Source organism: Octadecabacter dasysiphoniae (genome assembly GCF_021532615.1).
Classification (GTDB): Bacteria; Pseudomonadota; Alphaproteobacteria; order Rhodobacterales; family Rhodobacteraceae; genus Octadecabacter; species Octadecabacter dasysiphoniae.
Genome location: NZ_JAKGAQ010000002.1, coordinates 529036 through 644378 on the forward strand (window position 1 = coordinate 529036; position 115343 = coordinate 644378).

Below are 115343 nucleotides of genomic sequence, written 5' to 3' on the forward strand. Positions count from 1 at the left end.
CATCGCGCACAACGCCCGTGGCCTTCACGCGTTCCTTTACAACGGCACCGCGTTGGCGCGCACCCTTGGCCAGCGCCAGCGCGATATTGGCAGGATCGCCTTGTCCGTCTTTGGGCAAATACACACCGCCAACGACACCATCGATATTCAGATGTTCATAACGCGCCTTCACCTCGTCGGGTGAAATTTCTTCGGCGTCCACACCGAACGCACGCGCCATGGCGGCCTGTCGATAGATTTCTTCTTTGCGGTCCTCGGTCAGCGCGACAGTGATCGACCCGCAGCGCTTGAACCCCGTCGCAACGCCCGTTTCTTCCTCAAGCCTGCCATATAATTCTTGGCTATACTTCGCCAGCTTGGTCATGTTCTGGGTCGCGCGAAGCTGCGCAATCAGCCCGGCCGCATGCCAGGTCGTCCCGCTGGTCAGTTGTTTACGCTCAAGAAGAACAACGTCTTTCCAACCTAACTTGGTCAAATGATATGCAACAGAACACCCGATAACGCCGCCGCCAATAATGACAACGCGGGCTTTGGTTGGAAGATCAGCCATCAAATGGGCTCCTTAAACGATGGTATGTCCTGCCGCTTTCAGACGGCTGGCAATTTCGGAAATATGTGCGGGGCTGACTTCGCAGCAGCCCCCGATAATCGTCGCCCCGTGTTCAACCCACGCCATTGCATGGTCCGCAAACAAATCAGGTGTAAAATCACGTCGCATGTTCAGGGCATCAACCGTGGGCTTATCCGCGAGGAAACCCTCGGTGATCTGCTCAAATCCATTTGGATAGGCGCCATACGGCACACCCGCGCTGGCCAAAACATCCAACGCCGCCGGAATGGCCTCGGGGGCGGAACAATTCACCAGCACCGCCGCAGCACCCTTCGCCGCCTCAATCGCCTCCGCAAGGGGTTCACCGGATCGCAGTTTCGTGCCGTCGGTATCGGACACCGTAAACGCCATCCAGATCGGTTTTCCCCCGGCAGCCGCGCCTTCCATGATCGCCTTTGTGTGGGCGACAGACACGACAGTTTCGCATTGGATGATATCGACGTGCGGCCCGATCAGCGCTGCGACTTCGGCAAATTTCGCCACGGACGTCGCATGATCAGGCATCACATCCGCACGGTAACTCGCGCCCAGCGGCCCGATAGACCCCCCGATGCGCGACGCGCCAGCCGCACGTGCCTCTGCCAGCGCCATGGCATGCAAGTCGTCAAACTGCCCCTCCATGCCCGTCCCGTCCAGACGGTCACGATGGATCGCATAGGTGTTTGTCGTCGCCACCGTCGCGCCCGCTGCGGTAAAATCGCGATGCACGGCTTCGACAAGGCCGGGATGATCGATCATAACCTGCGTAGACCACAGCGGCGTCGGGCGGTCGCCCGCACGATGCACCAATTCCTGGCCCATCCCACCATCTAACAAAACGATTTCGCTCATGCTCGGATACGCGCGTTTTCAGCGTCCCAAAGCGGTGCGTCTTCTTGCACGATCGCCTTGCGCTTCACGCCAAAGATCTCGACCTCAAGCTCGGTGCCGGGCGCTGCCGCATCTGCACGCACCACACCAAGGGCGATGGATTTATTGACGCGGTAGCCCCAATCGCCAGACGTGGTTTCGCCGACAATCTCATCACCCATCCAGACGGGCGACATATAAGGCGCATCCGCATCCGGCGCGTCCACGATCATCGTGACAAACCCCTTCTTCGGTCCGCTCTGCATCTCGGACGCCAGGGCGGCTTTGCCGGGGAAATCCTGTTCTTTGCCAAGGCGCAAGAACCGGTCAAGACCACCTTCAAGCAACGTGTAATCTGTCGACAAATCGCCTTTCCACGTCCGGTAGCCCTTTTCGATCCGCATCGAATTCAGCGCATACATCCCGAAAGGTGCCGCACCCTGCGCGCGAATGGCGTCATAAACCGCAGCGCTGTCGTCAAACTTGGAATGTACTTCCCAGCCCAATTCACCCGCGAACGAGATACGGAACAGTTTCACAGGCTTGCCCGCAACCGTCGCATCCTGAAGCGTCAACCAACCTGTGCTTAAATCAGCGCCCTCTGAAATCGCCGCAAGCATATCGCGCGACTTTGGCCCCGTAAGCAACGCCGTGGACCACTGCGTCGTGATATCCGTCAGCGTCAAAGACCCGTCGCTTGGCAGCAGTTTGGCAAGGTGTTCAAAATCATGCCACTGGGCCACAGCCGCTGTCATGATCCAGAAATCGTCCTCATCCCAACGGATGATCGTCACCTCAGTCACGATACGCCCGCGGCTGTCGGTGAAATACCCAAGGTTCATGCGGCCCGCTTTGGGCAGCGCCCCCGCAATCTGGGTGCGCAACCATTCAGCAGCACCTACACCACTCAACGCATACCGCGAAAATCCGGGCATATCGAGGACACCGGCATTATCACGCACGGCCTCAACCTCGCGCTTGATGCCAGCCTCCCAAGGGCCACTGCGGCCCCACGTCTGCGTGGATTCCTCAGACGTGTCTTCGCCGTCCTGTGCAAACCAGTTTGCACGTTCCCACCCGTTATACGCCCCCATCTGCGCACCCGACGCAAGCAACGCTGCGTGGTTCGCGGACAGCTTTTTGTCACGTCCGGCGGGCCATTCGTGATGCGGGAAATGCATCGCGTATTCGTGCCCGTATGTTTCCAGCGCCTTGGACAGGCAATAATCGTGATCGGCATAATCGGTATAACGGCGCGGGTCGACAGACCACATGTCGATCTCTGTCTCACCGTGCATGATCCATTCCGACAGCACCTTACCGGCACCACCGCCCTGCGCGATTCCAAAGGTAAAGGAATGCGCCTCAAACGCGTTCTTTACACCGGGCATCGGGCCGATCATCGGCAGGCCATCGGGCGCATAGGGGATCGGGCCGTTGATATTACGTTCAACACCGCCCTCACCCAACAGCGGCAAACGTTCCATCGCGTCTTCGATGTAGAAATCCAGACGGTCCAGATCATCGGGATAAAGCTGGAAGGAAAAATCCTCAGGCATCGGGTCTTCGGGTGTCACCCAATGCGCCTTACAGTTCCGTTCATACGGGCCAAGGTTCAGGCCGTGTTTGTCCTGACGCAGATAGTAGCTGATATCGGGGTCACGGATCATCGGCATCTTCTGGCCGCGCTCTTTGGTGAACGCCTCAAGCTCGGGCAGCTGGCCTGTCAGGAAATACTGGTGCGACATGACAACCATCGGCACGGTGCGCCCGCCGAACGGCTTGAACATCTCACCGACACGCTGGGCGTAATAGCCAGCGGCGTTGACGACGAACTCACAGCGGATATCGCCCTTTTCGGTCTTCACGATCCACTCATCGCCATCACGGTCAATGCCCGTTACAGGGCTGAACCGTTCAATCCGCCCACCTGCATCGCGCGCACCTTTGGCCATGGCTTGGGTCAACTGGGCCGGGTCAATATCACCATCCAGCGGATCCCAAAGACCGCCCGCAAGATCATGGGTTTCCATGAACGGGTTATGTTCTTTCAGCTCTGCGGGGGAACAAATATCCATCGACAACCCCTGCGCACGCGCTTGGCCGACGATCTTTTCGAATTCCTGCAACCGCTCTTTGGAGTGGGCCAAACGGATCGCGCCGGTGACGTGGTAGTTCATCGGATAATCGACCTCGTCGGCCAACCCGCGATACATCTCAGCGCCGTACCGCTGCATGTTCATCACCGCCCAGTTGGGCGCAAAGTTGGGCACGTTGCCCGCCGCGTGCCACGTGGACCCCGCCGTCAGCTCGTTCTTTTCGAGCAGCACACAATCCGTCCAACCAGCACGGGCCAGATGAAACAATGCGGACGTGCCCACGACACCGCCCCCGATGATGACCACACGGGCCGTAGTTGGAAAATCTGCCATTGGTGTTGCTCCCTAGTATGTCTTTAGCTGCGGAAGGCCATCCGCGATTTCGTAATAGTCACCCTTGTCGGCGACATAGATATGTTTGTCTGTGTGCAGCCCCGTCGCGCCATCAATGGTGCCGGACATGACGGACACCCGCCCGCCGTCATCCTCATGGCGCCAAAACAATGACGATCCGCAGTGATTGCAAAACCCGCGCTGGGCCTTGGGGGATGATTGAAACCACGCCAATGTTGCATCAGACGTGAACTGCAATTGATCGGGGTTCACCTGCGTCGCTGAAACGTGGTGCCCGCTGGTCTTGCGGCACTGCACGCAGTGGCACGCCACGGACGGGCGCAATTCCCCCGTCAGGGTGTAGGCCACACCGCCACATAAACAGGATCCGGTTTTCATAACGTCCCCTGCGGTTGTGGGGCGGCACCCAACAGAATGCCGTATATGATGAAACACGCGGCCATCGTGCGCCGGAACCAGACGTTGAAAACCGCCCCAAGCGCGGCACGCCCCAACCCCGCACCAAGGGCGGTAAACGTCAGATAACTGCACGCCGTCAATGTCAGCGCTGTCGGCACAATGACCCACATCTGCTGGCCAATCGGCACGTCAGGTTGCACGAACTGGCTAAACGCCGCCAAATACCCTGCCACGCTTTTGGGGTTGATTACCGCAATCGCCAACGCGCGTTTGTAAACAGACCCCGCAGGGCGATCCTGCACCTGCACCGGGGTCTTCGCCGTGATCCAGCCACGCACACCGAGGTAAATCAGGAACCCCGCGCCCATGTATTTCGACACAGAAAACGCTGCCTCCGATGCGGTCAAAAGCGCGGTAATCCCGAACGCGGACAACGCCAGAAACAACGCCGCCTGTGTCAGGATCGCCGCGACCCCCAGCAGACTGCGCACAAATCCAATCGACATCCCGTTGCTGATACAATTCACAGCATTCGGCCCAGGCGTGGTGACAAACACCACCCAGAACAGCGCGAATATGGTCCAAGCTTCAAATGTCATTTAATAAACCGGCGGCGCAATAACCCAGATCGCCACACAGGGCGCAGCATAGGGATTCATCCAGCGGAAAGGTTCACCGCGAATGCGGAAACTATCACCCGCACTTAGCGAATAAATCTTACCGCCAATCTCAAGATCAAGCCGCCCTGATACGATATACCCGACCTCTTGGGTGGGGCGCGTGACAGGTTCGGATATCTTGCCGCCCGCCTCGAACGTAGAATGGACCATCTCGAAATCGTCTGTCAGATCGGGCGACAACAATTCTTCGACCAGCCCCGCAGATCGTGACCCGATCGGGCGACGCGACGCCGCGCGCACAATCACACCTAATTCATGTTCGGGCGCTGCAGATCGAAACAGGCTCGACACTGATACATCCAGCGCCCGCGCCATCTGGCGCAAATCCGTGATCGATGGTTCAGACAAATCCCGTTCAACCTGCGACAGCCAGCCAACAGATCGGTTCAGCGTCTCACCAAGCTCCGCCAACGTCAGTCCGCGCGCCTTTCGCAAGGCACGAATATCAGCCCCGAGGGTGCGGCTTTCTGGCGGTAGGTCGTGAATCACGTTTGGCAGACTCCTTGTCTGCACAGAGCATTGCCACGCCTTCGTGAAAATTCAAAGGATTTTTTCACGCCGCAGTGCGGCGACCGAAAACATCCTTCAAAATCACCGCCATTTGGGTGGCATCATCATCCGTAAACGCATCCGGCTGATCGCTGTCGATATCAAACACCGCAATCACATCGCCCGCAGCGTCAAACACAGGCAAAACCAGTTCGGACCGCGTTGAACTGGCGCAGGCGATATGGCCCTCGAACGCCTCAACATCCGGCACCAATTGCACCTGCCCTGTGCGCGCCGCAGCCCCGCAAACCCCACGCGAAAACGGGATTTGCAAACACCCATGCCCGCCCTGATACGGCCCGATCTTCAAAAGCCCGGGCTCGGTCACGCGGTAAAATCCGGTCCAATCGAACCGCGCGTCGCTATGATGCACCTCACAGGCTATCGTCGCCATCAGGGCAACCGCATCATCCTCGCCCTCTGTCAGGCTTTGGATCGTCTGGGACAGCGTCGCGTAGTCAGGCATCATTTTCTCCGAATCTTGCGGGTTGGGGGGCATTAAGGACGAAAAACCACAAAACGGCCCCAATGTCTCCGCATCGCCACCAGATTCCAACGTCAAACCTGCCCTTGTAGCTGCATAGGCTCACCTCGGCGTCGCGTGTAACAGCCCCCACCCAGTGCGCGACGTCGAGGACTACCTTGCGCCCTTCCCCTTCCCGACCACAATGCTAGGTTCCTTCAAAACGAAGGAGCATCCATGCGCGATTTTCAAAAACCCGGTCGGTCAGCGGTCATCGCCCAAAACGGTATTTGTGCAACGTCCCATCCCTTGGCCGCCAAAGTGGCCGTGCAAATCCTTGAGGCAGGCGGAAATGCCATGGACGCCGCAATCGCCGGTGCTGTGTTGCTTGGAATATGCGAACCCCAGTCCACCGGCATTGGCGGCGATGCGTTCTGCCTGTTCAACCTTCCCGGCAGCGATGATGTCCACGCGATGAATGCATCCGGTCGCGCACCCGCCGCACTGGACGCCGCCAAACTGCGCGCAGACGGTATGGATGTCCTGCCGCTGACATCCGTTCACGCGATCAGCCTGCCCGGCGCGATGGATGGTTTCATCCAGCTGTCCAAAGACCACGGCAAAATCGGCCTCGCCGCGACCCTCGCGCCCGCGATCCATTACGCAGATGCAGGCATGCCCATAGCCCCGAAAGTCGCGTTTGATTATGTCCAATCGGGCAGCACCCTGCACGGCGCAGGCCGCACGCATTACACGCTGCAAGACCAGTCCTTGAAAGTCGGGCAGATGTTCCGCGCCCCCGGTCAGGCAGACGCACTGCGCCGTGTCGCAATGGATGGCCGCGCCGGTTTCTACGAAGGCGAAGTCGCCGAGGACATGGTCAAATCCCTGAACGCAGCAGGCGGCACCCACACGCTGGATGATTTCGCCAACGTGCGCGCCGATTACACCGCCCCCGTGTCAGGCACCTACAAAGACATCGAACTGGTCGAACATCCGCCCAATGGTCAGGGCGCCACCGCGATCCTGATGCTCAATATCCTCAAACACTTCGACATCGCAGGGCTGGACCCAATGGGCACCAAACGCGCCCATCTTGAGGCCGAGGCCGCAAAGCTCGCCTATGACACGCGCAACCGCGTCATCGCCGACCCCGATCACACCGCGCGGCTGGACCACATGCTAAGCGCGGACACGGCCGCAAAACTGGCCAACATGATCGATCCCGCATCCGCCATCCCGCCGTCCCTGCCCGGCGCCGAAGCCGTGCACAAAGACACCGTCTATATCACTGTGGTCGACAAAGACCGCATGTGTGTGTCGATGATCTATTCGATCTTCCACAGCTTCGGATCCGGCCTCGCGTCCGACAAATTCGGTATCCTGTTCCAGAACCGCGCTGCGGGCTTTACGCTGGAACAGGGTCACCCAAACGAGGCTGGCGGCAACAAACGCCCCATGCACACCATCATCCCCGGAATGGTCAAACGCGCAGGCAAAATCGAAATGCCGTTCGGTGTGATGGGCGGCGCGTATCAGCCCTGCGGCCACGCGCGTTTCCTGACCAACATGGAAGACTTCGGCATGGACGCCCAAACCGCCATCGACGCCCCGCGCTGTTTTGCCGAAGGCGACACGCTGAACATCGAAACGGGCTACCCCGAAAAGGTCGCGCAGGAACTGGCCGACATGGGCCACACTGTTACGCGCGCGGAAACCCCTATCGGCGGTGCACAAGCGATCAAACTGCGCAGCGATGGCATGCTGGAAGGCGCATCAGACCCGCGCAAAGACGGCATCGCGCTGGGGTATTGATATGAACTGGGACGCCCTCACAAAACGCCTCGCCCGCACGGGTGGCCTTGCGTTCATGATCGCGGGCGGCATCCTGTGCGGCCAAGCGATATCGCAGGCATTAGACGGCGTGCCGGACGCAACATTAGACGCAGCAATCTACGCGGCCATGTTCAGCTTTGGCGGAATGATTTTCTTCTGGAGCCGCAGACCCCCGAAAGACTAGTTCAGCTGGAAATGCAGCGGGTACTGGCCATCCTGAAACGGGCCGAACAAATCGTCCAGATCAGGGTGGTCCACAGGCTGACCGGAGTAATCCGCGACCAAATTCTGTTCGGACACATAAGCCACGTAATAGGACTGATCGTTTTCCGCCAACAGGTGGTAAAACGGCTGGTCCTTCAGCGGGCGTGCATCCTCGGGGATGGCCTCGTACCATTCATCCGTGTTGGCAAACATCGCATCCACATCAAACACAACGCCGCGAAACGGATGTTTACGGTGTTTGACCACTTGGCCCAGATGATATTTTGCGCGTGTCTTCAGCATGGTTTATTCGCCCCTTGGCCGTTACTAGACAAAAGCGCCCCGATGAGTCCATCCAAAGACGGTAAATTTTAAGGAAACAAACTGTGCAACTTGCTCTGACAGTGCTGGAAATCACCGCGCCAGTGTTCCTTTTGGCCGCCGTCGGCTTTGTCTGGGTTAAGTTAGGATACGAATACCGCGTTGAATTCGTGACAAGATTCGCGATGACGCTGTCCGTTCCCTGTCTGATCTTCACCGCATTGATGGGCACGCAAGTTGACGCTGCGGCGCTTGCGGCGCTGTCGGTTGCCGCCCTTGTGGCCTACGCGCTTGTCACCGTCGCCATGTGGCTTTTGGTTTTGGTGGGGCGGCTGGATCGGCGCACATTCCTCGCGCCACTGATCTTTGGCAACACCGGAAACCTCGGCCTGCCGCTGGCCTTGTTCGCGTTCGGCGACGTCGGGCTTGGCTACGCTGTCGTGGTGTTTGCCGTCATGGCCGTTCTCAGCTTTACGTTTGGCGTCTGGCTGGTGTCGGACGGCGGATCGCTGACCAAAGTCATCAAAGAACCCGTCGTTGCCGCAACAATCCTCGGTGCGCTGTTTTTGTGGCAAGGCTGGCAAACACCGACCTTCCTGACAAACGCGCTGGAACTGATCGGTCAAATGGCGATCCCGATGATGCTGATCACATTGGGCGTGGCCGTGGCCCGCCTGAAACCAAATGCACTCGGCCTTGCGACGCTTCTGGCGGCGATCAAATACGCGGTCTGTGCGGGCGTGGCCGCCGTTGTGGGCATCTGGTTCGGCCTCGATCCCGTCGCTCTCGCTGTGTTGGTGGTGCAGGTGGCGACCCCGGTGGCAGTGACATCCTATATGCTTGCGGCCAAATACGGCGCAGATTCTGACTCAGTGGCGGGCCTCGTCGTGGTCTCAACCCTCATGTCAGTGGTCACTTTACCGCTCATCCTCGCATTTGTGATCTGAACACCGCTTAAAACCGGTTCCCACATTGGCGAAACCCCGCTAAACTGGTCGCAATAAAAATATAATAAAATAAGCGAGAGGCAGATGAGCAAACTCTTTCGCGCCTGTGTATTACTTTTAATTCTGGGAAGCTGCGGCACCCGGGACAGTTCTGCACCGCGCAATCTAGACAACGCCTGTTCCATTCTAACAGAACGCCCGCATTACGTGCGCGCCTTCAAACAGGCTGAACGCAACTTTGGTGTGGAAACCCACGTGTTGATGGCGATGATTTATCAAGAAAGTAAATTCATCGCAGACAACCGCCCCCCCCACCAATACGCCCTTGGCGTCATTCCGACAGGCCGCCAATCGTCCGCACTGGGATATTCCCAAGCGCTTGACGGCACATGGGAAGAATACGTCGATCAACGCGGCGGGCGCGGATCAGATCGCACCGACATTCAGGACGCCGCTGATTTCATGGGCTGGTATATGACTGCCACCGTGCGTGAAAACGGCATCCCGATGAACGACGTCTACAACCAGTATCTGGCCTATCACGACGGCCGCACAGGCTGGCGCCGTGGCACATACCGATCCAAACCATGGTTGGTGCGCATCGCTGGCGAAGTCCGTGACCGTTCTGTGATGTATAACGCACAACTTCGGACCTGCCGCACATTCCGCTAACGGCGGTCTGATCCAATAGAAAAGCGCGCCTCAAGGGGCGCGCTTTGTTGTTTTTAGTGGTCTGGCGTCTGGGGCAAAGGCCGTTAGTTCCCCCAATTGCGCATTTCGCGTTGGATGTTGAACAAAATGTCAGGCACGCGCCCGTCCTTGGCCAAATCACCCAAAATCACCGTGGTCTGCTGGCCTGTATCGTCGGTCACAATCCACTGGCGCAGCTCAACCGGGTTGGAGGTATAGACCATCTGGATATTACCGTACTCGGGATGATCAGGGTCTTGCGCCGTCACGGTCGTCGTTGTCCCGTCACTTGTGTGACCGGTCACCATATTGGTCCGTGCGAAGTCGATATTGCGTTCAAGGATGATCGATAACGGTGTCTGGTTCAGCGGATAGCGATCCGGCCCCGTATCCGACCGCGGATCAAAAATTGCGACCTGTCCGCCCCCTGCAACGACCAGCGATTCCTCGGGCGGGTTATATTCAAACCGCACACGGTTCGGGCGCTTGATAAAAACCGTACCTGTGGAAATCGTGCCATCTGCGTTGATCTGCGTAAATTCACCCTCCGCACTGGTGAACGAGTTAAGATAAGTCGACACTTGCCCAAGCGACAGCTGCTGGGCCTGAGACGGCGAAGCCATGAGCCCTGCAAGCGCGAGGGGCACAGCCAAAAGACAAAGTCGGCGTGTAATCTGGTTCATAATTCCTACCTAATCCGGGTTGCAGCGATTTGCACCTTATCGATGTCACAAACATGGGCCTTGCGCCGCCGTTAAGCGATATCATGCCGCCCGTTACCAGATAACACGCTGATTTTGCTTGCGATGAAAGGGGCTCTGCCCCCGTCGCTGCGCGCCTCCCCCGGGATATTTACAAACCAAAGAAGCCGATTTGCGGCTTTCCCCCCTGCACGATCCCATTTAGCGTCAATTCATTGATCCGGGGGGATTCTTCATGACCGATTTTCTGATGCTGGCGTTTGTGTTCTTGGTCGCGGGGGTGATCGCGGTGCCGATTGCATCGCGCTTGGGCCTTGGATCCGTTCTTGGGTACTTGATCGCGGGCATTCTGATTTCCCCCGTCTTGGCGCTGCTGGGGGTCGATGTGATTGCGATCCAGCATTTCGCCGAATTCGGCGTCGTGATGATGTTGTTCCTTGTCGGGCTGGAACTGGAACCAAAACTGCTTTGGGCCATGCGCGCGCGGCTGATCGGGCTGGGCGGTGGGCAGGTGGTGTTAACGACCCTTGTGGTCATGGCCGCGGCCATGGCCTTTGGCCAAAGTTGGTCTATCGCGCTGGCTATTGGTTTGGTCATGGCATTGTCGTCGACAGCCATCGTTCTGCAAACGCTAAACGAAAAAGGCCTGATGAAAAGTGACGGAGGCCAATCCAGCTTTAGCGTGCTGCTGACCCAGGACATCGCGGTTATTCCAATGCTCGCCTTCATTCCGCTTTTGGCGATTTCCACCCTCGGCGATGTGCCTGCTGATATGGTCGCCCACGGTGAAACCGCCCATGTCGAAGCCCCAGCTGACCCCCACGGCGATCCCCATGCAGCGGATGATCACGGCGATGATCATGGGTCGGGCATGAGCCTTGTTGACGGGCTTGGGCCATGGGCGACTGCGGGCGTTACCATCGCCGCCGTTGCTGCGGTTGTCCTTGGCGGCAGCTTTCTGACTTCCCCGATTTTCCGCTTTGTGGCGGGCGCCAACCTGCGCGAATTGTTTACGGCAACGGCGTTGATGATGGTTATCGGCATCGCGCTTTTGATGTCGCTTGTCGGTCTGTCGCCCGCGCTTGGCACATTCCTTGCGGGTGTCGTTCTTGCCAATTCGGAATACCGCCACGAACTGGAATCCGACATTGATCCCTTCAAGGGTCTGCTGCTTGGCCTGTTTTTCATGACCGTCGGCGCGGGCATTGATTTTGGGCTGCTACAGGCAAATCTGCTTGCCATTGTAGGCATGACCTTGGGGCTGATCGCCGTAAAGGCGGGTGTTCTTTTGATCCTTGCGGTGGTGTTCAAAATCAATGGCGCAGATCGCTGGTTGTTCGCGCTTGGCCTCGCGCAGGCGGGTGAATTCGGCTTTGTGTTGCTGTCTTTCACCGTTGCAAGCAATGTCATCCCCGGCCCGATTGCCGACCTTCTTTTGCTGGTTGTGGCCCTTTCAATGCTTCTGACGCCACTGTTGTTCATCTTTTATGACCGCGTGATCGTGCCGCGTTTTGCGGCCGGCGAAACACGCGAAGAAGACACGATCGAGGAATCCAAAGGCATCATCGTGGCCGGACACGGGCGCATGGGTGTCGTCGTCGGGCGTATGCTGGCCGGTGCCGGATACGGGGCCACCGTCATTGATTATTCGTCCAAACAGATCGATTTCCTCGCTCAGTTCGGGTTTCGCGCCTATTACGGCGATGCGACCCGCCCCGATCTTTTGCATTCTGCTGGCATTGCTGACGCGAAAATTCTGGTCGTCGCGATTGATAACAAGGAACAGGCCACAGCGCTGGTCCACTACGTTCACGCCAATCATCCCCATGTCCACATTGTCGCCCGCGCGATTGACCGCGGTCATGTCTATGATTTGTGGCATGCAGGGTGCCGCGATGTGATCCGCGAAACCTTTGACAGCGCCACCCGCATGGGGCGTTCCGTTTACGAAGCCCTCGGGATTGAGCGCGAAAAATCGAACCTCATGGTTAAGGCCTTCGCGGATATGGATAAGAGATCCCTGCGCGACATGGCCGAACATTATGACCCGGACCTGCCAGCCACACAAAACGAAGCCTACATGACCAACGTGCGCGAAATGATCCAGGTCTGGGAGGCCGAACTGGTCGAGGAAAACAAACGTATCCTTGCAGATGGTGGCGCAAAAACGGGGTCCGAAGACCCCGCCTAAATCACTGCCGTTCCGGGATCAGGATTTCGCGTTTGCCCACATGGTTGGCGCCAGACACGATGCCTTCGTCTTCCATCTGTTCCACCAAACGCGCGGCTTTATTGTACCCGATGGCAAGCTTGCGCTGGATGTAGCTGGTCGAACATTTGCGATCCTTGGCGACAATCGCAACGGCCGTATCATACAGCGCGTCTTCGCCATCCGTGTTCCCGCCAAGGCCAAGCACTTCGTCGATAGACGATGCGTTTTCATCCGCTGGCCCTTCGACAACACCGCTAAAGTATTCCGGCGGGCCGTAAGCCTTAAGGTAGTTCACTATCTCTTCGACTTCTTCGTCGCTACAGAACGGCCCGTGGACGCGCGTAATCTTGGACCCGCCCGCCATATACAGCATGTCACCCATGCCCAGCAGTTGTTCGGCGCCCTGTTCACCAAGGATCGTGCGGCTATCGATTTTGCTGGTCACCTGGAACGAAATCCGCGTCGGAAAGTTCGCCTTGATTGTACCGGTGATCACGTCCACCGACGGGCGCTGCGTCGCCATGATCAGGTGAATACCCGATGCACGCGCCATCTGCGCAAGTCGCTGGATGCAGGCCTCGATCTCTTTGCCGGCAACCATCATCAGGTCGGCCATCTCGTCTACGATGACGACGATATAGGGCAGAACCTCGGGCGTGAATTCATCCGTTTCAAACACGGGTTCGCCCGTGTCATCGTCAAAACCAGTCTGCACCGTGCGGTTAAACTGTTCACCCTTCGCCAAGGCATCCTTCACGCGGCCATTATACCCATCGATATTGCGCACGCCCATTTTGGACATCTTGCGATACCGTTCTTCCATCTCGCCCACGACCCATTTCAGGGCGACAACCGCCTTTTTCGGGTCGGTCACAACAGGCGACAACAGGTGCGGGATGCCGTCATAAACCGACAGTTCCAGCATCTTCGGGTCAATCATGATCATCCGGCATTCTTCAGGGCTCAGCTTATACAGCAGCGACAGGATCATCGTGTTGATGGCGACGGATTTACCAGATCCCGTTGTACCCGCGATCAGCAAGTGGGGCATTTTCGCAAGGTTCGCGATGATCGGTTCACCGCCAATATCCTTACCCAAGGCCAACGGCAGCTTCATGTTGCTATCGCCGAAATCACGTGCGGATAGCATCTCGCGCAGGACAACCATTTCACGGTTCTCGTTCGGCAATTCGATCCCGATCACGCTGCGGCCCGGAACCGTCGACACACGTGCCGACAAGGCGGACATGGATCGCGCGATATCATCGGCCAAACCGATCACGCGGGACGCTTTCAAACCGGGTGCAGGTTCAAGCTCGTACATCGTCACAACCGGACCAGGGCGCACCGACACAATGTCACCTTTGACACCATAATCATCCAGCACGTTTTCCAACATCCGCGCGTTTTCTTCCAACGCTTCGTCGCTCAACACATGGCGGGTGATTTCTTCGGGCGACGACAACAGGCTCAGCGGTGGCATTTCATATTCAGGGCGCTGGTCGTCAAACTTCAACGCGGGCTGGGCTTCTGCCTTGGCTTGGCGCGACGGCGCGGGCGCTTTGCGCACGGGGTGCTGAACAACGGCCTTGGCTTCTGGCACGGGCACCGCAGCAGGTGTGAACGCGGCGGCGGGCGTCGGGGCCACGTCCGCGGCGACATATTCCATCGTCTGATCGGGATACTCTTCGACAAACTCCGCCATAGGTGCATCGCCCGTCGGGGCCATATCAAGTGCGGCCATTTGTTCGGTGTTCAACACCAACGGACGCGGGCCGCTTGCCTTGGCCACAGGCGGTTCAATGCGTTCTGCCGTAGCGTGAACCTGCGGTTCCATCCGGCTGGCAATTGCCGCTGTGATCGCGGGGTTCACACCGGGTTTCGTGGCAACAGTCACCTCTTGCGGTTGGCCGGAACGGCTGCGCACGGCATTCGCGATGCGTGCGGAAATCCGGTCAGTGTCCGCCACAGGCACATCGCCCTGCATGTCTGGTTCTTCGATCAACTCAGGCTCTGGCATCGGGTCAGACCGCTTTAACAGCGATGCAAACAATCCGGGTTTAGCCTCGGGTTCGGCATGGCGCACGGGGGCCGCCAACGGGGCCTGTTCGGTCATGCGCGGCGCGGCAATCGGTTCTTCGATCGGGTCGAAATCCTCATACCGTGTGGGCATCGCAGGGTTCGCACGCACCACGGCCGCAACACGGGCCGTTTCAGCCGCCATGGACGGCGCAGGGATCGCACGTGCGGCCTCCAGTTCTGCCTCATATTCTGCCTTTTCAGCGCGTGACAATTCACGGCGTTCCTGCACCTTGGTGCCCAGAACCTGCGCGCCTTTGTAAGACGCAGACGCCGTCTGCCCCAACAGCTTAAGCAGGCCGGAATAGGCAACGATCACGCCCACCAACAAGAACCGCCCAAGACGACGGATTTCAAACATCGTAAAGCCCAGCGCGAACGCCATCAGCGAAAGCACGCCAAGACCCATCAAAAAGGACATCAATTTAACGCTGAACGTCGTCCCGAACGGCAAAATGGTCAGCAGGATGCTCAGCACCATGTCGCCAAAATGCCCGCCAAGCCCGAAACTTTCGTCCCATCCCGCGCCGGTGTTCAACGTCGCGGCATAGATCGCCGTGACAGCAATCGCGATGGGCGCAAAAATCACCCGCGCGATGGCACGTTCCTGACCATAGTGTAGTGTAAACCGCAGACCCCAGGCCATCAGCACAACAGGCAGCGCCCAGCTTGCGTAGCCCACAATCATGAACAGTGCGGCGGCAAATGACGCACCTGGCCGACCCAGCCAGTTCTGAACAGGGGCATCCGTCGCGGACATGAAATTCGGATCATCAGGCGCATAGGACCACAGCATCATCGACACCATCAAACCGGCCACAAACAGGCCAATCCCCACCAGTTCGCGCCCGCGCTTTTCAATCGCGGCCTGCGTGGAACTGTCGAGTAGTGGATCGCGTTGTCGGGTCTGATAAGATGCCATTTTGCCTATTTCCTCACGTGTACAAACAGTCGCGGATTTGGGTCAAACCGCGCTGCGTTTCTTCTTTTGGGGCGACCAAAGCCACCCGGATATATCCTGAGCCAGGGTCCCCGCTTGGGTCGGGTCGGCTCAGGTAAGCGCCGGGAAGAACCCGAACGCCTGTCTCTTGCCACAGCCTTAGCGTGGCTTTCTCTCCGTCCTCCACAGGAAGCCAAAGGAAAAATCCGGCTTCGGGGGACGTGTAGCTATTGATGCCTGCAAAAACCTCATCCGCGGCGTCAAACTTCGCGCGGTACAGATTACGGTTCTCGATCACATGGGTTTCGTCCGACCAAACCCGCGTCGACACCCGCTGAATGGGCATCGGCACCGGCGCACCGGCATAGGCACGCAACTGGCGCATCTCTTTGGTATTTTTCGGCCCGCTCGCGACAAAACCGGATCGCAGGCCGGGCAGGTTGGATCGTTTGGACAACGAATGAAACACGACAACGCGCTCAGGGTCACAGCCCGTATCGGCCACGGCCTCAAGCGCGCCCATGGGCGGCGTGTCGCGGTAAATCTCGCTGTAACACTCATCCGCGAAAATCTTGAAATCGTGCTTTTCGGCCAGCGCGATCAACGTCGCCCAATATTCGCGCGTCGCCACTGCGCCCTGCGGATTAGCGGGCGAACAAATATAGGCGATTGTCGTGCGGTCCAACACATCAGCGGGCAACGCCGCATAATCCGGCAAATGCCCCGTGTCTTCGGTTGCGGGCACCATCACCGGTTCAGCATTCACCGACAAAGCCGCAATCGCATAGACCTGATAAAACGGGTTGGGCAACAACACGACAGGCTGTTTGCCGTTCTTGGTTTCAGGCGCCAGCGCCATCGCCGCGTTGTACAGCCCTTCGCGCGTGCCGTTCAAAATCATCACGCGGTCTGGTGTAATATCGACAGAATAGCGCCGCGTGATCCAACCACAAATCGCCGCCAACAGCTCTGGCGCGCCTTCGTTTGTTGGGTATTTCGCAAACTCACCAATGGAATCGGCCATCACTTGGGGCACGAACGACGGGAACGCATGGCGCGGTTCACCGATGGTCATGTTTATAGGGTCGCCGCCCGGTTCATGGACGTCGAGTAAGGCGCGCAAGCGCGGCCACGCATAGGCCGGTAGGTTCGAAAACCGCTCGGGGTATGTCATTACTGCCTCAAACTACGACCTCATTAACGGGTCGCTTTCATCCAAAGTAGCCTGACAGGGCTGACCGTGTCCAGAAAAAGGACGCCTTATCGGTCACTTGTGTGGCTTTTACGCCCGATCCGCATTCAGGGCGGCCTGTGCAGCGGCCCCAATCCGCAACAGACGCGCATCATCGCCCCCCGCCACATTGATCAAAATCCCCACCGATGGCACCCCCGTAGGCAGCGCAAGCGACGCCAACCCCATCAGGTTCGCAACCCGCGTATTTCGCAGCGCCTTCAGGTTTTGAACGCGGTAATATTCGGCATCATCGATCAAACGCTGCAAGTTCGGCGGCAATTCCGGCGCACCGGGGCAGACAATGGCATCAAACCCCGCCGTCGCCGCACCGTAGACCGCACGAATGTCGCGCAATTCATCCCAAAGCGACAGATATTCATGGGCCAGCACATCTTTGCCTCCCCGCACCCGCGACAAAATCTGGTGGTACATCTTGTCGGGGTCCGCTTCGACCAAATCACGCCAGTTGGCATAGGCATCCGCCGTGTACAGCGGCAATGACATTTCAAACGCGCGGTCCAGCTCGGGCACGCTCACCGCAACAACCTCCGCCCCCGCGGCCTCCAACGTGGCAACGGCCGCCAGATAGCCCGCCATCACGGCCGCGTCCACATCGTCTAGAACGACAGATTGTAGCGCGCCAAACCGCATTCCCTTCAACGACGCACCGCCCAAATCGGCCGCCGCGCCGCCCTCAAGCGCGGCCAGCATCAACGCCGCATCCTCAACCGTGCGGCACAACGGCCCGACCGTATCAAACTGCGAACACAGCGCGACGGACCCCTCAACAGACAGCCGCCCGAACGTGGTTTTCAGCCCCACAAGGTCATTCCAAACCGACGGAATACGCACCGATCCCCCCGTGTCAGACCCAACAGCCGCCGCCGCCAACCCAAACGCAACAGATGCCGCCGCACCCGACGACGACCCGCCGGGCACCGCAGCCGCATCGTTCACACAAGGCGGTGTGGCCGTGCTCGGGTTATATCCTAACCCCGAAAACGCGATTTCTGTCAGATGGGTTTTCCCCAAACACACAAGGCCCATGCCCGTTGCCACGCGCAGCACCTCTGCATCGCGGTCCGGCACACGGCCCGCCATCAATTTGGTACCCGCTTCGGTCCCGACACCCGCCGTATCAAACAAATCCTTCCAGCTGATCGGCACACCGTCCAACGGCGACAATCGCTGCCCCGCCTTGGCGCGCGCAGATGCCGCCCTAGCCTCGGCGCGGGCACGATCATGGGTCACGCGCGCATAAATCCGGTCGCGCATCTCGTGCCGGTCAATCGCCGCCAGATAGGCCTCGCACAAATCGATGGGGTCAATCTCACCGCGCGCAATTCCGCGCCCCAAATCCGCCGCGCTCGCCCAAAGCCAATCTTGCATTGCTATCTCCTTTGAAAGTGACGGTAGCGACCATGCAGCACATGGACAATCCCGCAGCCGCGCGCATATTGCCTCTTATGAAAACGGACACAGACATCATCATCGTCGGGGGCGGGCTGAATGGCCCCACCCTCGCGATTGCCCTCGCGCAGACGGGCCTGAACGTCACAATCATTGACGCCCTGCCCGCGCCAACCCGCAAACTGCGCGATTTTGACGGGCGGTCTTATGCGCTGGCCCATGCGTCCATGCGGCTGCTGCGCGGGATCGATCTGTGGGATGATGTCAAAGACCACACAGAACCGATGCTGGAAATCAAAGTCACCGATGGGCATGCGGGCACAGGCCCCGCCCCATGGATGATGCACTTTGATCACCGCGAAATCGAAGAAGGCCCCATGGGTTACATGTGCCAAGACCGCCACCTACGCCAAGCCTTGCTGACCAAAATGGACGGCGATGCACGGATCACCCAAGTGTCCGGCGAAACCGTGGTGTCCCAAACCGCAGGCAGCGTCACGCTGGCGTCCGGCAAAACCATCACCGCACAGCTGATTGTGGGGGCAGACGGGCGCGCGTCGGGCACCGCACAGCGCGCAGGCATCAAACGCACGGGCTGGGGCTACGGGCAAACCGCAATCGTCTGCGCCGTTGCCCACGAAAAACCCCACGGCGGCATCGCGCATCAATTCTTTATGCCTGCCGGACCGCTGGCCATTCTGCCGCTTCCCGACAACCGCTGTTCTATCGTGTGGTCGGAAGCCGACGCGCGCGCAGCAGACATCATGGCGATGAAAGACGATGATTTCCTCGATGCCCTGCGCCCTGCTTTCGGCAGTTTCCTCGGTGATATTTCACTGCAAGGCAAACGCTTCAGCTACCCGCTTGGGCTGACCATCGCGAACCGTTTTATCGCTGATCGCGTGGCCCTGATCGGGGACGCGGCGCACGGCGTCCACCCCATCGCGGGCCAGGGTCTGAACGCGGGCCTGCGCGATGTCGCGGCCTTGGTTGATGTCCTGTCAGACGCCAAAGCCCGCGGCGAAGATATCGCCAGCCCGGCCGTTCTGGCCCGTTATGAACAATGGCGCCGGTTTGATACAGCGACCCTCGCCGCCGCGACGGACACGTTCAACAGATTGTTTTCAAACGATAACCCATTGCTGCGCGCGGTGCGTGACGTTGGAATGGGCATGCTAAACGCCGCCCCCGCCCTGCGCCGTTCCTTCATCCGCGAGGCCGCGGGTCTAACAGGTGATCTGCCCAGCCTGATGCGCGGCTAGTCCGGGTCAATCACCCGCGCTTCGTCAATCAACAAAACCGGAATACCGCCGCGAATAGGGTAGGCCAAATGCGCCGCCTTGCTGATCAACTCACCGCGCGCCGCGTCATATGCCAACCGCCCCTGACATTGCGGACACACCAGTGCCTCCAACATTCTGGGGTCAAAATTCTTTTCGCCGTCGGCCATCACTGCATCATTTGTTGTGCGTCATCGCCACTATAAAGCGCATATTCGATCAACGTCACCAGCGTTTCGCGGCGCGTCACCAACGATGGCGCCTCAAGTAACGCTTGTCGTTCTTCGGGTTCAAACGGGCACATCATCGACAATGAATTGATCAACAACTCGGGGTCAGCGTCCGACATTGTCTCCCAGTCCGTGCTCAACCCGCGTTCTTCGAAAAAACGGCCCAGCAAATCCATCAACCCGTCGCGGTCCATGTCAGGGTCGGTCTCTTCCGGCCCAAGATCGGATTCAAAACCCGACCAATCTACCTTAACGCGGCGATAGGGCGTGAATCCCTCAACCTCTTCGCGCAACCGGAACCGCGATCGGCCCGCCAGCGTAATCATATACCGGCCATCTTCGGTTTCCGACATCGCGGTCACGCGCCCCGCGCACCCGATAGAATGCAAACGCCCGGCAGTGCCGTCCGGCGTTTCACACGGTTGCACCATCCCGATCAATCGGCTTTCGGTTTTCAGCACATCATCAAGCATCGCAAGGTAGCGCGGCTCGAACAAATGCAGTGGCAACCGCGCGCGCGGCAGCAAAAGCGCACCGGGCAGCGGAAAGATCGGTATCGTATTCGGTAAATCTGTATGTGTTCCCATGTAGGGCAAACTAGGCCGAACTGCGCGTCAGGCAAATATCATTGATGATAACTTGCGACGACCATTCAAAACGACAGGATCTGTCGGCTTCAAAGCATCGAAAATCGTAAACAATTGCGCCTTGGCGGCCCCGTCATTCCAATCCCGATCGCGGCGAAAAAGATCAAGCAATTGATCAACAGCGCCTTCGGTGTCGCCCGCCGCATGAAGCGCAGTCGCCAGATCAAGCCGCGCTTGGTGGTCGTTTTCATCAGCTTCAACCGCAGCCGTCAATTCCGCAACCGGGCCCGCATCCGCCGCCTGTTTGGCCAGTTCAACAGCCGCACGCGCCGCTTCGATTTCGCTGGCGTCATGAATTTCGGCAGGAACACCATTCAACACCGCTTCTGCTTGGGCCACGTCGTCCATCGCCAGATACGACCGGATCAAACCACCCGCCGCACCCGCATGCATCTCGTCTTCTTCAAGGATCGCGGCAAATGTCTCAACCGCGTCGGCGGCCTCACCCTCGGCCAGCATCGCCTCAGCGGCTTCAACGGCATCATCAAGGCCGTTGTCCTCAGGGCCGGCAAGATCGGCAATCTTGGTCACAAAGGCTTCAATTTCGCTGGGGGGCAGGTTGCCCTGAAACCCGTCCACGGGCTGGCCGTTAAAGAACGCATACACCGTCGGGATCGATTGAATCTGCAACTGGCCCGCAATGCCCTGATTTTGATCAACGTCGATCTTGACCATCTTCACGCGCCCGCCCAGCGCCGTCACCGCCGCCTCAAGCGCGGGACCAAGCGTTTTACACGGGCCACACCACGGCGCCCAGAAATCCACAATCACCGGAATGGTTTTAGAGACCTCGACCACGTCCTGCATAAAGGTCGCATCGCCGCTGTCCTTAATCAGATCATCCGCCGCTGCGGGTTGTTGTCCACCAAGTTCAAGCATCATGTTCTCCGAAAAAAGTTACGTCGTGTTGGCGCCTATATGGGCAACCGCAGCCCAAACGCCAAGGCCTCTACTGGCGTTTGGCACCCATACCAAACCCATACCCGACCCATACCAAAACCATATCAGGGGCCATTTCGGCCCATTTAATGGTACTAACCTATTGATTACAGATCAAAAGTCGCAAAGACAGGGGCGTGATCACTGGGTTGTTCCCATCCGCGAACGGCACGAATGACGCGGCTTGAATGGGCGGCATTTGCGATGTCAGGCGTGGCCCAAACATGGTCAAGACGACGCCCCTTATCGGCCCCGTCCCAGTCCGGTGAACGATAGCTCCACCAGCTGTAAAGCGGGCCGTCAGGGATGTCCGCACGGGTCACATCAACCCAGCCACCAGCGCCCTGAACTTCGGCCAATGCTTCGACCTCAACGGGGGTGTGACTGACCACCTTCAACAACTTCTTGTGGTCCCAAACATCGTCCTCGCGCGGGGCAATATTCAGGTCCCCCACAAGGATCGATTTCGCAGGCGCATTGGCCGTAAAATGGTCCCGCATTTCAGTGAGGTAATCGAGCTTTTGACCAAACTTTTCGTTGATCTCGCGGTTGGGTTTATCGCCCCCCGCAGGCACGTAAAAATTGTGCACCGTCACGCCATTTTCCAGCCGCCCCGCAATGTGGCGCGCATGGCCCAGATCGGCGAAATCCTCAGCACCGGCTTCCTCGATTTTCATCTTCGAAAAGATCGCGACACCGTTGTAACCCTTTTGCCCACGGGCGACCATGTGACGATAGCCAAGTGCTTGAAATTGCTCCAAAGGGATCTTGTCTACGGGGCTTTTGCATTCCTGCAAACACAGCACATCGGGCGCTTCTTGCGACATCAAACGCGCGACCAACCCCTCACGAAGACGGACTGAATTGATGTTCCAGGTGGCAAGGGTAAAGGGCATGATGTTCTCCTGATTTCGCGGTGATCCTAGCCGTATCAGCCCTGCTTTGCCAGCCAGTCCGACACCTTTGCCAGCCCCTGTTTCAACACTTCGGGGTAACAGGCAAATCCGATGCGCACATAGCCCTCAACGCCCAAGCTGGAACCGGGCGTGAACATGACGCCAGTATCGCGCAAAAGGGCGACGCAAAGGTCATAGGATTTCATTGGCACATCCAATGCCACAAACGCCGTCGTGCCCGCCTGCGGTTTCACATATCGCGCCTTGGCTTCACCTCTCACCCAGTGGTCGAGAACCGCCAGATTACCCCGTGTAATCTCACGTGATCTTTCCAGCACAACATCCCGCGCCTCAAGCGCCATAGCCGCAAAATAATCGTCAACCATGCCAACGGAAATAGTCGTATAATCGCGGTGGATTTCGCAGTCATCCAGCAGGGATTCCGGCCCCACAATCCACCCCAATCGCAACCCCGCCAACGAATACGCCTTGGACGTCGACCCCGTCGAAATCCCCTTGTCATAGACCTCAACAATCGATGGCACAGACGCCCCTTGTTCGGTGCCGCGATACACCTCATCGCATAGCACCCACGCGTCCACAGATCGCGCAATTTCCGCCACCTTTTCAAGGCCCTCACGGTCGATCAGCGCGCCCGTCGGGTTGTTGGGATTGGTCAGCGCGATGACCTTTGTAGCAGGCGTCACGGCCGCTGCAACGGCGTCCCAATCGGGCAACCAACCGGCAGTTTCTTTCAAGGAAACTTCGCTCACCTGCGCACCCAAACTGCGCGGAATCGCGGTGTGTTGCTGATAAGTCGGCGTGATCGCCACGACATGATCCCCCGCACCCACAAGCGCCTGATACACCATGTGATTGGCCCCGATTGTCCCGTGCGTAATCAACACGTTTTCGGCGCGCTGACCGTCAAACATATCCGCCACCAAACCGCGCAAACGGGTCGACCCGCGGATCTCTCCGTAGGTCATTTGCATCGCCGCCAAATCGCCCGGCATTTGTTGCGTCGTCCCCGCCATTTGCATCAGCTCGGCCAAGGTCAAAGAGGCCACACAGGTCTCGGCCAAATTCAACTCACACTTGGTCTCCCAGGCGTTCATCCACTGCTCGACCCCGAAAGGTTCAATTTTCATGAAAAGCTCCTTTTGTTGGCGGCAGTTGACCAGCCCCGCGTGGCGTCGTCTAGATGGCGCGAACAAAAGGATTGCATCATGACCAAAGAAGGCCACCACCTCGACCCTACTGACTGGGATGCTTTCGGGCGTGATATGCATGATCTGCTTGAGACCTGCCTGACCCGTATGAAAGGCGCGCGCGATCTACCGTGGCAGCAAAAACCAACCGAGATGGGCGTTGAACTGGACGGCACCGCGACCCCCACCGCAGACGTGTTCACCCAGATCACAGACACGGTCATGCCCTACGCCACAGGCAACACGCACCCCGCCTTTTTTGGTTGGGTCCACGGCACAGGCCTGCCCGTCGGGGTCGGCGCTGAACTGATCGCTGCCACGATGAATTCCAACTGCGGCGGGCGTGACCACGGCGCTGCCGAAGTTGAGCGTGAGGTGATCAACTGGCTGACCCGCACCGCCGGAATGCCTAACACCGCGTTCGGGATTCTGACGACGGGAACATCACAGGCGACGATCCTTGCCCTTTCCGCCGCCCGCGCCCGTGCCTTTGGAATGGACGTGCGCAAAAAAGGCATCCGCGCCCTGCCTGAAGTCCGCGTTTACATGGCGAAAGGCGCACATTCCTGCGTTGCCAAAGCGCTGGAAATCATGGGGCACGGGTCTGATTGTGTGCGCCAAATTCCGGTAAATGACATGTCCCAAATGGATGTGCCCGCCTTGAAGGCCGCGATTGATGAAGACCGCGCAAATGGCCTTGCTCCGCTGGCGATAATCGGTACGGCCGGGTCTGTTGGTGTTGGTGCCTACGATGATCTGAACGCCATCGCAGACCTCGCCGCACAAGAAGAAATCTGGATGCACGTCGATGCGGCCTTCGGTTATTGGTCCCGCCTTGCTGATAGCCCTTACCGCGAATTGTCTGACGGGATCGGGCGCGCGGACTCCATCGCGCTGGACACACACAAATGGCCCGGCGTGCAATACGATTGCGGTGCCTGCCTGATATCAGACCGCGATCTGCACAGATCCACATTTTCATCCCGCCCTGCGTACCTCGAATCAGCCAAATCCGGCCTTGCGGGTGGCGATTTATGGTTCTGCGACTACGGAATCGAACTCAGCCGCGGGTTCAAGGCCCTCAAGGTCTGGACGGCCATCAAAACACTGGGCGCGGACGCCATGGGCCAAGCCATTACAGACAACTGCAAACAGGCCGCATTAATGGCGGACCTTGTGAACGCATCACCCCATTTGACCCTGCAACACGACGTCATTTCAAACCTGTGCTGCTTCTCGGTGGCCAAAGGCGATGTCACAAAAATCGCGGCTGACCTACAGAATGCGGGCAAAGGCGTGTTTTCCACAATCACCGTAAATGGCATTCCCTGCCTGCGCGCCGCCATCGTTGGCCACCGCACGACAAGCAATGACATCCGTGCCGCAATCACAGCCGTCGAGGCAACCCAAACCTAACCCTTCTTTGGTTTATAAATATCTCGGGGGTCTGGGGGCAGCGCCCCCAGCTGATCGGACAGGCTCTGCCTGTTCGACAAAAAAAGCCCCGACCGAAAATGGCCGGGGCAAGTCCAACAGGGAGGTGGTGATGTAACCCCATCACCAAGGGAACTTTACGCGACCAAACGGTAGCCGCCGCTTTCCGTCACCAACAAACGCGCGTTGGACGGATCAGGTTCAATCTTTTGGCGCAGACGATAAATGTGGGTTTCCAGTGTGTGTGTCGTAACACCTGCGTTATATCCCCAGACCTCGTGCAGTAGCACATCACGGGCGACAACGCCTTCGGTGGCGCGGTACAGGAATTTCAGGATATTTGTCTCTTTTTCCGTGAGTCGGATTTTCTTTTCGTCCTCTGTCACCAACATCTTTTGCGCAGGCTGGAACGTATACGGCCCAAGCGTGAATACAGCGTCTTCGGATTGTTCATGCGTGCGCAACTGGGCACGGATACGGGCCAAAAGGACCGGGAATTTGAACGGTTTGGTGACATAATCGTTCGCACCAGCGTCCAGTCCCAGAATCGTATCACTGTCGCCGTCATGGCCTGTCAGCATCACAATCGGGCATTTCACGCCTTGTTTGCGCATCAAACGGCAGAGTTCGCGGCCATCAGTATCGGGCAGGCCAACGTCCAGTATCACAAGGTCGTACAGACCTTCTTTGGCCTTCGTCATGGCCTCTGCACCATTACCGGCCTCGAAGACGTCGAAATCTTCGGTCATCAGCAATTGTTCACCCAGCGCCTCGCGCAGGTCCTCATCATCATCGACGAGCAGGATTTTCTTGAGTTGTGCCATTACTGGTGTCTCCTTGGTTGCATTACAGATGTGTTGAGATACGAGTTCACACAAGTTTTATGGCATCCGCTCACGCCGTCGTGTCACCAGCAGGGTAAATGTTTCAATTTATCACGGATACAGGTATCGGAAGGGGGCAAAGAAAGCCCAATTATGACATTCGCACCCGACCCGACAGAACGTCTTGCCCGCGCCCGCGCAGATTTGCGTATGGGGGTCCCTGTCGTTTTGGAAGACGGTTTGGTCATTCTGGCCGTCGAAACGCTCACTCCGGGCAGGTTTCAGATGCTGCGCGACATGTCGGAAAACCCGCTTTTGACGATTACAGGTTGGCGGGCACAGACGCTTAAGGCGCGTGCCTATGATGGTGACGTGGCGCGCATCAACCTTCCGGAATATGCGACAATGACATGGGTGCGTTCAATCGCGGACCCTGCGGATGATCTGAACCATCCAATGAAGGGTCCGTTGTTTACAGTGCGCGACGGCGCCGCAGGGCCACACCGTGCTGCGATTGCTTTGGTGAAATCCGCGCAACTGCTGCCCGCGATCCTGAGTGTTGAGGTCTTTGACCCCGCCACGTTTGCCGCGACCCATGATCTGACACTGGTTTCGCGTTCGGCGGCTGACCCCGCAGACCAGGGCGCGCTAAACCGTGTCGTTCACGCCCGCCTGCCCATGGATGCGTCAGAGGCGGGGCGTTTGCACATCTTTCGCCCCGATGACGGAGGCGAGGAGCACTACGCAATTGAGATCGGCCATCCGGACCGCAGCAAACCCGTTCTCACCCGTCTGCATTCAGCGTGTTTTACCGGCGATGTTTTGGGGTCTCTCAAATGTGATTGCGGCCCACAACTGCGCGGGGCGATGGCGCAGATGGGGGCCGAAGGGGCCGGCGTGCTGCTTTATCTAAACCAAGAAGGGCGCGGCATCGGGCTGGCCAACAAGATGCGGGCCTATTCGCTTCAGGATCAGGGATTTGACACGGTTGAGGCAAATCACCGCCTTGGCTTTGACGATGATGAACGCAATTTCCGCATCGGCGCGGATATTCTGAAGGACATGGGGTTTAGCGCGGTTCGCCTGCTGACCAACAATCCCGCCAAGGTCGATAAACTGACCGATTGCGGGCTAACGGTAACAGAGCGCGTGCCGCTGAAGGTTGGCGAAAATCGCCACAACACATCCTACCTTGCGACGAAGGCCGCGAAATCGGGCCACATCCTTTAGCGTGCGAACCGCAGCAGGACCGCCCCAATGATTGTGGTGAACGTGGCAAAAACTTTCATCAGGTCCAGACGTTCCTTCATAAAGAACACCCCGATGAACAGCGCAAAGATGATGGATGATTCCCGCAGTGCCGTCACAAGCGCGATGGGCGCTTGCATGAATCCCCACACGACCAACGCATAGGCGCAATAGGATGCGCCGCCGCCAACGATGAAAACAAACCGTCCTTCGGTCCGCAATCGCGACAGCAGGCCCGGTTTGGTCGCCCTTAGGAATCCTGCAAAGATCAGGGCGCTGCCGATGGCCGACCAGCCATAAAACCCGACAGCCGTGCCCGCAACGCGCGCGCCCAAACCATCAACCAGCGAATATCCCGCGATGAAACAACCCGTGATCGCCGCCAACAATGCGGCCTTCGGGTTGCGCGCCCCGCCGTGGCCGCGCACCAAACCGAGCGACAACAGGCCGGTCCCGATCAGAACAATTGCCATGACTTCCTGCCAGCCGAGGATCACATTCAGGAATGACACCGACACCATTGCGACAATCAAAGGGGCAATACCCCGCGCAACAGGGTAGACCTGCGTCAGGTCACCGATCTTGTAGGAATTGAGAAGGAATATCTGATACCCGAAATGCAAGGCAAGCGAGCCGAGCAGATACGGCCAGCACGCCAAATCAGGCATTGGCACAAACGCGAGGCCAACAATCGCATAAGGAAGGTGCCCGATTATAACCCCCGCCATACTAAGGTGTTTGTCCGCGGCACCCTTTGCCAAGGCATTCCAGCAGGCGTGCAGCAACGCCGCCAGCAAAGTCGTCCCGATAACAATCGTCGGCATTCGCATCCCCTTTTGCCGCACATTAGGCGCAGGACGATGGCTTGAACAACCCGTGCCCTTCTGGTCAGTCTTGGAACATGAAAGCCACTGATCTTGTCGTTACGCCCACCCATCTGCGGTTCATGGGCCGCAAATTTCCCTGTTCGGTGGGGAAAGGCGGCATCAGCACCAATAAGAAGGAAGGCGACGGCGCCACACCGCGCGGCACGCATCGTTTGGTGGGGATGCTTTATCGGCCTGACAAGATGGTGCGGCCAACTGATTGGGCGCTCCCGATCCGGCCCCGCGATCTTTGGTCAGATGATCCAACCCACGAAGACTACAATATGATGGTGCGCGCGCCCTATCCGCACAGCCACGAAAAACTGCGCCGTGCGGACCGCCTGTATGATCTGGTGATTCTAACCGATTGGAACTGGCCCTACGCCGTCAAAGGACGCGGGTCGGCCATCTTTATACATCGCTGGCGCAAACCGGGGCACCCGACCGAAGGCTGTATCGGGCTGCGGCCAGCTGATTTGGCGTGGATCGCGCCCCGCATCCAACATTCGACCCGTCTTATTGTGCTGTAGGTACGCGATCCCCGAAAATGGCTGACCCGACACGAATGTGCGTCGCACCCAAGGGGACCGCGGATTCAAAATCACCCGACATTCCCATGGACAACCCGTTGAGACCATTGCGCGCGGCGATCTTAGCGAGCAGCGCGAAATGCAGTGACGGTTCTTCTTCTACAGGTGGAATACACATCAACCCACGCACAGGCAGGTCCAACGCAATGCTTTCAGCGATGAACGCATCGGCCTCTGACGGTAGGATACCGGCCTTTTGCGACTCAGCGCCGGTGTTCACTTGTATATAGAGGTCAGGACATGCGCCCATTTCTTGCGCCAGACGCGCAATGGTTTTGGCCAGCTTGGGACGATCAAGCGTGTGGATGGCCTGTGACAGTTCCATCGCCTGCCGCACCTTGTTGGTTTGCAACGGGCCAATGATGTGCAGTTCGATCCCGTCATAGTGTTCACGAAAATCCGGCCACTTCCCTGCGGCCTCTTGAACGCGGTTTTCCCCGAAGACTCTGTGGCCCTCCTCAAGAATCGCCTGCACCCTTTCATTCGGCTGCACCTTAGATACCGCAATCAACGTGGTTTCCCCGACATTGCGACCAGCCTTGGCCTCTGCGGCGTGCAAACGGGCGGTGATTTGCTCTAGGGACATGATAAGCTCCTGATGGTATTACGTGTTTTGTGTTGCAACCTGACATAGGGCGTTACCATCCCGCTGTCATCTACGCAGGTCCGTTACCTGCGGTGTGGCACGTCTGCATCATTTTTACGGCAGGTCCGGTTTGCACGGCCAAATTCCTTGAGTGTGCAAGGGTTTGGGCGCAAACAGCCTCCAATGCTAGTTGAACTGGCATTCTCGCAGAATGCAAACACGAGGAATTAACAACATGACACGTATCCTACTTGCCTCCACAGCACTCATCGCCCTCGCTGGCGCTGCTGCTGCAGAAGGCCACACAGGCATCTCCTTCACAGGTACTGCTTCTCTCGGCTTCAACGACGACACAACCGGCAACAACGTTGCTGTTTCTGCCGGCGACAACAACGTTGGCTTCTACTCCGACCTCGACATCGTCGCAGGCTTCGCAGCTGAGCTCGACAACGGCCTGATGGCTGCTGCGTCCTTGAACCTGGACAACTTGGGCGATGCGTCCACAGACGGCACAGAAGATGGCTTTGACTACACATTGTCCCTGACATCCGAAACTGCTGGCATGTACTACGGCGACACATCTTTCGCTGCACAGAACGTCTGGGCATCCGCTGGCGACATGGAAGCTGACGGCTTCTCCGAAGCTGACGGCGAAGTTGTTCTTCGCGGTGAAGCAGCATTCGGTGGCGTTTCCACACAGATCTCTTACGCTTTGGCAGACTCTGCTGACGTAAAGAACACTGGTGACCAGCTGGAGCAGCTCTCCATCGGTATGTCCGCTGACTTCGGTGGCGTAAACGTTGTAGCAGCTTACCAGGAAGCCTTCTCTTTGGCTGCTGACGGTACAGCATACAACACAGCAAACGGCGACATCACTGACGCAGACATCTTCGGTCTGTCCGTTGGCACGTCCTTCGGTGGCGCAGACATCCGTCTCGCATACGCTGAAAACTCCACTGCTGGTACAGACTCCACAGGTATCAAAGTTGCTTACCCACTGGGTCCAGTAACTGCGACAGCTTACTTCGTTGCTGAATCCGCTGGTGGCGACAACTACGGTGTAAACCTGGCCTACGAAAATGGCCCAGTTGCAGTTGCTCTGGACTACCAGGACGACCAAGGCGTAACAAAAATCGGCCTCGAAGGCTCTTATGACGTCGGCAACGGCATCACAGCCTACGCTGGTTACCTGACACAGGACGCTGCTGAAGATCGTTTCTACGTTGCAGGTTCCTACGACCTGGGTTCCGGCGCAGAGCTGCTGATCTCCTATGCTGACGACAGCGACGACATCGACGAAGATGAAATCGGTGCAGGCGACTACCAGCGCGGCACAACTGTTGAGGTATCCTTCGACTTCTAAGGAAGCCGAAAGATCCTAAAAGATTTGGGCGGCCCTTAACGGGGTCGCCCTTTCTTTTTGGGGCAACAGGATTTTGGAAACATCCAATGATCCCACAGGCCTTGTGGCATCTGCGCCCCTTCGCTACACATTTCCCCAGACGAAATTCGCAAGGATTGCACCCGTGACCGCACCAAAGACTCTCCGCCGCCTGACGTTTGGACTGGGCTTGATGGCTTCGCTCGCTGCGTGCGGAAGCTCCTCTGGTAGCATCGGCAGCAATCCCCTCGGCTCAATCGGCAGCTTGGGCTTTGGTGGGAACAACTCAGAAGGTGCCACGCAACAAGCCACGCGAACCCGCGGTGCTGAAAATGTGGCCGTGAACCGCTATCTTTGGGCGGCATCCTTGGATGTGCTGAACTTTTTGCCTGTGCAATCTGTCGATCCGTTCACAGGCGTTATCGTCATGGGGTACGGCACTCCCCCCGGTGGCAACCGCGCCTACCGTGCCACGATCCAGATTTCTGACCCTGCGCTTGATGCGCGGTCTTTGAACCTCGCTATCCTCACGCGCTCTGGCCCTGCCGCCTCTGAAACAACGCGCGCCATCGAAGACGCAATTCTATCGCGCGCACGCCAGTTGCGCATCGCGGACGGTGCGCTGTAAAACAGCCCTAACCTGACCAATTTCAGCGCCGGGCATCTCGCTCGGCGTTTCTATTTTCAAGGACACGACATGTCGCAATACGCACCCGCTGAAATCGAAGCCAAATGGCAAGCCGCTTGGGATAAGGCGGACACATTCAAGGCCGTCCGCAGTGACGACAAGCCCAAGTATTACGTGCTTGAGATGTTCCCCTATCCGTCCGGCCGCATCCACATCGGCCATGTGCGCAACTACACCATGGGCGACGTGATCGCGCGCTATAAACTGGCGACTGGTCATAACGTGCTCCACCCAATGGGATTTGATGCCTTTGGCATGCCCGCCGAAAATGCGGCGATGGCATCGGGCGGCCACCCCAAGGATTGGACCTATCAAAACATCGACGACATGGTCGCACAGATGAAACCGCTGGGCCTGGGCATCGATTGGTCGCGCATGTTCGCGACCTGTGATCCGGAATATTACGGACAGCAGCAGGCATTGTTCATCGATATGCTGGATGCAGGCATGATTGATCGCAAAAACGCCACCGTAAACTGGGATCCGATCGATATGACCGTGCTGGCCAACGAACAGGTCATCGATGGCAAAGGCTGGCGGTCTGGCGCAGAAGTTGAACGCAAAGACCTGACACAATGGTTTTTCAAAATCTCCGATTACGCGGATGAGCTGTTGGGGGCGTTGGACGGGTTGGACAACTGGCCCGCCAAGGTGCGTTTGATGCAAGAAAACTGGATCGGTAAATCTCGCGGTTTGCAATTCTCGTTTTCAATGGTCGAAGGCGTCGGCGCGCACGACCGCGTTGAGGTGTACACAACCCGCCCCGACACGTTGATGGGCGCGTCCTTTGTCGGCATTTCCCCTGATCACCCACTCGCAAAAGAGCTTGAGTCAGACAACGCCGATCTGGCAGCGTTCAACGCTGAATGCCGCAAAGGTGGCACGACTGCCGAAGCATTGGAAAAGGCCCCTAAGATGGGCTTTGACACCGGTTTGCGCGTGCGCCATCCGTTCGACAACGCATGGGAATTGCCCGTCTATGTGGCCAACTTCATTATGATGGATTACGGAACAGGCGCGATCTTTGGCTGCCCCGCACACGATCAGCGCGACTTTGACTTTGCAAAGAAGTACGAACTGCCGATCATCCCGACATTCCTACCATCCGAAAACGCGGACCCGGAACTGACCGAGGCTTTCGTGCCGAACAAAACCGACATGGTGCACTGGCTGACACCTTTCGCATGGGACTCGGCAACCAACGGCGCGGACGCCATCGATAAGGCTGTGGATTTCTGTGAGGCCAACGGCGTTGGTCAAGGGGTCACGAAATTCCGCCTGCGCGATTGGGGCCTGAGCCGCCAGCGATATTGGGGCGCACCAATCCCCGTCGTCCATTGTGATGACTGCGGCGTGGTGCCCGAAAAGAAAGAAAACCTGCCGGTTGAACTGCCCTACGATGTGTCTTTCGACATTCCGGGCAACCCGCTGGACCGTCACCCCACATGGCGCAACACGCCCTGCCCAAGCTGCGGCAAGGACGCCCTGCGCGAAACCGACACCATGGACACGTTTGTCGATTCGTCATGGTATTTCGCGCGCTTCACGGCCCCCCATGCGGCCACACCGACAGACATTGACGACGCCGCCTATTGGATGAACGTCGATCAATATATCGGCGGCATTGAACACGCGATTTTGCACCTGCTGTATTCCCGTTTCTTCGCCCGCGCGATGGTCAAAACTGGCCACCTGCCCCAAGGCACCGAAGAACCGTTCAACGCGTTGTTTACGCAAGGCATGGTGACCCACGCGATCTTTAAGACGGACGGCCCCGATGGCCGCCCCGTCTATCATTACCCTGAAACAGTTGATCTTCGCGATGGTGGCGGATTCCTGAAGGACGGCACACAGGTCGACATCATTCCTTCGGCCAAAATGTCCAAGTCCAAGAACAACGTCGTCGATCCGGTGGCAATCATCGAACAATACGGCGCGGACACCGCCCGTTGGTTCGTGCTGTCCGACTCCCCCCCCGAACGGGATGTGGAATGGACGGCATCAGGTGCCGAAGCCACGCACAAACACTTGTCGCGTGTGTATCGTATCGCCTGTGAAACGGCTGAAAACACCGACGCCGCAAATGGCAACGACGAAGCCCTGCTGCGCGACATGCACAAGGCGATCTTTGATGTCACGCAGGGCGTTGAAAGCTTCGGGTTCAATGCGTCTATTGCGAAGCTGTACGGTTTCACCGGGGCGATCGCGAAATCCAAGGCAGGTGGCGATGCAAAGCGTGAGGCCGTTAAAACCCTTGCGCAGTTGATGTCGCCCATGACGCCGCATTTGGCCGAAGACATCTGGGCCATGCTGGGTGGTGAGGGCCTTATCGCGAATGCGCCATGGCCCGTCGTGAACGAGGCAATGCTGATCGAAGACACAGTGACCCTGCCCATCCAGATCAATGGCAAACGTCGGAGCGAAATCGCCGTGCCCAAGGATATGAGCAAGGAAGAGGTTGAAAAACTCGCCCTCGCGGATGAGGCTGTGATGAAGGCTTTGGACGGCAACGCGCCCAAAAAGCTGATCGTTGTACCGGGCCGGATTATCAATGTTGTCATCTGACAGACGTAAAGTTCTAACTCTCCTCGCGGCCCTGCCATTGGCGGGCTGCGGGTTCACGCCAGTCTACGGCACGAACGGATCGGGCGGCGCGCTGCGTGGTCGCATTGCCTACCGCGCGCCGGATACGCCAGAAGGATTCCGTCTGCGCACCCGGCTCGAGGATCGGTTGGGCCGCACTGAACAGGGCGATTACCTTTTGACCGTGCAACTGGACATCGAAGAAGTCGCCGTGGTGATTTCGTCCGCCCAAGACATCAACCGGTTCAACCTGCCCGGCGAAGCAACTTGGGTTTTGACCGAACCGGACAATGACACGCCGCTTGCATCCGGCACCGCTGCGACCTTCACGGCGTATTCAGCATTTGGCACGACCGTTGCCACACGCGAAGCACAGAACGACGCACGTGACCGCCTTGCAATCGCATTGGCTGACTTGATTGTGACGGATCTTATCGTCGCCTCAGCCCCGTGAAGCTGTCTGCGCGCGACGCCACCGGATATTTCCGAAAACCCGATCCATCGGGCGCGGGCATCCTGATATATGGCGGTGATGCGATGCGAGTAGCGCTGAAACGCCAAGATGTCATCAAAGCCCTCGTGGGACCGAACGGCGAAGAAGAAATGCGCCTGACCCGGATGACTGGTGCGGAATTGCGCAAAGATCCGGCGCTGCTGGGGGATGCGATCAAGGCACAAGGGTTCTTTCCCGGCCCGCGCGTGGCCTTCATTGAAGAAGCCACAGATGCGGTGGCCAAGGCGATCAGCCCGGCACTGGCGGATTGGGTGCAGGGGGATGCGCAGATTATCGTGACGGCGGGCCAGCTGAACGCGCGATCCGCCCTTCGAAAACTGTTCGAAGGCCATCCGTCGGCTTATGCCGCAGGTGTGTACGACGACCCGCCCACGCGTGATGAAATCGAAGCGTCTTTGCGCGATGCCGGGCTGAAAAACGTCGGCCATGATGCCATGAACCTGATCAGCGCCTATGCCCGCGAAATGGCCCCCGGTGATTTGCGCCAGACCATTGAAAAACTGGGATTGTACAAAATCGGGGATGACAGCGAAGTCACGACAGAAGACGTCGAAGCCTGCGCACCTATGTCCAATGAGGCCGGTCAGGACGATCTGTTGAACATTGTCGCTGATCTGAAGGCCCATGAAATCGGACCAATCCTGAGCCGTCTTTACGCCCAAGGCACGCAGCCTGTGGCCCTGTGCATTGGCGCGATGCGCCACTTTCGCCAGTTGCACGCCGTAGCGTCTGATCCGGGCGGGCCGGCAGCAGGGACCGGCAAACTGAAGCCGCCCGTCTTTGGGCCGCGCCGCGACCGTATGGTGCGCCAAGCCAGCAATTGGGGGCGTATAAATCTGGAAGACGCACTCGGGACCATAACCGAGGCCGACCTTACATTGCGATCGGCGAGCACCGCACCGGACCGCGCGCTGGTCGAACGTATGTTTATACGGTTGGCGATGTTGGGCCGTAGACGGGCCTAGAGAGCGGATATGGCAGGCTGCCCTGTTCGCAGTTCAACTGCCCCCAGAATCAAAAAAGGCAGGCGCGTTGCCTGCCTTTTTCAAAATTCTGATAGGTCGGTTTAGGAACCGCCGCTACCTGCAACGTCGCCTGTCTCAGCAAGAACAACGATTGAAGCGAAGATTGCAGTAATACCGGCAAGACCACCAAGGCCAGCAAGTGCGAACAGGCCGCCGTTCTTTTCGATCATTACAACTTCACCGGCGTCAGTTGTGACGTTCTGTGCTGTTGCTGTGGTAGAAGCAGTTGCCAAAGCAGCTGCCGCGATGAGTGTAGTGATTTTCATAACGAGGCTCCAAAAAATGTATGCGTTAACTCTCGGCGAGATTATGTTTTATTTTAGGCGAATACAAGCGAATGTCGCGCGGCTTATAGCCTTTGATACCCGAGATAGCCGGTCTGGACCGAAATCCACTGCCGCGATTGCCAGATTGTGCCGTCTCGATCACGCCAATAGGTGTTCTTAAAACCGAAATTACTATCGGTGCATGTCTCTTCCAGGACGGTCGTCTGATACGTTCTTTCAACAATTGTGAGGGATTCTGACCCGGTTACGACAGTCGAACACTGAAACGTCCGGCGTTCGATTTCGTCCAGACCATTCAGGAAATCCAACGTTCTGAGGTGGTTACCACCCCCACGTAACGACGCCACAGCGCTGGAAATATCTGTGCCCATCAGGTCATCCCCAAATCCGCGGGATGCAACCAGAAGGCCGCGATCAAACGCCAAGCTTAATCCATCCTGACTGGCCCAAGTCACTTTGCTGCCGTTCGTGGCAACCTTTAACAAGATTGCTGTCGCATCACGTGATATGATGCTTACGCGCAACAAATCCGCCTCTTGGGCTTCGATTACAGCGCGTGTCATCGCAACGCCGCCTTCCGACGGCGAATCGTCAGCCCCTGACAACGATCCAAATACGCCCGACAAAAGCGACACTGCACGGTTGCCTTCTTGCAATGGTCCGCACGCTGCGACCAACGCCAAAGTTGCGCCCAAGAGCCCGGTGATCAGAGTTTTCTTCATCGCCAGAACCGTCCCCAATTGTCTTGCATCTGGCCCTGATGGCCACCTTCAACGACGTCATAAAGCCGCCCGTCAATTCGCAACCTTGCACCGCCATCGCGTTCAAGGGACGACAGCGTTGTGCCGGCCGTATCGCGTGTCGGTGTTCCAACCAGCGCATCAAACGGCACTTCAATCCGGATACCTTTATCGAACGAACCTTCACCGAAATCTTCAAATTCGACGTTGGTGAGAGTGAAATATCCGCCGACCTTCCAGCCGTTGTTGAATTCCCGATCCAGAGAAAACGTCGCGCCCCAATCACCTGCGAGGTACCGGCCAACGTCAACCTGCGCGACAAACCCGTTGTCGAAATCGTAGTACGCGGAAACATGGCCCGTCACGATGTCATAGTCTTCACCGGAATAGTCTGTGCAATTGATATCTGAACACGCCGGACGGAAGCCAAAGCCCATGTCGAAATCACGCATGATCGAATAATTCAGCTCAGCACCGAGGGCCAATTGATTGTCCACGGGCTTCCAAAGGACTTCGCTCGACACACCGGCAAAGCCACGTTCAAGGTAACCGGCAGAAACGCGGCTATACAGATCGCGGCCAGGACGCGCGTACCATGACACGAACAGGTTTTCGATCCCGCCACCAGATTCAGCACCATAGCGCAGACCAGTGCGGCGCACGTCCGGCAAGGTTGACTCTGAAATACGTCCAACTTCGTCACGGTTGCCCAGAAGACGCTGTCTGTAGCTGCCCGCCAGAACAAGGTTCGGGCGCAGTTCGTATTGGAAAGACGCCTCAAGCCCGACGTCGCCGCGTGCGGGACTTTCGCCATCAAACAACGTCACTTCCAGATAGGGTGAAATCCCCCAGAGGAAGGCCGGTGTCGGATCGTCATACAAAATCGCGGGCGCTGGACCGGATGCATCATCAAACAGCACGCGGTCATACGAAAGGGCTGTCGCATTTGGTGCATTTTCCAGCTGTTCCATATCGCCACGGCGGATGGTTACGGAAGATAGCGCGATACCGTTCTGCGACGGTTCGAGAACAAACGTATCGATATCCAGCGGGGCAGCATTGGTCAGCAAACGTGACAAACGGCCAACACCTTGTGCTTCTGCACGGTAGCGGCCGTTTTCATAACGCACCCGCAATGTACTGCCCGTGATTTCTGCCCCGATCAGACGGAACCCTTCGGCGGACATGATTGCCCCGAGGGCCTGTACTGCGCCAGCTTGAACCTGCGGCGTGCCCCATGACGCAGCCGCGGCAGTCATCTCGGAACGTACAGCAACCGGGATCGGGGCCTGATCAAGGCCTGACACCGTTGGACGCGACGTTGGATCAACTATGATAGTCGCCGACAGTCCGACCTCGCTGCCATAAAGGTAATAGGCGCCCAGCTGATAGGACTCATTGGGTTGCCACGTCACACCAAAGTTCAGAGGGGATTCCCTGACAAAATCTGTGCGGTCTGTTTCGCGCTGATAGGAATCCGACGAGTATTCCGCCAAGACGGTCCATTCATCGTTCAAGCGCCATTCGACGCCACCAAAGAACGCCGCATCACCGCGAAAGAACTGCTTTGCGAGAACCGTGCCGCCCGTGCCCGGACGATCCGTCGGACGGGTCTCAAAACCTTGGTCAATAATCCCTAGGGGGTTTGTAAATCCGTTGACAGTACCCAGACGGCCCCAGCCAATGCCACCCGAAACGCGCACATTGGGCGACACGGTTTTTGTGGCAACGAAATATTCGCTGCTGTACCGGCCCGTCCCTAGGAAATCACGGAAACCAATCGCGACGGCGGGGCGAATCCGACCTTCGTCAGCCAACAGATATTGGGCATCAAAGCTGCGGTCATAGGCATCAATCAGGGAATACCGAAAATTTGCCGTCAGACGGGGCAACACCTGAAAACTGAATGTCGCGCGGCGGGTATCGCCAAACGCAGACAAGTTCGCCGATATCTCTCCGTCGGGCAACGCCACAGCAGAGGGCATATCAATGATGCCGGGTGTCCCGAAAAGGGTGTACGTCGCCCGCCAACTGTCTTCGCCAGTACCTTGCGCAACAACCGGGGCGGCGGCGATGGAGGCAGCAACAGCGCCTGCAAAGCCTATGAAACTATAAAAACTGACCATAATTAACTTCTGGCACTGTCGGTCAGCCTGCCGCAAGCCTATTTTTGCGCAAACCCGCCGAGTCGTTGCAACTAAACGTCAAAGGTGGGGGATATGCCATACCGTGCCAGGAAACGTCGTGCCAAACCGCCCCAAAGCCACAGAAACCCGCGCTTTTCGTCAGGTTTATAATTTGGTCTAGTCGCTCAAGCAGTGCTGGGCTATTCAGCAGAAAATTTTGACATAGGACAAGAAGATGAAAATTGCAGTGATCGGAACGGGCTACGTTGGTCTGGTGTCAGGTGTGTGTTTCTCCGATTTCGGGCACGATGTTGTGTGTGTCGACAAAGACCCATCTAAAATCGCCAAGCTTGAAGCAGGCGAAGTGCCTATTTACGAACCCGGCCTCGAAGAGCTGATGGCTAAGAACGTCGAAGCTGGCCGCCTTACATTCACGATGAATTTGGCCGAAGCAATTGATGGCGCCGACGCTGTATTCATCGCCGTTGGCACACCGACGCGGCGCGGTGATGGCCATGCAGACCTGACCTATGTGATGGCCGTGGCAGAAGAAATCGCGTTGGCGGCAAAGCATTACACCGTCATTGTCACCAAATCGACAGTGCCCGTTGGCACCAACCGCCAAGTCAAACAGGTCGTGCGCAAGGCAAACCCCGATCTTGATTTTGATGTGGCGTCCAACCCGGAATTCCTGCGCGAAGGTGCTGCGATCGACGATTTCATGCGCCCTGATCGTGTGGTTGTCGGCGTCCAGTCAGAGCGCGCGGGCGACATCATGAACGACGTCTACCGCCCCCTGTTCTTGCGTGATTTCCCAGTGGTCATCACCGACCTCGAAAGCGCCGAGATGATCAAATATGCGGCCAACGCATTTTTGGCGACGAAGATCACATTCATCAACGAAATTGCCGCACTGTGCGAACGCACTGGCGCTGACATCAAACAGGTCAGCAAGGGCATGGGCCTTGATGGGCGCATCGGGAACAAATTCCTGCACGCAGGGCCCGGTTACGGTGGATCATGCTTCCCCAAAGACACCAAAGCCCTGGCACGTATCGGTCAAGAACACGCGGTTCCCATGCAGATCACCGAAGCCGTGATTAAGGTGAACGACGAAGTGAAACGCCGCATGGTCGATAAGCTTTTGGAGCTGTGCGACGACAGCTTTAACGGCAAGACGGTTGCGGTTCTGGGTGTGACGTTCAAACCAAACACGGACGATATGCGAGATGCGCCATCCCTGACCATCATTCCCGCGCTTGTCGGCGGTGGTGCGAAGGTGCGCGTTGTTGATCCGCAAGGCAAACACGAAGGCGAAGCATTGTTGCCCGGCGTCAAATGGATGGACGATCCGTACAAAGCAGCGCGCAACGCCGATTTGGTCGTCGTGTTGACGGAATGGAACGAATTCCGTGGCCTCGATCTGTCGCAAATCGCCGAGCATATGGTGACACCGCGCATGGCGGACCTGCGCAATATCTATTCGAACAAAGATGCGAAACGCGCGGGCTTTGACTCCTATGTCTCCATTGGTCGCGCACCTTATGAAGCGTCAGCAGATCAGGAAGACTAACCCCGCGAATACACGTCTTCGTGGCGAATGATATCGTCTTCGCCAAGATAGCTACCGGTTTGAACCTCGATCAGGGTTAGTTCGACCTTGCCGGGGTTTTCAAGCCGGTGGATGTCGCCTTGCGGCACATAGATCGACTGGTTTTCGAAGACCATTTTCACTGTGTCACCAACCGTCACCTGGGCGGACCCTTCGACGACAACCCAATGTTCTGCGCGGTGTACGTGTGATTGCAGCGACAGCACCCCGCCAGGGTGGACGCAAATACGTTTCACTTGAAACCGCGGCCCCATGGCGAGGCTTTCGAACCATCCCCAAGGGCGATGATCACGCGTAAAGGCATCCGCCTGCGCGGCACCTTTTGCACGCAGCGCATCCACAACTTTTTTGACGTCCTGACTGCGCGATCTGTCTGCAACCAGCACCGCGTCGGGCATCGCGACGGCGATCACATCCTTCAGGCCCAAACCAATCAGTTTCTGGCCTTCGCCTTCGGACCACAGCAGGGAATCTTCGCATTCCAGCGCAGTTGCATCCCCATTCACGCGCACGCCGTTTGTGTCTGCACCCGTCCAACGCACGGCCTCCCAATCGCCCAGATCTGTCCAGCCATCGGGAAACGGCATGACGACCAAGTTATCTGCCTTTTCCATGATCGCGTAGTCAACGCTGATCTTGTCTGCGCCCGACCACGCAACCGCGTCCAAACGTTTAAACCCCAGATCCGGCTGTGCGCCATCAAGGGCCGCGCGCACTGGGTCAACCAGTTGTGGCGCGTATTTTTCAAAGGCGGCTAAGACGGTCGAGGCCTTCATCAAAAAGATTCCGGCATTCCAAAGGTAACGGCCCGTTGCCAACATTTCCTCTGCGGTTGCGCGGTCTGGTTTTTCTACGAAACGCGCCAATGGTGCGGTCTGCCCGCCAACTGGATCGCCCGAAAGTTCAAGATACCCGTAGCCCGTTTCGGGGCGATCCGGCGTAATTCCGAACGTCACAATTTGTCCTGCCTGCGCATCGGGCGTGGCCTGCGCCACAGCCGCCAAAAAGGCGTCAGTGTTGGGCACCAGATGGTCTGATGGCGCCACAAGCATAAGCCCGTTTTCATTGGCGTCAGACACGGACATCGCCGCAAGCAAAATCGCTGGTGCTGTGTCACGCCCTTCCGGTTCAATGAAAATATGTTCTGGCAGGATGCCAACCTTGCCGAGCTGTTCGGTAACGATGAACCGAAAGTCCTCTGACGTGAGGACGAGAGGCCGGGTCATTCCCGCGCCTGACAGCCGCGCAACGGTCTGTTGAAAAAGCGATTGAACGCCTTCAAACACTGAAAACTGTTTTGGAAAGCTTTTGCGTGACAAAGGCCAAAGACGGGTGCCCGCACCGCCTGCTAGGATCACGGGGGTAATCATATTCACAGCCCTCAAAAATTCACATCATCGATCTAGGTCGGTTGAAAACCAAATTGACCCAGGTGGGATGACAAGGGAAGGGGCTGTTTTACACAATCCGTCTTAACCCAATTGAGGTTTAGCTGTACCTGTAAGATCGGCGCGGTGGTAACCCTGAACATCGCGTTCAATAACGGTCCGAACCATTGCTTTGTCCGAATTCTGAACAGCCGAGGCCAAATCACGAAGCATTCTTGCGGTTTCAATCTGGCTCAACCGTGCCTCATCGGCGCGCAAGATTTTGGCGTGTGGCGTCGGAAGTAGTGAATCATCGTCGATAAGCAGTTCTTCGTACAATTTCTCACCGGGGCGAAGGCCGGTGATCTTGATCTCGATCCCGCCCATGTTGTCAGGCGATTGAACGCTTGCCCCTGACATTTCGACCATCCGCCGTGCGACATCGACAATCTTCATCGGCTTACCCATGTCGAGGATGAACACATCACCGCCCTTGGCAAAAACCGCCGCCAGCAAAACCAATCGTGCGGCTTCCGGAATGGTCATGAAGAAACGTGTGACATCAGGGTGGGTGACCGTGATTGGCCCGCCCTGCCGGATTTGGCGCTGGAACAACGGCAAAACAGAGCCCGAGGACCCAAGCACATTGCCAAAACGCACCATCGAATAGCGCGTGTGCGTAGATCGCGTGGCAAGGTCCTGCAACACGAGTTCTGCAAGCCGCTTCGTGGCCCCCATCACATTGGTCGGACGCACGGCCTTGTCTGTGGAAATAAGAATAAAGCGGTCCACGCCACACTTGTTTGCGGCCTCTGCGACAATCTGGGTGCCCAAGACGTTGTTGCGCGCGCCTTCGACTTCGTTGTCTTCCACCATTGGCACGTGTTTGTAGGCCGCCGCATGAAGCACGACTTCGACTTTTTCTGTGGTCAAGACATCCTCAACCCGAACGGCGTTACAAACCGACCCAAGCCGTGCCACCAGTTCGATGTTCTTTTCAGTGGCAATCGGGCGCAGCGCGGCCTCAATCTCATAAAGCGCAAATTCACTTTGCTCGAACAAAACGATTTTCTGCGGGCGACATTCAACAAGCTGCTTGCATAATTCTGATCCGATAGACCCGCCTGCACCCGTCACCATCGCGGTACGACCTGCGTAGGTTTTGGCGATCTCGGGAATGTCGAGGTCGACGTTATCGCGGCCAAGCAGCGTATTTGGCGCGACCGTTTTCAGTTCTTTGCTTTTGCCATAGATCAGATCGACGTAGGACGGCAAAACCTGAAGGTCGATATCCAGCCGTGACAGCTCTGTCACCAGATCGGCGAGGTCTGTTTGATCAAGGGATGGAATAGCAACCAAAATACGTTTGATCCCTTCCGCATTGATAATGCGTTCAAGTTCGGCACGTGGATGAACACGCAGACCAGCAATCAACAAGCCCTTGTAGCTGGGATTATCATCGAAAAAACAAACTGGAACGACCTCGGGGCTTTGACGAAGCGCGGATGACAATTGAATACCCGCCGCGCCTGCACCAAAGATCGCAACCCGCGTGACTGAACCGGATCCGCCAAGGGACGTCAGCAATTGCAAAGCGACCATGCGCCCAAAAATCGCGAGCGCAAAATAGCCCGCCGCGAAAATCGCGGGAATTGATCGGACCGATCCAATATCAAAAACCAAACTTGTCAACGAAACGACGCTGCTCAGGATCATTGCAACAACTGCAACACGAAGCGCGCCGCGCATGTCAAAGGACGACAGTTTTATCCACGGCAGGCGAAGACCAATGATCGCGACAGGCGCAAGGCACATCAGCAAAACTGTAACGGGCCAAGATGCCGCAAAGCGTTCAATCGGAAACGCCGTACCGTACCGCAGCACAAACGCGAGGTAGAACGCAGCAAAGACCATGCTCCAATCAAAAGACAGCAGCATTATTCTTTTCGTACGACGTGAAAAAGAATCAACCATTACATGTCCTAGTCATTAAGCAACGCACTTTCGTATCACACCAGAGGGACGGCACCAACTGTACCAAAAAACACAGCGGAGCTTTGCCCAGCCCTAAATTTCAATGTGGCAATCGCTCAGGTACTCAAGGCGCTTCAAATCTTTACGAATAATTAACATTGCGTAATTGCTTGTAAGATGTGCTGGCAAGTAAGGATTTACATACTTGCCCGAACATGAGGTTCTACAGCCACATATTGCGCTTGCCACCCTGACCATGACAGGAAGAACCCGCAGCCTTAGAGGAACAATCATGGTAAAAGCACTCGTCACGGGATCAGCAGGGTTCATTGGATATCACCTGTGCAAAAGGCTGCTCGCGCATGGGTTCGATGTTATCGGGTTTGACGCGATGACGGATTATTACGATGTGCGTTTGAAAGAACGGCGTCAGGCGAATTTGCTGCAATCGGGCGGTTTCAAAGCCGTTAATGATCGTCTTGAAAATGACGGTGTGTTGATGGACCTGATCGCAGCCGAGAAACCCGATTACGTGATCCATTTGGCCGGACAAGCCGGCGTTCGTTATTCTATCGATGAACCGCGTTCTTATGTGGATGCCAACATCATCGGCACCTTCAATCTACTAGAAGCCGTGCGCGCCACACCTGTGAAACACCTTTTGCTGGCATCGACATCATCTGCATATGGCGCCAACACGCAAATGCCGTACACAGAAACGGACAAGGCCGACACTCAGATGTCATTTTATGCGGCCACCAAGAAATCAAACGAGGTGATGGCCCATTCCTATGCCCACCTTTACGATATTCCGACAACGATGTTCCGCTTCTTTACGGTCTATGGCCCATGGGGCCGCCCCGATATGGCGCTGTTCAAATTCACCAAGGCTGTGCTGAACGGTGATGCCATTGACGTCTACAACCACGGCGACATGTCACGCGATTTCACCTACGTCGAAGACCTCGTGCGGGGGATTCATCTGTTGCTGGATGCCGTGCCGGAACGACTGGATAATGTGCCCGATGGCGACAGCCTGTCGCCCGTCGCACCCCACCGCATTGTCAATATCGGTAACGGCGAACCTGTGCAGTTGATGGCCTTCATCGAAGCCATTGAAAAAGCCTTGGGGCAAACCGCCGTGAAGAATTTCATGGATATGCAGCCCGGTGATGTCCCCGCGACATGGGCGGACGGCGCATTGTTGAAAACGCTGACAGGATACACGCCGAAAACAGACGTCGAAACGGGCGTACAAGCCTTCGTCGATTGGTACCGCGACTATTACGACGCCTGAAGCCGACGCGCTGCGGCCAACCCCGCCCAGCGTCCCGTCGCAAGGCACGCCGTGATAAGGTAACCACCCGTCGGAGCCTCCCAATCGAGCATTTCACCCGCGCAGTACACACCATCACGGCCGCGCAACATAAGATCGCCATCAAGCGCGCCGAAACGTACCCCGCCCGCAGTTGAAATCGCTTCGTCCATCGGGCGCGGAACCAGATTAGGGAAACGCAAAGCCTTTATCGTCGCGGGCAGTGATGCGTCACTAAATCTGCCAAATTCGTTCAATAATGCACGTTTCAGCGGATCGAGTTTTAGAACCTTGCGCAACGTGTTCGCGGTTGATTGTTTGCCCTTAGGGGCGGCTAGTTTCGCCGCGATATCAGCCTCACTGAGGTTCGGGAGCAGATCGAGCACCAAAGGCGCGCCATCACGAATAGCCGACGACACGGCGTAAATACCGCCGCCCTCAATTCCCTTGTTAGACACAACAAATTCACCGCGCGCCACGACCCCACCGGCCGTCAATTTGCATCCTTTAACAGCCGTTCCGAAATGCTGGGTCATGTGGTCAGACCAAGGAATTTCAAAACCCACGTTCGCAGGTTGGAACGGCGCAACCACATCCAACAAATGCCCTGCCCATTTGCCGTCGGACCCAAGCCGTTTCCAGCTGGCACCGCCCATCGCGAGAACTGTAGTTTTCGCGTCGATGGTCTGTGGGCCTTCGGGCGTGTTGAATGTCGCCGAACCACCATCCCAGCCTGTCCACCTCCAGCGTGTTTGGATCGTTACGCCCTCTTGCGTCAATCGCGCCACCCATGCCCGCAAAAGCGGAGAAGCCTTCATTTTGACGGGAAAAACTCGCCCCGTGGAACCTGTAAATACATCCTGCCCAAGTCCCTGCGCCCAATCGCTGACGGCATCGGGGCCAAAGTCAGACAAGATTGGCGCCAGAGTATCCAAGGCATCGCCAAATGCGGCCTCAAATGTATCTTTGTCTTCGGCCTTAGTCAGGTTCAAACCCGATTTGCCTGCCATCAAAAACTTACGCCCAACCGTCGGCATCGCGTCTGCGACAATCACCGAATGACCCGCTGCCGACAAGACTTCGGCAGCCATCAATCCGGCAGGACCGCCGCCAATGATCAGGGCATCTGTCACTCGGGCGCGCCGACAGGAAGGCCGCCTTTGACATGCAACACACGCTGTGGGAACGGAATTTCAATGCCAGCGTCTTTCAGGGCATTCCACACGGCGAACCGCACATGGCTGCGGTATTTGAACTGGCCATCGTCGATGCCTTCGACCCAGAACTCAACGATAAAATCGATGCCACTGTCGCCAAAATTATCAAGCTCAACGTCGGGCTTATGCGGCGCATCAAGAACGAAATCGAGAGCGGATACCGCGGGCTCAATGATGCCCGGAATCAGGTTGATATCCGTGTCATAGCTGACAGAGAACGTAACCTCATAGCGGTTGGCTGACCCGCTGTCGGAATAGTTGATAACGCGTGTGACGATGAAATCTTCGTTCGGAACGACGATCCATTTGCCATCAAACGTTTCCAGAATGGCGGCACGGGCTGTCATCTTGACGATCGTGCCCGCCTCGCCGCCATCGAGTTCAACGTAATCCCCAACCGTTGCTTGCCCTTCGAGAAGCAGGATCACACCGGAAACGAAATTCGATGCAATTTTCTGAAGGCCAAAACCGATACCAACACCCAGCGCACCCGTCAGAACCGCCAGCGACGTCAGTGGCACACCCGCGATGTTCATCGCAACCAGAAACGCCGCCCCAAAAATCGCGATCTCTGCCGCTTTGACAGCCAACTGCCGCGTCGCGGGCGGCATGTCTTGTTTTTCAATCAGCGCGCTGGATTGGTCGTTAGACCAACGCCCCAGCCAGAACATAATGGTCGCCACAACAGCAAACCGCAAAAGCCCAAGAAGCGAAAAGGACATATTGCCCAAAGGCACCGTCGTCGCGCCCAGCCACAGTATCACAGGGTCAAGAAAGCCCAGCGCATACACAGCGGCCAGCGGAATCAGAACCGTCTTTCCGATCAATTTCAAAAGCGGATCGGACAGCATATCGCGCACGAACGCACGCACTGCGAGAAACAGGAAAACACGTTTGCCAAAGGCAATGACTTCACCCGCACCAAAGACAGACCGCGTGACCTGTTCACCAATCGCAGTCAACGCAAACGCCAAAAGCGGCAGAACAAGCGGCATGAAGATCAGCACAAACCTGCGCGCTTTTGACAGCGCCGTTTGGCTGTCTGCCGCTGGCGTCAACGCCTTGATCAGCCTCGGGTTCAGCTTGCGCGTGATAAATACCGCCGCCACGTAGGCGACCACCAGCAATGCAAATTGCACCCAATTGGCCGGATCAATAATCCACGCCAAAGCGATCTCGTATACGGGCATCACATAGCCCAGCACTGTGTTCATCAGGTCATTCATAATCGCCCCCTATACCACGTTTGTGCGCGAGGAAACTGCTCAGCCGATCATCCCTTTGATCGCACCCACAAGGGTGGGATCAGCGGCAAGTGCCGGTTGAACCAGATCCATCGTGTCAGCGTCCAATGTTATCTGGCTGATCTGGTCAATCAGCCCGAGGGCCAGCGCCTCGTTCGCGTCGAGCTTTGCGCCCGTCAGAAGGATGCGCTTTGTCGCGGATGGCCCGACGAGGCGCGCCAGTCGTGCAGGGTCTGAGGGCTGTGGTCGCACGCCCATCTTGATCACCGGATAAAAGAATTTTGCCGACGGTACTGCGATGCGCAAATCACAGGCCAACACCATGCCCAGCGCGCCGCCTGCACATGACCCATTCAGCGACGCAACACTAAGCCCCCGAAAATCCGCAACAGCCTGCGAAAGACGTTCCCATGCCGGCGACGTCGCAAGGGTGCCGTTGCGCACATCTTCAAGATCAGCCCCCGCGCTGAATACTTTGCCCGCACCTGTCAAAATCAAAACTGTCTGATCCGCGTCTTCAACAGCGCCCGCCATGTCGTTCAACATGTCTTCTGTCAGGGCGTTGGCCTTTTCCGTGCGGTCAATTCGCACAGTGAGGCAGCCACCCGATACGATTATATTGATCAAATCAGGCCCACCGATCTGCGAATATCATCTTCGCGCAGGGAAATGTCTTCGCCCAGATATTTATCCGCCTCGAGGCCGCACATCCACACAAGCGTTTTTGCAGGCCATTCCGGCGGGATATGATCGGACCATTCAAGCTGGCTAACGGGGTTGATCCCCGATGCCTTGATGTCGCGCTGCATATCCGTGGCAACCGTACCCGGTGACAGCCCCATAATACGAAGCCCGTGTTCGCGGGCCTCTTTGTCCGCACAGCGCGTCAGCATGTAGGCCCCGGCTTTTGACGAACAGTAGGACGACCACGCCTCAATCGGGTTATGTGCCGCGCCAGAGGAAATCGTAATAATCGTGCCCTGCCCGCGTTTGATCATATCGGGCATTGCAGCGCGCATTCCGTTAAAGACGCCCTTAAGGTTCACATCGATTGTTTTGCCCCATGCGTCCGGGTCAGCGTCCGCCAAATGGCTGATCGGATCGAGCAATCCGGCGTTGCCGATGAACACATCCAACGGGCCGAATGCCGCAACCGTCTTTGCAATCGCAGCCGTGACGGCCTCGTAATCCGACACGTCACACCGTACGGCGATTGCATTCTCGCCGATTTCGCGCGCCAGCGCCTCGATCTCGTCGCCGGACCGCGCCACCAATGCCACCTTTGCCCCTACGTCGGCGAAAGCCCGCGCAGTGGCGGCACCGATCCCGCGGCTCGCGCCGGTGATCAAAACGACCTTATTCGTCATATCCATGTCGCGTCCTTTCGACTGTCTGCACAATTCCGGATCAAATGCTGCACAAGGTCCGGCATACGTGACCTTGACCCCCCTGCGCAGAGTTGAAAAGCTGTTCCCAACATTTTTCCGCAGGAGCGCCTTATAATGAAGAGCATTCGTCACACGAGCCTTATCGCCGCGATTTTATGTGGCACAACGGCCAACGCCGATGTCACCGCCCAGCAGGTTTGGGACAATTGGACAGAACAGATGGCAGTTTACGGCCAAGGGTTCACCACAAGTGGCGAAGATATGTCCGCCGGCACCCTCACAATATCAGACGTCAAGATCGAGATGAGCGATGACGAAGCAACGATCACTGCTCTGCTTGGCGATATCGCCCTGACGGAAAATGGCGATGGTACGGTCTCGATCACGGTTGCGGACAGCTACCCTATCACCATCAATGCAACGCCGCAGTACGGCGACCCCGTCAAAGCAAACCTGACGGTGTCCCAAGAGAATATGTCGCTGACAGTGTCAGGTGATCCCGAAGCGATGGTCTATGATATCGCCGCAGACCGTTATGCATTAAGCCTCGACAATCTTGAAGGCGATCAATCCATGGACGTCGAAGTTGTGGATGCCGTGATCGCGATGCTGAACGTGGCGGGCCAATATTCCGTCAGCGAAGACACCCTGACGCGCATTGACTACGCCTTTAATATTGGTGCGCTGGACATCGACATGCTGTTCAACGAAATCGACGCGGGCGGCACGATTTCAGGCAACGCCGATATTGCTGACCTTGCGATGTTTGCAAAAATTGCCGCGCCGATCGATATGGATATGAACGCCGAACAGCCCCCTTTTGCAGATGGTCTGGCGTTCGAGGGCGGATATACCTTTGGCAATCTGTCCTATGCGTTCGACTTTGATGTGAAGAACGACCAAGGGTCCGGGTCTGCCACCGTCGACAGCGGCATTTTGTCGGTCGCGTTCGACATGGACGGTGCGCTGTATTCCGGCACGTCCAAAGGCATCGACATCACCATGTCGATCCCCAATGAAATCCCCTTCCCCCTTCAGGCGAGCATGGCGCAATACGGGTTTGATTTCGATATCCCACTGAGCCAAGGAACCGACGGCCCGCGTGATGCGCGTTTGGGGTTCAACTTTACTGAATTGGCAATCAGCGACACCATTTGGAACCTCGTTGATCCACAAACGATCCTGCCGCGCGAAGCGGTTACCGTTGCCATCGGCCTGTCCGCCAAGGTTACCCCATTCTTTGATTTCCTCGATCCCGCCCAACAAGAAGCGGCAATGATGACGGACGTTCCGGGTGAACTGAACAGTGTCGAAATTACAGAACTTGTTGTGAAGGGTGCTGGCGCTGAAATCACAGGGGATGGTGCGTTCACATTCGACAACAGCGATCTACAAACATTCGATGGCTTTCCACGCCCCGAAGGCCAGGTCAATTTCGCGATCAATGGCGTGAATGGCTTGATCGATAACCTTATCCAGATGGGTTTGATCCCGCAGGAAGAAGCGATGATGCCACGTATGATGATGGGTATGTTCACGACGCCTGTCGGTGACGACATGCTGACCTCAACAATCGAAGTGAACAGCGAAGGTCACGCGCTCGCGAACGGTCAACGTCTGCGCTAGGGCTACAAATCGCCCGAAAGCACCTTACATGGATAACAGAACTTCGCGGCGTCTGGTTCAACCAGGCGCCGCATTTACTTTCAGGAGAGACACATGAAGATCCGTTTAGCGACCAGTTTTATCGCCCTGTCTACAGCATTCGCCGTTCCGGCCTTTGCCGACGTCACAGCAGCCGATGTGCTGTCCAACCAAAAGGCATTTTATAGCGCATTGGGCGTTTCCCTAAGCGGAGAATTGTCCGGCGACACGTTCAGCAATCCGGAAATGAACATCGTCTTTCCGCAAGGCGTGGCCAGCATGCAAGTCATGATAAATGGCGACGTGACGATGGCGGACAATGGTGATGGAAGCGTTCTGATCACCTACCCGTCACCAATGACGCTGTCTGTGTCAGGTGGCGCTGAGGACGAGGGATCATTTTCGGTCGATATGACGATGACCCATGATGGATACTCTGTTCTGGCATCCGGTGATCCAGGCGAAATTACATATATTGCCGACGCGCAGAACCTTCGCTTTGACGTGACCAACGCCCAAGCCGACGGCCCTAATGCCGATGAATTCGAGATCGAGGGCGCGTTCACAATGGATTTCTGGACAGGCACGTCCACTGTCACCGAAGGCAATCTGATCAATTACACATCGACATCCGAGGTGGGTAATTCCGGTGCGGACTTTACGTACACGATCGACAATGTCGTATCCAAAAGCACTCAAAATACCCAACCTGTCCAATCCAATATCGATATGATGCTGCCCGTGGGTGGGTCAGATGTAATGAACTTGTCGGCCGCCCTGCGCAACGGATTGAGCATTGCTCTCGAAACCACGGGCGCGGCTTCAACGTCAGTTTCGGAAACGACGTTGAACGGTGAGGTTATGAACCGCCAAGCCACAAGCACAGGCCCGCAAATTGCAGCATTGACCGTTAACGAAGATGGCCTCGCTGCGACCGCCGAAGCGGCTGATTTCGCAATGACGTTCAATGACCAGACGTTGTTCCCCGGCGATCTGGATTTCGCCATGGATCAAATCAGTGCGAATTACGATGTTCCCCTGAACGCATCTGATGATCCGCAGGACTTCCGCATTGCGACCAGCATGCAGGGCCTGACACTCGGCGATACGATCTGGGGCCTGTTTGACCCCGCAGGCATCCTGCCGCGCGATCCGGCAGAGGTTTCGTTTGACGTAACAGGCAATGGCACCAACGGAACCGACTTCCTTGATTTCGCCGCCATGGCACAGATGTTCGGCCCACCCGCGGTTGAAATTGATAACGTAACAATCGAAAACTTGCGTATCGCCGCTGTCGGCGCAGAAGCCACGGCAAAGGGCGCGATGACGTTTGACTGGACAGATTTCCAGACAATCCCCGGCATCGCCCGCCCCGAAGGCAAAGTGACGGTCAATCTGAACGGCGCGAATGCGTTGATGGACAACCTCGTTGCGATGGGGCTCATCCCAGAAGAGGAACTGATGATGCCACGTATGATGATGGGCATGTTCGCAACACCAGTGGGCGACGACATGCTTGAAACTGTGCTTGAGGTGAACAGCGAAGGCCACGTTTTGGCGAACGGCCAGCGTCTACAGTAACGATAAATCCGGGCGGCGCGCACTTGCGGGCCGCCCCAACACAAACTACCTCCGTCGCAAGCAAAGGAAGTTCCATGACACGTACGCTTGCAGATTTGACCCAACGCCTGATTGATGCCGCCAAAGGTGCGGGCGCTGACAACGCCGATGCCGTCGCGATCTCGGGCACCTCCGTTAACATCGACGTTCGCAATTCTGTCCTAGAAGAAGCGCAGCGTTCTGAATCCACCGACATAGGGTTGCGTGTTTTTATCGGCCATCGATCCGCCAACGTCAGCGCATCCGATACATCGGACCGCACAGTTGAAGAAATGGCGCACCGCGCTGTTGCAATGGCAAACGAAGCCCCCGAAGACCCGCATTCAGGCATCGCGGACGTGTCCCAGCTTGCGACGGACACAGACCCAGCACGCCTAGATCTTGTTGATGCAGGCGACGAACCCGACCCCGCGTGGCTCGAAGAACAGGCGCGTATCGCTGAATCCGCGGCGCAGGCGGTTGATGGTATCGCACAAGTTCAATCCGCGTCCGCCGGATACGGCCGCCGACAGGTCTACATGGCCGCAAGCAACGGATTTTCCGGCGGTTACGAAAGCACAGGCCATTCCCTATCCGCCGTCGCAATTTCCGGCGAGGGCACAGGAATGGAGCGCGATTACGATTTCGACAGCCGTATCCATTTGTCCGACATGCGCGACGCTGCCGAGATTGGCCGCGTCGCGGGGGAACGCGCCGTTGCCCGCCACGGCGCACGCAAACCACAAACGGGCACGTATCCGGTGTTGTTTGATGAACGTATCGCAGGTTCCCTTATCGGGCATCTGTTGTCAGCCAGTAATGGCGCAATGATCGCGCGCGGGTCGTCTTGGCTGCTGGGCAAAAACGGGCAACGCGTTCTGCCAGAAGGCATGGATCTGATAGAAACGCCCCACCGCCCCCGCGTGTCCGGTTCACGGCTGTTTGACGGTGAAGGCCTGCCAACAGCGGAACGCAAAATCATCGACGATGGCGTCCTGACAGGTTGGACGCTCGACCTGGCGACAGCTCGCAAACTGGGGCTGGAGAGCTCCGGATCAGCATCGCGCGGCACGTCTGGCCCACCGTCCCCATCCGTAGGCCACGTGACATTGACCCAAGGCGTCCAATCGCCAGAAGACATGATCCGCGATATGGGCACAGGGCTTTTGATTACGTCTATGATTGGGTCCACCATCAATCCTAACACAGGCGATTATTCCCGCGGTGCGTCCGGTTTCTGGGTTGAAAATGGCGAAATCGTTTACCCCGTCAACGAATGTACTGTGGCAGGCAATCTGCATGACATGCTTGCGCGGATCGTCCCCGCGAACGATGCACGCACGCATATCAGCCGCGTTATCCCCAGCCTGATGATTGACGGGATGACCCTCGCAGGTGCGTGACCTCGAACTTCTCATCAATGCGGCACGCGATGCGGGGGATATCGCACGCGGGTATTTCAACGCCTCGCCCGAAGTCTGGGAAAAATCCGGCGGCCAAGGCCCCGTAACCGAGGCCGACCTGCACGTGAACCGCCAGCTTGAGGCAGACCTTCAAGCGGCGCGCCCTGATTACGGCTGGCTGTCCGAGGAAACCGAAGACGGCGATGCCCGCCTGAAAACCGAACGACAGTTCATTATCGATCCCATAGATGGCACCCGGGCGTTCATCGAAGGCAGCAAAGACTGGGCCCATTCGATTGCCATCACCGAAAACGGAAAACCTGTCGCTGCGGTGATTTACCTGCCCATGCGGGATTTGATGTATGCCGCCGAGATCGGCAAAGGTGCGACCTGTAACAACGACCCCATCTTTGCGACGAATGACAAACCGATCGACACGGCCACGGTCCTGTCCAACAAACCAAATGTTGACCCGAAACACTGGGCAGGGGCAGTTCCGCCGTTCAAGCGCACATTCCGCTCCTCTCTTGCGTACCGCCTTGCGCTTGTGGCGCAGGGACGGTTTGACGCGATGCTTACATTGCGGCCCACTTGGGAATGGGATGTCGCCGCCGGTGCATTGATCGTCACAGAAGCTGGCGGCATCGCGAGCGATCAAAAGGGCGGTCCGGCCTTGTTCAACAACCCCCATCCGCAAATCAACGGCATGGTCGCGGCAGGCGGAATCCATAGCACTTTGATAACTGCGTTGGTGTGATCTGCTTTACGCGCAGCGCCCCCTCCAATAGGGTCTGCGCAACGTAATTTGACCGGTAGGTATCCCATGGCACAACGTCTGCACCTCGTCTTTGGTGGCGAACTCATCGACCCAACCAAGAACGCTTTTAAGGACGTCGATGACATCCACGTCGTGGGCATGTTCGCGGATTACGAAAGCGCGTTCAACGCCTGGAAGGCAGAGGCCCAAAAGACCGTAGACAATGCCCACATGCGTTATTTCATCGCGCACATTCACCGCCTGCGCGACGAAGCGGCTGAAACGTCTGCGACTGAAGAACTCGGTTAAAAAGGGGGCGCGGGTCCAGTGATTTGGGTGCATTGCGGTGACGCGAGCGAGATCACAACGACCCTGTCGCTGGCCAACCGCCTGATCGAACACAGTGACGCTGCGGATGTCTTGGTAACGTGTGATGCCCCGCACCTTAGCGCATTCGAAACCTTGCCGAGCGACGTTATTTGCGTCGAAGTCCCATCGGACAGCCCAACGAAATGCCGTGCCTTTCTGGACAAATGGGGGCCGAGCTATCTGATCTGGAACGGTGGCGCCCTGCGACCCGCGTTGTTGCGACAAGTCGAACGATCTGGCATTGCCGCCACGCTTATCAACGCGCGGAATGCGGGCCTTATTCCCGGTGGATCACGTTGGTTACCACGGGCCACGCGCAGTGCTGTTTCCCCGTTCCACCGCATCCTGACAGCAGACGGTGCGACCGCCACGCGATTGATGCGCGGCGGGGTCGCGGCTGAACAGGTTGAGGCCACAGGCCCGATCCTCGAAGAACCCATCCCCCTTCCGCACGATCAATATGAACTGACAGTGATGGCCGAAGCCTTTGGCGCGCGACCAATGTGGCTTGCAGCCGACGTCGTGCAAAGCGAAGTCGTGCATATGGCAGCAGCACACATGGCGGCATCGCGCAAAAGCCACCGTTTGATTATGGTCTTGTCGCCGCGCGACATCGGCGATGGCCCCAAATCGGCGCAAGTTTTACGGGATGCGGGGTTCAGAGTAGGTGTACGATCCGAAGGCGATGATCCAGAACCGGAACACCAAGTATACGTCGCGGATCTGCCAGATGAATTGGGCCTGTGGTATCGCCTTGTGCCGCTGACTTTTATGGGTGGCACCATGAGCGGAGGCGGCGCATCGTCGCCTTTCGAACCGATCCTGCTCGGCTCTGCAGTGGTTCATGGCACCCGAAAATCGCCCCACCAGACACGGTTTGAACGACTGGCGAGCGTACAGGCCTGCCGCGAAATCCGATCTGCATCGGAACTTGGAATCGCCATCAGCGTCCTGATCTCACCTGAGCAGACGGCCCGTATGGCCCTCGCGGGGTGGGACGAAATCACACATAACGCCGAAACAATAAATCGATTGATAGAGACGGCGATGCACGGTGTAGCACGTCCGGAAGGCGCGCCATGAAGCCACCCCTGTTCTGGTACAAAAATCGCAGCCTGCCGGGGTTGATTCTGTCTCCTCTCGGGGCGTTGTACGCTGCTGCAACCGCACGCCGTGTGCGTCAAAAGCCAAGCCACACGGCGACCATTCCGGTGATCTGTATCGGCAATATCAATGCAGGCGGCACAGGAAAAACCCCGACTGCAATTGCTTTGGCCCAACGGCTGACCGACATGGGCCAAACACCGCATATTGTCAGCCGCGGATATGGCGGGTCCATCGTGGGGCCGATCAGGGTCGATCCTTCAACTCACGCTGCGGGAGACGTTGGAGATGAACCTTTGATGTTGTCTTCTTTCGCGCCGACTTGGGTATCCAAGGATCGCGCCACGGGGGTCAAAACGGCAGAGGCCGCAGGCGCGTCTGTGATTTTGATGGACGACGGATTTCAAAACCCGAGTGTTCACAAAGACCTGCAAATTGTTGTGGTTGACGCGATCAAGGGGTTCGGAAACGGGCTCACCATGCCCGCCGGCCCTTTGCGTGAACCGGTAAACGCTGGGTTGGCGCGGGCTGATGCTGTTCTTGCGATTGGCCCTGAATCTGCGCGCCAAGCCTTTACGCCAGACCTTCCCGATCATTGCGTGCGCTTGAACGGACAACTTGATGCTTTGGCGACGGGCATGCCGTGGGGCAATCTTCCTGTGCTCGCTTTCGCAGGCATCGGCCACCCTGAAAAATTCTTTGCAACGCTCAAATCATTGGGCGCGAATGTGGTGCGCAGCGAACCTTTGTCTGATCACCAACCATTCACCGATGCACTTCTAAAACGACTAGAGGCCGAGGCCAGTGCACAAGGGCTAAACCTCGTGACAACGGAAAAGGATGCCGTCCGCCTGCCGGATCATTTTCGCGCGAAAGTACTGGTTTTGCCGGTGCGCCTGTCTTTGAACGACTGGGCCCCGCTGGATGAAAAGATGGCGGCGCTGGGGATCACTCAGAAATAATGTCCTGATCCTGCCCCAATGTCGGGGCCGGTCTATCCAGCGCCAAATCCGCATCAGAAAACCGCATCGGTGGGCGCACTGACGGGGCACTTTCCAGATCAAGCCGTAATTGCCGCGCAATGACCTGCGGGTCCGCAAACACATCTTCAAACGTATTGATCGGGCCTGCGGGAACGCCACTGCCTTCGCAAGCCGCAAGAACATCTGACTTCGTCCATACCAGCATCCGTTCCGCCAGCAACGGCACCAGAATTTCACGATGTTCAAGGCGCGCAGGATTGGTCGCAAAGCGCGGATCAGTGCCCAAGGCATCTAACCCCAGCAGGGCACAAAATTTACGAAACTGGCTGTCATTGCCCACAGCGATAATCACATGCCCGTCTGCACAATCAAACACCTGATAGGGAACGATATTGGGATGGGCATTGCCAAGCCGCTGGGGGGACACGCCAGTCGCCAGAAAATTCATCGCTTGGTTCGCGGTCGTCGCAACGGCCACATCCAACAGTGCCAGATCAATATGTTGCCCCTGCCCCGTGGAATGACGCTGGTGCACCGCTGCAAGGATCGCGTTGCTTGCATAAAGGCCGGTAAAGATATCCGTAACAGCAACGCCCACCTTTTGCGGCTGCCCATCAGGATCACCCGTCACGGACATCAGCCCGGACATCCCTTGAATGATGTAATCGTATCCGGCGCGGTTGGCATAAGGACCATTCTGACCAAATCCGGTAATGGAACAATAGATCAGCCGCGGGTGTGTCTTTTTCAAAGTCGCATAATCCAGCCCGTATTTGGCCAAACCACCAACCTTGAAGTTTTCGATAACAACATCCGCATCGGACAAAAGCCGCAGCAACGCGGCCTTACCCTCGTCGGTACGGAAATCAATCACGACGGATTTCTTGCCACGATTACAGCCATGAAAATAGGCCGCAGATGCTTCGCCTTCATGTTCGATAAATGGCGGGCCCCAACGGCGCGTATCATCACCCTCGGGGGCCTCGACCTTGATAACCTCAGCGCCCATATCCGCCAAAAGCTGGCCAGCCCACGGACCCGCAAGAATGCGGGCCAGTTCAACAACCTTAAGACCCGCCAGCGGTGTCATCAGTTGGATTCAGCAAGCTTTTCGTCAAGCACGGCAGAAAAATCTGCGTAATTCATGTTCGAATATTTTTCACCATTAATGAAAAACGTCGGCGTACCCTGCACGTCATCCGCATCTGCATTTGAACGATACCACGCCATCAATTCTTGCGCCTGATCCGCGTCCGCCATGCACACGTCAAGTTCAGCGTCGCTTAGACCCGCGACTTTGCCAATGTTACGCAGTGCCGCAGAAATCGCCGCACCATCACCAGCCCGCGCCCAGCCTTGTTGGTTTTCATAAAGCAGGTTGGAAATACCGAAGAACCGCATTTCCCCACCGCAACGGGCAACCATGGATGCCCAAAGGCCCGGCTGGTCAAAATAGACTTCGCGGTAGGTGAACCCGATCAGACCAGTGTCGATATAGTTTTCCTTGATCTGCTGGTATTGATTGGCATGAAACGACGCACAGTGTGGGCACGTGTAGGACGCGTATTCCAACACCTGAACGGACGCATCTGGGTTGCCCTGAATCATTTCGACAACGTCAAAATTCGAGGCAGTTTCAGTGCTCGCGATTGTTGTTGTGGGGCCCGTGTCACGGTTCATAAACCACGCACCGCCTGCAACGGCGACGATTGCGACAACAGCAACGGAGGAAAGGACGGATTTATTCATGGATTACTCTTTCAAGTCTTTGAAGGACGTTTGCTTATGACATTTGCGCCCAAAGCCGCGAGGGCCGCGCGCAGGTCTTCATTTTCTACGGGCTTGGCGAGGGTTTCCGCTGCCGCCCGTGCTTCTGGTTTCGGGCCGCGTGGCGTTTTCACACCGTGATCAAAGGCCAGCTGACCTTCTGCGAAACCCGTTGCGGCTGTTTGTGTGATTCTGATCCGCGCGATGGCGTTATAGCCATAACAGGCATTTACCTTTTCGCGGATTTGTTCTTTTTGCATCTCGAGCATCGGCGCTTGTGCGCCAGACGTCAGCACCGTCAACGTCGCGCCAAACCCGCCTTTTGCGTACCCAACATCAACAGGATGCGCGATCTTGGCAGTTGCTTCACCCACGATTTCCGCCCAATGGGTCAGAACGCGCGACTGCGAAAATCCACGCGTCTCTGTGGCCCCCCGGATGCGTTTTTGCACCAGAGTCACAGCACGAGAGAATCCGCGCGTTTTTGATGTGGGACGTGGCTGTTTCATATTCACGCGCTACTCTAAACCCTATGGGCAGCAACGCCAGAGAAACCACTATCAAAGGGTCATAAACATTGCGTGACATAACCGCACCCCTACTGGATTGGTACGACGTCCATGCGCGCGAAATGCCGTGGCGTGTAATGCCCGACGATCGCAAGGCTGGTGTCATGCCCAACCCATACGCCGTTTGGCTGTCAGAGGTAATGTTGCAGCAAACCACTGTTGCCGCGGTTCGCCAATACCACCAGAAATTTACACGGATCTGGCCGACTGTGGCGGAATTAGCCGCAGCTGAGGATGCGGATGTAATGGCTGCTTGGGCGGGGCTTGGCTATTACGCCCGCGCGCGCAACTTGTTGAAATGCGCCCGCGCAGTCGTGGCAGACCACGGCGGAGCGTTCCCACAAACCTACGACGACCTGATCACATTGCCAGGCATCGGCCCCTACACGGCCGCCGCTATATCAGCGATTGCCTTTGATGAAGTTTCTACAGTTCTAGACGGCAACGTCGAACGTGTCATGGCACGGCTTTATGACGATCACACACCCTTGCCCGCCGCCAAACCCGTGCTGATGGATTATGCCCAGCGCCACACATCCAACGAACGCCCGGGCGACTACGCCCAAGCCGTGATGGATCTAGGTGCGACGATCTGCACCCCGAAATCCCCGGCCTGCGGGATTTGCCCGATTATGGTTGAATGCGCCGCCCGCGCCGCAGGCAGTCAAACTGAATTGCCAAAGAAGACTCCTAAGAAACCCAAACCAACGCGCCATGGCATTGCCTATATCGCACGGCGCGCTGACGGTGCTTGGCTGCTTGAGACGCGGCCAGACAAGGGGCTTCTCGGGGGGATGCTCGGCTGGCCGACGACAGAATGGGGCGACGCGCCTGACGAATACGAACCCATTTCGGCAGATTGGATCGAATCAGACACCGAAGCGCGTCATACATTTACGCACTTTAACCTCGTCTTAAGGGTGCAGACCGCATGGTTGCCCCAAGACGCATCGCCAAACCGTGGACAATTCATGCCTGAAGACACCTTTAGCCCCAGCGCGCTGCCAACAGTGATGCAGAAGGCCTACACATTGGCCGCTGCGACGCTACGGCCTGTTTGAGGGTCAGCTGCAAACCTCTATATTGCACCCAAACAGGAGCATCTGAATGACGTCCTTTCCCGTCGTATCCCCCGACAACATGGCCCGCGTCACACGCGCGGCCCCATTCTGGTTGTCGATCGGACTGATCCCCATCGCATGGATCGGCGCAGTGTTTGGTGGATGGACGGTCATATTGATGCCCATCGCGACCTGGTATTTGTTTTCGGCAATTGACGCGCTTGCAGGCAAATACAGTGGAAATGCCGATCTTGAGACGCCCGAAAAAGACCTGTTCTGGTATCGCGCAATCACTATTCTTTGGGCGCCTTTACAGTTCATCACGCTGTTTAGTGTGCTTTGGTACGTCACGGCGACAGACCACCTTGGCACATTGGAAAAGATCGTGCTGTTCTTCGGAATGGGCGTCGTGTCCGGCACTATTGGCATCACCTACGCGCACGAATTGGCCCACCAGAAACCTAAATTTGAACGCTGGTGCGGCGATATCCTGTTGGCGATGGTTCTATATTCGCATTTTCGCAGTGAACATCTGCTGGTGCATCACCGCTATGTTGGAACCCCCAAAGACCCCGTGACGGCGCGTTACAACGAAGGTTTCCATCGTTATTTTCCACGCGTTTTGCGCCAACAACCTGTATCGGCCTTTAATGCCGAAAAGGCGATGCTGGCCCGCAAAAAGCTCCCCTGGCATCACCGTTCCAATCCGTTCTGGCGCTACGCTATCTTGCAATTGGCGATGCTGGTCTTCGCAATCTGGATCGGCGGATGGGCGGGGCTTGGCCTGTTCTTGGTGCAGTCCTTCGTTGCGATGTGGCAGCTTGAACTTGTCAATTACGTCGAACACTACGGGCTAACGCGCAAGCACCTCGGCGATGGTAAATATGAACACGTCTTGCCGCGCCATTCGTGGAACGCATCGCAACTGGCATCCAATTGGTTGTTGATCAATTTGCAGCGCCATTCAGACCATCACTATAAACCCGACCGCCGTTTTCCATTGCTTCAAACTTACGACGAAGACACTGCGCCGCAACTGCCGTATGGCTATCCAATCATGACGATGGCTGCGATGATCCCACCGGTTTGGTTGCGGATCATGAACCCGCGGGTGCGGGCATGGCGAAAAAAATATTACCCCGAAATCGAAGACTGGCTGCCGTATAAACACGGCACCAATCCTATGCCGCGCTAGTGTGTGTTGCGGCGTTGGCCGCTCACCCATGCCCAGCTTGATTTGCACATATCGGCAAGGCTTCTCTTTGCCTCAAACCCCAATGTTGCCTTTGCCGCATCTGGCCGCGCGGTCAGAACGGCAACGTCGCCATCACGGCGCGGCGCAATCCGGTGCGGCAGGTTTTGCCCGCTCGCGTCAGAATACGCCTTCAGAACCTCAAGAACCGATGATCCCTGCCCCGTCCCGAGGTTAACCGTATGGCTTTCGCCTGTCTCAAGCAGCGCGTTGAGCGACAGCACGTGACCATCCGCAAGGTCTTCCACGTGGATATAATCGCGTACGCCCGTGCCATCAGGCGTATCATAATCGTCACCAAAAACGCCAAGTTCGGGCAATTCGCCAGTGGCGACCTTGGCGATGTAGGGCACCAGATTGTTCGGCGTGTCTTCGGGATCTTCCCCAATGATCGCGGATCGATGCGCCCCGACTGGGTTGAAGTACCGCAAAATTCCAACGGCCCAATTGTCAGGCAGTTGTTCCAAAATCTGCTCACCGGCGATTTTAGTAAATGCATAGGGTGACGTGTAGGTGCGTGGGTGGTCTTCCGGGATAGGCTGAACATTTGTGTCGCCATACACGGTCGCCGAGGATGAAAATACGATACGGCGCACGCCTGCGCCGTCCATAGCGGCGAGTAGATTCAGCAAACCACCGACATTTGTGTGCATGTAATCCAGCGGTTTCGCCACGCTTTCACCGACAGCTTTACGCGCGGCAAAATGGACAACGCCGTCAATCGTGTGGGTCGAAAACAGTTCATCCAACAGTGCGCGATCAAGAACGTCGCCCTCAAACACATGCACCTTGCCGCCGGAAATATCCCCGAGCCGGGCCGGTACATCTGTCTTGGCGTTGGAAAAATTATCAAGGATCACGACGTCATACCCGGCCTCAATCAAAGCCAGATACGTGTGCGATCCAATGTAACCCGCACCACCCGTCAGAAGAATTTTCGCCATACGATCCTCATACTCTACGTGCCCTTATGGCGCGGATCTTTTCGCGCGTCACGGGGGAACTCAAACAGAAAAAACCCCCGTCAGGTCTTGGGGACCGACGGGGGATAAGTGGTGCCACGGCTGGAGGGCCGCAGGCACAGGCGGTAAACTGGAAAAAATTAGATGGGTTTAGTTGGCCCGCATTTCCGAACGGATCTGCTGGCGCAAAAGATCAATAGGGACCTTTTTGCCGTCGCGGCGATAATGCCAATACGTCCAACCATTACAGCTGGGCGCGTTTTCGCAGGCGGCACCAACTTGGTGAATAGACCCTTTTGCGTCAGCGCCAATCAGGGATCCGTCTGCGCGTACCTTGGCCTTGTGGCGGCCATTGATCGACCACAGCTCTTCGCCGGGGCGCAGCATGCCGCGTTCAACGACCTGACCGAACGGCACACGTGGTTCCGCGCGTTTGGATTGGGTCACTTCGAGGGCATCCGCCTCAATCTTGCGAACATTCGCAAGCCGCTTTGCCGCAACAGCGCGATACTCTGCCTCACGCTCAATCCCGATGTAATCGCGGCCAAGCATCTTGGCGACCGCGCCCGTTGTGCCCGTTCCAAAGAAGGGGTCCAACACCACGTCACCAGGGTTGGTCGTGGCCAGCAATACGCGGTGCAGCAGGCTTTCGGGCTTTTGTGTCGGGTGGGCTTTGTCGCCGGCTTCGTTTTTCAAACGTTCGTGTCCTGTACAAATCGGGAGCACCCAATCGCTGCGCATCTGTGTGCCTTCGTTCAGCGATTTTAGGGCTTCGTAGTTAAAAGTGTATTTCGACTTCTCGGTTTTTCCGGCCCAGATCAGCGTTTCATGCGCGTTTGTCAGGCGTTTGCCGCGAAAGTTCGGCATCGGGTTGGACTTGCGCCAGACAACATCGTTGAGAATCCAGAACCCTTGGTTTTGCAGTTCAGCGCCCATGCGAAACACGTTGTGATAGCTGCCGATCACCCAGATCGCGCCATCCGGTTTCAGAATGCGGCGCGCAGCAGACAGCCAAGCCCGGGTAAATTCGTCGTAAATCTTAAAACTCTCGAACTGGTCCCAGTCATTATCGACAGCATCCACTTTGGAGTTGTCGGGGCGGTGCAGATCACCGCGCAACTGAAGATTATAGGGCGGATCCGCAAAGATCAGATCAACGCTGCCTTCTGGCAGGCTGTTCATGACGTCGATGCAATCACCATCGATAATGCTGTTTCGGGGCAATGCTGGCGCATCTTTCCCGGCTTTTTTCTTTGTCATATCTGCCTCTGTCCCGACTTTAACGCCTTGGCGGTTTGTCCGCTCGTTTGTTGGCCTCAATGTGAGTCAAAGGTGATTCGCAGTCAAAAGTTTTATTGAATCAAAGGGTTACGATTTATTCTTGTCACAACATATTGTGGACGGGTTTGAACGACCGTCTATGGTGTGGGGTTACCCCAAGATTTTGCAGCGCAGATATGTGGCTTTTGGACCCATATCCGGCGTTCGTGTCCCAGCCATAGCCCGGATACTGTTGCGCCAAATCACACATGATACGATCGCGACAGATTTTTGCCACAATTGAGGCCGCAGAAATCGACACAGAGCGCGCGTCGCCCTTGATGATCGTCGTCGCGGGAATGGCCAAGCCACGCGGGATCATATTTCCGTCAATCAATGCATGGCCCACTTTGCCCAATCCGGCGATGGCACGTTCCATGGCAAGATGACTGGCCCGCAGGATATTGATCTGGTCAATTTCTTCCACGGTGGCGTGGGCAATAGACACTTCGGCAGTTGCGAAAATCAATGGCTCCAACGCTTCGCGCTTTTTGGCAGACAATGCCTTGGAGTCGTTCAGCCCAGCGGGGATATTGGTGGGATCAAGAATAACAGCAGCGGCGGTTACAGGCCCAGCCAGTGGACCGCGGCCAACTTCGTCAACGCCCGCGATATGCAGGACACCGCGGACGGACAGATCGTGCTCGAAGGAATAATCAGGACCAGACATATCAAGGGTCAATCAGACCCAAGCGCGGCCCGCAAGCCTTACAGCCAGAATAACGAACCAGCGGCGGCCCGGCCACGTGCGTAGGCCTCAGCCACAGGATCTTTCTTGGCTTTTGCTTTCGGCGCTGGCTTTGGCGTTGCCTCACGTCGTTTGACGGACTTGGCAGACTGGAATTTGGGGGTCAGGCGATCTTGGATCATCGGGATATCCTTTGCTTCAATTCTCTTTGATTAAAAAATAGGGATACTTGGCGCAGGAACCACAGCCAGTTGCGCAACGCCGTTATGCAAAATTTGCAAGCAATATCAATTAACCATGACCAAACACAAAAAGAGGCAGGGGGCCATGTCCTCCCCCCTGCCTCTGATCAGGTCACCGCCACTGGAACAAACGCCCGGCGGTCACCCTATGTCCGCGCCAGCCTTATCGCTGGTTTGTGCGGAACCCTTGATCGCGTAAACACCGCACGCGAAAACCTTGACGGATACGTCCTTCCTGATTGCGAATCCGCACATGGCAGGCCTGCGGCAGGCGCTCTACGTGGGCGTAATTGTTACGAAGGCAGGCTTGGCCAAACATCCGCACCGTGTTGCCATTGCGGCGTGTCCGGTCGCGGATACAGCTGGCCGGCAAAACCCGCCAATCGCGCGTAGCGGCAGGGCGCGGCTGCCTTTGCGGCGTAGGCGCCACATCGTTATCACGGCTGTTGTGAATAACTGCGCCCAGAAACAGAAGCGTCAGAATACCTGCTATGGCATCGTCGCTGGACATGTCGGCAGACGCCGTTGTGGGTGTCAGGCTTGTGACAGTCAAAGATATGGCAAGAACGCCAGCGGTGAAGGTTTTCATGAACATCGTGTGATCCTTTCAGATGGAGCAAGGCATCAGCCCCGCTTGAGATGGGTCAACGATGGTCTCGGACGGCTCTGCCTCTCAATAACGACGAATTGTTATGGGTTGTCGGGCACGCAGTGGCGCATGGATATTGAATATCAATCGCCGCAACGTCATGGTCTGATCATGAAACGCATTATTCCTCTCACTCTCACGATTTTGGTTTTCGCGACAGGCGCACAGGCGGCCTGTTTTGCCGATTACAAAGCCAAGCGTGACGATCCCCTTCGGCTGCACTACGGTGTGGCGGAAATCATGGGCGCATGCAGTGTCGACGGCGCAACCGCCGAACTCACGCCGCGCCTTGCTGCCGATGATTGGCAGTTATTAAGTATCGAAGGTGTCTTTGACGATGCCGGACTTGAGGAGAGACAGGACAGTGCAGGAGACTACTACCTCCGCTATTGAAGCGCGCCAGACAGGCAACAGGATTGTCGTCGGTGGAATTGCAGCGATCGTGGTCATTCTTTTGACGGCGGCTGTTTTGCTGTTCCTGAACCTACCCGACGCCAATGCGTTCAACGCACGGGTTGAACAACTGTTCGTCGAAAACGCATCGCTGACAGGTCAGGCCGAAATCAAGCTGTTGGAAATCCTTGCGCAATCGGGAACCGCATTTTCCGCAACGCTGGACAGCTACCGCTTCGTGATTTTTGTGCTGTTGGTCTTCGCGACGGCCCTTTTGGTTGCAGCCGTCGCGTTCCTTGTGATGTTGATCGCCATGAACCGACGCATGGGGCAGATCGAACGCAAAGGGATTGAGGTCAATTCACTCCTTATCTCACGCGATCAGAACATGGTTTATCTCAACAACTTCGAATTCAAACTGACAGACGCCGCGATTGAAACGCTGTCCGTACTGGCAGAGGCCCGCATGGACGACGAAGTTTTGTCCGGCGCGGAAATCGAAGGCGTCATTTCAGGCCGTCCAAGCGTGGATTGCGAAGAAGCCGCCGGTGCCACCCGAATTAAGCGCCTGCGCGACACACTTGGCAATCAGATGATCTCGGAACTTCTGGTGCGCAACATCGCGCGCCGTGGCTATATGCTGGCAATCGACAAAGATGTGATCCGCATGGTCTGACCTCAAACGGGGAACGTCGCAGTCGCTTTCCCCGTAAAAGGTCAACCCTTCATACCCATCTATACATCATGAAACGACGTGAATTCCTCAGTTCCGCCGGAGCAGCGGCTGTCCTCCCAGTCTTGCCCCTGCCCGCGATAGCATCCCCCACGGCAGTCGCCTCAGCCAACGCCGCTCAGGTCGGTTGGGCGGCGTTATTCGCCCGCGTGAATGACCGTGCGACGCCTGCCCTTATCCAGAAATGGATGGGTGTGGGGCCAGAACAAGCAAATGCCCTCATGTCCGAACTGGTCAAACGCAACATCATTCACGCCCCCATCGCGGGCAGCGCAACATCTGTTCAACCGATGTATCCACGCGGCGGCGTCCCGGGCATTGCTAAATCGTCGGGCCAAATACTCCGTAAAGCACGCGATATGCTAGATACATTGGCCGATCTTGACGAACACGATGCCGCCCCCGAGGAGGACGTTGATGAAACGCCGTGAATTTTTAACGGGGATCGCAGCCACTGTCGGGGCAACGGCCCTGCCTTTGCCCACCCTCGCCAAGGCCGCCACGCACACCACCGCAAAGGTCCTGCCGTTCCACTACGGTTGGGCCTGCGTTTTTGCGCGAACAAACAACGGGATTACCGCAACAGACATCCAGCGTGTGTTCAATGTATCCCAAAGCGAAGCTTCCTCTCTAATGGATCGTATGCTCACCCGCGGTGTTCTTCGCCCTCCCGGCCTTGATGGCCGCAGTCACGCCACACGCACCTGGGAACCTCGGATTCAAAAGACGGCATCGCCTAACCTCAATAAATCCACCGAACACAATGCAAGATCGAAACGCGGCACACGGGCCATAGCAAAGTTCCGCCAGTTCATCGCGAATATGAAAACAGAACCTGATGTCACCCGCGCCGCTTAAGAGGTCAGAAAATACGGATCGACACGCCGCCAAAAATGCAAAAGATCTTGCCCGAACGCCGGTGCCTGACCCATCGCCTCGACTGCGAAGGCATCCGCAGACACAAGTGCAGCCATCTGATATCCAACCTGCGCCGTCGCAATAGCATCGGTTGAGTCCAAAATATCCTCAAACGTCGCTGCAGCCGATGTTATAGAAAATGCAATGGCCAAAGCTTTCTCGTTAGGCCACCGCTGCGCCATTTCCCGAACGAGTTTCCGAATTTTTCGATGATCCTCAGTCGCCAAACACGCAACCGCATACTCAATCATCAGGTCCAAGTTACCCTGACGCATTCCCCATCCTGTGCTTTCCCCCAAGGTCACCCTAACAGCCGCACAGAAAAATTACACCCCAACGGTAAATGGCGACCCCGGCAGGATTCGAACCTGCAACCTGCCCCTTAGGAGGGGGCTGCTCTATCCAGTTGAGCCACGGGGCCATGGCCCTTTATCTGACTTGCATTGCGGCATGCTGCAAGGCCTTGGACTTCCCTGCGCAGTGTCGCTAACATTTGGTCAAAATACCCCCACAGGATGGTGCCCGTGCAGACCCGATCAAAACGACCCCTCACCTTGCGCGATGTTTCGGAAGCCTCTGGCGTCAGTGAAATGACCGTCAGCCGCGTGTTGCGCAACAAAGGCGACGTCAGCGCCACAACCCGCGCAAAAGTCAAAGACGCCGCGCGCCGCCTTGGGTATGTCCCCAACAAAATTGCCGGTGCCTTGGCGTCACAACGGGTGAATCTGGTCGCTGTCATCATCCCAAGCCTTGGCAATATGGTCTTCCCAGAGGTCCTGTCCGGCATCAGCGAAGAACTCGAGGATACCGAATTACAGCCCGTTGTTGGCGTTACGGATTATCAGCCCGAAAAAGAAGAAAAAGTCCTGTTTGAAATGCTGTCGTGGCGTCCAAGCGGGGTCATTATCGCCGGGCTTGAACATTCAGACGCATCCCGCGCGATGTTAATGCAAGCGGGTATTCCCGTGGTTGAAATCATGGACACAGACGGGCAGCCCATCGACACGGCTGTCGGGATTTCGCACCGCCGCGCTGGCCGCATCATGGCCGAAGAGATTCTGGAAGCCGGATACAAACGCATCGGATTTATGGGTACGAAAATGCCACTTGATCACCGTGCGCGCAAACGCTTCGAAGGATTTACCCAGACACTTGCCAAAGGCGGGGTCGAAATTGCCGATCAGGAATTTTACTCCGGCGGATCAGCCCTTGCCAAAGGGCGCGAAATGACAGCTGCAATGCTTGAACGCACGCCTGACCTCGATTTTCTGTATTACTCCAACGATATGATCGGCGCAGGTGGTCTTCTTTATCTGCAAGAACAAGGCGTCGATATTCCCGGCAAGGTGGGCCTTGCGGGGTTCAACGGGGTGGAATTGCTGGACGGATTGCCGCGCCAGTTGGCCACAATGGATGCCTGCCGCCGCGAGATTGGCCAAACTGCGGCACGCATCATCGCCGCGCGAAATGCCGAAGGGGCGAGCAATGAGGGCCAAGTTGTCGAATTATCGCCCAAGCTGTCGCTCGGCGATACGCTGCGCAAAGTCTGAAAGATGTCCGCGTCTAACACCCTAAGCGGCAGTTGGACGGGCCGATATGATTACGACAACGTGGCCTTCGGCGTGCCTGTTTCATTTGATGCAGTCTTAACTGAAACGGGCAGCACGCTGCGTGGTGAAATCGTTGAACCCAATACATTTCGCACGGAAGAAACCGACACTCTGATTGCCGTTCTGGTAGGAACACGCAACGGATCCGCCGTGCGGTTTGTTAAGACCTACACAGATTTCGAAGAAAACGATCACCCGCACTACGACGGCCAAGTGAACGCAACAGCCACGCGCATTACAGGCCGTTGGCACTTTCCGGGGATGCCAGGGGTCAAAGGAACATTCCTCTTGGCGCGCACGGCACAGGCCGCCGCACGCAAAACCACGCGTGCCACCCGAGAAATGACATTCGGAGACAGTGATTAACTGGCAAAAGTGGTGAGCCCGTCCGGGTTCGAACCGGAGACCTACTGATTAAAAGTCAGTTGCTCTACCAACTGAGCTACAGGCCCACACCGCGCTCTACTAGAAACAGCCGCCGTAAGGGTCAACCCCTAAATCAGTACAACACTGGATTCATCTTGCGGGCTCACCTATATGGCGCGTCATGATACAAACCCTTTCTTCAGGCTTGCCGTTCATGAAAATGCACGGGCTGGGCAATGACTTCGTTGTAATTGACGAACGCGATGGCGTTGCGCGGGTTACCGACGACATCGTTATTGCGATCGCCGATCGCCATCGCGGTGTCGGGTTTGATCAACTGGCAGTGATGTCAAAGCACGGCAATGCCGATGTGCATCTGACATTTTACAACGCAGACGGCAGCACGGCAGGGGCTTGCGGCAATGCAACCCGCTGCATCGCGCGTCACATTATGGATGAAACGGGCAAGACCGACCTGACCCTAACGACAGAACGCGGGACGTTGTTTGCGCGCGATGCAGGCGACGGTCTGACCTCCGTGAACATGGGCCACCCGCAACTGGACTGGAAAGACATCCCATTGGCGCGCGACGTTGATGTCGACGCACTGCCAATTGACGGCGCGCCAGTTGCGACGGGCATGGGCAACCCGCACTGCACGTTCTTTGTAGATGATGCAGAAGCTGTCGATCTGCTCACGCTCGGCCCGAAGATCGAACATGATCCGCTGTATCCCGAACGCACAAATGTTCAGGTCGCCCACGTCGTTGCAAAGAATCACCTGCGGATGCGGGTCTGGGAACGTGGCGTTGGCCTCACGCTAGCATCTGGGTCATCTTCGTGCGCCACGGCTGTTGCCGCCCATCGCAAAGGGCTGACTGACCGCCAAGTGCGCATTGATCTGGACGGCGGCACAATTCACATCGACTGGCGCGACGACGGCATCTGGATGACAGGGCCAACAGCCCATGTCTTTGATGGTATCTGGCACCTATGAGCGCAGCGCCAAAATTCACAACACTCGGTTGTCGCCTGAACGCCTACGAAACCGAAGCGATGAAGGAACTCGCCAATGCGGCGGGTGTCCAAAACGCAGTCGTCGTCAACACCTGCGCCGTCACAGCTGAAGCCGTGCGCAAAGCCAAAAAAGAAATTCGCAAATTGCGGCGTGAAAACCCGGACGCTACGCTGATCGTAACGGGCTGCGCCGCGCAAACCGAACCCGAAACTTTCGTCGCCATGCCCGAAGTCAACAAAGTCATCGGCAACACCGAAAAGATGAACGCGGCCACATGGAACGGCATGGCGCCCGATTTAATTGGCCAGACCGAACCCGTGCAGGTGGATGACATCATGTCGGTCACCGAAACTGCGGGCCATTTGATCGATGGCTTTGGCACACGATCCCGCGCCTATGTGCAGGTCCAGAACGGTTGCGATCACCGCTGCACCTTTTGCATCATCCCCTACGGCCGTGGCAATTCACGCAGTGTTCCTGCGGGCGTTGTCGTCGAACAGATCAAACGACTTGTCGGCAAAGGATATAACGAAGTCGTCCTAACGGGTGTGGACCTCACGTCTTGGGGTGCGGACCTGCCCGCGAACCCCAAACTCGGCGATCTCGTCATGCGTATCCTGAAACTGGTGCCAGACCTGCCGCGCCTGCGGATCAGCTCCATCGATTCGATTGAGGTCGATGAAAACCTGATGCAGGCCATCGCCACTGAACCCCGCCTAATGCCCCACCTCCACCTGTCGCTTCAGCACGGTGACGACCTGATCCTCAAACGCATGAAACGCCGCCACCTGCGCGACGATGCCATCAAATTTTCCGAAGACGCCCGCAAACTGCGCCCGGATATGACGTTCGGCGCGGACATCATCGCAGGCTTCCCGACTGAGACCGAGGCGATGTTTGAAAACTCTCTCAAACTGGTCGATGATTGCGCTCTAACATGGCTGCACGTCTTCCCTTATTCCCCCCGCCAAGGCACTCCCGCCGCGCGAATGCCCGCCGTAAATGGCAAAGATATCAAAGCCCGCGCCGCCCGCCTGCGCGCCGCAGGGGATAAAGCAGTCGCGCAACACCTTACTGCACAAATCGGGCGAACCCATCACATCCTGATGGAAAACCCCCGCATGGGTCGCACCGAACAATTCACCGAAGTGACCTTCGACACAAACCAGCCCGAATCCCAAATCGTCACCGCACAGATCATTGGCCAATCCGGTGCACAGCTTATCGCTTCACCTGGCCCGTAAACTCCCGCCGGAGGCATCCATCATCACAACACCGATCCTCTATTCCTTCCGGCGCTGCCCCTACGCCATGCGCGCCCGCCTCGCGATCGCATCCTCAGGGCAAACCGTCGCTTTGCGCGAAATCCTGTTACGTGACAAACCCGCTGACATGTTGGACGCGTCGCCCAAAGGCACTGTGCCTGTATTGATCACCGATCGCGTTATCGAAGAATCCATCGATGTGATGCACTGGGCGCTTGAAAAATCCGATCCCGAAGGTTTGCGCGACCTTATGACAGATACGGCACATGCCTTGATCACAGAATGTGACGGCCCGTTCAAAGCCGCGCTCGACCTGACGAAATACGCCGTGCGTCACCCCGATACCGACCCCGCGCAAAGCCGTGCAACTGCCGCCGAATTTATCCAAAAGCTCGACACGCAGCTCAGCGGTAAACCTTGGCTACTGGGCGATCGGCCCAGCCTTGCAGACCTAGCGATCCTGCCATTCGTGCGACAATTCGCACATACGGATATTGGGTGGTGGGACGCACAAACCTTCAACCACGCGCAAAATTGGCTGGCCGCGTTCAAGGCCTCGGATCGCTTTGCAACCATCATGACAAAATACACCCCTTGGAAAACAGGGGATGACGTGATCCTGTTTCCCTAACCCAAAGGACACGCCATGCACCCCAACCCAATCTATCGCCGCACAACCGACACCCGCGCGTTTGATCTGGTCCGGGCGCGTGCCTTCGGGCAGATCACGGTGAATGGGCCTGATGGTTTGCTGGCCTCGCACATCCCCGTTCTGCTTTCAGCTGATAACACGTCAATAGACATGCACCTTGTGCGGTCCAACCCGATCCAACGACTTTTGGATGCGCCACAAGACGCGCTGTTGGCGGTCATAGGCCCGGATGGATACGTGTCGCCCGATTGGTACGGCGCAGTCGATCAAGTGCCCACCTGGAACTACGCTGCCGTGCAGATTCGCGGCACGCTGGAACGGCTTGATCACGCGGTCATGCACGACATGCTTGATCGCCAGTCCGCCCATTTCGAAAACCAATTGCCAAAAACGCCTTGGACCACGTCCAAGATGACACCCGAGGTACTGGAAAAGATGATGCGCCAGATCGTCCCCTGCCGCCTGACGATCGCAGACGTCCAAAGCACATTTAAGCTCAACCAGAACAAACCCGATGACGTGCGCCTGCGCGCCGCTGACGCAATGGCGCAATGCGGAACCGGAATGGAAACCGCCGCCCTTGCCGAACTGATGCGAAACCCGCCTGAAACCGACTGAAAGGAACTTCCATGCAACTGATCATGTCCCCCGCCTCTCCGTTCGTGCGCACGGTCCGCGTTTTATTGCGCGAAACCGGCCTGATTGACCGTGTCGATGAAGTCGCCGTTGCCACAACGCCCATGGCGTCAGCAACCGAGGCGCTTGCCGCGAATCCCACCGGTAAAATCCCCAGCCTTACACGTGCGGATGGCCCCGCGATCTACGACAGCCGTGTTATCACACGGTATCTGGACGATATGGCAGACGCGAACCTTTATCCAAAAGCCAGCCTGTACGAAGTCCTAACGCTTGAAGCGACGGCAAACGCGATCATGGATGCCGCCGTGTCCATGGCCTATGAGGTCCGCTTGCGCCCGCAAGACCAGCAGTCCCCCGACTGGATCGAAGCACAGTGGGGCAAGGCCGCCCGCGGGATCGAAGCGATCAACGCCCGCTGGATGAGCCACCTGAACGGCCCGCTAAATGCAGCACAAATCGCTGTGTCTTGCGCGCTCGGCTACATCGATCTGCGCCACGACGCGCGCAATTGGCGCAAAGGCAACGATGCCTTGGCGGCATGGCAGGCCGAATTTGAGACCCGCGAGTCAATGCAGGCCACAAAACCGTAAGGCAGGGCCAAACGACGCATCTGGCCAAATCAGGCGCAATGATGCTGGACGTAGAAGCACGCTAGGGCTAAGTAGCCCCTTGAATGAACGCCTTTTTAGGGGCTTTCATCGTATTTGACGGGCAATTGGCCCCAGAATTCGGAGATTAACAGGTGTCGAACGCAGAACACGACCACACAACGCGCCGCGACTTTATCTACTACGCAACTGCTGGCGCGGGTGCAGTTATCACGGGTGCAGCTGTCTGGCCGCTCGTAAATCAAATGAACCCTTCGGCAGATGTCTTGGCGCTCGCCTCGATTCGCGTCGACATTAGTGCGGTTGATCCCGGCACACAGCTGACAGTGCTGTTTCAGGGCAAACCCGTCTTTATCCGTCGTCGCACGGAAGCAGAGATCGCGGAAGCCCGCGCTGTCGAAATGTCAGACCTGATCGACGCAGAAGCAAACAACGCCAACTTCGACAACGATGAACCGGCAACGGACGAAAACCGCACGCTCGACGAAGCTGGCGAATGGCTCGTTCAGTCTGGTGTATGTACACACCTTGGCTGTGTGCCTGTTGGTGACGGCGCTGGTGACTACGGCGGTTGGTTCTGCCCGTGCCACGGGTCGCACTACGATACAGCTGGCCGGATTCGCAAAGGCCCAGCGCCGCGCAACCTGCCAATTCCCACCGCGTCCTTCGTGGACGAAACAACACTTCAACTCGGTTAAGGAGAGAAACCCATGGGTGGCATTCCCCACGACCATTACGAACCGAAGACCAAAGGCGAAAAGTGGCTCGACAGCCGCTTGCCCATCGTAGGCCTTCTGTACGGCACATTGATGATCCCCACGCCCAAGAACCTGAACTGGATGTGGATTTGGGGCATCGTCCTGACATTCACACTGGCGCTTCAGATCATCACCGGCGTTGTGCTCGCGATGCACTATGTGCCCGACGTTGATCTTGCGTTCGCAAGAGTCGAACACATCATGCGCAACGTGAACGGCGGCCATATGATCCGCTACTTCCACATGAACGGCGCATCGTTGTTCTTCGTGGCGGTCTACGCACACATCTTCCGCGGCCTGTACTACGGGTCCTATAAAGCACCCCGCGAAGTCACGTGGATCATCGGCATGCTGATCTTCCTGTTGATGATGGGTACGGCGTTTATGGGTTACGTTCTGCCTTGGGGCCAAATGTCTTTCCACGGTACAGCCGTTATCACTGGCCTGTTCGGCGCGATCCCGTTCGTTGGTGAAAGCGTGCAAACTTGGCTGCTGGGCGCGTCTGCGGTTGGTCAACCTGCGCTGAACCGCTTCTTCTCGCTGCACTACCTGTTGCCGTTCGTCATTGCAGGTCTTGTGATCGTCCACATCTGGGCATTCCACACGACAGGCAACAACAACCCGACAGGTGTTGAAGTCCGCCGCGGTTCAAAGGCAGAAGCCGAAAAAGACACGCTGCCGTTCTGGCCGTACTTCGTGATCAAGGATTTGTTTGCGCTGGCAATCATCCTCGCGGTCTTCGTGGCTGTGGTTGGCTTTATGCCAAACTACCTTGGCCACCCGGACAACTACATCGAGGCAAACCCGCTCGCGACGCCGGCACACATCGTGCCAGAATGGTACTTCTTGCCCTTCTACGCGATCCTGCGTGCATTCGATAACACCGTCTGGGTCGTGATCATCGCTGAATGGGTATCCTTTGGCATCATCGACGCAAAGTTCTTCGGCGTGCTCGCCATGTTCGGTGCGATCGTTGTGATGGCGCTGGCACCATGGCTCGACACCAGCTCGGTGCGCTCCGGTCGCTATCGTCCGATGTTCAAATGGTGGTTCGCCATCCTCGTCGTGGATTTCTTTATCCTGATGTGGGTCGGCGCAATGCCAGCAGAAGGTATCTACCCGATCATCGCTTTGATCGCGTCGACCTACTGGTTCGGTTACTTCCTCGTTATCCTGCCGTTGCTTGGCGTCATCGAAAAGCCGCTGACACCACCCGCCACGATCGAGGACGACTTTAACGCGCACTACGGCTCAAAGGCTGCATCGGGTGAAACCGCTGCATCCCCGGCTGAGTGAGAAAGGACGAATGAATATGTTCCGCAAACTCACCCTTACCGCAGCAGTCGCCCTTGGCATGACCACGGGCGCGGCATACGCAGCCGGTTCCGAAACCCACGTCGAGGATTTTGATTTCTCGTTCGAAGGTCCATTCGGGTCTTTTGACACCAACCAGCTTCAGCGTGGCCTTCAGGTTTACACTGAAATCTGTTCGGCCTGTCACGGTCTGAAATTCGTCGCATTCCGTAACCTGTCTGACGAAGGCGGCCCAATGCTGCCGGACGACCAGATGCGCGCATACGCTGAATTCTACGACGTGTTCGATCAAGCCTTGTTTGACGGCGAAGGCGATTTCCGCCCCGCCACACCTGCTGACCAATTTCCGGAAAGCAGCCTGTCAAACGCACCTGACCTGTCCTTGATGGCCAAAGCACGCGCTGGTTTCCACGGCCCTTACGGCCTTGGCATCAACCAGTTCTTCAAAGGCATGGGCGGCCCTGAATACATCGCGTCCCTGCTGACCGGTTATGAAGAAGAACCACAATGCGCGCTCGACATGGAAATCCCGATGGACGGCTACTACAACACGGCCTTCGCGGCTGGTGGTTACCCGGATGAGTGTAAATACGAAGACGGGTCGCACAAGTATCCAGGTTCGTGGATCGGCATGGCACCACCTCTTTGGGGTGATGACGTTGAATTTGCCGATGGTCACTCAACCGAGCTTGAGCACGTCTCTGAGGACATCGCAGCCTTCCTGATGTGGACAGCTGAACCCAAGATGATGGCCCGCAAGCAGGCTGGCCTAACTGGCGTGATCTTCCTGACGATCCTGTCCGTATTGCTGTACCTCACAAACAAACGTCTGTGGGCACCGCACAAATCAGCGGCCAAGCGCAAAGACTAGGCGTATCAATCCAAGATCCAAGATGACGAAAGGCCCGCCATTACTGGCGGGCCTTTTGCATTTCTAACCAAGGTAATCTTTGAAGGCCTCGGGCGGATCGCGCAAAAACTGTGATGTGACCGCGGGGGCAAACGCGATACCCGGCGCGACACCGATAACCGCATCCGCCACGCGCGCCGCATCCGCCGGATCATGGGTCACCATTATGACAGTCCGCCCCGCGGCTTTTGCCAGCTCAACCGATAGATCCAGCATCTCGGCCTTAAGGCCCGGCCCTAGCGCACTGAACGGTTCATCCATGAGCATGATTTCACGATCTTGCAACAACGCCCGCGCAAGCGCCGCTCGGCTCTGTTGTCCGCCTGACAATGCCGCGGGCAAACGATCGCCCAACCCGCCAAGCCCAACACGATCAAGGATCGCATTCACGCGGTCGCGCTGGGGCACCGTCAGCCGCAGCCGCGACGACACCGCCAAGCCGACATTCTGCATCACCGTCAAATGCGGGAACAGATTGTTATCCTGAAACAACATCGACACAGGCCGGTTCTGAGGCGGCAAAAGCGTAATATCAGCATCCTTCCACAACACCCGACCGCTGTGCTGAGGGTGAAACCCTGCAATTCCGCCAAGCAACGTCGACTTGCCGGATCCGGACGGCCCAATCACCGCCGTTACCTTTCCGGCTTCAATCTTCAAATCGGCAGACAGCTCATAGGTGCCCTGCCCAAACATCGCCTGATCACACCACAGCATTGGCGCGCCCTCCCTTATCGAAGGCCCAGAACAGGCCTAGCGAAAGCGCAACCAATAACAACGCCGCACCGTAGGCTGCCTGCATTTGATAGGCGCCCATCAATTGATACATCACCAACGGCAACGTGCCCTCGCCCGGGCGTGAAAACAGCGTAATGACCCCAAGATCGCCCATCGCCAACGCGCCCGTCAGGCCCGCCGCGAACCCCATCGGCCGGCGCAGGCGTGGCAGATACACGATCCGCCACAACGTCCATCCCGACAGGCCCAGCGATTGGCCAAGTTTGCCAAAATCATCCCGCGCGGATTCGACCCCGGGCCGCAAAATGCGCAATACAAACGGCAAAGCCATCAACACATTCACCAACATCGTCACCGGCAGCGCGACATCAGACGGGCGCACAAATGGCTGCACAATCAGGAACAATCCGGTGCCCAACACCAATCCCGACACCGAAATTCCCAGCAACGACGCAGCCTCACCCGCTTTCGTGGCCAGCGGCAACGCAAGGGCCATCGTCAAAATAACGGCGCCCAGCGCAATGAACAGGGATCGCAGGGTGGCGGGCCAGATGCTTGGCGGTAAGTCCAACACTCCGGGCAATCCGGCGACCAGCACAGCCATAAGCGGGGCCAGCAGAAACGCTGCGGCCAACATGATCCAGACGCCATCCAAAATGCACGACCCGTCCCAGCGCTGTACGACACGGTCCAGCCCGACGCCGATCATGTCCCCCCGCGACAACAGCAGCGCAGCACCCCCTGCCGCCAATCCAAGGCACAGCTGAACCACAGCCAAAGACGCGGCCTTACTCAGGTCAAAGTCAAACTTGAACGCCTGATAAATCGCAAGCTCAACCGTCGTCGCCTTCGGCCCCCCGCCCAGCGTCAACGCCACAGCGAAAGACCCCAGACAAATCACAAAAATCACAGCAAACGCACCCGGCATTATCCGCCGCAACATGGGCCATTCCAGCACCCAAAACACAGGCGCACCAAGGGACGCCGCCACGCGGAATCTTTCGGACGGAATGGCAAGCCACCCTTGCAAGATCAGACGCACCGCCAATGGTAAATTGAAGAACACGTGGGCCAAAATAACCCCGTGTGCCCCGTAAATATCGAGCTTGGGAACCCCCAAAGGCCCCAACACGATGTTCAAAAACCCGCGCCCGCCAAAGACAGCCAGCAAGCCCAAGATCGCGACAATCACCGGCAAAATGAACGGCGCCCCCATAACGGAAATCAGCGCTGATCGCCCGAAAAACGAACGCCGCGCCAATGCCCGTGCCACAGGTACGGCCAACACGACACTGATGATAGCCGACCAGAACGCCTGCCAAATCGTAAACGAAAGTGCGTCCAGATCAGCCGACGACAATGCGGAAAATCCGCCACCCCGCCACAACACTGCCGTCACGGGGCCAATCACCAGCCCCGCGACGATCAATGCTGCAATTATTGGGACAGCGCGCTGCGCCATGCCTCAATCGCTTGTTCACGAAGCGCTGCGGCCTCGTTTTCGTCATAGAACAACACCTTTTCCGGCATTGGCAGATCTTGGAACCCTGCGGGCCACTGCGCTTCTGGCAATGCTGCGGGGAACGACCAATTGGTTGTTGGAATCATCGTCTGGAAGTCTTCCGTCAGAATGAACGCCATGAACTGATCTGCCAGATCCGGGTTATCTGTGGTCGTCAGCTTTGCCGCCAGTTCGACCATGAAATAGTGACCTTCTTCGAATATCGCAGCTGTCTTGGTCAGGTCTTCTTCCGCGATGATGTGATAGGCGGGCGACGTGGTGTAGGACAGCACGACATCGGCTTCACCGTCCGTAAACAGTCCGTAGGATTCAGACCATCCTTGCGTCACGGTGACAATCTTGGGGGCCAATCGCGTCCAAGCGGCCTCTGCCTCGTCCCCATAAACCGCATTGACCCACAACACCAACGCAAGGCCGGAGATCGACGAACGCGGGTCTTGGATGACAACGCGTACATCGTCGGGTGCATCCAGCAACGCCTCAAACGATGTAAATCCGTCGGATTTCGTGTTGTCGTAGATAAACGCCGTGTGCCCGTAGTTGAACGGCAAGAACGTGTCGTCGTCCCAGTCAATCGGCAACGTCAGGGGTGACAAATCCAGTCCGTGCGGCGCAAACATCCCGCTGTCTCGCGCGCGTTTGGTGACATCGGTGTTAAACCCGATAGCCACGTCGGCCTCGGTGCGGGCACCTTCCAGCAACAGACGCGGCAACAGATCACCCGTCTGATACTGCAAATCACAGCCGCAACGTTCCTCGAACGCCGCCTCAATGCTTGGGCCGGGGCCCCATTCGGATCCAAAATAATCGGGGGCATAAACTGTCAACACAGGCTGATGGCCATCTGCAATCGCAGCGGTGCCAAACAAAAGTCCTGCGACAGTGAGTAGGGTCTTCTTCATTCTCTCTTCCTCTCATTGCGCCGAACGGAGAAAGGGGGGCTTTGATGATTTGGCCCGTTACCTTCCCTCCGCCGGTCTTAACCGGTTCAGGTTCTACGGGTCCGTCTTTCGACATCTCAGCCACAATGGCCCCCCGAGGTGTGACAAGACGTAAGGCGATGTCGCACACTTGGCAAGGGGCAGTCACAGCGATAGACCGTGACAAAAGGAGCCTACCCATGTCGATCAACTCATACGGCCATCTTTTCCGCGTCACCACATGGGGCGAAAGCCATGGGCCTGCCTTGGGCGCGACGGTTGATGGCTGCCCCCCCGGCGTGCCATTGACTGCGCCGATGATCCAACACTGGCTCGACAAACGCCGCCCTGGTCAGAACAAAATGACCACCCAACGCAACGAACCTGACGCTGTGGAAATACTGTCTGGTGTCTATGACGACGTTACAACGGGCACCCCGATCCAGCTGATGATCGAAAACACCGATCAGCGGTCCAAGGACTATGGCGATATCCTCAATACGTTCCGTCCCGGCCATGCGGACATCACGTATCATCAAAAATATGGCGTACGTGATCCACGCGGGGGCGGACGCAGTTCAGCGCGCGAAACCGCATCCCGCGTTGCGGCAGGTGGTGTCGCACGCGAAGCAATCAAAGCGCTCGCGCCGAATGTGCAAATCACCGGATACATGGTTCAAATGGGCGAAAAACACATCGACCGCGCGCGGTTCGATTGGGACGCGATTGAGGGCAACGATTTCTGGTGCCCCGATGCAGGTGTGGTGGAAGAATGGACCGATTACATCAACTGGCTGCGCAAAGACGATCACAACTCGGTCGGCGCGATGATCGAAGTCGTGGCCCGCAATGTCCCCGCGGGCATCGGCGCACCGGTTTACGGTAAGTTAGACACTGATTTATCCGCGGCCATGATGTCGATCAACGCCGTCAAAGGTGTGGAAATCGGCGAAGGCATGGCCGCCGCCGCCCTCACAGGGCGCGCCAACGCAGACGAGATTTTCATGGGGCCGAACGGGCCAGAATATTCTTCCAACCATGCAGGTGGCATCCTTGGGGGTATCTCAACGGGCCAAGACATCGTTGTGCGGTTCGCGGTTAAACCGACGTCCTCGATCCTGTCGCCCCGCGCCTCCATCCGCATGGACGGCTCCCCGACCGAGGTTGTCACCAAAGGCCGCCATGACCCCTGCGTCGGCATCCGTGCAGTGCCCGTCGGCGAAGCAATGATGGCCTCCGTGATCCTCGATCACATCCTACTGGATCGCGGTCAAACGGGCGGCGTACGCGGCAAAATCGGCTAGCGCTGCTTGCTGAGTTGTACTGCCAAAATCCCGCCTGTGATGATCAACACGCCGATGATGTCCATTGATCCCAATTTTTCGCCCAGCAACATGGCAGCAATGGATACGCCAAAGAACGGCGTGAGGAAATGGAACACTGCCGCAGGCGTCGCGCCAATGCGGTCGACCAGGTAGAACCAGATCAACGTGGCCCCAAGGCCCGGAACGATCACGGTATAGGTAAACGCAACGATCAGCTGCCAAGACCACGTAACGTCGAACGTTTCGAACGCCAGTGCGGGAATCCACAGCATCGCGCTGCCGACCAGCATTTGCAGACCAACAATCATCAGGAAATTTCCGCCCGATGATGCACCGCGCACCGACAACGTCGCAACCGTGAGAGAGATGACAGCGACCACGCACAGCCCAAGCCCGAACAGATCAACCGTGCCCTGCAACCGCGCACCCATGATCAACGCGACGCCAATCATCCCCGCAACCAGCCCCGCAATGCCAAGCGGGCGGATTTTTTCGCCAAACACCAACCAGCTTGCCACGCCGACAAGCAGCGGCATGGTTGATGCAACGATGGCTGCCAGCGATGCTTCGATGGTCTGCATGGCGATAAAATTCAGCCCGAGGTAAAGCGCGTTTTGGGAAATGCCAAACACCAGAACGGCGACCCATTGGCGACGGGTCAAATGCCAGCTTTGCCCCATCATCCGCGCCAGGAATACGCCAAACACACCCGACAGCAGAAACCGGAACGCCAACGCATAAAGCGGCGGTGCATATTGCACGATCACGCGCGCGGATGTGAACGCAGACGCCCACATCAAACCGAACGCTAGCCCCATCAATATTGCTTTGCCGTCAATCTTGCCCATGGTCCCTCACAACGAAAAAGGGCCGCCTCGAAAGGCGACCCCCTATTCAAACAAGCGGATCAGCGATTAGCCGTTCACGCTGTCCTTGAGTGCCTTTGCGATTGTCATTTTGACAACCTTGTCAGCGTCTTTCTTGATCTGCTCACCAGTTGCTGGGTTGCGGACCATACGCTCAGGACGTTCACGGCAATAAATTTTGCCAACACCTGGAAGTGTGACAGCACCGCCGCCAGATACTTCGCGAGTGATCAGACCGACCATCGCGTCGAGTGCTGCGGATGCGGATTTCTTGTCCGTGCCCATATCTTCGGCCAGAGCTGCAACAAGTTGCGTCTTGGTCATTGGTTTCGTCGCCATTGTAATTCTCCTCGTTCTGCCCGTTTTTTCAGGCTCTTTGCTCAGCTAGTAAACTGTATGTGGCTATGTTCCACAACGATTAGTGCAGTATTACAAGTGAAAAACTGCATATTGTGGGTAAATACCCCAAATATCGCTCGTTACAGGAAGGCAGTTTCCTCAAAAGACCGTAATTTACGGCTGTGAATCCGCTCAAGTGGCATCTTGCGCAGGTGCTCCATCGCCCGAATTCCAATCATCAAATGGCGCGAAACTTGCGTTTTGTAGAAATCCGACGCCATGCCGGGCAGCTTCAATTCGCCGTGCAGCGGCTTATCGGAGACGCACAGCAACGTCCCATACGGCACACGGAACCGGAAACCATTGGCGGCAATCGTCGCACTTTCCATGTCCAGACCAATCGCACGAGACTGCGACAAACGCTGCACTGGCCCCGATTGATCGCGCAGTTCCCAGTTCCGGTTGTCAATCGTCGCCACCGTCCCTGTCCGCATGATCCGCTTCAACTCAAACCCCTCAAGCTCGGTCACCGACGCAACCGCCTGTTCGAGCGCGATCTGAATTTCCGCCAACGCAGGAATCGGCATCCACACGGGCAGGTCATCATCCAGCACGTGATCTTCGCGCAGATAGCCATGCGCCAAAACAAAATCACCAAGCCGCTGGGAATTCCGCAAACCTGCGCAATGCCCCACCATCAACCACGCATGTGGGCGCAGAACAGCAATGTGATCCGTCGCCGTTTTCGCGTTGCTTGGACCAACACCAATGTTCACCAACGTAATCCCGCCCTGCCCTTCGCGGCACAGATGATAGGTCGGCATTTGCGGCATCTTTGGCGGCGTTTCCAAAGGCGCATCCGCATCCGTAATCACCTGATTTCCCGTGCTCACAAAATGCGTATATCCGCTGTCAGGATCAGCCAGCATTTTGCGCGCGTAGGCCTCAAACTCCTCAACATAAAATTGGTAGTTCGTGAACAGCACATGATTTTGAAAATGTTCTGCCTTGGTGGCGGTGTAGTGCTGCAATCGGGCCAACGAATAATCGATACGCTGGGCGGTAAACGGCGCCAGCGGGCTCGACCCGTCTTCATGATGAAAATCGACCCCATTCACGATGTCATCATTTGTTGTCGCCAAATCCGGCACATCAAACACATCGCGCAGCGTGAACTGCAATGCACCTTCTTGGGGCACTTCAACCTCGCCGGACACCGCAAAATGCACAGGCATCGGTGTGCTCGACACGCCAATCACAATCGGTTCGGCGTGGTTTTCAATCAACAATCCGATCTGCTGCTGCAAATATCCTTCGAACAAATCCGGCCGCGTTACCGTGGTTGAATACGTCCCCGGTCCAGCCACGTGGCCAAAACTCAGGCGCGAATCTGTTTGCGCATAGGTCGACGTCGTGATGCGAATTTCTGGATAAAACGCGCGAAACCGCGTGTCCGGGCGCGCACCTGTCACATTTTCCGCAAACGTCTTGGTCAGAAAATTGACCGCAATATCGTACAATTCCCGAAGCCGCGCGACAGCGGCCTGTGCATCTTTGAACTGCTCTGCGACCGGCACCTCCGGTGAGATAACGGGCAAATGTGCATCTGATTTCATCATGGCTTAAGCCTCCAATTATTATTGTTCTTATGCGAGACACAGAAAACGCCGCAGAAGGCACTGCGGCGCGGTTCAAAAATGTGTCTATGTGTGTTCATGCACTATAATTCACCACTCCGCCGCGCGCCGCAAGCCCCCGCAATGTCGCTTTTTCACTAGTCAGCCGTGCATCTGTCGTGTTGGCTACACGCAAGGGAGACCCGTCATGTCCGTCACGAACCTCAAACCGAATCTGTCCCATTGGCAAGACCGCGTGGACCTCGCAGCTGCGTTCCGCTGGACGGCACGCCTGAACATGCACGAAGGCGTGGCAAATCACTTCAGCTTTGCGATCAATGATGATGGCACCCAGTTTCTGATGAACCCCAACCAGATGCATTTCAGCCGCGTCAAAGCATCTGATCTGATCGTGGTTGATGCCAACGACCCGGACACCCTCGAAGGGCCGAACGCGCCAGATCCCACCGCATGGGGCCTGCACAGCGGCATCCACCGCCATTGCCCGCACGCCCGCTGCGCCATGCACGTCCATTCGATCCACGCCACAGTTCTTGCGACGCTCAAGGACAGCCGGCTTCTGCCCATCGACCAGAACTGCGCAACATTCTTTAATCGCTACGTGATTGATGACCACTACGGCGGCCTCGCGTTCGAAGAAGAAGGCGAACGCTGCGCGGGCCTGCTTACGGACCCAAAACAAAAAGTCATGATCATGGGCAATCACGGCATCATGATCATCGGCGCCACCGTCGCGGAAACGTTCAACCGTCTGTATTATTTCGAACGCGCCGCAGAAACCTACATCCGCGCGCTTCAAACGGGCCAACCCTTGCGTGTGTTGTCCGACGAAATCGCCGAAAAAACCGCGGCCGAACTTGAAGACTACCCCGAACAGGACGAACGTCACCTGTCAGAACTCAAGGCAATCCTCGACGAAGAAGGCAGCACCTATGCGTCCTAGATCGTTCTTTGAAAACCTGCGCGCGTGGACCAGCACACGCCGTTTAGGACGGGAAAACAGGCTCTAACCCTGCATAATTCCCTCATTCAAGGCATCGATTCCCATGACAACTTATGGCCTCACCGACGAACACAGCATGATTGCGGGCACCGTTCGCAGTTTCGTTGAAAATGAAATCTACCCCCACGAAGAACTGGTCGAACGCACCGGCGAAGTCCCACCAGAAATCGCGGACGAGATTAAGCGGAAGACCATCGAACTCGGGTTTTACGCCTGTAACTTTCCCGAAAGCGCGGGCGGGGCGGGTCTGAACCATGTCGAATTTGCGCTGGTCGAACGTGAACTCGGGCGCGGTTCGATGGCGCTCAACCACTTCTTCGGGCGGCCCCAAAACATCCTGATGGCCTGTGAAGGCGACCAAATCGAACGCTACCGTGATCCGGCGGTCCGCGGCGAACGCATGGACGCCTTGGCCATGACAGAACCGGGCGCCGGATCAGACGTGCGCGGCATGAAATGCAGTGCTGTGCGCGACGGTGGCGATTGGGTCTTGAACGGCACCAAACACTTTATCTCTGGCGCGGACCACGCAGACTTCATCATCGTCTTCGTCGCCACCGGCGAGGATCAGACCCCGCGCGGCCCCAAAAAACGCATCACGACATTTCTGGTGGATCGCGGCACCCCCGGCTTCACGATCCGCGACGGATACAAATCCGTATCTCACCGCGGCTACAAAAACATGATCCTAGAATTTGACGACTGCCGCCTGCCCGACGCGCAGGTCTTGGGTGATGTCGACGGCGGGTTCGCCGTGATGAACGAATGGCTTTATGCGACCCGCATTACCGTCGCCACCATGTCCGTGGGCCGTGCGCGCCGCGTGTTCGACTACGCCCTTGGCTACGCAGCAGAACGCGAACAATTCGGCCAGAAGATCGGCAAATTCCAAGGCATCAGTTTCCAGATCGCGGATATGATCACCGAAATTGACGCGGCGGATTTGCTCACCCTCGCGGCTGCAGATCGCCTCGACAAATGTCTGCCCGCCAACCGCGAAATCGCGTCTGCAAAACTCTATGCTTCTGAAATGCTGGGCCGCGTCACAGACGCCGCAATTCAAATCCACGGCGGCATGGGATTGATGGATGACTACCCCCTCGAACGGTTCTGGCGCGACGCCCGCGTTGAACGCATCTGGGACGGCACCTCAGAAATCCAGCGTCATATCATCAGCCGCGAACTGCTGCGCGCCCTGGGTGCCTGAATATGGATTTAAAGAGACTGTTTCGCCCTAAAAGCATCGCAATCATCGGTGGGGGCGCATGGTGTCGCGCCGTCACCGAACAGCTGCAAAAGACAAACTACAGCGGCGACATCTGGCCCGTTCACCCCCGTGCGGGCGACATTTGCGGCCTAACCGCCTACCCAACAGCGCTTGATTTGCCGGACGTGCCCGACGCCACATTTATCGGTATCAATCGCGACGCGACGATCGGTGCTGTCGAACGGTTGGCGCGCATGGGGGCAGGTGGTGCGGTTTGTTTCGCCAGCGGCTTTGGCGAAACAGACGACGGGCACGACGCGAACGCACGCCTGCTGAAAGCCGCCGGAAATATGCCCATTCTTGGTCCGAACTGCTACGGCATGATCAACGCGCTTGATGGGGCGTCCCTATGGCCCGATCAGCACGCCTGTCTGCCTGTCGAACGTGGCGTCGCGATCCTCACGCAAAGCTCGAACATCGCGATCAACCTGACGATGCAGAAACGGGGTTTGCCGATTGCCTATGTCGTGACCTGCGGAAATCAGGCCCAAATGTCAGAGGCAAAAATCGCCGATGCCTTGCTTGATGATCCCCGCGTCACCGCCATTGGCCTGCACATCGAAGGTTTTTCCGATCTGCCCGCATGGCAGGCCCTCGCGCGAAAGGCGCACGCAAAAAACATCCCCCTAGTGGCGCTAAAGGTCGGCAAATCCCAAGAAGCCCGCGATGCAACAGTGTCACATACCGCATCCCTCGCGGGCAGCGACGCTGGCGGTCAGGCGTTGTTGGATCATCTTGGAATCGCCCGCGTGAACGACCTCCCCACGCTCATCGAAACGCTAAAAATCCTGCACACCGTCGGACCGCTTCCCTCTGGTCAAATCGCATCGATCAGCTGCTCCGGAGGAGAGGCGAGCCTGATCGCCGATCTCGCCCATGGCACAAACCTCTCATTTCCGCCCTTGAACGAAACCCAAACGGCAGCCCTCTCAAACGCCCTTGGACCCAAGGTCGCGCTGGCCAATCCTCTCGATTATCACACCTATATTTGGCGCGACACGCAGGCCATGACACAGGCATTTTCCGCCATGATAGACCCTAATTTGGCCATGACGTTCCTGATCGTGGATTTCCCCCGCGCTGACCTGTGTGACGACAGCGATTGGGACTGCGCGATAAACGCCGCGCTACAAACACGCGCTGATACTGGCGGCACAATCGCCATGGTTGCGACGATGCCCGAACTGATGCCGGAACATGTCGCGACGCAGTTGATGGCGGGGGGGATCATGCCGCTTAACGGATTGGCAGAAGCCCTCGCCGCGACCCAAGCCGCACACACCCGCACCCCGATGCCCGGCGATCTGATCGTGCCGACCCCAACGCAAAACGCCAGTGTCCTATCAGAACATGATGCCAAAGTCGCCCTGCACGCGTTTGGAGTTCAAACCCCCATAAGCCGGACAGGCCAGATCAACGATCTCGCGCAATGGGCTGACGACGCAAACGAAACCTTCGTGCTCAAGACAACAGGCCAGGCCCACAAAAGCGACAGCGGCGGCGTGGCGTTGTCCCTGCATGGCGGCGATGCTGTGCGCGCCGCCGGGGCAGCAATGGACGGCGATTTATTCCTCCTCGAAGAAATGATCGAAGGCGGGGTCGCCGAAATCCTCGTTGGAATCGTCAAAGACCCCGCCCATGGGTTTGTGATCACAATTGCGGCGGGTGGTATTTTCACCGAACTGCTGGATGATCGTGTTTCAATCCTGTCACCGGCAACCAAAAGCCACATCAAACAGAGTCTATTACGCCTGAAAATAGCCAAAATTCTATCCGGATACCGCAACCAACCCGCTGTTGACATCGACCAGATCGTCGACGCCGTCGATGCGATCCAGTCCTACGTTCTTGCCAATCTCGACACCGTGGAAGAGGTTGAGGTAAATCCCCTCATCGTCACAACGTCCCGCGCCATCGCCGCTGATGCTCTCATAAGGAAACGCCATGACTAACCCTGTCAAAACCCGCCGCGACGGTGCCATCCTCGAGGTCACGCTGGACCGCCCCAAGGCCAACGCGATCGACCTTACGACAAGCCGGATCATGGGCGACATTTTTGCAGAATTCAGGGATGATCCGAATCTTCGCGTCGCCATTCTGACAGGCGCAGGCGAAAAATTCTTTTGTCCCGGGTGGGATCTGAAGGCAGCGGCAGACGGGGACGCCGTTGATGGGGATTATGGTGTGGGCGGCTTTGGCGGCCTGCAAGAATTGCGGGATATGAACAAACCCGTCATCGCCGCCGTGAACGGTATTTGCTGTGGCGGTGGCCTCGAACTCGCGCTGTCGGCAGACATTATCCTCGCTGCGGATCACGCAACCTTCGCCCTACCTGAAATCCGCTCTGGCACTGTCGCCGATGCGGCCAGCGTAAAACTGCCAAAACGCATTCCCTACCACATTGCGATGGAACTGCTGCTCACTGGGCGTTGGTTTGATACGAACGAAGCCCTCAATTGGGGTCTGATCAATCACACCTATCCGGCGAACGATCTGATGGCGCAGGCGTGGGAAATGGCCCGCCTCCTCGCGTCCGGCCCGCCTCTCGTTTACGCCGCCATCAAAGAAGTCGTGCGCGATGCCGAAGATTCGAAATTTCAGGATGCCATGAACCGCATCACCAAACGCCAATTGGCCAGCATCGACAGTCTCTATTCCAGCGAAGATCAGCTCGAAGGGGCCAAAGCCTTTGCCGAAAAACGCGATCCCGTCTGGAAGGGCCGCTAGGCCAACAGCGTCTTTAAACGCCGCAGCGCAAATCCGTATCCTTCAGTGCCGAGCCCCGCGATAACGCCCTCAGCGCGGCCGGACACATAGGAATGATGCCGGAACCGTTCGCGTTTGTGGATGTTTGAAATATGAACCTCCATCACAGGCCCCTCAAACGCATTCAACGCATCCAGAATGGCGACAGACGTATGGCTCAGCGCACCGGGGTTGATAACGATCCCGGCCGCAACCCCGCGCGCTTCCTGAATCCAGTCAACGATAACGCCTTCATGGTTGCTTTGCCGTCCCTCAACGTCAAAGCCAAGATCACTGCCCAAGGCCACACACCCCGCCACCACATCATCGAGCGTTTCAGACCCGTAGATTTCCGGTTGGCGTTGCCCAAGAAGGTTCAAGTTCGGGCCATTGATCAGCAGAATTTTTGTCATGGCGTGACAATCTGATATGCGCGCGCCCCTGACAAGCCCCCTTCGACTTGCACCGCGCCGCGCCCTGCGTCACGAAAGGGCATGACAAAAACGCTCCTCTCCTTTGGCCACGGCTATTCCGCCCGCGCCCTGACCCGCCTGCTCTCCGATGATTGGCGCGTCATCGGCACCACCCGCAGCGAAGAAAAGGCCGCCGCCTTGATGGCCGAAGGAACCGAACTGCGCATTTGGCCGGGGGCAGATCTGATCCCGGCCCTCAATGCCGCCACTCATGTTCTGATCTCCGCTGGCCCGTCAGAAGCGGGTGATCCTGTCCTCAATGATCTGCGCGCCGAAATCGAAACACGGCGCGATCAGTTCGAATGGGTGGGCTATCTGTCCACAACAGGTGTTTACGGCGACCATCAAGGGAATTGGGTGGATGAAACCACGCCCCTCACACCCTCCACCAAACGCGGCCAAATGCGCGTTGAGGCAGAGGCCGCATGGCAATCCCTCAATCTGCCCCTCCATATCTTTCGCCTTGCCGGCATCTACGGGCCCGGCCGTGGCCCTTTTGCCAAGGTTCGCAATGGCACGGCACGGCGCATTATCAAAAAAGGTCAGGTCTTTAGCCGCATCCATGTCGCTGACATCGCGCAGATTCTGGCAGCATCCATCGCCCGTCCAAACCCCGGCGCGATCTATAACCTATGCGACAATGATCCAGCCCCACCAGAAGACGTCATCGCCCACGCCGCAGAACTCCTCAACCTCCCGATCCCACCCGCGCAGGATTTCGAAACCGCCGACATGACGCCCATGGCCCGCAGCTTTTACGCCGAAAGCAAAAAGGTGCGGAATGATCGCATCAAAGACGAACTTAGCGTCGAATTAATCTATCCCGACTATCGCGCAGGGCTACGCGCGCTCCTCGCTGCTGAAACTGGCGGCGTTTAACACGTCACACACTTGCCTCGACGGCGCTGCCACGCCATATCGACCCCAAAGAAGGGACACCGACATGACGCTCCGTGAAAAGACAGCCGCGCTCTTGGACACGCCGAGGTTTGGCAATTTCATCATCGGCGTGATTATCTTCAACGCGATCATCCTCGGGCTCGAAACATCCAAGCCGTTGATGGCGTCCTTTGGCCATGTCATCCACTTGCTGGATCTTGCGTGTCTTTACATCTTTGTCGTGGAAATCGTGCTTAAGCTGTTCGCCCATCGCTTGCGGTTCTTCCGCTCGGGCTGGAACATCTTTGATTTCTTTATCGTCGGCATTGCGCTGGTTCCCGCAGCACAATCCTTCTCGGTTTTGCGCGCCCTACGCATCCTGCGGGTGCTGCGCATCATCTCCGCCACGCCGTCCCTGCGCCGCGTCGTCGAAGGCTTCCTCAAGGCATTGCCGGGGATGGGCAGCGTCTTCATCCTGATGTCGCTGATTTTTTACATCGGCGCGGTCATGGCGACGAAACTGTTTGGAAACAGCTTTCCGGAATGGTTCGGCACGCTGGGCGCATCCGGCTATTCGCTGTTCCAGATCATGACGCTGGAAAGCTGGTCGATGGGCATCGTGCGCCCCGTCATGGAAGTGTACCAATACGCATGGGCGTTCTTTGTCCCCTTCATCATGGTCACAACATTTGCCGTGGTGAACCTGCTGGTCGGTCTCATCGTAAATTCCATGTCCGAAACCGCGTCAGAAGAATCCAATGCGGCCACGGACGTCTACCGTGACGAAGTCCTCGCTAAACTCGAAGCGATCGAAAAACGTCTGGACGAAAAATAAGGGACGGCGGGAGGGGCGCCTTTGCCGCAGGCAAACAGCGTCTCGCCCGTCAGGCCAACTTACCAATCACGCCCACGCCCAACACATCCAGCACCTTGGCTTCAATATGTTCGGCGTTCATGGCGGCAGTGTCATACATATCCGCAGGGCTGGACTGATCGATGAAAATATCAGGCAACACCATAGACCGGTATTTCAGCCCGTGATCAAAAACGCCCGCCTCCGCCAAAAGCTGCGCAACGTGTGATCCGAACCCGCCAACCGCACCTTCTTCCACGGTGATCAGCGCATCGTGATCCGCAGCCAATTGCAAAATCATGTCACGGTCCAACGGCTTGGCAAATCGCGCATCCGCCACAGTGGGCGTGATGCCCTTGGCCGCCAACGCCTCACACGCTTTTTCAACCTCTTGCAGGCGTGTCCCGAACGACAAAATTGCCACCTGCGATCCCTCGCGGATCATGCGGCCCTTCCCGATCTCAAGCGGCTGTGCGTCTGCTGGAATATCAACGCCAACACCTTCCCCGCGCGGAAATCTGAACGCAATCGGACCGTCATCATGGGCAACAGCCGTCGCCACCATGCGCACCAATTCCGCCTCATCCGCAGCGGCCATCACTACAAATCCGGGCAGGTTCGACAGAAACGCCACATCGAACGATCCCGCATGGGTCGCACCATCCGCCCCGACCAATCCGGCACGATCAATCGCAAAGCGCACAGGCAGTCGTTGAATGGCGACGTCATGCACCACTTGATCATACCCGCGCTGCAGGAACGTCGAATACAGCGTGCAAAACGGCTTCATCCCGCCCGCAGCAAGCCCCGCACAAAACGTCACCGCATGTTGCTCGGCAATACCGACGTCAAAACACCGCGACGCGAACCGTTCCATAAATTTGGTCAGCCCGGTGCCGTCCGGCATCGCCGCCGTAACCGCAACAATCTTGTCGTCCTGCGCGGCGGCGTTCACCAAGGCTTCGGCAAACACAGACGTATAAGACGGCGCATTGCTGACCGCCTTTTTCTGCTCTCCGGTGATCACATCAAACTTGCCCGTCGCATGGCCTCGATCCGCACGATCCTCGGCGTATCCTTTGCCCTTTTTGGTGATCGCATGGATCAGGATCGGCCCCGTCGCGCGGGTCTTTACGGTGCGCAACACAGACAACAGCTGCTCCATATCGTGCCCGTCAATCGGCCCAAGATAGGAAAACCCCAGCTCTTCGAACAACGTGCCGCCAACGGTCATATGCTTCAGCATATCCTTGGCGCGCTTGGCCCCCTCTTGGAACGGTTCGGGCAGGAACGACACCGCCCCCTTCGCCGCCGCCTTGAATTCCTGAAACGGATCACCTGCATAAAGCCGCGACAGATAAGACGACATTGCGCCCACTGGCGGGGCGATCGACATCTCGTTGTCGTTCAGAATAACAATCAATCGTTTCTTCAAATGGCCGGCATTGTTCAACGCCTCATAGGCCATGCCCGCCGACATGGACCCATCCCCAATCACGGCAATCGCATCGCCACCTTCGCCGCCCAAATCCCGCGCCACAGCAAACCCCAGCGCGGCAGAAATTGACGTGCTGGAATGCGCCGCCCCAAAACAATCGTAGGGCGATTCAGACCGCTTGGTAAAACCAGACAACCCATCCTTCTGGCGCAACGTGCGGATACGGTCCCGCCGCCCTGTCAGAATCTTGTGCGGATAACACTGGTGGCTCACGTCCCAGATGATCTTGTCCTTGGGGGCATCAAACACCGCGTGCAGCGCCACCGTCAATTCAACCACGCCCAGACCCGCGCCCAGATGCCCGCCCGTTTCAGACACCGTCGATATCGTTTCGGCCCGCAGCTCATCCGCGACGGTACGCAATTGCGCATCGCTCAGCCCGTTCAGATCACTGGGTAAATCAATGAGGTCCAACGTCGGAGTATGAGGTCTCGTCATGACGGCTCCTTTAGTGACTGCGGTTCACAACAAACCGCGCCGCGTCTTTCAGCACTGCGCCCTTGTCACCATAAACAGATAGCGCATCGCAAGCCTGATCCACCAATTCAACTGCGCGGCCTTTCGCCCCATCAAGGCCAAGAAGCGATACAAACGTGGCTTTTCCAGCGGCTTCGTCTTTGCCGACAGCCTTGCCAACAGCGGCCGCATCGCCGGTCACATCCAGCACATCATCCGCAATCTGGAACGCCAAACCAACGGCATCGCCGTAGGTCTTTAGCGGCGCAACATCCGCCTGCGCCATCATCGCCCCTGCCATGCAGGACCACGTTAGCAACGCGCCCGTCTTGCCGCCCTGCATCGCAATAATCTCGTCCAGCGTGAACGGCACGGCAGCAGTCTCGGCCGCAATATCCGCAGCCTGCCCGCCAACCATGCCGGCAACACCCGCTTGTCGCGCCAATGACATCATCAACGCAGCACGCACATCACCGGGAAAATCCGCCTCACCGATCAGCTCAAACGCCAAGGCCTGCAACGCATCACCCGCCAAAATGGCCGTCGCGTCATCCCAAACCTTGTGAACCGTCGCGCGGCCACGGCGCATATCATCATCGTCCATCGCCGGAAGATCATCATGGATTAACGAATAGGCATGCACACATTCAATCGCCGCCGCGACGGGCAACGCGCGCCCGATCCCGTGCAACCGCGCCGTTTCCATAACGTAAAACCCGCGCAATGCCTTGCCGCCCACAACGCCATACCGCATCGCGTCTGCCAAAGGTGGATGTAGGTCACACCCGATCCGCGCATCCAGAAAATCCGAAACCGCAGCAGCATCCGCCGCCAACGCCGCCTTAAAATCAGCCATCCAACGGCGCCGTGCCTGTCGGTTGCCCGTCCCCGTCCAACGTCAGCTTGGCGACCTTTTCTTCGGCTTCTTTCAGCTTGGCCTCACAGCGGCCTTTCAACAACGCGCCCCGTTCATACAGCGCGATAGATTCGTCCAGCGGCACTTCGCCACGCTCAAGCTTGCCGACGACCTGCTCTAGCTCGCGCAGCGCGTCCTCGAAACTCATCTCTGCTACATCGCCACTCATCGCGCCCGCTCCTTCAAAACCTTAACATGTGCGCGTGCCGATCGGCCCAGCGCCTCCAAATCATACCCACCCTCAAGCGCGGATACCACCCGACCGCCGCAATGTTCATCCGCCACATCACACAGTTTCTGCGTGACCCACGCGAAATCATCGTCCTGCAACATCATCCCCGCCAATGGATCAGCCGCATGTGCATCAAATCCGGCAGAAATCAGCAGAAGTTCAGGTTTGAACGCCGCAAGCCTCGGGAACACCTCGCGCGTGTAAGCATCGCGAAACACCTTTGAAGAACAGCCCTCAGGCAGCGGGATATTCACGATATTGCCGACACCCGTTTCGTGCGCCGCACCCGTCCCTGGCCACAGCGGCATCTGATGGGATGAGAAAAACAAAACCCGCGCGTCTTCTTCCACCAAATCCTGCGTGCCGTTGCCGTGATGCACATCAAAATCCACAATCGCGACGCGTTTCAGCCCGTGAAACTCCATCGCATGTTTCGCCGCTACTGCGACGGATCCGAAAAAACAAAACCCCATCGGCGTTTCACGTTCTGCGTGATGACCGGGCGGGCGCACAGCCGCAAACGCATTGCCAACCTCGCCGGACATCACCAGATCAACGGCCTTCACAACGCCGCCCGCCGCGCGATACGCGGCTTCTAACGTGCCCACGGACATATGCGTATCCGCATCCAAAGACCGCCAACCATCCGCGGGTGCAGCATCCCGAACGGCATTCAAATGCGCCTGCGGGTGGCAGCGCAACAAATCATCGTCAGCTGCCATTGGCGCCGAAACAGACACTAAATCCAGCCCCTCCAACGCGCCCAAAACCGCATCCAAACGCGCCACCTGTTCAGGGTGTCCGGGCGGCGTCACGTGATCGTAACAAGCCTTATGTGTAATCAATGCTGTGGTCATACTGCCCTGCCTCTCAATCCGGCGCGAGCATGTATCCCGCCCCGCGCACCGTCTGTAAATACCGTGGCTGCTTTGGATCAGCCTCCAGCTTGCGGCGCAACCGCGTGATCTGGACGTCCACCGCACGTTCCTGCGCCTGCCCGCCAGATCGCCCTAAACGATCCACCAATTCCTCGCGCGAAATTGCCTCTCCGGGGGTGGCAGAAAATATCTTCATCAATTGGATTTCGGTGGCTGTCAGCCGCACCAGATCCTCGCCCTGCCACATCTCACCGCGCTCCATATCATAGCGCAGTGGTCCCAAATGCAGCACCTTGGGCACCACTGTCTCTGCCTCACTTGGCGGCACACGGCGCAGGATCGAATTGATTCGCAATAACAACTCTTTTGGCTCAAACGGCTTGGCCAGATAATCATCCGCACCCGCCTCAAGCCCGGTAATCCGGTCACTTGTTTCGGCCTTGGCCGTCAAAAGCAAAATCGGTGTATCCCGCGTCTTGCGCAAATCAGCGCACAGTGTCACGCCGTCCTCACCGGGCATCATCACGTCCAGCACGATCATATCAAAATCGAGCCCCGACAGAATACGCCGCGCATGGGCCGCATCCCGCGCCGCTGTCACCAAAAACCCGCTGCGCACCAGAAATTTCTGCAACAACACGCGGATGCGTTCATCATCATCGACAATCAGCAAATGTGGCTGGTCACTGTGCATCGCGTTACCCCTTCAGGTCTTTCAGCGCATCATATCTGTTGCGCATGTCTTCATCCATCATCGCTTCAAGAACCTGCCGGAACCCTGTCACCGCCTCTGGCCCCGCTGCACGATACGCCGCGCGCATCCTGTCACGCTGGGCATCGGATAATTGACGCTCCAATGCCTCGCCTGCCTCGGTCAGATACAAATGCCGTTCCCGTTTGTCCCGCTTGCCGATTTCACTGCGGACCAAACCATCCTCCATCAATCCGCGCAACACACGGTTCAGCGATTGCTTTGTAACGCCCAAAATAGCGAGAAGATTGTTCACCGTTCCGCCGGGACTGCGATGAATGAAATGGATGGCGCGGTGATGCGCCCGCCCATAGGCTATATCCGATAGAATGCGATCAGGGTCTGCCGTGAACCCGCGATAGGCGAAAAACATCGCCTCGATCCCCTTGCGCAACTGCTCGTCCGTCAGGAACAACAGCGGATTGCCGGTCTCTCTCGCGCCACCTTCCATAGGGGCCTCCTTCACATTCCCCGTCATAATACGTCAGCTTTGTTGACATTCCAAGAAGGGATCGGTATCGAATCGAAGGTTTCGCGCAATAAAATGTCCACATCGGACCTAAACGCGACACAAATGCAAAGACAACAGGAGGCCTCGACATGGCTGGCGGATACGATGATCGCGACGGAAAAATCTGGATGGACGGCAAATTGGTCGAATGGCGCGATGCCAATGTCCACATCCTCACCCACGCCATGCACTACGCGTCCTCCGTGTTTGAGGGCGAGCGCTGCTATTCGGGCAAAATCTTCAAATCCCGCGAACACTCCGAACGGTTGATCAAATCCGGCCAGCTGATCGATTTTGAAATCCCTTACACGGTCGATGAAATCGAAGCCGCCAAACAGGCAGCCCTTGATGCCAACGGCCTAACAGACGCCTACGTGCGCCCCGTCGCTTGGCGCGGTTCAGGTGAAGATATGGGTGTCGCCGCCGCCAAGAACCCTGTCCACCTCGCCGTAGCCGTTTGGGAATGGGGCAACTATTACGGGGACGCCAAATTCAAAGGCGCCAAGCTCGACATTGCGAAATGGAAACGCCCCTCGCCCGAAACAGCACCATCACAAGCCAAGGCCGCAGGTCTGTACATGATCGCAACCATGTCCAAACACGCCGCCGAAGCCAAAGGATGTTCTGATGCGTTGATGTTCGATTATCGCGGCTATGTGGCCGAAGCGACGGGCGCAAACCTGTTCTTCGTCAAAGACGGCGAAGTCCACACGCCCAAGCCCGATGCATTTCTAAACGGCATCACCCGCCAAACGGTCATCGGCATGCTGCGCGACAAAGGCATCACGGTGAACGAACGTGTCATCATGCCAGAAGAACTCGAAGGGTTCGAACAGGCATGGCTGACAGGCACCGCCGCCGAAGTCACGCCCATCGGCCAGATCGGTGATTACAATTTTGAGGTCGGCGCGATCACAACCGAGATCGCGAAAGACTACGAAAAACTGGTCCGCGCCTAAACGCGCCGCCCGCGTTCAATTTCAAGATACTGGACAAGTCGCCCGTTGCCGATCTGGCGCGGGCGATCCAGTATTTTGGAATGCTCCGGCGTATTGGCGTCCTTTTCACAACGACGCAGCGCCGCGTTGGCATGTGACGTAACAGGCGATGTCGTCGGATGGTCGATAATATGGCGGGTCATGGTCGCTCCTCCATTGCTACGATAATCCGATGATACCACAAAACGCGCCGCCGCGCACGCAGCCCTACTGCAAACCCTTCGCCTTGACCTTGCGCCGCGCTGTTGCATCCATTCCCAAGCTGCGTTCCCGCAGCACAATGATGACGCCGGCACAGATCACCAGACCAGCCCCCATCAACATGCCGATGGTCGGAACCTCTGAAAACCAGACGTAGCCGATCAACACGGACCACAGCATCGATACATATGTGAACGGCGCCAAAACCCCCGCCTCCGCGAACCGATAGCTTGATGTTAGCAAGACCTGTCCAAGGCCGCCGACGATCCCTGCACCCACCAGCAACGCCAATTCATTCCCCGTCGGCCAAACCCAGCCGAACGGAATGGTCAGCAAGGACAACACCGTCGATGTTGCCGAAAACCAGAACACAATCGCCGTCGTGCTTTCTTGCCCCGACATGCCCTTGACCCAGACCTGCGCCAGTGCGGCCAAACACGCCGATCCCAGCGTCAATCCAACGCCCAGCGCCTCGTCCGTCCCAAGGCCCACGCTCAACCGCGGTGCCACGATGATCACGACCCCGACAAACCCCAATGCCACTGCCGCGATGCGAACAAAGCGAAACCTTTCGCCTAATATCAGCGCCGCAAGAACTACCATCAATATCGGTGTGACAAACCGGATCGCTGTGACCTCGGGCAGGGGCAAATATTTCAACCCCGCAAAACCAAGCCCCATGGCACAAGATCCAACGATCCCGCGCACCGCATGATTGCGCACAGATTGGGTGCGGACGCCCTGCATGATCCCGCCATGCGTCACCAACCACACCAGAACAATCGGCATCGCCATGACAGACCGGAAAAACATCGCCTCTCCGGCAGGCACCCGATCCGCCGCTTTGATGAACGCCGACATAACCGTAAACACCGTGATCGCCGACAACATCAAAAAGATGCCGCGCGTCACATTGGTTTGGGTGGCTGTCGTCATACCCGATGCTTACGCCTGACTGCGCGCAACGGCCAGCAGATTACTGCACTGGCGTAACCCGCAAAATATCGCCACCCCGCACGTCCGGCAAAACCAGCAAATCACCGTTTTCCAAAACCTCAACATCACGCACGCGCCCGATGTCAGCCAGCAATCGTTCCTCCCCGATCACGCGCCCGCCCTCAATTTTCAGCCGCACAACACCACCGGGAAACAACGACGCTACGAACAAATCACCGCGCCAATCACGGTAAGGTCCATCATCGGGATAGGCCGCCATCCCACCCGGCGCGATCACCGGATCCCAATAATACACAGGCTGCTCGTACCCATCCGCAACGGCGATCCCCTCGCCCACATCCGACCCGCTATAATTGATCCCGTAGGACACGACGGGCCAGCCGTAATTCGCGCCAAACTCAGGCCGGTTCAGCTCATCCCCGCCGCGCGGCCCATGTTCGACCGTCCAAAGATCACCATCGCGCAAAATCGCCCCCTGAATGTTGCGATGCCCCGTAGACCAGATTGCAGGCGTCCCGCCATCCTCAACCCACATGACTTTCCCGACAGTCGTTTCGCCATTCTGGGCTAGCTCCGCATTCCCACGATCTCCCGCAGTGATCCATACCCCACCGCGCGCCGCAACCACGCGGCTCCCAAAATGCTTATTGCTATTGATCGCGGGCGTTTGCACGAAAATATCCGCAGCTTGGGTCAGCGCCCCATCCACAAAAACACCACGACCCGCCGCTAATGCAGACCCGCCATCAACAGGTTTCGCATAGGTCCAATACACCACACCGTCGGTTTCAAAATCCGGCGAAACGGCTACGTCCAGCAACCCGCCTTGATTTCGCGCGGCAACGTCGGGCACGCCGGAAACCTCACCCAATCGTGCACCATCCGCACCAACAATATGCATCTCCCCGCCACGCTCGCTCACTAAAAAACGGCCATCAGGCAGCGGCGCAATCCCCCACGGAAAATCAAATCCACTGGCGAACACCTCAACCGAAATCACGCTCGGCCCGACCGAAGGCGCACGTGTCTGCCCCTCAAACGCGGGCGCAAAATCGGCGTTGGGCGCGCCCTGTTCGACTTGCGCCAGCGCCAATGTTGGCATCAAACATATCAAAAATCGCCACATCACGTCGTCCTCCTAAAGGCGCGCGATAGCCCACCGCGCTGCATCTGAAACTTCGTCCGCCGGATCATCCACCAATCCCGCCGCTACATCCTTCAACGCGGCGTCGCCGGAATTGCCAATGGCATACAGCACATTGCGCACGAAACGGTCCCGCCCGATCCGCTTGATCGGGCTACCTGAAAACATGGTGCGAAACGCGCCGTCGTCCAGCACCGCCAAATCACGCAGCGGTGGGGCCACCAGTTCAGGCCGCGCCGCATACCGGATTTCGCGCGCCTCCACGGCAAACTTGTTCCACGGGCAGACCGCCAGACAATCATCACACCCGTAAATATGATTGCCCATCAAGGCACGCAATTCTTCGTCCACGCGGCCCTTATGCTCAATCGTCAAATACGAAATGCACCGCCGCGCATCGAGCTGAAAAGGAGCAGGAAACGCATCCGTCGGACAAACATCCAGACAGGCCGTACACGATCCACAATTCTCAACACCGGGTGCGTCCGGCTCCATCTCAAGCGTCGTAAAAATCGCGCCAAGGAAAAACCAGTTCCCCAACTCACGGCTCAGCAGGTTGGTATGTTTGCCCTGCCAGCCAAGCCCCGCGGCAGCCGCCAGCGGCTTTTCCATCACCGGTGCAGTGTCGACAAACACCTTTATCTCGCATCCCGCCTGATCGACCAACCACCGCCCGACCCGTTTCAGCCGCTTTTTCACCAGATCATGATAATCACGGTTCTGCGCATAAACCGAAATCGCTGCACGGTCCGGCTGCTCTAACACCGCCAGCGGATCATGCTCGGGCGTGTAGGGCTCGGCCAACATCACCACGGATTTCGCCGCGGGCCACAGCGCCGCAGGATCACCACGCCAGGCCATCCGCTCCGCCATCCACGCCATCTGGCCATGACGGCCTTCATCAACGAACTGTTTTAACCGTTCAGGCAATTCAGGCACCGCATCAGGGCGGCACACGCCAAATCCGGCGAACCCTTCCTCCAACGCTTTCGCGTTCAAGCGCGCCTTCAAATCCACGCGCTCACCCTTTTCTTTGGTTCTAAAATATTCCGGGGGAGTCGCAAAGCGACGGGGGCTGGCCCCCCGCCTGTCGGATTGGCGAAGCCAATTCGAACCAACCTAGAAATCCAGATCGTTGTAATGCGCAGGTTGTGGAAACCCCGAAATCTGATCCGCCAATATAGACCGGAACGCAGGGCGCGATTTAATCTTCGCATACCAATCCTTCACGATCGCGCTGCGGTTCCAATCCACGTCCGACACATAGTCCAGACACGACAAATGCGCAGCAGCTGCAAAATCTGCCAAAGACATCTCGTTGCCCGCCAGCCACCGCCGCTGATCCAACAACCAATGCATATAATCGAGGTGATATTTCACCGCCTTACTGCCCGCCTTTACGTTCGCCGAATCCGGATACCCCGTGCCCATGACTTTGCGAAAAACGCGCTCGCCCATCAACTTGGTCGTCACCTCATCGTTGAACTTGTCATCAAACCACGCCACCAAACGGCGCACTTCGTAACGGCTGTCAGCCCCTTGCGGCAAAAGCGGCGGCGTCGGATGGGTTTCTTCAAGGTATTCACAAATTGCCGTGCTGTCGGCCATCGTCCGGTTGCCCATTTTCAGGATCGGCACCTTTCCGGCAGGGTTGCGGCGCAGGAAATCTGCGTCCTGTTCCCAGTACCGCTCCTCGACCAGCTCAACCTCGATTCGCTTTTCAGCAAGGCTCAGACGCACTTTGCGTGAAAACGGAGACAGCGGGTAATGGTAAAGACGGTTCATCAAAGGCCTCAGTGAAATGGTGCCCCTTCAATGCCCCAACCACCCCGCCGTTACAATCCCAGCGCGCTATTCAAAGCAGTCCGCGCGGCCATCCGCGCCAATTGTCGCCGCCCCGTCGCGAATGGATGCCGCACGGCCGCGCACAAAAGACGACGGCTGCGATGCGGATCGGTTTTTCGGGTTGGGCAGGATCGCGGCCAACCGTGCCGCTTGCGTCGGCGACAAATCCGCCGCCCGCACACCGAAATAATGCACCGCTGCGGCCTCAACACCGAATACACCTTCGTCAAATTCAGCGACATTCAGATACACTTCTAGAATACGCTCTTTGCTCCAAACGGCCTCAACCAGCGGCGTCATCAACGCCTCCAGCGACTTTCGAAACCAGGATCGCCCGTGCCACAAATAGACATTCTTCACGACCTGCTGGGAAATCGTCGACCCACCGCGGTTTGATCCGTCTTCCAATGCCGCTTGGATGGCCGTCAGATCCAAACCCCAATGCAGGCAGAAATTCGCATCTTCTGCGGCGACCGCGGACCGCGCCATAACAGGCGCAATTTCTTCCATCGCAACCCATGTCTGGTTCACACCACCCACACGGCGCCCTTCGGAAAACATATAGGGGGTCGTGGGCGGGTTCATCGCTGAAAACGCCACGGTTGCCAGCACCGCAAGTGCGATCATAACCAAAATCCCCCGAAACACGTACTTCACAATACCCCGCCACAACAGCCGCGGGCGATCGCGCAAACGAACTGCCTTTGCGGGCGTCTTTTTCCGTGCCTTTGACGTTTTGCGTGTTGAGCGAGCCATAGCGCCATTCACCCCACGCAAGGGGGCAGGGTCAAGCGGTGAACCCCAGACAACCGTCTACCTGTCACCGCAAAGCACCTTTGCCTCTTGTCCGCGCAACACGGTGCGCGCCGTGTCCCAATCCGGGCCAACCGTTCCGATCATTTCAGGAAACATATCCATGACCTCGTCGCGCAAATCATCGTCTTGCAAAATATAGTCGCCGGGGAAAAAGCTCTCCGTGGGGATACCTTCGGCCAGCAGGATTTCATGCTGGTCAAACATCAGATGGTGATAGTCCACATGGCGGCGCGGGGCGCGGTGAATGGTATCAGCATTGACCAGATGAACCGCCGCAACCAGCACTTCGTCTTCCCCGAAAAAAAGCTCCGCACGCCAACCGGACACCAGAATTTTGTGCTGCGGCGACACAAGCAGTTCTTTGGTATTTCCAATCGCGCCGGGGGCAAACCGGATCGGCGCGCGTTTGTCCAATGCAGCCAGCCCACGCGAACCGCGCCAGCGCACAGGCTGCAATCCGTTGTCCAGCGTGCGCACAAGATCACCGACCTCGATCTGCTCAACTGGCGTCATCCCTTTTTCGGTTTCGATACATGTGCCCGCCGCGAAACAAGGCGGCCCTAATTCCGAAACAGTCAGCGGCCCCTGAGGAGAAACCCAAGAACTTGACACGAACGTCCCGTTCTCGAGAACCTGGCCATCTGTGGGTGTAAAAGCACGGTCCCCATTCGCAAGGTAAAACGTGATGCCCGTATAGGTAACATTTCCGATTCCCGACACATTGATTGTTACGGTATCGCCTGGATAGGACGCCGAAATATCGATGCCGTTCACGCTGTCATTGTCGAACCTGTCAAAATCGTTGTCGTCATTCTGATCGGTCAGATCATAAGACACAAAACTGACAGGCGTCCCACCGCCCACAGGGTTGGCGGGATCAAACGTGAAAAACTGGTCTGTATACGTCGTAGGCATAACTGCACCTGCACTGGTTTCGAACAATGCTAGAATGCAGGTGCAATTGGTCCGATTTCGGGAACAATTAAGGTTACGTTAGGGTAATTTAGGGCAGAACAGCCTTAAACGAAAATACCGCAACGGGGCAGAATGTCGTTGTATTTCAAGGCGATGTCGGTTGTTTCCATATTAGCGACCACTGTCGCCAACACAGAAACAACCAAATTCAACGGCCATCAATCATGGCAAAACAATGCCCTATTCGGCGGGCATCGCTGCGGGTTCAATGCTCAACGGAGCGGGCAGATGGACCAACATTTCCTTCGGGCAGACCTGCACAAAGTTCGCGCGCTCTTCTTCCCAATGCTGCAAGATATCAGCGGCCTTGCGGCTGCCAGTCTCTTCCAGATGCCGCTCGATCAGGCCTTTCAGCTGTGTTTCCCAGTGATCCACGGTCACATCACACGTGACCAGCGTTTCCATATTGATCAACGCCGCTGTTTCTCGCTTGGGGTCATACAGATAGGCCATACCGCCCGTCATACCCGCCCCAAAGTTCGCGCCGATGGACCCAAGGATCACCGCAACACCGCCCGTGGTATATTCACACCCGTTGGAACCACAGCCCTCAATCACGACGGACGCACCGGAATTGCGCACGGCAAACCGCTCACCCGCACGACCGGCAGCAAACAGATAACCATCCGTCGCACCGTACAGAACCGTGTTTCCGATGATCGTATTTTCAGACGCCACCAGCGGTGAATTCATCGGCGGACGCACGACAATCGTACCCCCCGACAGACCCTTACCAACGTAGTCATTGGCATCGCCCGACACTTCCAGTTTCAGCCCGGGCGCTGCAAAGGCCCCCAAAGACTGGCCGGCGGACCCCTTCAACTTCACCGTCAAATGATCGGGTTGCAGGCTGTTCCGCATCCCGAAATTCTTGACGATATGGGACGACGTGCGCGTCCCAATGGTCCGCAATGTGTTCTGCACCGCATATTCCAGCTGCATCTTCTCACCATCCTCAAGGAAGCGCGCAGCATCCTTAACGATCTGTGCGTCCAGCGTATCAGGCACCGCATTGCGTGGCTTGTTGCGGTCATAGACAATCTCTTTCGCGCCATCGACGGTGATCAACAGCGGGTTCAAATCCAGATCATCCAGATGCGCGGACCCACGCGAAACCTGCGCCAAAAGATCGGCACGGCCAATAATGTCGTCCATGGATTTCGCGCCAATCTCGGCCAAAATCTCACGCACTTCTGTCGCGTAAAACGTGATCAGGTTCACGACTTTGTCGGCATTACCGGTGAACTTGTCGCGCAAGGCTTCGTCCTGCGTACACACGCCGACGGGGCAGGTATTGGATTGGCACTGACGCACCATAATACAGCCCATGGCGATCAGCGCAGCGGTGCCGATCCCGTATTCCTCGGCCCCCAACATCGCGGCCATGACAATGTCACGCCCCGTGCGCAGGCCACCATCGGTGCGCAACGTGATCCGGTCACGCAGGTTGTTCATCGCCAACACCTGATGCGCCTCGGTCAGGCCCATTTCCCACGGCAAACCCGCGTATTTGATCGACGTGGCAGGCGACGCGCCCGTGCCGCCATTGTGACCCGAAATCAGGATCACATCAGCCTTGGCCTTGGCCACACCGGCGGCAATCGTGCCAACACCGGATGACGCGACCAGTTTCACCGTCACCTTACAGCGCGGGTTGATCTGCTTGAGGTCGTAGATCAGCTGCGCCAAATCCTCGATGCTATAGATATCGTGGTGCGGCGGCGGTGAAATCAACGTCACCCCCTTGGTCGAATGGCGCAACCGCGCGATCAAATCCGTCACCTTCATGCCGGGCAACTGCCCACCCTCACCGGGCTTGGCACCTTGGGCGACCTTAATCTCAAGCTCCTCACACTGGTTCAGATATTCCGCTGTGACGCCAAAACGCCCAGACGCAACCTGCTTGATCTTCGCGCTTGGATTATCTCCATTCGCCTCGGGCACGAAGTGCGCCGGATCTTCGCCGCCCTCACCAGAATCCGATTTCGCACCAATCCGGTTCATCGCCACGTTCAGCGTCTTATGCGCCTCGGGCGACAACGCTCCCAGCGACATACCCGGCGTCACAAACCGCTTACGGATTGACGTAATGCTTTCAACTTCCTCAATCGGGATGCTTTTACCCATCGGCTTTACGGCCAACAGATCGCGCAAATGGATCGGAGGGTTGGATTGCATCGCGGTCGAATACTGCTTCCACAATTCATAAGACGCACGGTTACAGGCCTGCTGCATCAGGTGCATCGTCTGCGCTTCCCATGCGTGCTTTTCGCCAGAACGGCGCGCCTTGTAGAACCCGCCAATCGGCAAAACGTCCTGCCCGCCAAGCCAACCGGCCTTGTGGACTTCTTCAACCTTGCGCTGGATACCGGACACACCGATGCCGGAAATCCGGCTCTGCATACCGGGGAAATACTCGGCAACCATCGCGCGTGACAGGCCGACAGCCTCAAAGTTCAGACCGCCGCGATAGCTGGAAATCACCGAAATCCCCATCTTCGCCATGATCTTCAACAGGCCCTGATCGATCGCATAACGATACCGCGCAACCGCCTCGGTCAGGGTGCAATCCAACAACCCACGTTCAATCCGGTCATCAAGAGAATCCTCGGCCAGATAGGCGTTCACAACCGTCGCACCACAGCCGATCAACACGGCGAAATAATGCGGATCAATACATTCCGCAGACCGCACATTCAAAGAACAGAACGTCCGCAGGCCCTTTTTGGTCAGCCATGAATGCACAGCCGACGTCGCCAAAATCATCGGCATCGGTACTTTGCCCGCGCCCTGATGTTGGTCCGTCAACGTCAGATGCCCGGCACCGGACCGCACCGCATCTTCTGCCTCGGCGCGGATACGCTCAAGGCCCTGACGCAAAACGTCGGGCGTTGCATCGGCGGGAAACGTACAATCAATTTCCACACACGACGCATTGAACGATGCCTGCAACGCATCCCACTGGGCATTGCCCACGAACGGCGAATCCAACACCAAAATCTCGGTCTGGGATGAATCCTCATCCAGCACGTTCTTAAGGTTCCCGAACCGCGTCTTCAGGCTCATCACACGGAATTCGCGCAAGCTATCAATCGGCGGGTTCGTGACCTGGCTGAAGTTCTGGCGGAAGAAATGGCTCAGCGGGCGATACTTTTCAGATAGAACAGCTGACGGAGTATCATCCCCCATTGACGCCAGTGCTTCTTTGGCGTCCTCGGCCATCGGCGCCAGAATATTCTCCAGCTCCTCAATCGTGTAACCGGCGGCAATCTGGCGCTTGCGCAGTTCAGCGCCGGAATACAGCGGCGCTTCGGTCACGGCACCCAAATCATCGTCCAGCTCGTTGATCTTGCCGACCCACTCCCCGAACGGCAGCGCATTCGCCATTTTGTTCTTCAGTTCTTCATCATGGAACAATTCGCCCTGCCCCATATGCACACCAATCATCTGACCGGGGCCCAGCGCGCCTTTTTCAATGACGTTGGCTTCGTTGATCGGAACCATGCCCGCCTCTGACCCGGCGATCAGTAAACGATCCCCCGTCACGACATAACGCATTGGGCGCAGACCATTGCGATCAAGCCCCGCACAGACCCAACGACCATCGGTCATCGCCAAGGCCGCCGGACCATCCCAAGGCTCCATCACCGAATTGCAATAGGAATACATATCGCGCCACGACTGGGGCAATTCCGTCGCCTGCTTTGACCAGCTTTCAGGGACCAGCATTGTTTTCGCCATCGGCGCAGACCGCCCCGCACGCACAAGAACCTCAAACACGGCATCCAGCGCGGCAGAGTCAGACGACCCGCTTGCCACGATGGGTTTAATATCCTCGGCCGTGTCGCCAAACGTCCCCGACGCCATGCGGATTTCGTGGGACTTCATCCAGTTCATGTTGCCTTTAAGCGTGTTGATTTCACCGTTGTGGGCCAACATCCGGAACGGCTGCGCCAACCACCACTGCGGGAATGTATTTGTCGAATACCGCTGGTGATAAATCGCAAACGCGGATTCAAACCGCTCATCCATGAGGTCGGGGTAAAACTCCGCAACCTGTTCGGCCAGCATCATGCCTTTGTAGATAATGCTGCGGCACGACAAAGACGCAAGATACAGTTGCGACACACCCGCAGCCGTCGCAGCCTTTTCGATACGGCGACGGATCACATACAATTCACGCTCGAATGTTTCTTCGTCGACGCCCTTGGAATTGGAAATCAAAATCTGCTCAATCTCGGGGCGGGTCGCGTTGGCCTTTTCACCGAGGCACGCGATTTCGACCGGCACATGACGCCAGCCATAGATATAATAGCCCATCCGCAAAACTTCGGTTTCAACGATTGTGCGGCATGTTTCCTGCGCGCCAAAATTCGTGCGCGGCAAAAACACCTGACCCACGGCGAGCATTTCACCCGCGCGTGGTTCATGACCCGTGCGCGCGACTTGGTCATAAAAGAACGGCACCGGAATTTGCACGTGGATACCCGCGCCATCACCCGTTTTGCCATCCGCATCAACCGCACCGCGGTGCCAGATCGCCTTTAGCGCAGCGATGCCATTTTCCACAACTGAACGGGATTTTTTGCCATCAATAGACACGACCAAGCCAACACCGCAGTTGGCCTTCTCGTCCTCGTGATCATACAGGCCGTTTTCGGCCATCCAGTCACGCTTTGCTTGTTCGGCCTCGGCCCATGCTTCGTCATACTTGGTCATCGCATATCCCCTTCAATATGGAGGTTCTTTTGTTCATAGTCGGCCCGCGTCATCCGTCTGTGATCACCCGCAAGTGTCACATAGGCCGGCGCGCGGTCGTGATAAATTTCTGAAATCAGCGGAAACGCGGCAGCGTCCGCAAACAATCCTGGCATCAGCTCATAGGCGGACGCATAGGTGCCTTTGGTATCGCGCAACCACAACGGGCTGCCGCAGGTGCCACAAAACGTGCGTTCGGCAAACTCGGAAGATGCATAGGTCCGCACAGGTCCGGTCGCGCTGACAGCATCTGCACTGGCCTCAAAGGCGGCAAAAACAACACCGTTGTTGCGCTGACACATGATGCAATGGCACGCCCCGATCGCGGCGATGTAATCCCCATCAACCGTAATACGGACGTCACCACACAGGCACCGCCCGTGCAAAACGCCCTGCCGGCGGTACGGATCACGAAGATCTGCGCTCACGGCGATACCTCAAAAGATGACATCTGCACGCCACAGCCAAATTTCGGGTTCACTGACAGATATCCCGATTCCCCCGGAAAGATGAATTCAACCGGCGTGTCATCGCTGTCGAACCGATCATCGGATGTGATGTAGCTGCTGGTCCCACCGATAAACATGCGCCACTCTGGCGATACATACTCGGACCCTTCGCTTTTCCACATTTCATTTCCGTCGCCATCAAACGCCGTCAGCGCGTACTGCGTGCGCAACAACGTCACGCCATCGATCTCAACGCTTTCGCCGGTCAGGCGATCAAAGCCAACGTACTGGCTGTCGCCAATCTCGCGGCTTTCAGTGATGAAATCCCAGGTATCAAGATCATTGGCCAACAGCTCGCTCATGGACATAGGATCAGTTGAATCGGTCGACATCCGCTCAGTGTGGCCAGACCGCAGATGGAAACTCTCCAGCCACTCGGCATCGCTGCTGATCCGGCCCACATAGGTCAGGCCCTCTTCGTCCAGCGTCGCGCGGCGCTGTTCGCCGTTCTGATCCTCGGTGCAGGTAAAGTAATGCGATACAGAACAGCTCTGGCTCTGAATCGTCAGATAGCCTTCGCATCCCTGCGGCAGCGAAAATTCCTGCGCCGCCAAAGGTCCAGCAGCGAGAACAGCAAATGTCAAAGCAGTCTTCATCATTCTTCAATACTCCACGTCAGCGATGCTGACCTTTGGTCTGGTTTTGCGCCCATACCGGACCCATACCAAACCCATACTGGACCCATACGCCTATTCAGCGGCGACAGACGCGCCCTGATTGACGTATTCGAGGATCGCCTCAGCCGCGTCGCGCCCGTCTTTAATGGCCCAAACCACCAGTGACGCACCGCGCACGATGTCGCCCGCAGCGAACACACCTTCAAGGCTGGTTTGCCCTGTTGTGAACTCGGCTTTGATGGTGCCCCAGCGGGTCACTTCCAATTCCGGCACGCCCCACAATGTCGGGATGTCTTCGGGTTCAAAGCCCAGCGCCTGAACGACCAGATCAGCCTCTTCAACGTAATCGCTGCCCTCAATCAATTCCGGCATCTGGCGGCCCGTCGCATCCGGCGCACCAAGGCGCATTTTCTGCACCATGACACCTTCAACAGTATCGCCAGTGAACCCCTTGGGTGCAGACAACCAAACAAACTCGACACCTTCTTCTTTGGCGTTCTGAACTTCGCGCATGGATCCCGGCATGTTCGCTTCGTCGCGGCGGTACAGACATTTCACCGTGTCAGCACCCTGACGGATCGCGGTGCGCACACAGTCCATCGCGGTGTCGCCACCACCGATGACAACAACCTTTTTGCCTGCGGCGTTCAGCTCACCTGAATCGAACTCCTCAACGTCATCGCCGAACGATTTGCGGTTGCTTGCGGTCAGATAATCAATCGCGCGGACAATGCCGTCCGCACCAACGCCCGGGGCCTCAAGACCCCTTGTTTTATAGACACCCGTGGCAATCAGCACCGCTTCGTGCTTGCCGCGAATGGCGTCAAAGCTCAGGTCATCACCCACATCGCAATTCAAAACGAACTCAACGCCGCCGTCTTCCAGCTGCGCCATACGCTGCATGACAATATCTTTTTCCAGCTTGAAACCGGGGATGCCGTAGGTCAGCAAACCGCCCCCGCGATCATAGCGATCATAGACGGTGACCTGCACACCCTGACGGCGCAGCATATCCGCCGCGGCCAATCCACCGGGGCCAGCGCCAATGATGCCAACGCTTTCCGTGCGCTCTGTGTGCGGGCGGATCGGCTTTACCCAGCCGTTCTCGAACGCGGTGTCTGTAATGTACTTTTCAACGGACCCGATGGTCACTGTGCCGTGGCCGGATTGTTCAATCACACAGTTGCCTTCGCACAGGCGGTCCTGCGGGCAAATGCGGCCACAAATTTCGGGGAACGTGTTGGTCGCCTGCGACATCTCATAGGCTTCTTCAAGACGCCCTTCGGCGGTCATGCGCAGCCAATCGGGGATGTTGTTGTGCAACGGGCAGTGCGATTGGCAATAGGGCACGCCACACTGGCTGCACCGGCTCGCCTGCTCCTCGGCCTTGGCCGTCGCGTACTCTGCGTAAATCTCTCCGAAGTCTTCTTTACGTAGATTGGGCGGACGCTTCTCAGGCATGTCCCGCTCGACCTTCGTAAACTTCAACATCTTTTGACCAGCCACAGGACATTCTCCCAATCAGATTCCGAAACACCGTTCTAATGCGCCACATCACAAAAGAAAAGTCAGTATAGTTTACCTATTTGCCATTTATTTGCATCACCCGCGCGGCCAATGTCAATCAAATACGAAATTAAAGGTCCGATACGGACTTATATATTCCCTTCCCCAACAGACTCAGTGATTTAGAAAGGCCGAAACGAATCAGAGGACATCCATGCCACTCCTAACGCTCGTGCTGGCCGCGCTTATCCAAGGCATCACAGAATTTCTGCCTGTATCCTCCTCTGGCCACCTTATTTTATTGCCTGCGCTGACAGGAATGGACGATCAAGGCCAGGTCATCGACGTCGCCGTTCACGTCGGAACCCTGTTCGCCGTGATCCTGTATTTCTGGGCAGACGTACGCATTGCGCTGGGCGGGTTGTTGCGCCTGATGCGCGGTAAAATCGACACCAAAGGCGCGTTTCTGGCGTTGTGCCTGATCCTCGCCACGATACCCGTGGTCATTGTCGGACTGATCCTAAAACTGACAGGCGTCGATATGATGCTGCGCTCAATGACAGTCATCGGCTGGACGATGATCATCTTTGGAATCGTACTGTATTGGGCAGACCAAATCGGAAAGACAGACCGCACCGCGGATCAATGGTCGCTGAAGCACGCCGTTGAAATGGGCATATGGCAGGCAGTTTCCCTAATCCCCGGCACATCGCGATCTGGCATCACAATCACCGCCGCACGCCGGTTGGGATACAAACGGGAAGATGCCGCAAAACTTTCAATGTTGATGTCGATCCCGACGATCATTGCAGCAGGGTCGTTGGCAGGATTTCAGGTCGTCTCGTCAGGTGACACACAAGCCTTCAAGGACATCGCAATCGCTATAGTCCTATCATTCGTCGCCGCGCTTTTTGCATTGGCGCTGATGATGCGCCTCCTCAAATCCGTGAGCTTCACACCATACGTTCTCTATCGGATCGCCCTCGGCGCACTGCTCCTCTGGATCGCCTACACCTAAACCTTGAGGTTCTTAGCGCTTTCCTTGATCGCATCGTACTGACCGCTCGGGCGGAACCGCCACAGGTAATCGGGCAGGATCGCTTCCATCGCCGTTGGCGTCATGCCCAGCGCCGCAAAACCCTGCGCGCCGTCGGCCACCACGTTATCCACCGCAAGGTTTTTAACCTGATCCGCCGTCAACGGCCCACGCACCAAGCCCAGCGACAACACGCGCCCAACCTTAAACCCGAACGCCATAACGCGGGCAGCCCAAAACGGAATGTTAAGCACCAAACGGCGACGGCGAATAACGCCTAGCATCTGATCCATCAGCTCACGGAAGGTGTATACGTCCGGCCCGCCAAGTTCAAAAACGCCGCTCGCCTGGCCTGTAACGCCCATCACAGCCGCAGCCGCAACATCATCAACAAACACGGGCTGGAATTTCGTATCAGCGCCAACAACAGGCAACACCGGACCAAACCGTGACATGCCCGCGAACCGGTTAAAGAACCCGTCTTCCTGACCGAAAACGATCGACGGGCGCAGGATCATGGCGTTCGGCATATGCTTTAGCACACCTTCTTCGCCCGCAGCCTTCGTGCGTGCATATTCGCTATCACTCTCGGGATCGGCACCAATCGCAGAAATCTGAACCATCGCCTCAACACCGCTGGATGCCGCAATCCGTGCAACCCGCTCCGCACCCTCAGCCTGAACAGCCTCGAACGTGTTTTTGCCAATCGAATCCAGCACACCCACGCAGTTCACAACCGCATCCGCCCCGTGCATCACCGACAACACTGACGCATCGTCACGGATATTACAGAACACAGGTTCCACCTGCCCGACAGCGCCGTATGGCTTCACAAACATCGCCTCGTTTGGATTGCGCACCGCCACCCGAACGCGCCAGCCTTCTTTGGCCATGCGACGTGCGATGTAGCGCCCGACAAAACCGGACCCGCCGTAAATGGTGACAAGTTTGGACATGGATGCGTTCCCTTGGCTAATTGCGCCTAGGGTCTACCCCCGCCCCCCGCCTAAAACAAGGCGCATATCGGCGCATATTGCTGGTCCGTGGGATTCAATGGGCGAATCCCGTTGACAGGTCTGCGCAGCCCCTTTAATGCCACCCGAGTTATCTGTTGCCCAGATGGCGGAATTGGTAGACGCGCCAGCTTCAGGTGCTGGTGTCTGTATGGACGTGGAGGTTCGAGTCCTCTTCTGGGCACCATCCTCCCTTCGTGATAAAAGGGACCACATGACAAATCACCTTTACCAAAATGATCTTCCCGACGGCCTGGACCTTGGTCCCGTTGTGGCGATTGATTGTGAAACCATGGGGTTGAACCCGCATCGCGACCGTCTGTGTTTGATCCAGATGTCGGGCGGTGATGGCGATTGCCACCTTGTGCAAGTCGCCGTTGGCCAGACCGAGGCACCGAACCTGTGCAAGATGCTGTCTGACCCGAATGTTCTAAAGCTGTTTCACTTTGGGCGTTTCGATATCGCCGCAATGTTGAACGCCTTTGGCACCGTCACAGCACCCGTTTATTGCACCAAGATCGCCAGCAAACTTGTGCGCACCTACACGGACCGTCATGGGCTCAAGAACCTGCTGCAAGAATTGTTGAACGTCGATATCTCAAAGTTCCAGCAACAATCCGATTGGGGCGCATCAGAGCTTACCAAAGGGCAGCTGGATTACGCGGCTTCTGATGTTTTGTACCTGCACCAGTTGCGCGATGAGCTGAACAAGCGCCTTGAACGCGAAGGCCGTATGGACATGGCCCAAGCCTGTTATGATTTCCTGCCCATGCGTGCGCAGCTTGATCTTGCGGGTTGGCCCGAACAGGATATCTTTTCCCACTAATGACAGATTCCAAATTCATCGATACCGCCCGTCGGGTGATCCGCAACGAGGCAACGGCCCTCGGCGCGTTGGCCGACGCTCTTGATTCAACGCTGAGCGACGCAGTTGATCTGATCCTGAAATCCAAAGGCCGGATCATCATTTCCGGCATCGGCAAGTCCGGCCACATTGCACGCAAAATTGCGGCGACTTTGGCCAGCACGGGCACGCCCGCCCATTTCGTCCATCCTGCGGAAGCGTCCCATGGTGATCTGGGGATGGTGACGCGCGATGATGTTGTCCTTGCGATCTCAAACTCCGGTGAGGCGCCTGAACTTGCCAATCTGATCGCCTACACCCAACGCTTTGCCATTCCATTGATCGGCATCACCAGCCGCCCCCAAAGCGCGCTGGCAACGCAATCCGACATCGTTCTATTGATGCCAAAACTTCCCGAAGCCTGCGGCACAGGCGTTGTCCCGACAACGTCAACCACCATGACCCTCGCGTTGGGCGATGCATTGTGTGTCGCGATCATGGAACACCGTGCGTTTTCTGCTGATAACTTCCGCGACTTTCATCCCGGTGGGAAACTCGGATCCCAGCTGTCGCGCGTTGGTGATTTGATGCACACGGGTGACGCCGTTCCATTGTCCGGTGAACACACCCCAATGAGCGATACCCTGCTGACCATCAGCCAAAAGGGGTTCGGTGTTGTTGGTGTTCTGGACGATAACGGTTACCTTTCCGGCATCGTAACCGACGGTGATTTACGTCGGAATATGGCCGGGTTGCTGGACCTGACGACGGGCGAAGTCATGACGAAATCGCCCGGCACCATAGGCACCGCAGCACTGGCCGAAGAGGCCGTGAACGTGATGCAAAGCCGCAAAATTACCTGCCTGTTTGTTGTCGATCCTGACGGGTCGCGCAATGTGGCGGGCATCATCCACATTCACGACTGCCTTCGCGCAGGCATTGTGTAGATGTTTAGCGACGACAATTTTTATTCCCAACTCGTCGGCTTTCTAAAAATCACTCTGCCTTTGGCGGCCATTGCGTTGATGTCGACAGTGTTTCTGTTCGCCCGCGCGCCAAGCCCCGAAACAACGATTCCCTACGCCGAAATCGAAGAAATCGCGCGTGAACTAGGATTGTCAGGCGCGCAATTTTCCGGCGTAGCTGACGATGGGTCTGTGATTGAGGTAACAGCACGGCACACCCGCCCTGATGGCAAAATCCTAACAGCCGAGGTGTTATCCGCCGGCATCGATACGGTGGATGGCACCCGCATCGACATCAATGCAGGGCGTGGCGAAATCGACAATGACGCACAAACGGCGCGGCTGACGGGGCTGACACGCCTTGTCACGTCAAATGGATATGAAATGGAAACCACAGGGATCACCGCCAACTTTACCACTGGCCGGATCGAATCCGAAGGCGCCCTCGAAGTTCAGGCACCGTTTGGCGCGCTTACCGCAGGGCAGTTGATCATAGAAACGCCAGAAGGTGAGGCAGGACAAGTGATGCTTTTCCAAAACGGCGTTCGGCTGATATACACGCCGCAACAATAGGATTCTTTGACGTGACTATTTTGAAAACTGCCGTGTTATGTGTTGCCGTTCTGTGTGCGACGCCTGCATTTGCCCAGACGAATATCAACCTTGGTGTGATCAATGCTGACCCGACCGCGGCCGTTGAAATCACCGCAGATAACCTCAGTGTAGATCAGACAACTGGGACGGCCGTTTTTCAGGGCAATGTCGTCGTCGGCCAGGGTGACCTGCGTGTATCTGCTGGCCGGATTGAGGTCGTTTATAGCGGCACATCAGGTGCGATCAGTCGCCTGGCGGCCAGCAATGGCGTGACATTTGTCACCGCAACAGAAGCCGCCGAAGCCGCAACAGCCGACTATGATCTAGATGCTGGCACGCTGACCATGCGCGGAGATGTATTGTTGACCCAAGGCACCAGCGCGATTTCCGCCGATACAATGCGCGTGAACCTGT

The 115343-nt window shown here is 57.1% G+C and carries 115 protein-coding genes, 3 tRNA genes and 1 riboswitch (2 of these 119 only partly in view); of the genes, 53 read left to right on the plus strand and 65 right to left on the minus strand.

Translation table 11 applies throughout. The annotated features are described in order from the left end of the window. From L0664_RS09530 to L0664_RS09560, 7 genes are all read right to left on the minus strand, one after another. Window positions 1-550, minus strand: partial view of a GcvT family protein gene (locus L0664_RS09530; protein ID WP_235225567.1) — the 5' end (the start) only. It extends 1889 nt beyond the left edge of the window; 550 of the gene's 2439 nt are visible here — the first part of the coding sequence; the start codon lies at window positions 548-550; its stop codon lies beyond the left edge, outside the window. Between the two features lie 12 nt (window positions 551-562). Beyond that, window positions 563-1441 carry a homocysteine S-methyltransferase family protein gene (locus L0664_RS09535; protein WP_235225568.1) on the minus strand — a complete coding sequence of 293 codons (879 nt, stop codon included), beginning with the start codon at window positions 1439-1441 and terminating at the stop codon, window positions 563-565. Further along, entirely contained in the window at window positions 1438-3891 is a 2454-nt protein-coding gene (locus L0664_RS09540; RefSeq protein WP_235225569.1) for a GcvT family protein, read from the minus strand. Before L0664_RS09540 ends, L0664_RS09535 begins: the two co-directional genes overlap by 4 nt. Before the next feature lie 12 nt (window positions 3892-3903). Next, a complete protein-coding gene (locus L0664_RS09545; RefSeq protein ID WP_235225570.1) occupies window positions 3904-4290 on the minus strand; it encodes a GFA family protein in 387 nt (128 codons plus the stop codon). Further along, complete coding sequence (locus L0664_RS09550) at window positions 4287-4910, minus strand: LysE family translocator (RefSeq protein WP_235225575.1); 624 nt, start codon at window positions 4908-4910, stop codon at window positions 4287-4289. The genes L0664_RS09545 and L0664_RS09550 overlap by 4 nt, the downstream gene beginning before the upstream one ends. Then, on the minus strand, window positions 4911-5480 hold the full coding sequence (locus L0664_RS09555; protein WP_235225576.1) for a helix-turn-helix domain-containing protein: 570 nt from the start codon (window positions 5478-5480) through the stop codon (window positions 4911-4913). A gap of 64 nt (window positions 5481-5544) precedes the next feature. Beyond that, window positions 5545-6009, minus strand: coding sequence for a GAF domain-containing protein (locus L0664_RS09560; RefSeq protein ID WP_235225577.1), 465 nt, complete (start codon window positions 6007-6009; stop codon window positions 5545-5547). A 231-nt stretch (window positions 6010-6240) separates the two neighbouring features. On the opposite strand from L0664_RS09560, the gene L0664_RS09565 reads away from it, so the two are divergent. Together L0664_RS09565 and L0664_RS09570 are read left to right on the plus strand one after the other, a co-directional pair. Next, window positions 6241-7818, plus strand: coding sequence for a gamma-glutamyltransferase family protein (locus tag L0664_RS09565; protein ID WP_235225578.1), 1578 nt, complete (start codon window positions 6241-6243; stop codon window positions 7816-7818). A 1-nt stretch (window position 7819) separates the two neighbouring features. After that, a complete protein-coding gene (locus L0664_RS09570) occupies window positions 7820-8023 on the plus strand; it encodes a hypothetical protein (RefSeq protein WP_235225579.1) in 204 nt (67 codons plus the stop codon). Here L0664_RS09570 and hspQ read toward each other — a convergent pair. Next, window positions 8020-8346, minus strand: coding sequence for a heat shock protein HspQ (hspQ, locus tag L0664_RS09575; RefSeq protein WP_235225580.1), 327 nt, complete (start codon window positions 8344-8346; stop codon window positions 8020-8022). The two genes, L0664_RS09570 and hspQ, sit on opposite strands and share 4 nt — an antisense overlap. Before the next feature lie 83 nt (window positions 8347-8429). Between hspQ and L0664_RS09580 the strand changes: the two genes are divergently transcribed. Then, complete coding sequence (locus tag L0664_RS09580; protein ID WP_235225581.1) at window positions 8430-9311, plus strand: AEC family transporter; 882 nt, start codon at window positions 8430-8432, stop codon at window positions 9309-9311. An 84-nt stretch (window positions 9312-9395) separates the two neighbouring features. After that, the gene (locus tag L0664_RS09585) at window positions 9396-9983 is read left to right on the plus strand and encodes a transglycosylase SLT domain-containing protein (RefSeq protein WP_235225582.1); all 588 of its coding nucleotides are present in this window, start codon (window positions 9396-9398) and stop codon (window positions 9981-9983) included. Window positions 9984-10066: 83 nt separating this feature from the next. Here the strand turns inward: L0664_RS09585 and L0664_RS09590 are convergent, their stop codons facing one another. After that, window positions 10067-10684 carry a LolA family protein gene (locus L0664_RS09590; protein ID WP_235225583.1) on the minus strand — a complete coding sequence of 206 codons (618 nt, stop codon included), beginning with the start codon at window positions 10682-10684 and terminating at the stop codon, window positions 10067-10069. Window positions 10685-10937: 253 nt separating this feature from the next. On the opposite strand from L0664_RS09590, the gene L0664_RS09595 reads away from it, so the two are divergent. Beyond that, window positions 10938-12893 (plus strand): cation:proton antiporter domain-containing protein, encoded by a 1956-nt coding sequence (locus L0664_RS09595; protein WP_235225584.1) that lies wholly within the window; start codon window positions 10938-10940, stop codon window positions 12891-12893. A gap of 1 nt (window position 12894) precedes the next feature. On the opposite strand, the gene L0664_RS09600 is transcribed toward L0664_RS09595, so the two are convergent. The 3 genes from L0664_RS09600 to L0664_RS09610 all read right to left on the minus strand — a co-directional run bounded on the left by L0664_RS09600 (window position 12895) and on the right by L0664_RS09610 (window position 18556). Then, window positions 12895-15915: a DNA translocase FtsK gene (locus L0664_RS09600; RefSeq protein WP_235225585.1), complete on the minus strand. Its 3021-nt coding sequence runs from the start codon at window positions 15913-15915 to the stop codon at window positions 12895-12897. Between the two features lie 13 nt (window positions 15916-15928). Next, the gene (locus L0664_RS09605; protein WP_235225586.1) at window positions 15929-17107 is read right to left on the minus strand and encodes an aminotransferase class I/II-fold pyridoxal phosphate-dependent enzyme; all 1179 of its coding nucleotides are present in this window, start codon (window positions 17105-17107) and stop codon (window positions 15929-15931) included. 108 nt (window positions 17108-17215) lie between these two features. Next, entirely contained in the window at window positions 17216-18556 is a 1341-nt protein-coding gene (locus L0664_RS09610) for an amidase (RefSeq protein WP_235225587.1), read from the minus strand. Between the two features lie 41 nt (window positions 18557-18597). On the opposite strand from L0664_RS09610, the gene L0664_RS09615 reads away from it, so the two are divergent. Further along, window positions 18598-19839 (plus strand): UbiH/UbiF/VisC/COQ6 family ubiquinone biosynthesis hydroxylase, encoded by a 1242-nt coding sequence (locus L0664_RS09615; RefSeq protein ID WP_235225588.1) that lies wholly within the window; start codon window positions 18598-18600, stop codon window positions 19837-19839. On the opposite strand, the gene L0664_RS09620 is transcribed toward L0664_RS09615, so the two are convergent. From L0664_RS09620 to L0664_RS09640, 5 genes are all read right to left on the minus strand, one after another. Further along, the gene (locus L0664_RS09620; RefSeq protein ID WP_235225589.1) at window positions 19836-20027 is read right to left on the minus strand and encodes a Trm112 family protein; all 192 of its coding nucleotides are present in this window, start codon (window positions 20025-20027) and stop codon (window positions 19836-19838) included. The genes L0664_RS09615 and L0664_RS09620 overlap by 4 nt on opposite strands. Continuing rightward, window positions 20027-20674: an LON peptidase substrate-binding domain-containing protein gene (locus L0664_RS09625; protein ID WP_235225590.1), complete on the minus strand. Its 648-nt coding sequence runs from the start codon at window positions 20672-20674 to the stop codon at window positions 20027-20029. The genes L0664_RS09620 and L0664_RS09625 overlap by 1 nt, the downstream gene beginning before the upstream one ends. Window positions 20675-20701: 27 nt before the next feature. Continuing rightward, complete coding sequence (locus L0664_RS09630; RefSeq protein ID WP_235226170.1) at window positions 20702-21613, minus strand: thioredoxin family protein; 912 nt, start codon at window positions 21611-21613, stop codon at window positions 20702-20704. A 167-nt stretch (window positions 21614-21780) separates the two neighbouring features. Then, entirely contained in the window at window positions 21781-22569 is a 789-nt protein-coding gene (locus tag L0664_RS09635; RefSeq protein ID WP_235225591.1) for an exodeoxyribonuclease III, read from the minus strand. Between the two features lie 35 nt (window positions 22570-22604). Next, window positions 22605-23720: an aminotransferase gene (locus L0664_RS09640; RefSeq protein ID WP_235225592.1), complete on the minus strand. Its 1116-nt coding sequence runs from the start codon at window positions 23718-23720 to the stop codon at window positions 22605-22607. Between the two features lie 78 nt (window positions 23721-23798). On the opposite strand from L0664_RS09640, the gene L0664_RS09645 reads away from it, so the two are divergent. Beyond that, the gene (locus tag L0664_RS09645; RefSeq protein ID WP_235225593.1) at window positions 23799-25196 is read left to right on the plus strand and encodes a pyridoxal phosphate-dependent decarboxylase family protein; all 1398 of its coding nucleotides are present in this window, start codon (window positions 23799-23801) and stop codon (window positions 25194-25196) included. A gap of 155 nt (window positions 25197-25351) precedes the next feature. On the opposite strand, the gene L0664_RS09650 is transcribed toward L0664_RS09645, so the two are convergent. Next, window positions 25352-26038 carry a response regulator transcription factor gene (locus L0664_RS09650; RefSeq protein WP_235225594.1) on the minus strand — a complete coding sequence of 229 codons (687 nt, stop codon included), beginning with the start codon at window positions 26036-26038 and terminating at the stop codon, window positions 25352-25354. Window positions 26039-26191: 153 nt separating this feature from the next. Here L0664_RS09650 and ribA point away from each other — a divergent pair, with 153 nt between their 5' ends. After that, a complete protein-coding gene (gene ribA / locus L0664_RS09655; protein WP_235225595.1) occupies window positions 26192-27268 on the plus strand; it encodes a GTP cyclohydrolase II in 1077 nt (358 codons plus the stop codon). On the opposite strand, the gene L0664_RS09660 is transcribed toward ribA, so the two are convergent. Continuing rightward, a complete protein-coding gene (locus tag L0664_RS09660; RefSeq protein ID WP_235225596.1) occupies window positions 27265-28110 on the minus strand; it encodes a DMT family transporter in 846 nt (281 codons plus the stop codon). The two genes, ribA and L0664_RS09660, sit on opposite strands and share 4 nt — an antisense overlap. 77 nt (window positions 28111-28187) lie before the next feature. Here L0664_RS09660 and L0664_RS09665 point away from each other — a divergent pair, with 77 nt between their 5' ends. After that, complete coding sequence (locus L0664_RS09665) at window positions 28188-28682, plus strand: L,D-transpeptidase family protein (protein WP_235225597.1); 495 nt, start codon at window positions 28188-28190, stop codon at window positions 28680-28682. Here L0664_RS09665 and L0664_RS09670 read toward each other — a convergent pair. Next, window positions 28669-29328: a YggS family pyridoxal phosphate-dependent enzyme gene (locus tag L0664_RS09670; protein ID WP_235225598.1), complete on the minus strand. Its 660-nt coding sequence runs from the start codon at window positions 29326-29328 to the stop codon at window positions 28669-28671. The two genes, L0664_RS09665 and L0664_RS09670, sit on opposite strands and share 14 nt — an antisense overlap. A gap of 235 nt (window positions 29329-29563) precedes the next feature. Here L0664_RS09670 and L0664_RS09675 point away from each other — a divergent pair, with 235 nt between their 5' ends. From L0664_RS09675 to holA, 5 genes are all read left to right on the plus strand, one after another. Next, on the plus strand, window positions 29564-30691 hold the full coding sequence (locus tag L0664_RS09675; protein WP_235225599.1) for a porin: 1128 nt from the start codon (window positions 29564-29566) through the stop codon (window positions 30689-30691). A gap of 211 nt (window positions 30692-30902) precedes the next feature. Continuing rightward, a complete protein-coding gene (locus tag L0664_RS09680) occupies window positions 30903-31337 on the plus strand; it encodes a DUF3576 domain-containing protein (RefSeq protein ID WP_235226171.1) in 435 nt (144 codons plus the stop codon). A 69-nt stretch (window positions 31338-31406) separates the two neighbouring features. Further along, window positions 31407-33962, plus strand: a complete 2556-nt coding sequence (leuS, locus tag L0664_RS09685; RefSeq protein ID WP_235225600.1) for a leucine--tRNA ligase — start codon at window positions 31407-31409, stop codon at window positions 33960-33962. Next, on the plus strand, window positions 33949-34434 hold the full coding sequence (gene lptE, locus L0664_RS09690) for an LPS assembly lipoprotein LptE (RefSeq protein WP_235225601.1): 486 nt from the start codon (window positions 33949-33951) through the stop codon (window positions 34432-34434). Before leuS ends, lptE begins: the two co-directional genes overlap by 14 nt. Further along, a complete protein-coding gene (gene holA / locus L0664_RS09695; RefSeq protein WP_235225602.1) occupies window positions 34431-35459 on the plus strand; it encodes a DNA polymerase III subunit delta in 1029 nt (342 codons plus the stop codon). Before lptE ends, holA begins: the two co-directional genes overlap by 4 nt. Window positions 35460-35560: 101 nt before the next feature. On the opposite strand, the gene L0664_RS09700 is transcribed toward holA, so the two are convergent. The 3 genes from L0664_RS09700 to L0664_RS09710 form a co-directional block, all read right to left on the minus strand. Further along, window positions 35561-35785 carry a hypothetical protein gene (locus tag L0664_RS09700; RefSeq protein ID WP_235225603.1) on the minus strand — a complete coding sequence of 75 codons (225 nt, stop codon included), beginning with the start codon at window positions 35783-35785 and terminating at the stop codon, window positions 35561-35563. A gap of 83 nt (window positions 35786-35868) precedes the next feature. Further along, window positions 35869-36528 (minus strand): YjbF family lipoprotein, encoded by a 660-nt coding sequence (locus L0664_RS09705; RefSeq protein WP_235225604.1) that lies wholly within the window; start codon window positions 36526-36528, stop codon window positions 35869-35871. Next, window positions 36525-38672 (minus strand): YjbH domain-containing protein, encoded by a 2148-nt coding sequence (locus L0664_RS09710; protein WP_235225605.1) that lies wholly within the window; start codon window positions 38670-38672, stop codon window positions 36525-36527. Before L0664_RS09710 ends, L0664_RS09705 begins: the two co-directional genes overlap by 4 nt. Before the next feature lie 235 nt (window positions 38673-38907). On the opposite strand from L0664_RS09710, the gene L0664_RS09715 reads away from it, so the two are divergent. Then, on the plus strand, window positions 38908-40245 hold the full coding sequence (locus tag L0664_RS09715) for a UDP-glucose dehydrogenase family protein (protein ID WP_235225606.1): 1338 nt from the start codon (window positions 38908-38910) through the stop codon (window positions 40243-40245). Here L0664_RS09715 and L0664_RS09720 read toward each other — a convergent pair. Together L0664_RS09720 and L0664_RS09725 are read right to left on the minus strand one after the other, a co-directional pair. Beyond that, window positions 40242-41654 carry a mannose-1-phosphate guanylyltransferase/mannose-6-phosphate isomerase gene (locus L0664_RS09720; protein ID WP_235225607.1) on the minus strand — a complete coding sequence of 471 codons (1413 nt, stop codon included), beginning with the start codon at window positions 41652-41654 and terminating at the stop codon, window positions 40242-40244. The two genes, L0664_RS09715 and L0664_RS09720, sit on opposite strands and share 4 nt — an antisense overlap. Window positions 41655-41756: 102 nt before the next feature. Beyond that, complete coding sequence (locus L0664_RS09725) at window positions 41757-43589, minus strand: polysaccharide biosynthesis protein (RefSeq protein ID WP_235225608.1); 1833 nt, start codon at window positions 43587-43589, stop codon at window positions 41757-41759. Window positions 43590-43917: 328 nt separating this feature from the next. Between L0664_RS09725 and L0664_RS09730 the strand changes: the two genes are divergently transcribed. Continuing rightward, window positions 43918-44922 (plus strand): NAD-dependent epimerase/dehydratase family protein, encoded by a 1005-nt coding sequence (locus tag L0664_RS09730; RefSeq protein WP_235225609.1) that lies wholly within the window; start codon window positions 43918-43920, stop codon window positions 44920-44922. On the opposite strand, the gene L0664_RS09735 is transcribed toward L0664_RS09730, so the two are convergent. From L0664_RS09735 to L0664_RS09750, 4 genes are read right to left on the minus strand one after another with little or no spacing between them, the layout of a single operon-like run. After that, window positions 44910-46073, minus strand: coding sequence for a TIGR03862 family flavoprotein (locus tag L0664_RS09735; RefSeq protein ID WP_235225610.1), 1164 nt, complete (start codon window positions 46071-46073; stop codon window positions 44910-44912). The genes L0664_RS09730 and L0664_RS09735 overlap by 13 nt on opposite strands. Then, on the minus strand, window positions 46070-47383 hold the full coding sequence (locus L0664_RS09740) for a mechanosensitive ion channel family protein (RefSeq protein ID WP_235225611.1): 1314 nt from the start codon (window positions 47381-47383) through the stop codon (window positions 46070-46072). The genes L0664_RS09735 and L0664_RS09740 overlap by 4 nt, the downstream gene beginning before the upstream one ends. Window positions 47384-47422: 39 nt before the next feature. Further along, a complete protein-coding gene (locus tag L0664_RS09745; protein ID WP_235225612.1) occupies window positions 47423-48028 on the minus strand; it encodes an enoyl-CoA hydratase/isomerase family protein in 606 nt (201 codons plus the stop codon). Continuing rightward, window positions 48025-48774, minus strand: coding sequence for an SDR family oxidoreductase (locus tag L0664_RS09750; protein WP_235225613.1), 750 nt, complete (start codon window positions 48772-48774; stop codon window positions 48025-48027). The genes L0664_RS09745 and L0664_RS09750 overlap by 4 nt, the downstream gene beginning before the upstream one ends. A 129-nt stretch (window positions 48775-48903) precedes the next feature. On the opposite strand from L0664_RS09750, the gene L0664_RS09755 reads away from it, so the two are divergent. The 7 genes from L0664_RS09755 to lpxK all read left to right on the plus strand — a co-directional run bounded on the left by L0664_RS09755 (window position 48904) and on the right by lpxK (window position 56627). Beyond that, entirely contained in the window at window positions 48904-50415 is a 1512-nt protein-coding gene (locus tag L0664_RS09755) for a DUF2125 domain-containing protein (protein WP_235225614.1), read from the plus strand. 93 nt (window positions 50416-50508) lie between these two features. After that, a complete protein-coding gene (locus L0664_RS09760) occupies window positions 50509-52014 on the plus strand; it encodes a DUF2125 domain-containing protein (protein ID WP_235225615.1) in 1506 nt (501 codons plus the stop codon). A 74-nt stretch (window positions 52015-52088) separates the two neighbouring features. After that, entirely contained in the window at window positions 52089-53435 is a 1347-nt protein-coding gene (locus tag L0664_RS09765) for a TldD/PmbA family protein (RefSeq protein ID WP_235225616.1), read from the plus strand. Next, window positions 53428-54192: a 3'(2'),5'-bisphosphate nucleotidase CysQ gene (locus L0664_RS09770; protein ID WP_235225617.1), complete on the plus strand. Its 765-nt coding sequence runs from the start codon at window positions 53428-53430 to the stop codon at window positions 54190-54192. The genes L0664_RS09765 and L0664_RS09770 overlap by 8 nt, the downstream gene beginning before the upstream one ends. Before the next feature lie 66 nt (window positions 54193-54258). Then, the gene (locus tag L0664_RS09775) at window positions 54259-54501 is read left to right on the plus strand and encodes a DUF4170 domain-containing protein (protein WP_235225618.1); all 243 of its coding nucleotides are present in this window, start codon (window positions 54259-54261) and stop codon (window positions 54499-54501) included. An 18-nt stretch (window positions 54502-54519) separates the two neighbouring features. Then, complete coding sequence (locus L0664_RS09780) at window positions 54520-55644, plus strand: 3-deoxy-D-manno-octulosonic acid transferase (protein WP_235225619.1); 1125 nt, start codon at window positions 54520-54522, stop codon at window positions 55642-55644. Beyond that, on the plus strand, window positions 55641-56627 hold the full coding sequence (lpxK, locus tag L0664_RS09785; RefSeq protein WP_235225620.1) for a tetraacyldisaccharide 4'-kinase: 987 nt from the start codon (window positions 55641-55643) through the stop codon (window positions 56625-56627). The genes L0664_RS09780 and lpxK overlap by 4 nt, the downstream gene beginning before the upstream one ends. On the opposite strand, the gene L0664_RS09790 is transcribed toward lpxK, so the two are convergent. The 3 genes from L0664_RS09790 to L0664_RS09800 are packed head-to-tail and all read right to left on the minus strand — an operon-like array spanning window position 56614 to window position 58924. Further along, the gene (locus L0664_RS09790) at window positions 56614-57738 is read right to left on the minus strand and encodes a CaiB/BaiF CoA transferase family protein (RefSeq protein ID WP_235225621.1); all 1125 of its coding nucleotides are present in this window, start codon (window positions 57736-57738) and stop codon (window positions 56614-56616) included. The genes lpxK and L0664_RS09790 overlap by 14 nt on opposite strands. Further along, window positions 57738-58397, minus strand: coding sequence for a DsbA family protein (locus tag L0664_RS09795; protein WP_235225622.1), 660 nt, complete (start codon window positions 58395-58397; stop codon window positions 57738-57740). The genes L0664_RS09790 and L0664_RS09795 overlap by 1 nt, the downstream gene beginning before the upstream one ends. A gap of 11 nt (window positions 58398-58408) precedes the next feature. After that, entirely contained in the window at window positions 58409-58924 is a 516-nt protein-coding gene (locus tag L0664_RS09800) for a DUF721 domain-containing protein (protein ID WP_235225623.1), read from the minus strand. A 68-nt stretch (window positions 58925-58992) separates the two neighbouring features. Here L0664_RS09800 and mutY point away from each other — a divergent pair, with 68 nt between their 5' ends. Together mutY and L0664_RS09810 are read left to right on the plus strand one after the other, a co-directional pair. Beyond that, window positions 58993-60045 carry an A/G-specific adenine glycosylase gene (mutY, locus tag L0664_RS09805; RefSeq protein WP_268821627.1) on the plus strand — a complete coding sequence of 351 codons (1053 nt, stop codon included), beginning with the start codon at window positions 58993-58995 and terminating at the stop codon, window positions 60043-60045. 46 nt (window positions 60046-60091) lie between these two features. After that, complete coding sequence (locus tag L0664_RS09810) at window positions 60092-61240, plus strand: alkane 1-monooxygenase (protein ID WP_235225624.1); 1149 nt, start codon at window positions 60092-60094, stop codon at window positions 61238-61240. Here the strand turns inward: L0664_RS09810 and galE are convergent. From galE to L0664_RS09835, 5 genes are all read right to left on the minus strand, one after another. Continuing rightward, entirely contained in the window at window positions 61237-62241 is a 1005-nt protein-coding gene (gene galE / locus L0664_RS09815) for a UDP-glucose 4-epimerase GalE (RefSeq protein WP_235225625.1), read from the minus strand. The two genes, L0664_RS09810 and galE, sit on opposite strands and share 4 nt — an antisense overlap. Window positions 62242-62409: 168 nt before the next feature. After that, the gene (locus tag L0664_RS09820; RefSeq protein ID WP_235225626.1) at window positions 62410-63519 is read right to left on the minus strand and encodes a site-specific DNA-methyltransferase; all 1110 of its coding nucleotides are present in this window, start codon (window positions 63517-63519) and stop codon (window positions 62410-62412) included. Between the two features lie 124 nt (window positions 63520-63643). Next, the gene (locus tag L0664_RS09825) at window positions 63644-64249 is read right to left on the minus strand and encodes a ribonuclease HII (RefSeq protein WP_235225627.1); all 606 of its coding nucleotides are present in this window, start codon (window positions 64247-64249) and stop codon (window positions 63644-63646) included. Window positions 64250-64287: 38 nt separating this feature from the next. Next, entirely contained in the window at window positions 64288-64449 is a 162-nt protein-coding gene (locus tag L0664_RS09830; RefSeq protein WP_235225628.1) for a hypothetical protein, read from the minus strand. Between the two features lie 223 nt (window positions 64450-64672). Then, the gene (locus tag L0664_RS09835; protein WP_235225629.1) at window positions 64673-65104 is read right to left on the minus strand and encodes a hypothetical protein; all 432 of its coding nucleotides are present in this window, start codon (window positions 65102-65104) and stop codon (window positions 64673-64675) included. A 165-nt stretch (window positions 65105-65269) separates the two neighbouring features. Here L0664_RS09835 and L0664_RS09840 point away from each other — a divergent pair, with 165 nt between their 5' ends. From L0664_RS09840 to L0664_RS09855, 4 genes are all read left to right on the plus strand, one after another. Beyond that, entirely contained in the window at window positions 65270-65551 is a 282-nt protein-coding gene (locus L0664_RS09840) for a hypothetical protein (protein WP_235226173.1), read from the plus strand. After that, window positions 65523-66227 (plus strand): winged helix-turn-helix domain-containing protein, encoded by a 705-nt coding sequence (locus tag L0664_RS09845; protein ID WP_235225630.1) that lies wholly within the window; start codon window positions 65523-65525, stop codon window positions 66225-66227. Before L0664_RS09840 ends, L0664_RS09845 begins: the two co-directional genes overlap by 29 nt. 68 nt (window positions 66228-66295) lie before the next feature. After that, window positions 66296-66715: a hypothetical protein gene (locus tag L0664_RS09850; protein ID WP_235225631.1), complete on the plus strand. Its 420-nt coding sequence runs from the start codon at window positions 66296-66298 to the stop codon at window positions 66713-66715. Further along, window positions 66702-67142 carry a MarR family transcriptional regulator gene (locus tag L0664_RS09855; RefSeq protein WP_235225632.1) on the plus strand — a complete coding sequence of 147 codons (441 nt, stop codon included), beginning with the start codon at window positions 66702-66704 and terminating at the stop codon, window positions 67140-67142. Before L0664_RS09850 ends, L0664_RS09855 begins: the two co-directional genes overlap by 14 nt. Here the strand turns inward: L0664_RS09855 and L0664_RS09860 are convergent. Next, window positions 67139-67477 carry a hypothetical protein gene (locus tag L0664_RS09860; protein WP_235225633.1) on the minus strand — a complete coding sequence of 113 codons (339 nt, stop codon included), beginning with the start codon at window positions 67475-67477 and terminating at the stop codon, window positions 67139-67141. The two genes, L0664_RS09855 and L0664_RS09860, sit on opposite strands and share 4 nt — an antisense overlap. Before the next feature lie 69 nt (window positions 67478-67546). Then, a tRNA-Arg gene (locus L0664_RS09865) sits at window positions 67547-67623 on the minus strand. A gap of 103 nt (window positions 67624-67726) precedes the next feature. Between L0664_RS09865 and L0664_RS09870 the strand changes: the two genes are divergently transcribed. Further along, window positions 67727-68752, plus strand: a complete 1026-nt coding sequence (locus tag L0664_RS09870; protein WP_336247103.1) for a LacI family DNA-binding transcriptional regulator — start codon at window positions 67727-67729, stop codon at window positions 68750-68752. Window positions 68753-68755: 3 nt separating this feature from the next. Further along, entirely contained in the window at window positions 68756-69178 is a 423-nt protein-coding gene (locus tag L0664_RS09875; RefSeq protein WP_235225635.1) for a hypothetical protein, read from the plus strand. Window positions 69179-69188: 10 nt separating this feature from the next. Here L0664_RS09875 and L0664_RS09880 read toward each other — a convergent pair. Next, window positions 69189-69264 (minus strand) — tRNA-Lys (locus L0664_RS09880). A 95-nt stretch (window positions 69265-69359) separates the two neighbouring features. Here L0664_RS09880 and dapF point away from each other — a divergent pair. From dapF to L0664_RS09920, 8 genes are all read left to right on the plus strand, one after another. Beyond that, complete coding sequence (gene dapF / locus L0664_RS09885) at window positions 69360-70175, plus strand: diaminopimelate epimerase (protein ID WP_235225636.1); 816 nt, start codon at window positions 69360-69362, stop codon at window positions 70173-70175. Further along, entirely contained in the window at window positions 70172-71440 is a 1269-nt protein-coding gene (gene mtaB / locus L0664_RS09890) for a tRNA (N(6)-L-threonylcarbamoyladenosine(37)-C(2))-methylthiotransferase MtaB (protein ID WP_235225637.1), read from the plus strand. Before dapF ends, mtaB begins: the two co-directional genes overlap by 4 nt. Next, the gene (locus tag L0664_RS09895; RefSeq protein WP_418888023.1) at window positions 71409-72092 is read left to right on the plus strand and encodes a glutathione S-transferase; all 684 of its coding nucleotides are present in this window, start codon (window positions 71409-71411) and stop codon (window positions 72090-72092) included. The genes mtaB and L0664_RS09895 overlap by 32 nt, the downstream gene beginning before the upstream one ends. Window positions 72093-72107: 15 nt before the next feature. Then, window positions 72108-72731 (plus strand): FMN-binding negative transcriptional regulator, encoded by a 624-nt coding sequence (locus tag L0664_RS09900; RefSeq protein WP_235225638.1) that lies wholly within the window; start codon window positions 72108-72110, stop codon window positions 72729-72731. A gap of 11 nt (window positions 72732-72742) precedes the next feature. Continuing rightward, window positions 72743-73342 carry a glutathione S-transferase gene (locus L0664_RS09905; protein WP_235225639.1) on the plus strand — a complete coding sequence of 200 codons (600 nt, stop codon included), beginning with the start codon at window positions 72743-72745 and terminating at the stop codon, window positions 73340-73342. A gap of 152 nt (window positions 73343-73494) precedes the next feature. Further along, window positions 73495-74058 carry a ubiquinol-cytochrome c reductase iron-sulfur subunit gene (gene petA / locus L0664_RS09910; RefSeq protein WP_235225640.1) on the plus strand — a complete coding sequence of 188 codons (564 nt, stop codon included), beginning with the start codon at window positions 73495-73497 and terminating at the stop codon, window positions 74056-74058. Between the two features lie 12 nt (window positions 74059-74070). Next, window positions 74071-75414 (plus strand): cytochrome b, encoded by a 1344-nt coding sequence (locus L0664_RS09915; RefSeq protein ID WP_235225641.1) that lies wholly within the window; start codon window positions 74071-74073, stop codon window positions 75412-75414. Window positions 75415-75424: 10 nt separating this feature from the next. Continuing rightward, on the plus strand, window positions 75425-76303 hold the full coding sequence (locus L0664_RS09920; RefSeq protein WP_272492452.1) for a cytochrome c1: 879 nt from the start codon (window positions 75425-75427) through the stop codon (window positions 76301-76303). A 63-nt stretch (window positions 76304-76366) separates the two neighbouring features. Here L0664_RS09920 and L0664_RS09925 read toward each other — a convergent pair whose 3' ends face one another. The 3 genes from L0664_RS09925 to L0664_RS09935 are packed head-to-tail and all read right to left on the minus strand — an operon-like array spanning window position 76367 to window position 79504. Continuing rightward, window positions 76367-77059 (minus strand): thiamine ABC transporter ATP-binding protein, encoded by a 693-nt coding sequence (locus L0664_RS09925; RefSeq protein ID WP_235225643.1) that lies wholly within the window; start codon window positions 77057-77059, stop codon window positions 76367-76369. Continuing rightward, entirely contained in the window at window positions 77046-78542 is a 1497-nt protein-coding gene (locus L0664_RS09930) for an ABC transporter permease family protein (protein WP_235225644.1), read from the minus strand. Before L0664_RS09930 ends, L0664_RS09925 begins: the two co-directional genes overlap by 14 nt. Then, entirely contained in the window at window positions 78518-79504 is a 987-nt protein-coding gene (locus tag L0664_RS09935) for a thiamine ABC transporter substrate-binding protein (protein WP_235225645.1), read from the minus strand. Before L0664_RS09935 ends, L0664_RS09930 begins: the two co-directional genes overlap by 25 nt. Before the next feature lie 46 nt (window positions 79505-79550). Then, a riboswitch (TPP riboswitch) is annotated at window positions 79551-79650 on the minus strand. Between the two features lie 72 nt (window positions 79651-79722). On the opposite strand from L0664_RS09935, the gene aroC reads away from it, so the two are divergent. Next, window positions 79723-80826 (plus strand): chorismate synthase, encoded by a 1104-nt coding sequence (gene aroC / locus L0664_RS09940; RefSeq protein ID WP_235225646.1) that lies wholly within the window; start codon window positions 79723-79725, stop codon window positions 80824-80826. On the opposite strand, the gene L0664_RS09945 is transcribed toward aroC, so the two are convergent. The 3 genes from L0664_RS09945 to L0664_RS09955 all read right to left on the minus strand — a co-directional run bounded on the left by L0664_RS09945 (window position 80823) and on the right by L0664_RS09955 (window position 83671). Beyond that, on the minus strand, window positions 80823-81686 hold the full coding sequence (locus tag L0664_RS09945; protein WP_235226175.1) for a DMT family transporter: 864 nt from the start codon (window positions 81684-81686) through the stop codon (window positions 80823-80825). The genes aroC and L0664_RS09945 overlap by 4 nt on opposite strands. Window positions 81687-81761: 75 nt before the next feature. Continuing rightward, on the minus strand, window positions 81762-82052 hold the full coding sequence (locus L0664_RS09950) for an HU family DNA-binding protein (RefSeq protein ID WP_015497476.1): 291 nt from the start codon (window positions 82050-82052) through the stop codon (window positions 81762-81764). Window positions 82053-82192: 140 nt separating this feature from the next. After that, a complete protein-coding gene (locus L0664_RS09955) occupies window positions 82193-83671 on the minus strand; it encodes an AMP nucleosidase (RefSeq protein ID WP_418888024.1) in 1479 nt (492 codons plus the stop codon). Between the two features lie 205 nt (window positions 83672-83876). Between L0664_RS09955 and L0664_RS09960 the strand changes: the two genes are divergently transcribed. From L0664_RS09960 to L0664_RS09975, 4 genes are all read left to right on the plus strand, one after another. Beyond that, a complete protein-coding gene (locus L0664_RS09960) occupies window positions 83877-84632 on the plus strand; it encodes a class II aldolase and adducin N-terminal domain-containing protein (RefSeq protein ID WP_235225647.1) in 756 nt (251 codons plus the stop codon). A gap of 103 nt (window positions 84633-84735) precedes the next feature. Then, window positions 84736-85899 (plus strand): acyl-CoA dehydrogenase family protein, encoded by a 1164-nt coding sequence (locus L0664_RS09965; protein ID WP_235225648.1) that lies wholly within the window; start codon window positions 84736-84738, stop codon window positions 85897-85899. 2 nt (window positions 85900-85901) lie between these two features. Continuing rightward, window positions 85902-87911, plus strand: a complete 2010-nt coding sequence (locus L0664_RS09970; RefSeq protein WP_235225649.1) for an acetate--CoA ligase family protein — start codon at window positions 85902-85904, stop codon at window positions 87909-87911. After that, the gene (locus L0664_RS09975) at window positions 87904-88686 is read left to right on the plus strand and encodes a carnitinyl-CoA dehydratase (RefSeq protein WP_235225650.1); all 783 of its coding nucleotides are present in this window, start codon (window positions 87904-87906) and stop codon (window positions 88684-88686) included. The genes L0664_RS09970 and L0664_RS09975 overlap by 8 nt, the downstream gene beginning before the upstream one ends. On the opposite strand, the gene aroQ is transcribed toward L0664_RS09975, so the two are convergent. Beyond that, entirely contained in the window at window positions 88683-89117 is a 435-nt protein-coding gene (gene aroQ / locus L0664_RS09980; protein WP_235225651.1) for a type II 3-dehydroquinate dehydratase, read from the minus strand. The two genes, L0664_RS09975 and aroQ, sit on opposite strands and share 4 nt — an antisense overlap. Window positions 89118-89198: 81 nt before the next feature. On the opposite strand from aroQ, the gene L0664_RS09985 reads away from it, so the two are divergent. Then, a complete protein-coding gene (locus tag L0664_RS09985) occupies window positions 89199-90056 on the plus strand; it encodes an SDR family oxidoreductase (RefSeq protein WP_235225652.1) in 858 nt (285 codons plus the stop codon). Window positions 90057-90120: 64 nt separating this feature from the next. After that, window positions 90121-90891, plus strand: coding sequence for an ion transporter (locus L0664_RS09990; protein WP_235225653.1), 771 nt, complete (start codon window positions 90121-90123; stop codon window positions 90889-90891). Window positions 90892-90940: 49 nt separating this feature from the next. Here L0664_RS09990 and dxs read toward each other — a convergent pair whose 3' ends face one another. Genes dxs through L0664_RS10020 form a run of 6 tightly spaced genes read right to left on the minus strand, consistent with a single transcriptional unit; the run spans window position 90941 to window position 96091 of the window. Beyond that, window positions 90941-92845 (minus strand): 1-deoxy-D-xylulose-5-phosphate synthase, encoded by a 1905-nt coding sequence (dxs, locus tag L0664_RS09995; RefSeq protein WP_235225654.1) that lies wholly within the window; start codon window positions 92843-92845, stop codon window positions 90941-90943. Between the two features lie 10 nt (window positions 92846-92855). Further along, window positions 92856-93719: a polyprenyl synthetase family protein gene (locus L0664_RS10000; protein WP_235225655.1), complete on the minus strand. Its 864-nt coding sequence runs from the start codon at window positions 93717-93719 to the stop codon at window positions 92856-92858. Then, window positions 93712-93948, minus strand: a complete 237-nt coding sequence (locus L0664_RS10005; protein WP_235225656.1) for an exodeoxyribonuclease VII small subunit — start codon at window positions 93946-93948, stop codon at window positions 93712-93714. Before L0664_RS10005 ends, L0664_RS10000 begins: the two co-directional genes overlap by 8 nt. Further along, entirely contained in the window at window positions 93945-94868 is a 924-nt protein-coding gene (locus L0664_RS10010) for a histone deacetylase family protein (RefSeq protein WP_235225657.1), read from the minus strand. The genes L0664_RS10005 and L0664_RS10010 overlap by 4 nt, the downstream gene beginning before the upstream one ends. A gap of 13 nt (window positions 94869-94881) precedes the next feature. Beyond that, window positions 94882-95583: a response regulator gene (locus L0664_RS10015; RefSeq protein ID WP_235225658.1), complete on the minus strand. Its 702-nt coding sequence runs from the start codon at window positions 95581-95583 to the stop codon at window positions 94882-94884. Window positions 95584-95587: 4 nt separating this feature from the next. Then, window positions 95588-96091: a MarR family winged helix-turn-helix transcriptional regulator gene (locus L0664_RS10020; RefSeq protein WP_235225659.1), complete on the minus strand. Its 504-nt coding sequence runs from the start codon at window positions 96089-96091 to the stop codon at window positions 95588-95590. Window positions 96092-96240: 149 nt separating this feature from the next. Here L0664_RS10020 and L0664_RS10025 point away from each other — a divergent pair, with 149 nt between their 5' ends. Next, complete coding sequence (locus L0664_RS10025; RefSeq protein ID WP_235225660.1) at window positions 96241-97110, plus strand: branched-chain amino acid aminotransferase; 870 nt, start codon at window positions 96241-96243, stop codon at window positions 97108-97110. Here L0664_RS10025 and L0664_RS10030 read toward each other — a convergent pair. The 11 genes from L0664_RS10030 to L0664_RS10080 form a co-directional block, all read right to left on the minus strand. Further along, complete coding sequence (locus tag L0664_RS10030) at window positions 97107-97292, minus strand: hypothetical protein (RefSeq protein ID WP_235225661.1); 186 nt, start codon at window positions 97290-97292, stop codon at window positions 97107-97109. The two genes, L0664_RS10025 and L0664_RS10030, sit on opposite strands and share 4 nt — an antisense overlap. A gap of 64 nt (window positions 97293-97356) precedes the next feature. Continuing rightward, complete coding sequence (locus L0664_RS10035) at window positions 97357-98286, minus strand: DMT family transporter (protein WP_235225662.1); 930 nt, start codon at window positions 98284-98286, stop codon at window positions 97357-97359. 40 nt (window positions 98287-98326) lie between these two features. After that, on the minus strand, window positions 98327-99433 hold the full coding sequence (locus tag L0664_RS10040; protein WP_235225663.1) for a PQQ-dependent sugar dehydrogenase: 1107 nt from the start codon (window positions 99431-99433) through the stop codon (window positions 98327-98329). 12 nt (window positions 99434-99445) lie between these two features. Then, window positions 99446-100462, minus strand: a complete 1017-nt coding sequence (gene queG / locus L0664_RS10045; RefSeq protein ID WP_268821682.1) for a tRNA epoxyqueuosine(34) reductase QueG — start codon at window positions 100460-100462, stop codon at window positions 99446-99448. Window positions 100463-100570: 108 nt separating this feature from the next. Continuing rightward, on the minus strand, window positions 100571-101236 hold the full coding sequence (fzlA, locus tag L0664_RS10050) for an FtsZ-binding protein FzlA (protein ID WP_235225665.1): 666 nt from the start codon (window positions 101234-101236) through the stop codon (window positions 100571-100573). Between the two features lie 66 nt (window positions 101237-101302). After that, window positions 101303-102052, minus strand: coding sequence for a monofunctional biosynthetic peptidoglycan transglycosylase (gene mtgA, locus L0664_RS10055; RefSeq protein ID WP_235225666.1), 750 nt, complete (start codon window positions 102050-102052; stop codon window positions 101303-101305). A 57-nt stretch (window positions 102053-102109) separates the two neighbouring features. Next, window positions 102110-103027: a Hint domain-containing protein gene (locus L0664_RS10060; protein WP_235225667.1), complete on the minus strand. Its 918-nt coding sequence runs from the start codon at window positions 103025-103027 to the stop codon at window positions 102110-102112. A gap of 240 nt (window positions 103028-103267) precedes the next feature. Then, complete coding sequence (gltB, locus tag L0664_RS10065) at window positions 103268-107806, minus strand: glutamate synthase large subunit (RefSeq protein WP_235225668.1); 4539 nt, start codon at window positions 107804-107806, stop codon at window positions 103268-103270. Further along, complete coding sequence (locus L0664_RS10070; RefSeq protein ID WP_235225669.1) at window positions 107803-108273, minus strand: GFA family protein; 471 nt, start codon at window positions 108271-108273, stop codon at window positions 107803-107805. The genes gltB and L0664_RS10070 overlap by 4 nt, the downstream gene beginning before the upstream one ends. Further along, on the minus strand, window positions 108270-108953 hold the full coding sequence (locus L0664_RS10075) for a hypothetical protein (protein WP_235225670.1): 684 nt from the start codon (window positions 108951-108953) through the stop codon (window positions 108270-108272). The genes L0664_RS10070 and L0664_RS10075 overlap by 4 nt, the downstream gene beginning before the upstream one ends. A gap of 90 nt (window positions 108954-109043) precedes the next feature. Further along, window positions 109044-110477 (minus strand): NAD(P)-dependent oxidoreductase, encoded by a 1434-nt coding sequence (locus tag L0664_RS10080; protein ID WP_235225671.1) that lies wholly within the window; start codon window positions 110475-110477, stop codon window positions 109044-109046. 214 nt (window positions 110478-110691) lie between these two features. On the opposite strand from L0664_RS10080, the gene L0664_RS10085 reads away from it, so the two are divergent. Continuing rightward, the gene (locus tag L0664_RS10085; RefSeq protein ID WP_235225672.1) at window positions 110692-111495 is read left to right on the plus strand and encodes an undecaprenyl-diphosphate phosphatase; all 804 of its coding nucleotides are present in this window, start codon (window positions 110692-110694) and stop codon (window positions 111493-111495) included. Here L0664_RS10085 and L0664_RS10090 read toward each other — a convergent pair. Next, window positions 111492-112469 (minus strand): complex I NDUFA9 subunit family protein, encoded by a 978-nt coding sequence (locus L0664_RS10090; RefSeq protein ID WP_235225673.1) that lies wholly within the window; start codon window positions 112467-112469, stop codon window positions 111492-111494. The two genes, L0664_RS10085 and L0664_RS10090, sit on opposite strands and share 4 nt — an antisense overlap. 157 nt (window positions 112470-112626) lie before the next feature. Between L0664_RS10090 and L0664_RS10095 the strand changes: the two genes are divergently transcribed. From L0664_RS10095 to L0664_RS10115, 5 genes are all read left to right on the plus strand, one after another. Further along, window positions 112627-112713, plus strand: a tRNA-Leu gene (locus L0664_RS10095). A gap of 27 nt (window positions 112714-112740) precedes the next feature. Continuing rightward, window positions 112741-113352: a ribonuclease D gene (locus L0664_RS10100; protein ID WP_235225674.1), complete on the plus strand. Its 612-nt coding sequence runs from the start codon at window positions 112741-112743 to the stop codon at window positions 113350-113352. After that, window positions 113352-114317, plus strand: coding sequence for a KpsF/GutQ family sugar-phosphate isomerase (locus L0664_RS10105; protein WP_235225675.1), 966 nt, complete (start codon window positions 113352-113354; stop codon window positions 114315-114317). The genes L0664_RS10100 and L0664_RS10105 overlap by 1 nt, the downstream gene beginning before the upstream one ends. Then, complete coding sequence (locus tag L0664_RS10110; protein WP_235225676.1) at window positions 114318-114908, plus strand: hypothetical protein; 591 nt, start codon at window positions 114318-114320, stop codon at window positions 114906-114908. Window positions 114909-114919: 11 nt separating this feature from the next. Further along, a protein-coding gene (locus L0664_RS10115; RefSeq protein WP_235225677.1) for an LptA/OstA family protein crosses the window boundary here: on the plus strand, window positions 114920-115343 show its 5' portion. It continues 62 nt past the right edge of the window; the window shows 424 of its 486 coding nt (coding positions 1-424); the start codon lies at window positions 114920-114922; its stop codon lies off the right edge, out of view.

What these genes read in the sequence shown, in the direction of transcription:
- L0664_RS09535 (WP_235225568.1), bottom strand. Translation starts at nt 1,441, where the DNA reads ATGAGCGAAATCGTTTTGTTAGATGGTGGGATGGGCCAGGAATTGGTG.
- L0664_RS09540 (WP_235225569.1), bottom strand. Translation starts at nt 3,891, where the DNA reads ATGGCAGATTTTCCAACTACGGCCCGTGTGGTCATCATCGGGGGCGGT.
- L0664_RS09545 (WP_235225570.1), bottom strand. Translation starts at nt 4,290, where the DNA reads ATGAAAACCGGATCCTGTTTATGTGGCGGTGTGGCCTACACCCTGACG.
- L0664_RS09550 (WP_235225575.1), bottom strand. Translation starts at nt 4,910, where the DNA reads ATGACATTTGAAGCTTGGACCATATTCGCGCTGTTCTGGGTGGTGTTT.
- L0664_RS09560 (WP_235225577.1), bottom strand. Translation starts at nt 6,009, where the DNA reads ATGATGCCTGACTACGCGACGCTGTCCCAGACGATCCAAAGCCTGACA.
- L0664_RS09565 (WP_235225578.1), top strand. Translation starts at nt 6,241, where the DNA reads ATGCGCGATTTTCAAAAACCCGGTCGGTCAGCGGTCATCGCCCAAAAC.
- L0664_RS09570 (WP_235225579.1), top strand. Translation starts at nt 7,820, where the DNA reads ATGAACTGGGACGCCCTCACAAAACGCCTCGCCCGCACGGGTGGCCTT.
- hspQ (WP_235225580.1), bottom strand. Translation starts at nt 8,346, where the DNA reads ATGCTGAAGACACGCGCAAAATATCATCTGGGCCAAGTGGTCAAACAC.
- L0664_RS09585 (WP_235225582.1), top strand. Translation starts at nt 9,396, where the DNA reads ATGAGCAAACTCTTTCGCGCCTGTGTATTACTTTTAATTCTGGGAAGC.
- L0664_RS09590 (WP_235225583.1), bottom strand. Translation starts at nt 10,684, where the DNA reads ATGAACCAGATTACACGCCGACTTTGTCTTTTGGCTGTGCCCCTCGCG.
- L0664_RS09595 (WP_235225584.1), top strand. Translation starts at nt 10,938, where the DNA reads ATGACCGATTTTCTGATGCTGGCGTTTGTGTTCTTGGTCGCGGGGGTG.
- L0664_RS09600 (WP_235225585.1), bottom strand. Translation starts at nt 15,915, where the DNA reads ATGGCATCTTATCAGACCCGACAACGCGATCCACTACTCGACAGTTCC.
- L0664_RS09605 (WP_235225586.1), bottom strand. Translation starts at nt 17,107, where the DNA reads ATGACATACCCCGAGCGGTTTTCGAACCTACCGGCCTATGCGTGGCCG.
- L0664_RS09610 (WP_235225587.1), bottom strand. Translation starts at nt 18,556, where the DNA reads ATGCAAGATTGGCTTTGGGCGAGCGCGGCGGATTTGGGGCGCGGAATT.
- L0664_RS09615 (WP_235225588.1), top strand. Translation starts at nt 18,598, where the DNA reads ATGGACAATCCCGCAGCCGCGCGCATATTGCCTCTTATGAAAACGGAC.
- L0664_RS09620 (WP_235225589.1), bottom strand. Translation starts at nt 20,027, where the DNA reads ATGGCCGACGGCGAAAAGAATTTTGACCCCAGAATGTTGGAGGCACTG.
- L0664_RS09625 (WP_235225590.1), bottom strand. Translation starts at nt 20,674, where the DNA reads ATGGGAACACATACAGATTTACCGAATACGATACCGATCTTTCCGCTG.
- L0664_RS09630 (WP_235226170.1), bottom strand. Translation starts at nt 21,613, where the DNA reads ATGCTTGAACTTGGTGGACAACAACCCGCAGCGGCGGATGATCTGATT.
- L0664_RS09635 (WP_235225591.1), bottom strand. Translation starts at nt 22,569, where the DNA reads ATGCCCTTTACCCTTGCCACCTGGAACATCAATTCAGTCCGTCTTCGT.
- L0664_RS09640 (WP_235225592.1), bottom strand. Translation starts at nt 23,720, where the DNA reads ATGAAAATTGAACCTTTCGGGGTCGAGCAGTGGATGAACGCCTGGGAG.
- L0664_RS09645 (WP_235225593.1), top strand. Translation starts at nt 23,799, where the DNA reads ATGACCAAAGAAGGCCACCACCTCGACCCTACTGACTGGGATGCTTTC.
- L0664_RS09650 (WP_235225594.1), bottom strand. Translation starts at nt 26,038, where the DNA reads ATGGCACAACTCAAGAAAATCCTGCTCGTCGATGATGATGAGGACCTG.
- ribA (WP_235225595.1), top strand. Translation starts at nt 26,192, where the DNA reads ATGACATTCGCACCCGACCCGACAGAACGTCTTGCCCGCGCCCGCGCA.
- L0664_RS09660 (WP_235225596.1), bottom strand. Translation starts at nt 28,110, where the DNA reads ATGCCGACGATTGTTATCGGGACGACTTTGCTGGCGGCGTTGCTGCAC.
- L0664_RS09665 (WP_235225597.1), top strand. Translation starts at nt 28,188, where the DNA reads ATGAAAGCCACTGATCTTGTCGTTACGCCCACCCATCTGCGGTTCATG.
- L0664_RS09670 (WP_235225598.1), bottom strand. Translation starts at nt 29,328, where the DNA reads ATGTCCCTAGAGCAAATCACCGCCCGTTTGCACGCCGCAGAGGCCAAG.
- L0664_RS09675 (WP_235225599.1), top strand. Translation starts at nt 29,564, where the DNA reads ATGACACGTATCCTACTTGCCTCCACAGCACTCATCGCCCTCGCTGGC.
- L0664_RS09680 (WP_235226171.1), top strand. Translation starts at nt 30,903, where the DNA reads ATGGCTTCGCTCGCTGCGTGCGGAAGCTCCTCTGGTAGCATCGGCAGC.
- leuS (WP_235225600.1), top strand. Translation starts at nt 31,407, where the DNA reads ATGTCGCAATACGCACCCGCTGAAATCGAAGCCAAATGGCAAGCCGCT.
- lptE (WP_235225601.1), top strand. Translation starts at nt 33,949, where the DNA reads ATGTTGTCATCTGACAGACGTAAAGTTCTAACTCTCCTCGCGGCCCTG.
- L0664_RS09700 (WP_235225603.1), bottom strand. Translation starts at nt 35,785, where the DNA reads ATGAAAATCACTACACTCATCGCGGCAGCTGCTTTGGCAACTGCTTCT.
- L0664_RS09705 (WP_235225604.1), bottom strand. Translation starts at nt 36,528, where the DNA reads ATGAAGAAAACTCTGATCACCGGGCTCTTGGGCGCAACTTTGGCGTTG.
- L0664_RS09710 (WP_235225605.1), bottom strand. Translation starts at nt 38,672, where the DNA reads ATGGTCAGTTTTTATAGTTTCATAGGCTTTGCAGGCGCTGTTGCTGCC.
- L0664_RS09715 (WP_235225606.1), top strand. Translation starts at nt 38,908, where the DNA reads ATGAAAATTGCAGTGATCGGAACGGGCTACGTTGGTCTGGTGTCAGGT.
- L0664_RS09720 (WP_235225607.1), bottom strand. Translation starts at nt 41,654, where the DNA reads ATGATTACCCCCGTGATCCTAGCAGGCGGTGCGGGCACCCGTCTTTGG.
- L0664_RS09725 (WP_235225608.1), bottom strand. Translation starts at nt 43,589, where the DNA reads ATGCTGCTGTCTTTTGATTGGAGCATGGTCTTTGCTGCGTTCTACCTC.
- L0664_RS09730 (WP_235225609.1), top strand. Translation starts at nt 43,918, where the DNA reads ATGGTAAAAGCACTCGTCACGGGATCAGCAGGGTTCATTGGATATCAC.
- L0664_RS09740 (WP_235225611.1), bottom strand. Translation starts at nt 47,383, where the DNA reads ATGAATGACCTGATGAACACAGTGCTGGGCTATGTGATGCCCGTATAC.
- L0664_RS09750 (WP_235225613.1), bottom strand. Translation starts at nt 48,774, where the DNA reads ATGGATATGACGAATAAGGTCGTTTTGATCACCGGCGCGAGCCGCGGG.
- L0664_RS09755 (WP_235225614.1), top strand. Translation starts at nt 48,904, where the DNA reads ATGAAGAGCATTCGTCACACGAGCCTTATCGCCGCGATTTTATGTGGC.
- L0664_RS09760 (WP_235225615.1), top strand. Translation starts at nt 50,509, where the DNA reads ATGAAGATCCGTTTAGCGACCAGTTTTATCGCCCTGTCTACAGCATTC.
- L0664_RS09765 (WP_235225616.1), top strand. Translation starts at nt 52,089, where the DNA reads ATGACACGTACGCTTGCAGATTTGACCCAACGCCTGATTGATGCCGCC.
- L0664_RS09775 (WP_235225618.1), top strand. Translation starts at nt 54,259, where the DNA reads ATGGCACAACGTCTGCACCTCGTCTTTGGTGGCGAACTCATCGACCCA.
- lpxK (WP_235225620.1), top strand. Translation starts at nt 55,641, where the DNA reads ATGAAGCCACCCCTGTTCTGGTACAAAAATCGCAGCCTGCCGGGGTTG.
- L0664_RS09790 (WP_235225621.1), bottom strand. Translation starts at nt 57,738, where the DNA reads ATGACACCGCTGGCGGGTCTTAAGGTTGTTGAACTGGCCCGCATTCTT.
- L0664_RS09795 (WP_235225622.1), bottom strand. Translation starts at nt 58,397, where the DNA reads ATGAATAAATCCGTCCTTTCCTCCGTTGCTGTTGTCGCAATCGTCGCC.
- L0664_RS09800 (WP_235225623.1), bottom strand. Translation starts at nt 58,924, where the DNA reads ATGAAACAGCCACGTCCCACATCAAAAACGCGCGGATTCTCTCGTGCT.
- L0664_RS09810 (WP_235225624.1), top strand. Translation starts at nt 60,092, where the DNA reads ATGACGTCCTTTCCCGTCGTATCCCCCGACAACATGGCCCGCGTCACA.
- galE (WP_235225625.1), bottom strand. Translation starts at nt 62,241, where the DNA reads ATGGCGAAAATTCTTCTGACGGGTGGTGCGGGTTACATTGGATCGCAC.
- L0664_RS09820 (WP_235225626.1), bottom strand. Translation starts at nt 63,519, where the DNA reads ATGACAAAGAAAAAAGCCGGGAAAGATGCGCCAGCATTGCCCCGAAAC.
- L0664_RS09825 (WP_235225627.1), bottom strand. Translation starts at nt 64,249, where the DNA reads ATGTCTGGTCCTGATTATTCCTTCGAGCACGATCTGTCCGTCCGCGGT.
- L0664_RS09830 (WP_235225628.1), bottom strand. Translation starts at nt 64,449, where the DNA reads ATGATCCAAGATCGCCTGACCCCCAAATTCCAGTCTGCCAAGTCCGTC.
- L0664_RS09835 (WP_235225629.1), bottom strand. Translation starts at nt 65,104, where the DNA reads ATGTTCATGAAAACCTTCACCGCTGGCGTTCTTGCCATATCTTTGACT.
- L0664_RS09840 (WP_235226173.1), top strand. Translation starts at nt 65,270, where the DNA reads ATGAAACGCATTATTCCTCTCACTCTCACGATTTTGGTTTTCGCGACA.
- L0664_RS09850 (WP_235225631.1), top strand. Translation starts at nt 66,296, where the DNA reads ATGAAACGACGTGAATTCCTCAGTTCCGCCGGAGCAGCGGCTGTCCTC.
- L0664_RS09855 (WP_235225632.1), top strand. Translation starts at nt 66,702, where the DNA reads ATGAAACGCCGTGAATTTTTAACGGGGATCGCAGCCACTGTCGGGGCA.
- L0664_RS09860 (WP_235225633.1), bottom strand. Translation starts at nt 67,477, where the DNA reads ATGCGTCAGGGTAACTTGGACCTGATGATTGAGTATGCGGTTGCGTGT.
- L0664_RS09875 (WP_235225635.1), top strand. Translation starts at nt 68,756, where the DNA reads ATGTCCGCGTCTAACACCCTAAGCGGCAGTTGGACGGGCCGATATGAT.
- dapF (WP_235225636.1), top strand. Translation starts at nt 69,360, where the DNA reads ATGATACAAACCCTTTCTTCAGGCTTGCCGTTCATGAAAATGCACGGG.
- mtaB (WP_235225637.1), top strand. Translation starts at nt 70,172, where the DNA reads ATGAGCGCAGCGCCAAAATTCACAACACTCGGTTGTCGCCTGAACGCC.
- L0664_RS09900 (WP_235225638.1), top strand. Translation starts at nt 72,108, where the DNA reads ATGCACCCCAACCCAATCTATCGCCGCACAACCGACACCCGCGCGTTT.
- L0664_RS09905 (WP_235225639.1), top strand. Translation starts at nt 72,743, where the DNA reads ATGCAACTGATCATGTCCCCCGCCTCTCCGTTCGTGCGCACGGTCCGC.
- L0664_RS09915 (WP_235225641.1), top strand. Translation starts at nt 74,071, where the DNA reads ATGGGTGGCATTCCCCACGACCATTACGAACCGAAGACCAAAGGCGAA.
- L0664_RS09920 (WP_272492452.1), top strand. Translation starts at nt 75,425, where the DNA reads ATGAATATGTTCCGCAAACTCACCCTTACCGCAGCAGTCGCCCTTGGC.
- L0664_RS09925 (WP_235225643.1), bottom strand. Translation starts at nt 77,059, where the DNA reads ATGCTGTGGTGTGATCAGGCGATGTTTGGGCAGGGCACCTATGAGCTG.
- L0664_RS09930 (WP_235225644.1), bottom strand. Translation starts at nt 78,542, where the DNA reads ATGGCGCAGCGCGCTGTCCCAATAATTGCAGCATTGATCGTCGCGGGG.
- L0664_RS09935 (WP_235225645.1), bottom strand. Translation starts at nt 79,504, where the DNA reads ATGAAGAAGACCCTACTCACTGTCGCAGGACTTTTGTTTGGCACCGCT.
- aroC (WP_235225646.1), top strand. Translation starts at nt 79,723, where the DNA reads ATGTCGATCAACTCATACGGCCATCTTTTCCGCGTCACCACATGGGGC.
- L0664_RS09950 (WP_015497476.1), bottom strand. Translation starts at nt 82,052, where the DNA reads ATGGCGACGAAACCAATGACCAAGACGCAACTTGTTGCAGCTCTGGCC.
- L0664_RS09955 (WP_418888024.1), bottom strand. Translation starts at nt 83,671, where the DNA reads ATGATGAAATCAGATGCACATTTGCCCGTTATCTCACCGGAGGTGCCG.
- L0664_RS09960 (WP_235225647.1), top strand. Translation starts at nt 83,877, where the DNA reads ATGTCCGTCACGAACCTCAAACCGAATCTGTCCCATTGGCAAGACCGC.
- L0664_RS09965 (WP_235225648.1), top strand. Translation starts at nt 84,736, where the DNA reads ATGACAACTTATGGCCTCACCGACGAACACAGCATGATTGCGGGCACC.
- L0664_RS09970 (WP_235225649.1), top strand. Translation starts at nt 85,902, where the DNA reads ATGGATTTAAAGAGACTGTTTCGCCCTAAAAGCATCGCAATCATCGGT.
- L0664_RS09975 (WP_235225650.1), top strand. Translation starts at nt 87,904, where the DNA reads ATGACTAACCCTGTCAAAACCCGCCGCGACGGTGCCATCCTCGAGGTC.
- aroQ (WP_235225651.1), bottom strand. Translation starts at nt 89,117, where the DNA reads ATGACAAAAATTCTGCTGATCAATGGCCCGAACTTGAACCTTCTTGGG.
- L0664_RS09985 (WP_235225652.1), top strand. Translation starts at nt 89,199, where the DNA reads ATGACAAAAACGCTCCTCTCCTTTGGCCACGGCTATTCCGCCCGCGCC.
- L0664_RS09990 (WP_235225653.1), top strand. Translation starts at nt 90,121, where the DNA reads ATGACGCTCCGTGAAAAGACAGCCGCGCTCTTGGACACGCCGAGGTTT.
- dxs (WP_235225654.1), bottom strand. Translation starts at nt 92,845, where the DNA reads ATGACGAGACCTCATACTCCGACGTTGGACCTCATTGATTTACCCAGT.
- L0664_RS10000 (WP_235225655.1), bottom strand. Translation starts at nt 93,719, where the DNA reads ATGGCTGATTTTAAGGCGGCGTTGGCGGCGGATGCTGCTGCGGTTTCG.
- L0664_RS10005 (WP_235225656.1), bottom strand. Translation starts at nt 93,948, where the DNA reads ATGAGTGGCGATGTAGCAGAGATGAGTTTCGAGGACGCGCTGCGCGAG.
- L0664_RS10010 (WP_235225657.1), bottom strand. Translation starts at nt 94,868, where the DNA reads ATGACCACAGCATTGATTACACATAAGGCTTGTTACGATCACGTGACG.
- L0664_RS10015 (WP_235225658.1), bottom strand. Translation starts at nt 95,583, where the DNA reads ATGCACAGTGACCAGCCACATTTGCTGATTGTCGATGATGATGAACGC.
- L0664_RS10020 (WP_235225659.1), bottom strand. Translation starts at nt 96,091, where the DNA reads ATGGAAGGTGGCGCGAGAGAGACCGGCAATCCGCTGTTGTTCCTGACG.
- L0664_RS10025 (WP_235225660.1), top strand. Translation starts at nt 96,241, where the DNA reads ATGGCTGGCGGATACGATGATCGCGACGGAAAAATCTGGATGGACGGC.
- L0664_RS10030 (WP_235225661.1), bottom strand. Translation starts at nt 97,292, where the DNA reads ATGACCCGCCATATTATCGACCATCCGACGACATCGCCTGTTACGTCA.
- L0664_RS10035 (WP_235225662.1), bottom strand. Translation starts at nt 98,286, where the DNA reads ATGACGACAGCCACCCAAACCAATGTGACGCGCGGCATCTTTTTGATG.
- L0664_RS10040 (WP_235225663.1), bottom strand. Translation starts at nt 99,433, where the DNA reads ATGTGGCGATTTTTGATATGTTTGATGCCAACATTGGCGCTGGCGCAA.
- fzlA (WP_235225665.1), bottom strand. Translation starts at nt 101,236, where the DNA reads ATGAACCGTCTTTACCATTACCCGCTGTCTCCGTTTTCACGCAAAGTG.
- mtgA (WP_235225666.1), bottom strand. Translation starts at nt 102,052, where the DNA reads ATGGCTCGCTCAACACGCAAAACGTCAAAGGCACGGAAAAAGACGCCC.
- L0664_RS10060 (WP_235225667.1), bottom strand. Translation starts at nt 103,027, where the DNA reads ATGCCTACGACGTATACAGACCAGTTTTTCACGTTTGATCCCGCCAAC.
- gltB (WP_235225668.1), bottom strand. Translation starts at nt 107,806, where the DNA reads ATGACCAAGTATGACGAAGCATGGGCCGAGGCCGAACAAGCAAAGCGT.
- L0664_RS10075 (WP_235225670.1), bottom strand. Translation starts at nt 108,953, where the DNA reads ATGATGAAGACTGCTTTGACATTTGCTGTTCTCGCTGCTGGACCTTTG.
- L0664_RS10085 (WP_235225672.1), top strand. Translation starts at nt 110,692, where the DNA reads ATGCCACTCCTAACGCTCGTGCTGGCCGCGCTTATCCAAGGCATCACA.
- L0664_RS10090 (WP_235225673.1), bottom strand. Translation starts at nt 112,469, where the DNA reads ATGTCCAAACTTGTCACCATTTACGGCGGGTCCGGTTTTGTCGGGCGC.
- L0664_RS10100 (WP_235225674.1), top strand. Translation starts at nt 112,741, where the DNA reads ATGACAAATCACCTTTACCAAAATGATCTTCCCGACGGCCTGGACCTT.
- L0664_RS10105 (WP_235225675.1), top strand. Translation starts at nt 113,352, where the DNA reads ATGACAGATTCCAAATTCATCGATACCGCCCGTCGGGTGATCCGCAAC.
- L0664_RS10110 (WP_235225676.1), top strand. Translation starts at nt 114,318, where the DNA reads ATGTTTAGCGACGACAATTTTTATTCCCAACTCGTCGGCTTTCTAAAA.